The sequence below is a fragment of the Mycobacterium sp. 1081908.1 genome (assembly GCF_001673535.1).
Taxonomy (GTDB): Bacteria; Actinomycetota; Actinomycetes; order Mycobacteriales; family Mycobacteriaceae; genus Mycobacterium.
In genome coordinates, this window is sequence record NZ_LZLY01000104.1 from 57,672 (window position 1) to 164,113 (window position 106,442).

Consider the following 106,442-nt stretch of genomic DNA (forward strand, 5'->3'; position numbering starts at 1 on the left):
GCCGCCGACCGAAGTGCCACCGTTGCCGCCGTTGCCCGCCAGGTAGGCAGCGCCCGGCAGGCCGCCCGCGCTCTTGCCGATTCCACCACTGCCGGCGTTGCCGAACAGGCCCGCATTGCCGCCGTTGCCGCCGGAACCGTTGGGCACGGTGTTGGTGACGCCCAGGGTTCCGCTGGGGCCGCCGTTGCCCCCGTTTCCTAACAACGAGAGCGCGGTGCCGCCGGCACCGCCGTTGCCATTGACCAACAGGCCGTCGCCGCCCGCACCGCCGTTCCCGCCGTTGGTGAAGATCCCGAAGGCGCTGCCGCCATTGCCACCCTGGCCGCCGCCGCCGTTCGTGTTGTTGTCGGCGCCGCCGGGGCCGCCGTTGCCGCCTGAGCCGAATAGCCCGCCGGTGCCGCCATTGCCGCCGTTGCCGCCGAAAAAGTTGGCCAAGGGATTGTTCGCGCCCGCCCCGCCGTCGCCGCCGCGGCCCCACAGCAGGCCGGCCGCGCCGCCGCTACCGCCGGCCTGGCCCGTCCCCGCCGCGCCGGACCCGCCGTTGCCGCCGTTGCCGATCAAGATCCCGGCATCCCCGCCGTTCAACCCGCTACCCGCGGGCGCGTTCGCGCCGTCGCCGATCAACGGGCGCCCCACCAGCGCCTCCGTGGGTGCGTTGATCGCGGCCAGCAGGTCTTGCTCGAGGGTCTGCAACGGCGAGGCGTTGGCGGCCTCGGCGGCGGCGTACGCCCCCGCGCCCGCGGTCACGGCCTGCACGAACCGGCTGTGAAACGCCGCGGCTTGCGCGCTGACGGCCTGATAGGCCTGGCCGTGCGCCCCGAAAAAGTCCGCGATCACCGCCGACACCTCATCGGCGCCCGCGGCCAGCATCTGCGTCGTCGTGGTCGCCGCCGCCGCGTTGGCCGAGGTGAGCGCGGAACCCACCTCCGCTAGATCCGTGGCCGCCGCGGCAATCGCCTCCGGCGCTGCGATGAGGTATGACATCTGGTCCTCCGTGGCAAATCATTTGTGAATTTGAAAATAAGCCGTTTCAGGCGTCGGGACCGCAAAGCTTATCATGGCCGCGCGGCTAGTTCCGGGGTTTTCACCAGGACTTTTAACCCTTAACTCGATCGATTCGAGTTGTTTGGCTCGCCGTTGAGTAGCGCGGCGCCGTCCCCACTACGCAGCGGGCTGGCGAACTTGAGGCGGGGAGCAGATCAACCGGCCGGCCGGCTGCCGATGGGCGGCGACGGCGGGCGGGTGCCCTTCCGGGTGAGGCCGCGGAACCTGACGCTGACACGCTGAAAGGGCTTGACGCGCTCCGCTTTTGCCTTCTTGGAGTACGTTCTGCGGTCTGCCTCGGTGAGATCCGCGTCGTCGACGAAAGGGGTGAGCAGCGCGCGCGGGTAGAGGCGCTCGACGAGGACCACGTTGATCTCGGCGCACAGCACCAGCGTCGTCGACACGAGATAAAGGAAGGCCAGCAGCCCCAGCACCAGCGCGAAGACGCTGTTGGTGGCGCTGGACGTTTTGACCGTGTGCGCGACATAACCAGCGCCGAAGCGCTGCAAAATCTGCCAAATGACCGCCGCCGCAAGCGCTCCCGGCCAGACCTGGCGGTAGGTGAGTTGTCGCGCGGTGGTCACGCGGAAGGCCACCAGGCAGATCAACCCGTTGATCGCGATCGCCGCGACGGTCGCGCCCAGCTCACCGAGGATTCCCAGCGATCCGGTGGTGTGGCCGATCGCGGACAGGGCGGTGGCCGTCAGGGCGGCCGAGCCGAGGACCACCAGCAGGAGCAGGCTGCGCACGCGCGAGCGGATCGGATTGGGGCGCTTGTTCCTTGGCACCGCCCACACCGAATCCATCGCGTTTTGCACCGCCTGTCCGACGCCGAGGCCGCCATAAAGTGCGCCCACGACGCCCACGAGCACCGCGACGGTCCCGCCGCTCAGCCCCTCGGGTTGATGCAATTGGCTTCCTATGACGGGAAATTGGCTCAGCGTGCTGTGCAGCACCTGCTCTTGCAGATCGGGCCGTCCGGCCAGGACCACACCGAGCCCCGTGGTCATCAGGAGCAGCAACGGGAACAGCGACACGAACCCGTAGTAGGTGATCAGGGCGGATAGATAGCCGCCCTGGTCGTCGAGGTACTTGTAGATCACGGCGACCACCACGCCGACGGGGCGGTTCCGCCGCTGCAGCCTGTCCAGCCAGCCGACCATCCGCGCTCACTTCGTCTCTGTAAAACCCGACACCCAATCGATGGGATGAGCAGGTCATACCCAGATTCGGAACTGATCAACCCACCGCGCCGCCCTGGGGGGCGGTCGACAAGTCTTGGGGCCGTCGCGGCGTCCGATTGCGTTGCTGGACAAGGGATCTGTGATCGGTGGGCAGAACCCCGCCTCGGCCGGCCCGCTCGCGCAGGAGTTGCTCAAAGTCCTCAAGTAGGCGCGGACGCGAGCGCTCGGGCGTCGGCGTCGGCGTTCGGTTCGCTCGACGGGCGGCCCCGGCGGCCTCGGACGCGAAGCCACAGCAGCGACGCGATCGCGGCCGTCAACACCACGCACAACCCCGTCACGGGGGACCAGCCGAGGCGCGCGTGGCCGAGGGTGAGCAGGTACGGCACCGCAAATCCCAGGTAGCTCAACGCCTGATAGGCGGACGTCGCGAATCCAAGCCGGGCCGGCTCGGCGACGCGTTGGATGTCGGCCAGGCCCGCGAACTGGGTGACGCCGTACGCGGCGCCCAGCACCGCGGCGGCGATCAGGACCGCCCACACGGTCGCCGCGAACGCGGCCCACACTGCGACGATCAGCGCGCCGACGGCGGTCAACATGGCCGGCGCGAGTTGGCCGGTTCGGGCGCCGGGACGCAGGCGAGCGGCCAGCGGCTGAACGATCACCCCGGCCAGCGCGGGGATCGCCGTCGCGACCGCGGCAAAGGTCAACGGTTGCGAACCCGCACGGTCGGCGACCAGCGCCGGCAGGTAGGCCAACGCGATGGCGGCGGTTCCGAATACCCAGGGCGCAAAAGGTGCCGACACCACCAGCAAGTGCTTCGACAGCGACTCGGCGCGATCGACACGGCGATCGGTGCTCAGCGCTGGCGCGAGGGCGCCCGAGGCGTCGCCGTGGGCCCGGTTCACCGCGAAGAGCGCGAGAACCGTGAGCGCGATCTGCGGCAGATACGGCCAGAGCTCCGGCCGCGAAACATGCTGTGCCACAAGCCCCGCCACCAACGGGCCGCCACCGAAGCCGATCGTCATCGCGATCGTCGCGCGCCGCGCTCCCGCCTGGTGGCGAGCCTCCGTCGACGACAGCTCCCGGATCCACGCGGCGCCGGTGCCAAACGCCAGGCCGCTGCTGATCCCGGCGAGCAGCCGCCCCGGAAACAGGAGGCCATGCCACGCCGACCCGGCCATCAAGACGACCGAGGCGACCAGCGACACCACTAGCGCCGCCAGCACCACGACGCGCCGCCCGGCGCGATCCGACCAGCGACCGCCCACCATCAACGCGGGGACCAGGCCCACCGCGTAGAGGCCGAACATCACCTCCGTCGCGGCGACGGAGACGCCGCGCTGCTGATACAGCACGATCAACGGTGCGAATTGGTTGGCGCCCCAACCGATTGCCGCCACCGCAACGGCGGGCAGCAGCCAATCTTTCGAAATGGTTCTCCGAGTCATGCGACCAGCATCCGTCCGATGCCGGCGACGCACCAGTGACCGATATGACACAAACCGTACAATTTCGGTCATGGCCCACGTCGTTGCGATCGCGCTGAGTAATCAGGTGCCGATCTTCGAGCTCGCGGCACCCTGCGCGATCTTCGGCACCAACCGGTCGGACCTGTCCGAGGACTGGTACGAGCTGAGGGTGTGCAGCCCGTTCGAGGGCGCACGCGTGGATCGCTGGTTCACCGCGGCAACGCCCTTTACCTACGCGGACCTCGTCACCGCCGACACGGTCGTCGTCCCCGCCTGCCACGACGACGCCCTGGAACCGCCGCGCGAACTGGTGGACGCGATCCGGCTGGCGTCGCGGCGGGGCGCCCGGGTCGCGTCCATCTGTACCGGCGCCTTCGTGCTTGCGGCGGCCGGTCTCCTCGATGGCCGCCGCGCGGCGACCCACTGGATGCACGCGGGCACGCTGGCCGAGCGCTACCCACGAATCCGGGTCGACTCGGCGGCCCTGTACGTCGACGAGGGCGACGTCCTGACCTCGGCGGGAAAATCCGCCGGCACCGATCTGTGCCTGCACCTGGTGCGACGAGATTACGGCGCGACGGTCGCCAATCAGGTTGCGCGACGGCTGGTGGCGCCACCGCACCGCGAGGGGCACCAACGCCAGTACGTGAACCCGATACCCGAGAGCGTGAGCAATGACGTCGTCGGCGACACGATGGACTGGGTGCTGACGCATCTCGACGAACCCCTGACCGTCGAGGGACTCGCCCGGCGCTCCGGCGTGAGTGTGAGAACCCTTCACCGGCAACTCGTTACGCGGACCGGAAGCAAGCCCCTCGACTGGCTGAACGGCCAACGCGTACGCCGAGCCCAACAGCTCCTCGAAACCACCGACCTACCCATCGAGCGCATCGCCACAGACTGCGGCTTTGGCAGCGCCGCCACGCTGCGACGGCACTTCCGCGACACGCTCGCCACCACTCCGGACGCCTACCGCCGGACGTTCGGCACGGCAGTTCCCTGAAATTCGGAAAAACGCCGGTAGAGGCACGCCCGCAGCGATTTAATCAGTGTTTGGCGGGCATCGAGGTACAGGTGTGAGGAGGACCGACATGGCCGAGGCAAGGCACCTTCGAACGCGTTGCGCTATCGGGGCGTTCGCGCTCGCGTTGGCGGGATTGCCGGCGATCGCGATCGCGGCGCCGGCGATCAGCAGGGCCGACGATCCACCGCCGTGCGCGCCGGGGTGGGTGTGGAGCGTCGATATGAACCAATGCGTGTTCTGGGTTCCGGCCGCGAATGGGCCCGGGGGACCGGGTGGCCCTGGCGGACCGGGCGGACCGGGTGGCCCCGGCGGGCCCGGTTTACCGGGCAGCCCCGCCGGGCCGGGCGGTCCCGGCCGGCACTAGCCGGCCGGCGCTCGCGTGTGAGTCCTGGGCTTTTCTTGTGCATCCGGGGCGGGAAAACAGCCGAAATTGCGCCCCCAGCACACACGTAAAGCCGTCAGGGCACACCGATGCCCGCCTGCGAGCTCGGGCATGTCCATACTGGGCCGATGACGTCAGCTCAGCGCCGCGGGCTCAACAACGCGGTCACCCGGATGTGGAGTTTCCTCGCTCCGGCCTACGACCTCCCCTTTCTGCAGCGGTGGGTGTACCGTCCGCCCCACGACGAGGTGATCGCGCAGCTGCGCGCCCACAACTGTCGCAAGATCGTCGATGTCGCCTGCGGCACAGGCATTCTCAGCGATCGAATCGAGCGTGAACTGCATCCCGACGAGATCTACGGTGTCGACATGTCCGACGGCATGCTCGCCCAGGCGCGTGCCCGGTCCGACCGGGTGCAGTGGCGGCGCGGCCCGGCCGAGCAGCTGCCCTTTGCCGACGGTGCGCTCGACGCCGTCGTGACCACCTCGGCGTTTCACTTCTTCGACCAGCCGGCGGCGCTGCGGGAATTCCATCGCGTGCTGGCCCCCGGCGGTCTGGTGGCCGTCTCGGCCTTGAGCACTCGGCAACCGATGCTGCAGTCGGCCGCGACCAATCGGTGGAAACCGCAGCACAATGCGTCGCCGGGCGAGATGCGAAGCTTGTTCGAAGACGCCGGGTTCACGATCAGCGATCAGCACCGCATTCCGCGACCGGTTTGGACGCGGATCGTTTCGGACCTGATCACCGTCGGCACCAAGAGCCAACCCCGATGAAGTTCGCCTTCCCGCTGCCGCACATGCTGCGCCTCAAGGCGATCACCCAGCCCTGGGAAGCCGGCGTCTCCGGCGCCGATCAGACCCGGACGGCCAAGCGCGCCGAAGCGCTGGGCTACGACATGATCGCGATCCCCGAGCATTTCGTCATCCCCACCGACCACGTGGAACTGTCGGGCCCGCATTACCTTTCCTCGACCGTCGCGCAGGCCTACATCGCGGGCGCCACCGACAAGATCCGGCTGAACTCGTGTGTCACGATACTGCCGCTGCAGCATCCGATCGTGCTCGCCAAGGCGCTCGCGACGGCCGACTGGATGAGCGGCGGACGCATGATGGTGACGTTCGGAATCGGTTGGCTGGAACGCGAATTCGACCTCCTCGGAGTGCCCTTCCGCGAACGCGGCCGCGTCGCCGACGAATATCTCGAGGCGATCATCGAGCTGTGGACCAGTGACGCGCCCCGCTTCGAGGGCAATTACGTGTCGTTCCGGGACATGGCGTTCGAGCCCAAACCCGTTCAGAAACCGCACCTTCCGGTGTGGATCGGAGGCGACGCCGATGCCGCGCTGAAGCGCGCCGCGCGATTCGCCTCCGGTTGGTGGCCGTTCTTGACCCCGCCGGAAAAGATCGCCGAGCGGGTCGAGTTCATCAAGAGTCAACCCGCTTACGACGGTCGCCCGTTCGAGGTCATGCATGGGCTGGGTACGACGCGTGTCGGTGAGGGACACCGCGTCGTCAAGGACCCCGATTCCCGACCCGGGGGCGGCGCGCAGGAGATCGTCGACCGGCTGAATTGGCTCGCCGAGCAGGGCGTGACCTACAGCGCGGTGCCCGTTCCCCCGGTCCGCGGCGTCGACGAGTACCTCGACTACGCCCAGTGGGTCATCGAGGAGATCAAACCCAAAGTCGCCTGAGCGCAACCGAACCCGCCGATGCCCGCCCCACCGACCGGCGGGGCGGACATCGCGCGGGGTCACCTGTTACAGCGGAATCCAGACCCCGAAGAACCAGAACCCCCACTGGTTGAAGCCGGGGTCCCACACGGGTGTTTCGTTGTAGCCGTAGTAGTTGATGGGGCCGTATCCCCACGGCGCGCCGGGGGGAGGAAGTGGCCTATCCCATGCCGGCCGCGGTGGTGCACCGTATCCCCAAGGGCCGGGGCCGTCGCCCCACGGGGCGCCGTGGAAGTAGCCGCGCTGGGGATCGCCATGCCAGGGGCCACCCGGTCCGCCCGGCCCGCCCGGTCCGCCCGGTCCGCCCGGTCCGCCGGGATGGTCGGGCGGGGGTCCACCCGGACCGCCGGGCCCGCCGGGACCGCCGGGTCCACCGGGGTGACCGGGTCCGCCCGGAGGCCCACCAGGATTGCCGGGGCCACCCGGTCCGCCCGGGCCACCCGGGCCACCCGGTCCGCCCGGATCATTCGGTCCGGCCGGGCGGTGATCCCCCGGAGCCGGTCCACCGTGGCTACCGCCGGGACCCGGCGGCTGTCCCGGTGCGGCGAACGCCGAACCGGCACCGATGCCCAACGCAGCGGCGCCAAGGGCGCCGACGATCGTTCCCCCCGCAATAAATTGCTTCAGTTTCATTAGTCCTTCACCTATCCAAAAGTGAGTTCTAGAACCCCCCGACAACCCCCACGCTAGATAGTCCGTCTATGGATCCGCTGTGAGTGACCCAAGGGGAACTTCTGGCCGACGCCCCGGCGAAAACGGCGCCCAAGGCAAGGCTGGTCTACGTTTGGCAAGGCTATATTTGCTGTTCGGACGTGGTTTTGCTGTATATCGTTGCGGACGTGTCAACTACCTCCCATCCCGCCGAACCCCATGTGGGCTCGGTGTCGTCCAAGCTGAACTGGCTGCGCGCCGGCGTCCTGGGCGCCAACGACGGCATCGTGTCCACCGCCGGCATCGTCGTCGGCGTCGCGGCGGCCACCGCGCAACGCGGCCCGATCCTGACCGCCGGAATCGCCGGGCTGGCCGCGGGGGCCGTGTCGATGGCGTTGGGCGAATACGTCTCGGTCAGCACCCAGCGCGACACCGAGCAGGCGCTGTTGACCAAGGAAATGCAGGAGTTGCAAGACGATCCGGCGGCCGAATTGGACGAGCTTGCCGAGCTTTACGAAGCCAAGGGTCTGTCACCGGCAACCGCGCGAACCGTGGCCGAGGAGCTCACCGATCACAATCCCTTCGTCGCCCACGCCGAGGTCGAACTGGGTATCGATCCGGAGGAGCTGACCAATCCGTGGCAGGCGGCGCTGTCCTCGGCGCTGTCGTTCACGGTGGGCGCGTTGTTGCCGTTGATCGTGATCCTGGCGCCGCCGGCGGCATGGCGAATCCCGGCCACCGTCGTCGCGGTGCTGCTGGCCCTGGTGATCACCGGGGCGGTATCGGCGGGACTGGGCGGTGCGCCGCAGGGCCGGGCGGTGGCCCGCAACGTCATCGGCGGCGGGCTCGCCTTGGCGGTCACCTACGCGATCGGACACTTGGTGGGCGCCGCGATCGCGTGATCATCTCGGCGGCGGCCGCCACGCGCCGGGACTGGAAACAGAAACTGTAATATCAACAGTTGCCGTCCTGACCAGAAAGAGCCGTGCATTGACCGAAACGAAGATCGCGCCGGATGACGCTGAATCAGCCGCGCAGGAGCCATATTTTCGACGCGACAAAAACCGTTTCGTGCCAAATCAATTCGCGCGCGGTGGATGGGGTCCGTCCATCAGCGGCCACGTCGTCGGCGGCCTCCTCGGCTGGGCCGTCGAACGCGCGGTCGACGACCCGGAATTCCAGCCCGCGCGGCTGACCGTCGACCTGCCCGCGCCGACCGCACTGGAACCGATCGAGGTGCACACACAGGTGCACCACGACCGTCGGCGATTGCGGCTCGTCGAGGCCGTCCTCACGCAGGGCGGCGCCCCCGTCGCACGCGCGAGCGCGCTGTTTCTGCGGCGCGGACCACAACCCGACGGGCACGTGTGGTCACCGCCGGTGCAGATGCCGCCGCTACCCATCGACGACGGCCCCGCGCCGTCGCTGTTCATGCGGACCTACGGCTGGGGCACCGAGATTCAGAATCCCGATCCCGAATGGACCAACATCGGTGGCGCGAAATACACCTGGCTGCATGACACGCATTCGCTGATCGACGGCGAACCGCTCAGCCCGTTCACCCGCGCCGCGATGTCCGGCGACATCACGGCCTCGCTCGCCAATTGGGGCACAAACGGTTTGCAGTTCATCAACGTCGACTACACCCTCACGCTCAGCCGGTTGCCGGAAGGGGCCCACATCGGCCTGGGCTCGCTCACCCATTACAGCGACGACGGCGTCGCCACCGGCTCGGCCGTCCTGGTGGACCGCAAGGGCCCGATCGGCAGCGCCGTGTCGGTCGCGATCGCACACTCCGGGTTCAAGCCGCCGACGGGATGACGGACGTCACCTATTGGCAGCTGATCGTCGACGCTGCGCGCCGGGGATCCGATCGGTCGCTGCTCGCCGACGAGTACGGACGCAGCCTCACGGCACGCGAGATCCATGACGCGGCGTGCGTGACGGCCGCCGCGTTGGCCGGACGGGGGATAGGCGCGGGAACCGTGGTGTCGTGGCAGCTGCCGACGACGCTCGAAACCGTGGTCGTCATGGCGGCGCTGGCCCGGCTCGGTGCGGTCCAAAACCCGATCATCCCGATACTTCGTGAGCACGAGGTCGGCTTCATCACCGCGCAGCTGTCATCGGAATTCCTTGTGGTACCCGAGTTTTGGCACGGATTCGACTACGGGGGGCTGGCGCGGGCCCTCGCCGCCGACCGGGGCTTCCAGGTCATCACCGTTGACCTGGCGACACCGCCGGCGGCCGGCGAGCTTCGGCTGGCCGTGGCGAGCGCCGATTCCCTCGGGCCGGCGCCTGCGCCTTTCGGCGGCACGCGATGGATCTACTACTCGTCGGGGACCACCGCGGCCCCCAAGGGGATTCGTCATACCGACGCATCGGTGATGGCGCCCGCCGCGGGACTGGCGGAAAGGATGGGAATCACCAGCAGCGACGTGGATCCCGTCGCCTTTCCCTTCGCGCACATCGGCGGTGCCGTGATGCTGGCCGCCGCGCTGTCGACCGGCATGCGGTTAGCGCTGTTCGAGGTGTTCGACCCCGCCACCACGCCGCTGTCCATCGCCGCGCACAACCCGACATTCCTGGGCATGGCGACCCCGTTCTTCCTGGCGTTCCTCGAGGCCCAGCGCAACCACGGCGACCGGCCGCTGTACCCCTTCGTGCGAGGCTGCCTGGCCGGCGGCGCGCCGATCACCGCCGAACTGGGACACCAGGTCCGGGACACGTTCGGGGTGCCCGGCATCGCGAACGCGTGGGGACTCACCGAATTTCCGGTGGCGACCTCGCCGCCACTGGCGGGGACGCCGGAGGTGCTCGACCACACCGTCGGCGCGCCGGGACCGGGTGTCAGCGTCCGCGTGGTCGACGACCGGGAAACCGAACTGCCCGCGGGCCGAGAGGGTGAGCTACGGCTCAAGGGACCGCAATGCTTTCTCGGCTACGCGGACGCCACGCTCGACACCGATGCGTTCGACGTCGACGGGTGGCTGCGCACAGGCGATCTCGGGCTGATCGACGCCGACGGCAACGTCCGCGTCACGGGCCGGATCAAGGATGCCATCATCCGCAACGCGGAGAACGTTTCGGCCCTGGAGGTCGAAAACGCGCTGGCCACCCATCCCGCCGTCGCCGACGTCGCGGTCATCGGAGTGCCCGACCCGCGCACCGGCGAGCGCGTCTGCGCCGTGGTGGTACCCACCGCAAATGACGACGTGTCGTTGGAATCCCTGGTGCGGCACTGCCATTCGCAAGGGTTGAGCCGCTACAAGCACCCCGAGCGCCTGGTGATCGTCGATGCGCTGCCGCGCAATCAATTCGGCAAGGTGATCAAGAAAGAGCTGCGCGAGGCTTTGGCCACCGGTCGTCTACGAAGCTGATAGCGCATGCGCTATCAAATTTTCGAGTCGGTTCACAACCCCTTGGGCGCGTCGCGGACCGCTTGCACCGCCGCCGCTTCGCCGTCGAACTCGACCCGCGCCTCGCGCCCGACGGCGAACAACAGCAGCTCCTCGGGCGGACCGGTCACCGCGACCGCCGGGCCGGAGCCCGCCGTCAGCACCGTCTTGCCCCCCGGCGTGCGCAGCGCGACCCGGCCCGGGACCTTCCCGAGCGTGACCCGGGCCATCAGCGACAGCGTGCGGCGCAGCGCCCGGCACATCCCCTGTTCCAGCACGCGGGGCTCCCAGGCCGGCTGCGCGCGTCGCACGTCCTCGTGGTGGATGAACATCTCGGCGACGTTGGCCACCGGATCGAGCAAGATGAACGGCGAGTAGACCGGCGGGCCGGACGCGATCTTGTTCACCAGCTCATCCCAGTCGTTCTTCGCGGCCACCTCGTCCTGCACCTTGGCGGTATGGGCGGCGAAGAACGGGATCATGATGCCCGGCGCGGCGTCGGGCCGGTACTCCCGGATAACCAGGTGCGCGGCCAGGTCTCGCGTCGTCCAGCCTTCACACAAGGTGGGCGCGTCGGGGCCGACGGCCCGCATCGTCTCGACGAGGGCGGCGCGTTCGCGTTGAGCAACGGACATGGGTTCAGGGTAGGGCCAGCCCGTGGGCGCGGACCATCCGCATCTCGGTAAATTTGCAGCGTCGTGTCCGGAAGGAAAGTGCAGGGAATGTCATGAACGCGCGTGTCGAGCAGCTGGAGTTTCAGGCCGAGGCCCGGCAACTGCTGGATTTGATGGTCCACTCGGTCTACTCCAACAAGGACTCGTTTCTGCGGGAGCTGATCTCGAACGCCTCCGATGCGCTGGACAAGCTGCGGCTGGAAGCGTTTCGCAACAAGGACCTCGACGTCGACACGTCTGACCTGCATATCGAGATCGACGTCGACAAAACCGCACGAACGCTAACCGTCCGCGACAACGGCATCGGGATGACGCGTGAGGAAGTGGTGGACCTGATCGGCACCCTGGCCAAGTCCGGCACCGCCGAGCTGCGCCAGCAGCTTCGGGAGGCCAAGAATGCGGCGGCCTCCGAGGAACTGATCGGCCAGTTCGGCATCGGCTTCTACTCGAGCTTCATGGTCGCCGACAAGGTCGAGCTGCTGACCCGCAAGGCCGGCGAGAGCGACGCCACCAGGTGGGAATCCAGCGGCGAGGGCACCTACACCATCGAATCCGTCGAAGACGCGCCGCAGGGAACCTCGGTCACCCTGCACCTCAAGCCCGAAGACGCCGAGGACGAGCTGCACGACTACACCGCGGAGTGGAAGATCAGGCACCTGGTCAAGCGGTACTCCGACTTCATCGCCTGGCCCATCCGGATGGAGGTGGAGCGACGCACCCCCGCGGAGGAAGACGGCGGCGAGGAGACCGTCACCCTCGAGACCGAGACCCTCAACTCGATGAAGGCGCTGTGGGCCAGGCCCAAGGAGGAGGTCTCCGCCGAGGAGTACAACGAGTTCTACAAGCACATCGCGCACGCGTGGGACGACCCGCTCGAGGTCATCGCGATGAAGGCCGAGGGCACCTTCGAGTACCAGGCGTTGCTGTTCATCCCGTCCCACGCCCCGTTCGACCTGTTCGATCGGGACTCCCACGTCGGGATCCAGTTGTACGTCAAGCGCGTGTTCATCATGGGCGACTGCGACGAGCTGCTGCCGAAATACCTGCGCTTCGTCAAGGGCGTCGTCGACGCACAAGACTTGTCGCTCAACGTGTCTCGCGAAATCCTGCAGCAGGACCGGCAGATCAAGGCGATCCGTCGCCGCCTGACCAAGAAGGTCCTTGCCACCATCAAGGAGCTGCAGTCCGAGCGGCCGGACGACTACCGCACCCTGTGGACCCAGTTCGGCAGGGCCATCAAGGAGGGATTGCTCTCCGACGCCGACAACAAGGAGATGCTGTTGCAGGTCTCCTCGTTCGCCTCCACCCACAGCGAGGAGGAGGCCACCACCCTGGCCGAGTACGTGGAGCGGATGAAGGAAGGTCAGCAACAGATCTTCTACGCCACCGGCGAGACGCGCCAGCAGCTGCTGAAGTCACCGCACCTGGAGGCGTTCAAGGCCAAGGGCTACGAGGTGCTGCTGCTGACCGATCCCGTCGACGAAGTCTGGGTGGGGGTGGTCGACGAGTTCGACGGCAAACCGCTGCAGTCGGTGGCCAGGGGCGAGGTGGACCTCGACTCCGAGGAGGGCAAGAGCGAGGCCGAGCGCGAGGAGCAGGAAAAAGAGTTCGCCGACCTGCTGACCTGGCTGAAGGAGACGCTGAGCGAGCACGTCAAGGACGTGCGGCTGTCGACGCGGCTGACCGAGTCGCCGGCCTGCCTGATCACCGACGCCTTCGGAATCACACCGACCCTCGCGCGCCTCTACCGCGCCACCGGGCAGGACGTTCCGGTGGGCAAGCGGATCCTCGAACTCAACCCGAATCATCCGCTCGTGACCGGGCTACGGGACGCCCACAAGGAGCGCGCCGACGATCAATCGGTCGCCGAGACCGCCGAATTGCTCTACGGCACAGCGCTTCTCGCCGAAGGCGGGGCGCTCGAGGATCCGGCGCGGTTCGCCGAGCTACTCGCGCAGCGATTGGCGCGCACGGTCTGAGCCCATTCGGCTGGCCGGGGCCTCACCAGGCGTTTTGCGCCTCAAGCACTAGCCAGCGGGCTCTCGATGCGATTGAATACCGCCTGGAAGGGATATTCACCTCGCATGGCCAAGTTCCGGATCATCGACCCACATGGCGGGATTGTGGCGACGAAGAACTTCGAGAGCGCCGACGCCGCATACGCGTGGTTCACCGACGCGGTCGCGGGCAGTACCGAGCTGGGCTGGCGCATGGAGGTCGACGACTCGGGACAGTGGGCATTCTTCGATGACACCGAGGGCTTCACCGCCCCGGCGAGCCGCCGCCCGTTCCGGCGCTGAATTTACCGGCGCGACATTTCCTGTGGGCTGTCGCGCAGGACGCGGTGCAGCAGTTCCCCCGTGCCCAGCAGGTGCTTGGTGACCAGCGATTGCGCGCGCTCGACGTCGCCTCGGCGCACGGCCCTGAGCAACGCCGCATGCTCTCGGTCGGACTCTCCCTTGTAGGACGGCAACCCGAACTTGAGCCGCAGGTAGCGCTCGCCGCGCTCGTGCAGCATGCCGATCAGCGCGAGAAGCTGTGGCCGCGCGGCCGGCTCGTAGAGGCTGATGTGAAAGGCCTCGTTGTGCGCAACGTAAAGGGACGGCTCGGTTTCGGCCGAGGCCGCCTTGCACAGCGCCTCGGCGTGGCCCAGCGTGGCCGGCGTGTGTGCGGGTATCGCCAGCCCGATGGCGAGGCTCTCGAGCGCGGCGCGCATCTCGTAGACTTCGCGGGCCTCGTCGGCCGACAGCGGGGCGACGGTCGCCCCCTTGTTCAGCTCCACCTTGGCCCAGCCTTCGCTTTCCAGCTGGCGCAGGGCCTCGCGAACCGGGATCGCGCTGACCGAGAAGTGCCGCGCGATGGCGTCCTGGCGCAGTGGCGCCCCCGGGGCGAGGGTGCCGTCGACGATCGCGGAACGCAGCGCGTTGGCGATCAACCGTGACGTGCTGCCCCGCTCGGCCAGCGAAAGCGCCGTGGGTAGCGCGCCCAACGCATTGTCCGGCGGAGGCCGACCTGTTACGCTCATCACTATATTATATACAATGTGATGTCGGACGGCTGATAGCGCCAAACCGGCTCGCGCCTATGCGAATTCCAATAGTCGTTCCACCCGTGTCAACGGAGGCCAGATGACGTCGACGACGCAGCCGGCAAGCCTCACCAGGCGTCGCACCCCGCTCAACCGTTCGCAGATCGCGGGGTTCTGGGGGGCGTGGACGGGCTGGACGCTCGACGGAATGGATTCGTTCATCTACGCGCTCGTGCTCGCGCCCGCGCTGACCGAGCTGCTGCCGCGTTCGGGTTTCGCCGCCACGTCGACCAATGTCGGTCTCGCGGGATCGATCCTGTTTGCCCTGTTCCTGGTGGGCTGGGGCCTGTCGTTCATCTGGGGGCCGATCGCCGACCGCTTCGGGCGCACCAAGGTGCTGGCCGCGACCATCCTTACCTTCGCCATCTTCACCGGGCTTTCGGCCGCGGCGCAAAACGTATGGGAGCTGGCCATTTTCCGCTTCATCGCGGGAGTGGGGATCGGCGGCGAATGGGCCCTGGCGGGGACCTACGTGGCCGAGGCGTGGCCCGAGGACCGCCGCAAGATGGGCGCGGGCTATCTGCAGACCGGCTATTACGCGGGATTCTTTCTGGCTGCCGCCTTGAACTACACCGTCGGGGTCCATTTCGGTTGGCGGGCAATGTTTCTGACGGGCGCGGTGCCGATCGTCGTCGCGATCCTGATCTTGACGCGGGTGAAGGAAACCGAAAAGTGGGAGAAGCTGGAGGCCCAACCCCCGGTCCGCGTGAACCCGCTGCGCGAGATTCTCGGCGCGCGGTACCGGCGTCGCACCTGGGTGGCGTGCGCGCTGTTGACCATCGCGATCGTGGGCCTGTGGGCCGGCGCCGTCTACGAGCCCACCGCGGTGATTCAGCTGGCGCAGCACGCCGGATTCGACAAGGCCGGCGCCACCAGAACCGCGTCCTGGGCCACCGGCCTGTTGTCCATCGGCACCATCCTGGGATGTCTCGTCGTGCCGCTGCTCTCCGAACGCATCGGGCGCCGAAAGACACTCGCGATTTACTTTGCGGGCATGGCCGTTTCGATCATCGGCAGTTTCGGTTGGGCGTTCTATATGCCCCACGGGCTCGCGCCCTTCATCGCCTGGCTGTTCGTGCTCGGGTTCTTCGGCGGCAACTTCGCCATTTTCAGCCTGTGGTTGCCCGAGCAGTTCGAGACGCGCGTGCGCGCGACCGCCTTCGCCTTCTGCACCTCGTTCGGCCGCTTCGTCGGCGCGGGGGTGAACTTCCTGCTCGGGGCGGCGGTGCTGCACCTACATACCCTCGGGCTACCCGTCGCCCTGACGGCCGTCGCGTTCGTGATCGGGCTCTTCGTCATCCCGCTCGCGCCCGAGACGCGGGGCGAGGCGCTGCCCCAGTAGGGCAGCCGAATTCAGTGGCACACCTCGCAGGCGATGCCGTCGCCGTCGCGATCAAGGGGGGCCCGATAACCCGGCTGTCCGATGTAAATCGGAGCCGCGCCGGCGGCGCACGCTGCCCTGCAATTGGGGTAGTAGACGTTTGACCCGGTTGTCGGGGCGGGCGACGGCGTGGTGGTTGACGGCGCCGCATGGGTAACGGATGCCAGGGCTGGCGTGCTTTGCTGCTGACAGCTCAGCTAACACCGCGAAGGATTACCAGGCGAACGTTTCGCCGAAATTCAGCGGCCGAGCTGGACGGCTTTGACGACCAGCAGCAGCGCGCCGACGACCAGGTAGCTGCGCAGGGCGATCATGCCGAGCCGGGTGCCGGGTGACCAGGTGACCGGTTCGAGCAAGGTAAGCGGCGGCATGCGCCAGGTGTTGCGGTCGACGGGGCGGGCCGGCGGCGTTGGGGCCGGTGGCGCGGGCTGGCCGCGGGCCATCCAGCGCAGCGTCGGCACCGCGGCGGCGGCGAGGACGACCAGCGCCAGGGAAAGGTACCCGGCGACGGCGACGACATCGATGTGCGGGAACAGGGTGGTGGCCATCAGGATCCCGGACAACAGCAACAGGATGCCGACGATCAGCCCGGCGACCCAGTTGAGCCAGCGCCGGTTGACCCAGGGGCCCAACACTTCCCGGTCGTTGCACAGCAACAGCAGGAACACGCTGGCGCTGGGCAACAGCAGGCCGGCCAGGGCCTGCACGGCGGTGGTGATCAAACCCAGTGGCGCGCCGGGGATGAGCACGATGGCCGCGGCCAGCGCCACCATCGCGGTGTAGGACAGGTAGAACTGCTTGGCGTCGGCGAAGCCGCGGTGCAGCGAATGCTTGAGGCCGAAGACGTCGCCGAACGCGTAACTGGTGGCCAGCGTCACGGCGGCCGCGCCGATGATCGACGCGTCCATCAGCACGATGGCGAAAAACGCGCCGAGCGTCGCGCTGTGCTGGCCGAGCAGGTGCGCGATGGCCCCGGCGTCGGAGAAGCCGCCCACGGTGTTGGTCGAGCGCGCCGCCCAATCGCCGGTCATCAACAATGCCGCGGCGCCGACGATCACGACGAACGCCCCGATCACCGTGTCGGCGCGCTCATAGGCCATGAACCGCGGCGTGATCCGTTTGTCGACGACATTGGACTGCTGAAAGAACAGCTGCCACGGCGCGACGGTGGTGCCGACGATGGCGATGATCAGCAGCACCGCGTCCGAACTCACGCCGCCCGAGATGCTTGGCACCACAAACGACTTCGCCGCGTGCGCCCACTGCGGGTGCGACATGAGCAGCATCGGGATCTGCAGCAGGGTCACGGCGATGAAGATGAACATGGCCCGCTCCCAGCGCCGGAAGCTGCCGCTGGCCATGATGGCGACCAGCGCCACCGCCGAGATCGGGACCACAACGTATTTGGACACCCCGATGTAGTCGGCGGCCAGGGAGATGCCGATGAACTCGGTGACGATCGTCAGGAAGTTGAGCAGGAACAGGTCGCCGACCGAGAACCAGCCCCAGCCGCGGCCGAAGCGTTCGTTGATCAGCCGGGCGTGGCCGACCCCGGTGACCGCGCCGAGCCGGACCACCATCTCCTGGTTGACGATCAGCACCGGGATGAGCAGCAGCAGCACCCACAACAGGGAATAGCCGTAGTTCTGGCCGGCCTGGGTGTAGGTGGCGACCCCGCCGGCGTCGTTGTCGCCGACCATCACGATGATCCCGGGGCCGACGATCGCCAGCAGCGTCAGCAGCCGGGTCTTCCACGTCCGCGAATGGTCCGTCTCGCCGAGTTTGACGCGCCCGAACGCCCCCTCGATATCGCCCAGGTGCGCGGCGTCGAGCACCGCGCTGACCGCAGCCGGCGCGGGGGTGGTCTCGTCGGCGCTGGATGTCACGGCGTCTCGGCTCCAGGGGCGTGGCTGTCGGCCGGTTGGGTGATTTCACGGAACGGACGCGGCGCGGGCTCGCGTCGGCGCCAGTCCTCGGGGATGGTCGCCTCCAGGACGTCGTCGACGGTGACCACCCCGAGCACGCGGTCCCCCTCGTCGACGACGGGGATGGAGTAGAGGTTGAAGTCGGCCATCAACAACGCAATGTCGGTCAGATCGGCGTCGGCGCTGACGCAAACCGGATCGGAATCCATCAGCGCCCCAACGCTTTCGGCGGCATCGGCCTGCAGCAGGGTGATCACCGATACCACGCCGGCCAGCCGTCCGCCCTCGTCCAGGATGTGCACCTTGATCAACGCCTCCGGCTGGACGGTGGACGCGGCGGCGATCAACGCCAGCGCCGAGCCCGCCGTCGCGGTGGTCGCGCAGGACACGAAGTCGACGTTCATCAACCCACCGGCGCTTTCGGGGTTGAACCCCATCAGCGTGATCACCTTGGTGCGCTGTGGGCCGGGCATGAGCTCCAGCACGCGGCGTCGCCGCGACTGGCGCAGGTCGGCGATCGCGTCGGCGGCGTCGTCGGCGCGCATCCGGCCCAACAGGGCGGCGACCTCGTCGTCGGGCATGCCGTCCAGCAGGCGGCTGGCCTTGTCGGGGTCCAGCTCCTCGAACACGTCGGCTTCCAATTCCGGGTCGCTGTGCACCCGGTCGAGAATTTCGCCGCCTTCGGCCTTGTCGGCCTCCTCGAGTAGATCGGCGATCTCGGCGGCTTTGAACTCGCCGAACCGGTCCGACAGCCGCCGCACGGCGTCGGAACCGCCATGGCCGATCAGCGGTTCGAAGGCCTTCCAATCGCGGGCCGCATGTCCGCCGGAATGCTTGATCAGCCCGAACAACGTCGGTGGCCGCCGGGTGTCCAGCCGCGCGACGACCCACCCGGCGCCGGTGTCCTCGAGCTCGACGTCGTACGCGCGCACCAACTCCGCGGCGGCCACATCGATCAGCCGGTGGCCTAACACGTCGGCGCGCAGCAGCACCTCACCATCGCGGCGTTCGAAGCCGCGGAGGTCAACTTTGTTCTTGGTCAGGACGATTCGTTTCGGGGCGAACTCCTCGATGGTCCTGGTGCCGACGAACACCCGGCGCCCGCCGACCCCGGCCACAATCCCGGTCACCGCCGGATAGTCGTCCGCCCCCCGCAGTCGCACGATCACGTCCTCGACGCGGCCCACGGCCTCACCGGCGCGCGCCACCACCGGCGCACGCAGCAGCTCGGAGAGATGGATCACCGGCAGCCCACCGCGGGGCCTCGCGGTTTCCGATGTGCTCACTTGTCCTCCTCAACGCGGTGCGACAGTCGCCCGTATGACATCTGCGGGTACGGCTTACAACCAGGTTCGGTGATGGCGCAAGTATCACGGCTTGACCGGTTCGGCCGCCAGAGCGTACGCCGCCGCCGCGTGGGATCGCTACGGCCAACAGGTAAACGGTCGGTGGCCATCGGTCCGCGCAGCCCACGCGTCGGCCATTCAGGGGTGGCTTGCGGGTGGGGCATACGACAGCGTTTCGCTGGCACACTGGGGTGTGCCCGAAATCGCGTTCGACTCCGTGTCCCCAATCGTGCCGGTCCTAGACCTGGACGTCGCGCTCGAGCGCTATCGCAGACTCGGCTTCGACGCGCGCGCCTACGAGGGCCCGGAGCGCTACGGGTTCGTCGACCGCGGATCGGTCTCGATCCACCTCACCGAGTGGGCCGAACACGATCCTCTCCGCACGGCCGCGAGTGTGTACCTGTACGTCAGTGACGCCGACGCGGTGTACGCGGAATGGAAGGCGCTGGAGCGCCTCGAAGGCCGCTTGATCTCTCCGAACGACACACCCTACGGCTTACGGGAATTCGTCTACGTCGATCCCGACGGCACCGCGCATCGTGTCGGCTCGCCGCGGGGCTAGAAGGCGATACTGTATCCACGGTTCGTGGCTTTACAGGATAAGGCAGGCATGCGGTGACCGAGACGAAGATCGTGCCCGACGACGTCGGCGAGGCGGGGACGACACCGTACTTCGTCCGTGACGGAAGCCATTACGTGCCAACCCAAATCGCGCGCGGAGGCTGGGGCCCGATCACATCTCCGATGGCCATCGTCAACGCCGCCGCAACCGCGAGCAGGGCCGCGATGTCGGCCTTTGCCGCTAAAACCTCCTGCGCGATGGATGCGTTTACGCCGCAACGATCTCAACTGCCACAACGGTTTCCGCGTCAGAGGACAGAAAGTTTGCCCGCCTCGGAGCGACACCTCGGGCGACCAGGCGGGACGCCGCCAACTAAAGGTTGTCGCTCGGAGGTGGACACAAGCGGCACCGCCGCGGCCAGCGACCCATGTGGCGCATGTGACACGCTAGCTGTTGCGCCGGATTTTCAGCACGGTGGTGATCATCGGAAGCTGCAGCGGCAGCCGAGCAAGGGCGGCGACTCGCATCGGCCACGGCTTGCCCCACCACAACCGGACCATGTTGACGTTGGCCGGGAACACCGCGACGAACAGCAGGGCGGCCGCCAGCGCCGCAAATCGCCGGGTGCGGCGCGGCAACAGCAGGGCGCCGATCGACACCTCGGCGGCTCCCGACACGTAGGTGTACAGCCGCGCGTCTCCGGGCAACTCCGCGGGAACGATCCCGTCGAACGGTTTGGGTGCCAGGAAGTGGAGGGTGCCGATGCCCATCAGCATCGCACCGACGCGATACGCGGCCGTCTGGGTGGTGTCACGCCGAGCTCCGGGTCTGGTCATCGACCCATTGTGTCCTGCCGGCCGTGGAAGCTCATGACTCGCACAGCGACCACGGCCCAGCGCCTCGAAACTGTAGTGAAATCCCTGATGCGCTGGGCTGGCCTGCTCAATAGCGTCCGATCTGCTGACAGTGGACTCGAAAGGACCTCTCATGCCCAGGCTCATGGTCATTAGGAAAGGCGCAGCGGTCATAGCGGCGCTGATTGGGGTTGCCGGGACATCGCTGCTGCCGGTCGCGTCCGCGGACACGCTGTCCAATGGGCTCACTGTGACCTGCAAGCCAGACAGCGACGTCCACGTGACCTGCATCATTGGCGGCTGCGAGCGAGTGAACGGCGATTACGTCATCGACGCGGTGCACGTGAGGATCGAAGACGGGAACCAACAGGAATACCCATTCAAGTGCATCAACGGTCAGACGGCCAGGGTCGGCTACGACGTATACGCAACCGGCTCCCACGCCGCGGACCGCAAGATCAGCGTCCAGGGCTGCCGCAAACAGACCCTTTCGGGGGACTGGTGCGGCCCCTGGGCGGACTACAACTACACGAGTGCGCCCAAACCTGCCGCACCTGCCCCGGCCCCTGCGCCAGCGCCAGACGCAAACAGGCCCGTCCATTGCACAGCGGGCTACAACCTGCCCCCGGGCTCGGATTGCTCCAAGACTCCCAATCCCAATCCGCCTGCGGCACCGGCGCCGGTGACCAACGCGATCGGGTTGTCGTTCGGTCCTGTGAGTGGCAATGGCGTTACCGGCAAGAGCATCACCGCGACGGTGACGAACTCATCGGCACTGACGGCGAAGTGCACCTATGACTCGACCCCGGGCGGCAATCACCAGGACTTCACCGTTGGGCCTAAGCAGCCTGGGCAGCTGGTCTTTAATGGCTTCGGGCTTCCGGTCAGGTACCACGTAACAGTCTCGTGCCACGACGCCAGCGGTAAGCAGACTCAGGAAATCGGTCACGCGGAGACGGATGTGACGTTCTAGGCGCCACCGGAAAGAGCTTGATTGGCTGGCCAATAGACGCTGCCCGCAGCCTGAACGTAGGCCGTTACTATTGCCCATACGGTATTTGATACGATTCGCCTCGCGGCGTCTGACCGCGCCTTTCGCCCGTGCTGCCGACCGCAGCCAGACATTTCGAGGTTGAGAACATGGCTACACCCGTCATCGTCGGAGCAGTCAGGACCGCGATCGGGCGCTCCTTCAAGGGGACGCTCGTCAACACGCCGCCAGAGACGCTCGTCACCACGGTGCTCCCCGAGGTGGTGCGTCGGTCCGGTGTCGACCCGTCGGTCATCGACGACATCATCTTCGCCGAATCGCATTACGGTGGAGGGGATCTGGCGCGTTATGCGGCCGCCGCGACCGGCATGGAGGACATTCCCGGCCAGGCGGTGAACCGGCACTGCGCGGGCAGCCTCACCGCCATCGGCAACGCCGCGGCCCAGATCGGCTCCGGGATGGAGCGGGTGCTCATCGCGGGCGGGGTGCAGTCGCTGTCGATGACGCCGCTGATGAACCAGCGGATTCCGGGTCCCGAGCTGAAGTTCGAGGAGCGCTGGCTGCCGCCCACCCACGTCGAGACCCCGGACGCGCCCACCAAGGACATGTCGATCACGGTGGGCTGGAACACCGCCCAGACGGTCGGCATCACCCGCGAGGAGATGGACGCCTGGGCCGCCCGGTCGCATCAGCGCGCCATCGCGGCCATCGACGCGGGCAAATTCGTCGACGAGATCGTTCCGCTGAAGATCACCCAGCTGGACGGGTCGGTGACTGACTTCTCGGTCGACGAGCATCCGCGTCGTGACACCACCGTAGAGAAACTCGCCGCGCTCAAGGTGCTACACCCCGAGATCGAGGGGTTCTCCATCACGGCGGGCAACAGCAGCGGCACCAACGACGCCGCCGCAGCGGTCGCCCTCGTCGACCGCGAGTACGCGGAAGCGGAAAAGCTCAACGTGATGGGCACGGTCAAGGCTTGGGCCGCCGTGGGCGTGCCGCCCCGGGACTGCGGTCTGGGCGCCGTCAAGGTGATCGGGAAGGTGCTCCAGCGCGCCGGCCTATCGGTCGGCGATGTGGCGCTGTGGGAGATCAACGAGGCGTTCGCCTCGGTGCCGATCGCGGCATGCCGCGAGTACGGCATCGACGACGAAAAGGTCAATTTCTCCGGAAGTGGCTGCAGCCTGGGCCATCCCATCGCGGCATCGGGTGCGCGCATGGTCACCACGTTGACCTACGAGCTGGCCCGCCGCGGCGGTGGCATCGGCGTCGCCGCCATGTGCGCCGGCGGTGGCCAGGGCGGGGCGGTCGTCATCGAGGTCTGAGCTGCCGTCTCTAATTGCAGAACGTATAGCCGATGAATTGGGTGTCGCGACCGTTGCCGACGGCGTAGTTCACGTAGTGCACCGCCGGCATTCCGTTGTACTGAGTGGTCATTTTCTGCGCGGTGGGCGGCGGGACATCCTTGGGGAACGCCAGGATCATGTCGGCGAAAATCCTGAGCCCGACCTGGCAGATGGCATCCGGACGCGGCGGCTGCGGATTCCACGCATGCACGACGACCGGATCGGTGAGTTGATAGCCGGCCGCGCAATTCGGATCGCACATTTTGAAGACGGCGGTGCCGGTCCCGTCGGCTCCCTGTGATCCCCACGAGCTCCACGACATGTCTTGCAGCGCAACGGCTACGCTCGCGCAGCCCAGGACATTGAGTTTCTTTGGACGCTCGGCCGGTTGAACCGCTGGGTTGTAGCAGGCCGGAATGGCGAAGCTGGTCGGCGGCGCGGGCTGGGTGGTCGGCGGCGCGGCGCCATTCTGGTCCTTCGTCAGCTTGATCCCGACGAAGCCGAGCCCACCAATCAGCAGAACGGCCAGCACCGCACCGATCACGGTCTTGCGCCCCCGCGGAATCCGCCGCGGCCGGCTCGATGAAGAGACGTTGCCGCTCACGTTCACCAGGTTATGGCAGAAACGTCGCCCCCGGGGTGGCGGGCGCCGCACTAATCGCGGCACGGTAAGTTTGGTAAGTCCGACCAACATATTGAGGATAGCGATGATCTCCGGAGTGACCGATGAATGACCACGGGCTGGCCGCGCGGTTGGCCACCGAGGCTGGGCGGCTGCTGCTCGGAGTGCGTGACGAATTCGCCGATGCCGATGCCAGCGAGCGGAAAGCCGCGGGGGACAAGCGATCCCACGACTTTCTCATGGCAGCGCTCGCGAACGAGCGCCCCGACGACGCGGTGCTATCCGAGGAGGGCGCCGACGATCCGGTGCGGCTGCGCTCGCAGCGGGTGTGGATTGTCGATCCTCTCGACGGCACGCGGGAATTCTCCGAGCTCGGCCGCGACGACTGGGCGGTGCACGTGGCGCTGTGGCAGGAGGGTGAACTCGTTGCCGGAGCGGTGGCGCTACCGGCGCAGGGCATCACCTTGGCCACACCGGACGTGGCCGCGCCTCCCGCCGCACCGAGCAAGCCGCGAATCGTGGTATCACGCACCCGGCCCCCCGCGATTGCGTTGGCCGTTCGCGATGCCCTGGATGGCGTCTTGGTGGAAATGGGTTCGGCCGGAGCCAAGGTGGCGTCGATCGTGCAGGGCTTGTCCGACGTCTACGTCCACGCCGGTGGGCAGTTCGAATGGGACTCGGCCGCCCCGGTGGCGGTGGCCCGGGCCGCGGGCTTGCACGCCTCTCGCATCGACGGTTCGCCATTGGCCTACAACCAGCCGGACCCGAAGCTGCCGGACCTGGTGGTGTGCCGTCCCGAGCTTGCCGCCGCCGTGCTCGCGGTCACCGGCTGACGTCCAAGCCTCCCTCACGAGTGTGGAGGGCAGGCGAAACTGTAGTGAAACCCCTGATGTGGCGGGTGCTCGCGGACCATAGCGTCGGATCTCGTAACGCTTAGTCGCCGGAGAGGAATCCGAACGTGTTCAGGGGTCAGGTCGTGACGGCCGCTCTGTCGTCGTCTGCCATCATCAGCGCGATTGCGGTCGGGATTCCGGCGCTGGCGCCCGCGGACGAGGGATGCCCCAACAACCTCGTCCCACGCAACGCGCGTCCGGGTGATCAAGTATGCGTTACCAAGCAAGTCGCTGCTGAGATCGCACAGGAGAATGCCAACGCGCCTAACCTCCGCGAGCCGAAGGGTGGTGCGTACGGGCCCCAGACCTGCCAGCCCGGTTACGTCTGGCGCGAAGCGTTCGACGGGGATGCGGTGTGCGTTGTTCCGCAGCGCCGTCAAGAAACCTGGAACGAGAACGCCGGTGCGGGGTTCGGCCCAACTGGTGGGGCTCCGTATGCCAAACCACCGGGTATCAGCGTCCCCGTCGTTCCCATTCCGGGAGGACCGAGCCAGCCGATAGGCACGCCGCCCCTGCCGACGCCGGGGGCTCCACCGCCTGGGTTGCCGGGGCAATCACATCCGCCGCCACCCGGAGGAACCACCTCGGGTGCTCCGCCGAACAACGTAACTACGGCGCGCCCGACGCCCGGCGTCACGACGCCCTTGCCGAGTCCCAAGGCGACGACTTCCCAACCGCTACCGTCGCCAACGAAGAAGCCGTGCGATCCCAAGGTAGACATATGCGTAAGCTAGCGATCCGGTGAAATGCAGTGGGCCATAGAAGAATTGGCTCGTGCCTTGCGATCGGGCTATTGGCTACGGTCTGCACCGTCGTAGGGTATTTGCGGGGCGGGGCACCGGGTGACTATAGCCTGATCTCGACGTCCGCCCCACCGGCGCCGCCCGCGATTCCGTTGACACCGAACGGCCAAGGATACGTGCGGGTGGCGACCAAGTCGGGATCGACTAGCTGCTCGATCAACGCGGAACTGGTTGCCTGTCAGACCGCGGCGAACAATTGGCCCACCACCCCTGGTGGGCGGCATTACCACGCCGTCAGTGTCGCAGCGGACGGCCAATTACACTGGGTCGAAGCCGATCTCGGTGCGCTCGAGGGTCGTGTCACGCTTGAATTTCAAACCTATACCGCACAAGGCTGGACGATCGTCGCCACTCCAGACAGCACGCGGTTCACCAATGATCGCAGCGGTCATGGCATGTCGGTTGGCGATCAAAGTGTGGCCTCGTTCTGAAGATTCAGCAACCGCGTGAAAGTAACGTCACTACAAACGTTAGGAGTCCTGATGCAGACGAAGGTCAAGCATCTGGTGGTCGTGACGGCCCTCAGCTGTACGGTGGCAAGCTGCCAATCACACGCGAGTACCCCCAGCGGCCGGCAAGGCGATGCGGCCGGTGCAGCCTCGAGCGCAAGCAAACCGATCGACGCATGCTCCATGCTGTCACCGCAAGACATTTCGGCAATCCTGGGCGTCACCGTCCAAGGCAAATCGACCGGCAAGGACCCTGAGATGGCCGGTTGTTCCTGGGATAATCCCGCGACTCTCGAATCCGTGTCGATCACGATCAGCAATCCAGGCACGGCACGCAACAACAAATTGCCTCCACCGGAGCCCGGCTTCCCCGATCCGTCAAAACCGGGACCCGATGGCATGCGTCTGCTGGGCGGCGGCCAAGTCGAGTTCGCCGCTGGCAATAGAGTCAATACTGTTCAGGTTGCGGTGCTGAAACTCTCGCCAGACCAGGCTAATTCGGCTGCCATCAACCTCGCCCGAAGGATCGCTCCCCAGGTACCGCAGTAAGAACGGTTGCGCCGAACTTGGGCAATCACTCGCCCGTGGCCGACCATCCGATAACGGCGCTGATCCGCTCGGCGGGAGCCCCGGCGTCGACGCACAGCTGTGCGACCGTTTCTGCCGATTCGGCGGCGAAGACGCCGAAGGCGTAGCCATCTGCCGGGACGGCCAGCGCCATCAGCAATCGAACCCGCGTACCGCGCGCCGAGATGGAGGCGGCGCCGTCGTTGAGACGCCCCGCCGTCTCGCCGATGGAACATGCCGGTGCCTGGGGCCCGTACCACTCGACGAGGAAGCGCTCAACATTCGCCGCGTCAGGACCCATTGGCCCAAGCTATCCAGCGTCGGCGCGGCTGGCATCAGGGGTTTTCCTACTGTTTGGGCGATTCCGCATTTGTGGATCCTTCGATGCCCGACGCAGACGATTCGCTACCGGCCCGGAAGCCTTGCTACATCAGGGATTACGGTGCATGACGTCGACGGCCTTTGGGGTGCCGTGAACTTAGGGCATTTGGTAGGCGCACCTGCCGGGCTTGTGCTCGGTGAGCGGGACGGGCTTGCCATCCACCTGGATCGCGCAGTCGTGAGTACCGTGGTGGTCGGTGTAGTTCAACGCCAGGAGTTTGCTCCCCGTCACCTGCACCGTCTGCGACCACGGTGTCGGAACCCACGTGGTTGTGCTGGCCGGATAGACCGGGGTTCCCGGGTCGGGGATGACCGAGAAGACGTCGCCGCCGCCGAGGACCTGATAGGTGACGGTGTGGGCGCCGGGCCCATTCTGCGGCTGGAGGCCACCGGTGGCCCCGACGCCGGCATTTGCATTTTCCTGCCACGTTTCTTGCCGTCGCTGCGGACTGACACACACCGCATCGCCGTCGTAGCCCTCGCGCCACACCAAGCCCGAGACGCACGTCTTCGGCCCATAGGCGCCGCCGCCGGCATACCCCTGACCTCGCGCAGCGGCGGCGTTCTCGCTTTGCACTTCTTGAGCGATATTGGGCGGCACACAAACGTTGTCGCCGGGCCGGGTCAGTCGCGGAACCTCACCGCGGACGTTGCCGGGAATGCAACCGCCATCAGCCGAGGCGGGAGGTGACGCGGCCAAACCGCCGGCGACAATGAGCGCAGTCGCACACATCTGCAACGTAGCTGAGGGCCACTTCGCGTGGCGGATAATCCGAGCAGCATGCCGCGAGCTGCGATTGAGGCTCGCCGCGCGCGCTGGTCCTGAAGAAGCGGGACTGGGCATGGAAGGTCTCCTCTGGAATTCCCGATCACTGCTCAAGGCGATGGCGGCGCTTGGGTTATACCTGACACTGACCGTAGAAGCGACGGAGTGTCATTGCATCAGGGAAACCCCTACAGTTTCAGTACGTCCGCGGCTCGATGTGAGGGAGCCTCAGGCTCACCGCAATAGCATCCGTTGGGCTGCAACTTCTTTAAGGACCACCGACCGGTTTTCTACTGTTTGGGTGATTCGGATTCGTGGGTGGGCGAAAGCGCTCGGTAGAGCTCCATGCGGGAGCGGATGTTGAGTTTGCGGTAGATGCGGCTGAGGTTGACTTCGACGGTTTTGGGGCTGATGAACAGTGTGACGGCGATGTCTCGGTTGGTCATGCCCGTCACGGCCAGCTCGGCGACGCGTTGCTCGGAGGGAGTAAGTCCTTCGGCGCGCTGCCTGCCGGACATGCCTCGTGCCAGTTCGGCTTTGACGCGGTCGGCCCATAGCCTGGTTCCGAGTTCTTCGAAGGTTTGCAGTGAATCGCGCAATGTGGCCGCCGCAGAGTCGCGGTGGCGCTGACGTCGTTGGAGCTGGCCGAGCAAAAATTGAGTGCGCGCCCGTTCAAACGGCATGGGCAGCCGTTCGTGTTCGGTCATGGCGCGCTCGGCGGTCGCGGTCGCCGCCGGCAGGTCGCCGCGACTTGCCTGCAGCATCGCCCGGCAGCGCGCGCCGACGGCCAGCATCCACGCGCGGTCCAGCCGGCTGCCGTTGCGTTCGAGGGCCTCTACCAACGGCTCGGCGTCATCGAAGCGGCCCAAACCGATCAGAGCCTCCACGGCGTCGGGCACAAATCCCGCGACGTAGATCTCCGTCCCTCCCAAAGCCGAATGGAGACGGGCCAGGAGAGGTTCCAGCGTAGTCAGCGCGATTTCGTAGTTGCAGAGCGATACTTCTAGAAAACCTAACGCGGAAATTTGCCAGACCGACAAGCGGTACATGCCACACCGCTGGCTTACTGGAAGTGCCGCGCCGATGTCACTACGGGCGGCGTCCTCGTCACCGACGTAGGCGGCGAGGAGTCCTCTGATCGTTTGGGCCACGACGATCGGGATGTCGCCACCCACTTGCAGCGCCCGGTCCATCGCGTCCTCGGCGATAACGGTCGCTTCGTGAAAGTTGCCCCTCCACATCTCGACCAAGGCGCTGAAGAACGTGACGTATGGCAGGTCGCCTTCTTCGCCACGAACACCGCAGCGTTGCCGGATGGACATCAAATGTTGGGCGGCTTCGTCGAGCCGACCCGTGAAACTCAGCAGAAGGGCATGTTGCATGCTCGGCCTACACATCAGTGGGATATCGGCGTCGGGGTCCTCGGCTTCGAGCGCCCGTCGCAGCCCGCCCTCGTCAACGCCGTCACCGTGCATGAAGGCCAACATGACCAGCATGCTGAGCGCGTGGCTCATCGGCTGCGGCTGCCCGAGTTCGGCGGCATGCTGCACGGCGTTCTGTGCACTCTTTATCGCGCTACGGAGGTCACCGGAGTCGAACAGCGTAAACGATAGGATGATCGAAATCTGAACCCGCTGTGCAAGCTGATCGCCCACTTCCGCCAGGGCGCGGTCGAACAACGCGGCGGCCTCGGCGTGACTGTCGTTGCAGAGGCGTACTACACCGAGCAAGTAAAACGCCTCTGCTCGCAGAACGCCGGGCGAGAGCTGGGAGATGGTTTGTTCAAGCGCCTTTCGGGCTCTTGCCGGGTCTCCGGCAGCGAAGTGGTGAGCGGCCGATTGGATCCAACGCTCCGGAGTATCGGCCCCGAGGCCGATCGCTAACTCCAGGAGCTCAGCGGCGGCGGCGGGGGCTCCCCTGCCGCGGGCGATCTCTGCTGCCGTGTCAAGAGCCTCTACCGTTTGAGATTCGCCGGTTGCATCGGATAGGGCGAGGTGACGAGCACGCAGTTCGGGTTCGGAGACGAGCTCGGCCAGCCGGCGGTGCATCACGCGGCGGCGTATCGGCGCTGCACCGCTGTACACACCATGCGCCAGAATCGGGTGGGTGAACCGAACGCGGTTGCCATCGACAGCCACCACTGCGTGAGCTTCGGCCTCGCCGAGCAACTCCACGACCCGATCTGGCGCGGTGCCGACCGCTTGGGCGACCATCTGCACTGTCGGATCGGGGAGGCTGGCGATGGCAAGCAGCGCATCTTCAGCGCCCGCGCCGGCGCGGCCGATTCGTGAGGCTACGAGGTCGCTGAGGCTATTCGGCAAGCTCAACTCGGTTGTGCGACGATCAGTTTCGATTTCGCGCGCCAGCTCCAACGCGAAGAATGGATTTCCGCCCGAAATTTCATGAACGCGTAACAACATGGGCCGGGCAAGTGAGCTACCCAGTCGATCCGCGAGCAGTTGGTGTAGTTGGCCAACTGTCAATGGTTGCAGTTGGATTCGCTGCACGGCGTCGGGGCTGGGAAGCTGCGGTCGCAATGCTGGTTCTTCGGTACGTGTCGTACACAATAAGGCTGCGCCGGGGGGAAGTCTTCGCGCGGCGAACGACACCGCATTGGCGCTGGAGGTATCCAGCCATTGAAGGTCGTCGATGGCGATCACCAGTGGGTCCTGAGTCGCGAGCCGGGTGATTACAGCGAGGAATGCCGCAGCTACTGCACGCGCATCAGTGTTGTGCGTGCCGTCTCGGTTGCGGAGCAGGGCGGCGTCCAAGCCGTGTTGCTGTGGTGCGGGCAGGTCCGCCCAGATGGAGGTGTCGACACGGCTGAGCAGGTCTGCCAGCGCACTGTAGGCCAGTACCGATTCGGCGGCCGCCGCTCGACTGGCCAGCACGCGGAAACCCCGCTCGCCGGCCTGGGCAACCGCGTCCAGCCAAAGTGTCGTTTTGCCGATACCAGCTTCGCCCTCGATGACCAGGGCAGACGGCTCGCGGAGCGCCGAGTCAAGGAAGTCGGCGAGGGCCCGCTCCTCTGCCTGTCGGCTGACGATTCGCTCCACCATTTCCTACTGTCTGGGTGGTTCGGATTCGCCGCTGGGCTCAAGTGCTCGGTAGAGCTCCATGCGGGAGCGGATGTTGAGCTTGCGGTAGATGCGGCTGAGGTTGACTTCGACGGTCTTGGGGCTGATGAATAACGCTGCGGCGATGTCTCGGTTGGTCATGCCCGATACCGCCAGCTCGGCGACGCGCTGTTCGGATGGGGTAAGTCCCTCGGCGCGACGGCGGCCCGAGATGCCTCTGGCCATTTCGGCTTTGACGCGATCGGCCCACAACGTGGTGCCGAGCCGCTCGAAGGTATCCATCGCCGCGCGCAGTGTGGTTGTCGCAGCGTCGCGGTGGCGTTGCCGACGTTGCAGCTGACCGAGCAGCAGCTGTGTTCGGGCCCGCTCGAATGGCATCGGAAGGCGGTCGTGTTCGCTCATTGCGCGCTCGGCCGTCGTGGTGGCTGCGATGAGCTCGCCGCGTGCGGCGAGCAGCATGGCGCGACAACGCGCGCCCGCTGCGAGCATCCAGGCGCGGTCGAGTCGACGCCCGTTGCGCTCCAGAGCTTCGATCAGTGGCTCGGCGTCGTCGAGATGGCCCAGGTTGATCATCGCCTCGACGGCATCGGGTACGGAGGAGGCCGCAACGATCTCAGTCGAATCCGGCGCCGCCCAAAAATCGGAGAGCAGCGGCTGCAGAGTGTCAAGCGCCGCTTGGGAATTGCCCAGTGATAGCTCCAGAAACCCCAACGCCGTGATGGCCCACCGGACCAGCCGGAACGTACCGCTGCGTTGGCTGGCTGCCAGCGCGTCCGCGACGTCGCGCCGGACCTCGGGCTCGCGCCCGGCATAAGCGCCGAGCCACCCGCGGGCGATCAGGGCGGATATGACCGCCACATCGCGGCCGACTTGCAGCCCAATCTCCATGGTGTCTTCGGCCGCTAGATTGGCGTCGACGAAGTTGCCGAGCCAGCATTCGACAAGGACACGGTGGAAGGTAACAATGCTCAATTCGCCTTCATCGCCGTTTTCCATGGCATCTCGCCGAATTGACCGCATTTCCGAACTGGCCCGTTCGAGCTGCCCGGTGAAAGCGAGCAGCAGCGCGTTGTGAACTTTAGGCCGGAAAGGTATCGGCGCGTAGAACTCGTTGTCGGCCAACTCAAGTGCGGTTTGCATGCTGGCCTCATCGAAGCCATCGCCGCGAAGGAAGTCCATCAGAACACGCATGCTCAGCGCCTGGCTCAGGGGATGCGATTCCCCAAGCCCCTCGGCGCACGCGACGGCATCATGGGCAGTAGCCACAGCTTCGTCGAGGCGACCCGCGTTGAACAGCGCCCATGACAACATGACTAATACGGGGACCCGCAAATTGAGTTCGTCGCCCACTTCGCTGAGTGCGCGTTGTAACAAATCGGCCGCCTCGAGGTAGCCCTCGTCGTACAGGCGCACAACGGCGAGCAAACTGACTGCTTCGGCCCGCAGGGTTCCGGGCGCCAGTCGTTGGACGCACTGTTCGAGGAGCTGCCGGGCGCGTTGGTGATCGCCGGCGAAGAAATAGCTATGGGCACAACGGATCCGGCGCTCGGGCGTGTCTCCCTCCAGGCTGATTGCCAGTTCAAGCAGTTCGGCTGCCGCGGCGGGAGCTCCCCGACTGCGGGCGATGTCTGCGGCGGTGTCGAGGGCTTCCATGGTTTGCGGTTCGCCGACGGTGTCAGACAGGGCGAGGTGCCGCGCCCGCAGTTCGGGTTCGGTGACGAGTTCGGCCAGGCGGCGGTGCATTGCGCGGCGGCGGCGCGGCGCTGCACCGCTATACACGCCATGGGCGAGTATCGGATGGGTGAATCGCAGGCGGTTGCCGTCGATAGCTACTACCCCCTGGGTTTCGGCCTCGCCGAGCAAATCCACGACGCGATCCGACGCGGTGCCGATTGCTTGGGCGACCACCTGCACGGTGGGGTCCGGAAGGCTGGCCATCGCGAGCAGCGCGTCTTCAGCGTCAGCGCCGGCCCGACCGATTCGCGAGCTCACCAGGTCGCCGAGGCTACTCGGCAAGCTCAACTCAGTGGTGCGACCGTCAGTTTCGATTTCGCGAGCCAGTTCCAATCCGAAAAACGGGTTTCCGCCAGAGATTTCGTGAACTCGCAGTAATAGGGGACGGGCCAGCGAGCTACCCAACCGAAGCATAAGGAGCTGGTGTAGTTCGCCGACTGTCAACGGCTGCAGTCGGATTCGGCGGGTCGCGTCCGGACTGGGAAGCTGTACCCGCAGCGCCGCCTCATCCGCCCGTACCGTGCACAACAACGCCGCACCCTCTGGAAGTCTGCGCGCCGCGAACGATATGACGTTGGCGCTAGAGGTATCCACCCACTGCAGGTCGTCGACGGCGAGCATGATCGGGCCCTCGGTGGCGAGTCGGTCGATGATGGCCACGAACGCCGCTGCCACCGCCCGCGCATCGGTGTCCTGAGTGTCGTTGCGGCGACGCAAAAGAGCCGCATCCAAGCCCTGTTGCTGTGGTCCTGGCAGCTCTGCCCATAGCGAGTGGTCGACGTGGCTCAGCAGGTCCGCCAGCGCGGCGTAGGCCAGCACCGACTCGGCGGGCGCGGCGCGGCTGGTGAGAACACGGAAGCCGCGCTCGCGCGCCCTTTCCACAGCGTCGAGCCAGAGTGTCGTCTTACCGATGCCCGGTTCGCCCTCGATGACCAACGCGGACGGTTCCAGGAGTGCTGAATCAAGAAAGCCGACGAGGGCCTGCTCTTCTGCCTGCCGGCTTACGATTCGCTCTGACATCGTTGACCCGTGCCTGGCCTCAGAATGTCCCGTCGCCACGGGTGCAAGCACTATGAGCGAACCGTGTGAGCATTTTTGTCCCGTATGAGATTGCTTTGAACAATCAACCAGCGTATTAAAGCGGCGCCAAGGCGCCACCCGATTGCTCAATCTGGGAAGTTACTGGAAACTACCTGTGTTTCAGCGGGTCGCGCAGTGTGAGTCGGTGAGGTCGGGAGTCGGCGGCGGCGGCCCCGGGCGTGGATGCCGATTTCGATTGTGGGCAGCAGTGTTAGGCGAACCTATCGCACCGCCTGCTGCCAGGCGACGATGCGATCGGCCAGCTCAGGGCCGCTGTCTTCCTGAATGAAATGGCTGGCGTTGATGCGGGCATGCGGCTGGCCGGCCGCGCCCGGGATGTGCTTGATCAGGGCACGGTCGGCGGCGCCGAGGATCGGGTCGCGATACCCAAAGATGGTCAGGCAGGGTTTGTCCCATTGGCCCAGGGCTTTCCAGGCGGCGCGGTTGGCCGGAATCGCGGGATCGTGGGGAGAAGTCGGCACCAACTGCGGGAACGCGCGGGCCCCGGCCTGATACGTCTTGTCCGGGAAGGGCGCGTCGTAGCCGGCCCGCACCTTGGTCGGAACCCTGCGGACGGTGCCGACGGACACCAGGCGGCCGGCGGGCAGCACGGGGGAGTAGCGCGCGAAGGCCCGCCACGCATAGAAAGCGGGCGGGGTGCGTTGCTGGGCCGTCGGGAGAAAACCGTTGGCGATTACCAGCCGCGATATCCGATCACTTTGCTCGGCGGCGATGCGCAAACCGATGAGCGATCCCCAGTCCTGGACGAACAGCGTGACGTCCTTCAGGTTGAGGCGCTCGATCCACGACGTCACCCACTCCACGTGCCGCAGATAGGTGTAATCCTCGATCCTGCTGGGCTTGTCGGAGCGGCCAAAGCCGATCAGATCAGGCGCGAGCACGCGGTTTCCGGCATCGGCCAGCGGCGGAATCATCGTCCGGTACAGGTAGCTCCACGTGGGCTCGCCGTGCAGCAGCACGATCGGCGGGCCATCCGCTGGACCCTCGTCGAGAAAGTGCATTCGCAGCGGCTGGGTGTCGCTTGCTGCCACGTTGAGATAGTTCGCTACGAACGGATAGCCCTCCAGGTTTTCGAATCGGGAATCCGGGGTTCGCAGCACATCCACATTCAGCTCCTCCGGTGAGCGGGCACCTCTGCAAGCCTCTCTCTCCGAACGCCCCTTCGTCCAGTACGAGATTTCATTGAGGCTGTCAGTGGGGGCCACTACACTCCAAAATTCATGGCCATCCGGCACGCGGTTCTGCTGATCGCCGACATCAGCGGATACACCGACTACATGAATTGGAACCGGACGCACCTGGCGCACGCGCAGCAGACGGTGGCCGGGCTGCTGGAGGCGGTTATCGATGCTGGTAAAGGGCTAAAGCTGGCGAAACTGGAGGGCGACGCCGCGTTCTTCTGGGAGCCCGACGGCAATGCCAAAGTGCTGGTGTGTGACCGGCTGTCACGGATGCGCCGGTCGTTCCTCGCGAAGCGGGAGCACTTCAAAGCCGACATCGCCTGCGAGTGTGCAAGCTGCGTACAGCTGGACAAGCTGTCGCTCAAATTCGTCGTCCACCAGGGCGAGGTGGCCGAGCAGCGGGTCAAACGCCACACCGAGCTCGCCGGTGTCGACGTCATCCTCGTCCACCGGATGCTGAAAAACTCGGTACCCGTAGCTGAATACGTGCTGATGACCGACCCCGTGGCCGAGTGCCTCGACGAATCGACCCGCGGCCTGTGCAAGCCGCTGATCCACGACTTCGCCGGGATCGGAAACACCTCGACGCACTACATCGACCTCGCGACGTCGGAGGTGGCGCCGACCGTGCCGGAACGCGGCTTCTTCGGGCGGCTGGGAAAGACGACGAAGTTCGAATTGAGTACGCTGCCGTTCCTCCTGGGCCTCAAGAAGCCAGCCGAGGGCTTCCGAAACCTCGGCCGCCGCGGCGCCGAGGAAATCCCCGCCCTCTGAAAATCGCTGTTTAAGAAGAACTTCGGCGCTCATCGCTGCGCAAGGGCGCGGCCCATTCGCGATACGGCCTCGGTGAGAATCGCTTGCGAGGTAGCGAAGTTCAGCCGCACGTGCCCGGCTCCGCCGGTACCGAAGACGTGGCCCGAACTGAGCGCGACGCGGGCGTGATCGAGGAACCACCGGGCGGGGCCCGATAGATCGGCGACCACGGCGAGCCTCCCGGTTTCCTCTTCGTCGAACCCGAGCGCCCGGCAATCGAGCCAGGCGAGGTAAGTGCCTTGCGGCCGTCGGTATTTCACGTCGGGCAGGTGCTCGGCGACCAGATCGCCCAGCAAGGCCCGGTTCGCGTCCAGGCCCGCCAACAGCGCGTCGAGCCACTCACCGCCGCTGCGGAACGCTTCGGCGTGCGCGATGATGCCGAGGTGGCTCGGCCCATGCCCGACCTCCTCCGGCATGCGGTGCAGGTCCGCGGCCGACTCCGGACCGGCAATGGCCAGGGCCGCCTTCAGCCCGGACAGGTTCCACGCCTTCGAAGCCGACGTCAGGGCGAACGCGTTCTCGGCACCGGGAACGGTTAGATACGGGACGAAGCGTGCACCGGGGAGGATGACCGGTGCGTGAATCTCGTCCGACACCACCCGGACTCCGAACCGGCGGGCCAGTTCGGCGACCCCGCGCAGTTCGTCGAAGGTGTGCACCGCCCCCGTCGGGTTGTGCGGATTGCACAACAGGTAGGCGGCCTGCCCGCCCGAAGTGCACGCACGCGCGAACGCTTCCTCCAAGGCGCCCAAATCAATTCGGCCCTCGGCGTCCAGGGGCGATTCGATCACGCGCCGGCCGTCGTGCGTGACGAAAGCGTAGAACGGCGCGTACACCGGTGAGTTGACGACGACGGCGTCGCCGCGGTCGGTGACCAGACGCAGCGTCTCGACGATGCCGAGCATGACGTCCGGAACGGTCGCGGTGCGGCCCACCTCCAGGTCGTGCCATTGCCAACGCCGCGAAGCGAATTCGCCGACCGCCTCGGCGAACGCGTGGCCGGCGGGATAGCCGGTATCGCCAATGTCGATGGCTGCGCGGAGGGCATCGGCGATCGTGGGCGCGAGCTGGACGTCCATCTCCGCGACCCACAGCGGCACCACGTCGGCCGGGTGCGCGCGCCACTTCATGCTGGTGCGGGCTCGCAACTGTTGCAGCGTGAGTTCTTCGAGCGGATTAAACGTCACTCGGGCAGATTAAGCCAGATCACGTAGCGAACGCGTACTTTGGAATCGTCAGCGGCAGGTCGACCGAACTCAGCAGCCCGGGTTCCGCCGCAACGACATACGGCACGGCGTTGACGACGCGCATCGCGGTAGCGACCATCGCGCCCGCCCCGGACGTCATGCCCGCGATCCCGGCCTTGCGCGGATCTTTCAGCGTGGCCGCCAGGGTGCACTCGATGTCGGGGTCGCCGGTGATCGCGATGCGGTACGACAGGTCGCCGATCCCGGTCGGCCAATCGGGGGCGACGTCGTGCGCGAGCCGGGTCACATGCTCGATGACGATGGCCTCGCGACCGTCGACCACCCCGATCGCCTGCATGCGCAGCGCGCCGCACGTCCCGGCCGCGACGGTGCCCATCGCAACTTCCAGCGTCCGGTTGGTCACCGCCCGGTCGAAACTCTCGCGCACTTCCTGGACTTCGACCCCCAGCGCGTCGGCGACCAACCGGATTTGCCCCTGCCATTCGCCGGCGATCGCGCCCGGATAGCCGATCCAGGGCTGGTATTCGAGCGGGCGGCCGAAACCCAGCGCGTCGCTCATGATGTCGGGCACCCCGTAGTCGTCGTACAGGCCGATTTCGAACGCGTGGATCTTCTCGATCGACGACGACTGCGTCGACAGCACCAAGGGCAGGTAATCGGCGGCGAACCCGGGCTCGATGCCCGACGCGTACAGCGACACCTGCCCCCGCCTGGCCGCGGCGACGAGTTGGTCGCGCCACTCCGCGGGTTCGTAGGCGTGCGGGTTGACCAGCCGCGTGGTGCTGGTCGTGACGACGTTGATGCCCGCCTCGAGCAGCATCACGTAATCCGGGATGGCGAGCGCGTCGCGTTCCGGGCCGCTGGCCGCGTAGATCACGCAGTCGGGTTTCAGGGCGATCAGCGCGTCCGCGTCGTTGGTGGCGGCAAGGCCGATCGGCTCGCCGTTGGCCAGTTCGCCGGCGTCCTTGCCGACTTTCTCGTCCGAGTGCACCCACACGCCGACCAGATCCAGGTTGGGGCGCCGCTGGATGGCGCGGATGGCGATCGAGCCGATGCCGCCGGTCGCCCATACCACCACGCGATGAGCGGTCATCTTGCTCCTCTCAGGTGCGCGCGATGAAAGCCGAGGCGGCCGTTGCTCTTACGTCGCAAGCTAACAGCCGCAAGCGAAAGCGGTCAAGGACTTAAGAAAGCGGACACTATCTTAGTGAACAAATCTTAGGTTATGGTGCTGTCAGTGTTCACGCTCAGGTTCGATATGCGCGCTCCCGGCTGGGCCGCGCCGGCCGCGGACCTCTACGCCGGGGCGATCGACATGTGCGCGTGGGCGGAGACCCGCGGCGCTGTGTTGGCGATTCTCTCCGAGCATCACGGGGCCGACGACGGTCACCTGCCCGCCCCGCTGACGCTGGCCTCGGCGATCGCGGCCAGGACGCACACCCTGGCGATACTGCTGGCCGCGGTGCCCATCCCGCTGTGGGATCCGGTGCGGCTCGCCGAGGAGATGAGCGTCCTCGACCTGATCAGCCGGGGCCGGGTGTCCTACGCGTTCGGGGTCGGGCATCGACGCGAGGAATACGAGCACTTCGGCGTCGAGATGGCCATTCGCGGCCGGGCGGCGGACGAGATCCTCGCCGTGCTCGGCCCGCTGGTGCGCGGCGAGCCCGTCGAATACCGCGGGCGGACCGTGCGCGTCACGCCGGGGTGCGGGTCGCCCGGCGGCCCGACGATGCTGATCGCCGGCGGCAGCAAGGCCGCCGCCCGGCGCGCCGGCGCCCTGGGCCTCGGGTTCGTCTCCCAGACCGACCGGCCCGGACTGAAGGAGTTCTATGAAGAACAGTGCCGCGCCCACGGACACCAGCCCGGAATGATCCAGTTTCCCGACCGGGGCGCTCCCACAGCGGTTTTCGTCGCCGACGACACCGACGAGGCCTGGGGCGTCCTTGGGCCCCATCTGCTGCACGACGCGATGACGGCGGCGTCGTACCGGCCCCACGACGAGTCGGTGGCCAGCATCACCCGCGCCGACAGCGTGGCCGCGCTTCGCGCCGAGGACGGCCCCTACCGCATCTTCACACCCGCGGAGGCGACCGGCTACGTGCGCGGCGGGCGACCCCTGCCGCTGCACCCGCTGTGCGGTGGCGTCCCACCGGAAGTGGCGTGGCCCTACCTCGAACGCGCCGTGGCCGCGGCGCGGGCGCACCAGTAAGGAGAGTGCTCATGCGCATCGTCGTGTGGTCCACCGGGGGAGTCGGCAAGATCGCGGTCGACGCGATCAACCGCCGACCGGACCTGGAACTCATTGGTGTATGGGTGCATTCGCCCGACAAGGTCGGCAGGGATGCCGGCGAGCTGGCCGGCGTCGGGCCGCTGGGGGTGACGGCCTCCGACGATGCCGACGCGTTGATCGCCCTGGCACCCCACGCCGTGGTCTACGCCGCGAGCGGTCCCGAACGCGACGGCGCCGCGGTGCCCGACTACCTACGCCTCCTGGAGGCGGGCATCAACGTCGTGTCGACGTCGTCGACGAGCCTGGTGTACCCGCCGTCGTACTTCGCCCCGGACTGGCGCGACCAGCTCGAGGCCGCGGCCAAGTCCGGCGGTGCTTCGCTGTACGTCTCGGGCATCTTTCCGGGTTTCGCCTCCGATCAGCTGGCGTTGCTGATGACGACGCAGTCGAAGAGCATCCGCACCATCACCGCGAGCGAGGTCGCGCTGAACGACCACTACCCGGTGGCCGACGTGATGATGGAAGGCTTGGGCTTCGGCCGCCCACTGGATTTCGAGCCCATGCTCAAGACACCCGGCTTCATCGAAATGGCTTGGAAGGCACCGATATGCCTGATCGCCGGCGGCCTCGGTGTCGAGGTGGACGAGGTGCGGGGTTCGTTCGAGCGGGAACTCACCGATCGCGACATCGAGGTGGCGTTCGGCACCGTCAAGGCGGGCACCTGCGGCGCGGTGCGCACCCGGGCCGCGGGGGTGGTGCGCGGCCGCGAGGCCATCGTGATCGAGCACGTCATCCGGATGGCCCGCGACGTCGCCCCGGACTGGCCCGCTTCGGATTGCGACGCGACCTACCGGGTCGACATCGAGGGCGACCCGGATGTCCACTGCGTGTTGACCCTCGGCGCGGCGGAGGGCCACGGCGCGGGTCGTGCGGCCATGACCGCCACGGCCATGCGGGTGGTCAACGCGATCCCGTACGTAGTGGACGCGCCGCCGGGGCTGATCAGCTCGTTGGACATCCCGACGACTTTGCCGCGGCACGTCTTTGACTAGGCGTTGACGCAGCTCTCGGCAGGCACGTACCGTACGCGATACAAATATTAGGTTGTCTAGGAGTTGCTTGTGTTCACACTGCGCTTCGACATGCGTGCCCCGTCGTGGGGGGCGCCGCCAGCAGCGCTGTACGGCGCCGTGCCCGAGATGTGCGCGTGGGCCGAGGATCATGGCGGTCTTGCCGCCGTGCTGTGTGAGCACCACGGGTCCGAGGACGGCTACCTGCCGTCGCCGATGATCCTGGCGCCGGCCATTGCGGCGCGCACACAACGGCTGGCGATGAACCTGATCCTGATTCTGCCGTTCTACGATCCGGTCCGGCTGGCCGAGGACATGGCGGTCCTCGACATCGTCAGCGGCGGGCGGGCGACCTACACCCTGGCGCTTGGATACCGGCCCGAGGAGTTCGAGCACTTCGGCTTGGACATCAGGAAGCGCGGGCGGCTCGCCGACGAAAAGCTCGGGCTGTTGCGCCGGTTGCTCGCCGGGGAATCCGTTGACGACAACGGGCGTCGCATCACGGTGACACCCACGCCGCTGAGTGTGGGCGGCCCGTCGATGATGTGGGGAGGTGGAACGCTGGCGGCGGCGCGCCGCGCCGGCAGGTACGGGCTGGGCATGCTCGGCAACGCCAACGAACCCGGCATCCAGGAGGCCTACGAGCAGGCCTGCCGCGAACACGGCCACACGCCCGGGCCGACGATGTTTCCCGGCCGCGACACCCCCTCGGTCGTTTTCGTCGCCGACGACGTGGACCGGGCGTGGAAAGAGCTCGGCGAGCACCTGTTGCACGACGTGCGAACCTATGCCGCGTGGAATCCCGGGGACGAGACGACGGCCGGCTTCTCGCACGTCCAGACCGTCGACGAACTGCGCGACAAGCAGGGATCGCACGTCATTATCTCTGTGCCGGAAGCGATTTCGCGAGTCCGGGCCGGGCAGATACTCAACCTTTCGCCGCTGTGCGGCGGGCTGCCGCCCGAAGTCGCGTGGCCCTATCTCAAGCGCGTGGGGGAGGTCGTCCTGCCGGAGGCGCTGTCGGAGACAAAGGCGCCGCTATGACCGGAGCGGGCACCGCCGAGGTCTACTACGACCCCTTCGATTTCGACATCGATGACGATCCGTACCCGATCTGGAAGAGGCTGCGCGACGAGGCGCCGCTGTACCACAACGACAAGTACGGCTTCTACGCGCTGAGCCGCTACGAGGACGTCTCCCGCGAGCTGATGAACTTCGACACCTACCGGTCGGGCCGCGGCACCACGATCGAGATCATCAAGAGCGGCCTGGCGGTTCCGCCCGGAATCATCCTCTTCGAGGATCCACCGATTCACGATCTGCATCGCCGTTTGCTCTCAAAGGTTTTCACGCCCCGCCGGATGGAGTCGATCGAACCGCTGACCCGTGCGTTCTGCGCACGCGCGCTCGACCCGCTGGTGGGGACGGGCCGGTTCGACTTCATCGAGAACCTCGGCGCGATGGTCCCGATGCGCACGATCGGCTACCTGCTGGGCATCCCCGAAGACAGTCAGGAAGCGATCCGCGACAAGGGCGGCCGCCAGCTCACCCTGAAAGACGCCACGTTCCGGCCCGCCACGAAAGAATTCTTCGAGCGAAGTTACGAGATGTTCGCCGACTACATCGATTGGCGGGTCGACCACCCGTCGGACGACCTGATGACCCAGCTGCTCAACGCCCAGGTCGAGGACGACGGCGGGGCCCGGCGGCTGACGCGGGTCGAGGTGTTGCAGTACACCAGCATGATCGCCGGCGCGGGCAACGAGACCACGACGCGGCTGATCGGATTCCTGGGCCAACTCCTCGCCGAGCACCCCGACCAGCGGCGGCAAATCGTCGCCGACCCATCGCTAATCCCCATGGCCATCGAGGAGACCCTGCGCTACGAAGCGCCCTCGCCGGTGCAGGCGCGTTACGTCGCCCGCGACGTCGAATGCCACGGCACGACGGTTGCCGAGGGCTCGATCATGTTGCTGCTCAACGGATCCGCCAACCGGGACGAACGCAGGTACCCGGACGCCGACAAATTCGACATCCATCGCGGCGACACCCACCTCAGCTTCGGCCACGGGCTGCACTTCTGCATGGGATCGGCCTTGGCGCGGATGCAGGCGCGGGTCGCGCTCGAGGAGGTCATCAAGCGCTGGCCGGATTGGGAAGTCGACTACGCCAACGCCGGCAAGGCCCACACGACCAGCGTGCGGGGATGGGCGAAGCTGCCGGTGTTCACCGGCTAGGTCGCGGCTACTTGGGTTGGTTCGGCACGCCCGGGAACAACTCGCCCGTCGGCCCCGCGGTCACCCAGCCGCCCAGCTTCGTCGCGAGGTGCGGCGCGAAAACCGCGCCATAGAGCAGGTTTCCGATGACGACGACGGCGGCTATCGACAGCGCCGACGATTGCAGACGGGTCTTTGTCCTGTTATCGGCCCACATCTCGATGACGTTGCGTCCCTGCGCGTCGGTCCGTCCGAGCAGGTACGTGAAGACCATCATCTGGATGCCCATCGCGACGGAGTCGTAAAGCGGGTACTGGTGAATGGTCCCTTCGCGTATCGCAAGCCCGGGGATCACGAGGCCGTAGTAGAAGACGCCCAATTTGGCGCCGAGGAACCCGTTGAACAGCAGCGCCCAGCAGAAGCCGACGACGAGCCCGACCACGAGAAGGGTGGGTGGCCTGCGCCACTGAAACTTTGCGCTCAGCCATCGCCCCAGCCCCGCGCCGACGATCGCGGGCAGCACGAAGTACGACATGTAGCCGATGGGCACGGACGACGGAAGGCCGCCCCATGTCATGTTCAACGGCCACCACGACGGCATCCGGGGCAGGGCGGGCGGGAACTGGGCGTACATCGCCCAGTCGTACGGTGCCTCGATCCAGGAGAACGAGATCGCCGAGACGCACAGCAGCAGGAGGGGGTGGGTGCGCCGCCGGCGGATGCTCAGGTAGACACCGACGACGAAAAACGCGATGCCCGTGACGTAGGCAAAGCCCATTGAGGCCTTCAGCAAGGGCGTCATCCCGGCGCTCATCGATCGCCGTCGCGTCCGGGGGAGCGGCGCGCTTCGGGGTCGAAGCGCAGCACCAGGCCGAAGATCAGGACGATCAACCCGAACAGCGTGCCGAGCATGATGACTGCGCCCACGTCCGCGCCCCTTCCGGTAACGGGTTCGAACCTCAAGATAGTGCATGCTATCTTAAAAGTCGTGCCCCAGCGACCCGCAGTCACCGCGGCGACGCGCCGCCCCCGCGGCGCGCCGCGCAAACTGCTGCTCGACGCCGCCCGAGACCTCTTCGCGCGCCAGGACTACCGCGGCACCACCACGCGCGAAATCGCCCAGGCCGCAGGCGTAACCGAACATCTGCTGTTTCGGCACTTCGGCTCGAAGGCGGCGCTGTTCCGCGAGGCCCTCGTCTCGCCCTTCACCAGCTTCGTCGACGAATTCGGCCGCACGTGGCAGTCCGTCGTGCCCGAGGAGACCAAGGAGGAGGAGCTGGCGGGCCATTTCGTCGGGCAGCTCTACGACGTGTTCGTGGAACACCAGGGTCTGCTTTTGACCCTGATGGCATCGGAGGCGCTCAGCGACGAGGAAAAGGCCGACGCCGGCATCGACGACGTCCGGCGGGCCATCACCGTGCTCGGCCAGATCAGCGCCGAGGGCATGCACCTGCGCGGGTTGCGGTCGGATCACCCCGACCTGCCGGCGCATTCGACGGTGGCGATGATCGCCGGCATGGCCGCGCTGCGTTCGACCTATTTCGGAAGCAAGCAGCCGCCGAGGGAAGTGATCGTCGAGGAGCTCGTCCAGGCGATCCTGCACGGCTTCCTGCACCGAAACGATTGAGAGGCCAGATGTTACGTTCAGCCGAGCTGTACTACGACCCATACGACGTCGCCATCGACGACGACCCGTACCCGGTGTGGAAGCGCATGCGCGAAGAGGCGCCGTTGTATTACAACGAGAAGTACAACTTCTACGCGCTGAGCCGGTACGAGGACGTGGCACGCGAGCTGCCGAACTGGGAGACCTATCGATCCGGCCGGGGGACAACTGCCGACATCCTGTTCAACAACATCGAAGTGCCGCCGGGCATCCTGCTGTTCGAGGATCCGCCGCTGCACGACCTGCATCGCCGCCTGCTGTCCCGGGTGTTCACGCCGCGCCGCATGCTGGCCGTCGAGTCCATGGTGCGCGGATTCTGTGTCCGCGAACTCGACCCGCTGATCGGCGCCGGCGGTTTCGACTTCATCGCGGACCTCGGGGCGATGATGCCGATGCGGACCATCGGCTATCTGCTGGGCATCCCCGAGCAGGACCAGGCGAACATCCGAGATCGCAACGGCGCCTTCATCGAAATGGCCGAGGGGCGCAAGCCCGGTGAGGTCAACCCGAATCTGTTCGCGGACACCATCGCGATGTTCGCCGAGTACATCGAATGGCGCGCCGGGCATCCATCCGACGACCTGATGACCGACCTGCTGCGCGCGGAGATCGACGAGCCCGACGGCACGCGGCGCCCCCTGTCGCGGACGGAGGTGCTGGCCTACACGGCCATGATCGCCGGCGCCGGCAACGAAACCACGGCTCGATTAATCGGTTTCATGGGTCAGCTGCTGTCGGATCACCCGGACCAGCGGTGCGAACTCGCGGCCGATCCGTCGCTGATCCCCGGCGCGGTCGAGGAAACGCTGCGCTACGAGCCGCCGTCGCCGGTGCAGGCGCGCTACGTTGCCCGCGATGCCGAGCACTACGGCCGCGCGGTGCCGGAGGGGTCGTTCATGTTGCTGCTCAACGGTTCCGCCAACCGCGACGAACGCCATTTCCCCGATCCGGACCGCTTCGACATCCACCGCCAGGGCGGGCACCTCAGCTTCGGGCAGGGCCTGCACTTCTGCCTCGGCTCGGCGCTGGCCCGGATGGAGGCCCGGGTGGCCTTCGAGGAGGTCCTCAAACGCTGGCCCGACTGGGAGGTCGACTACGCCAACGCCGAACGCGCCCACACCGCCAGCGTGCGCGGGTGGGCGCGCCTGCCCGTCGTCACCGAGGGGTAGCGCTCGAGCGCCGCGCTAGCGTCACGCTCGAGCCCGAGCGCCACGCTAGCGCGGCTTTCGAGACTCTAGGAGGCGCTTTCGTCGACCAGCACGGCGCCGCCGGGCTGATTCCCGAGCGTCTGGAGCGGGATGTCGCCGCCCTGTGCGGTGAGGCGAACGATCTGGGCCAGCTGATCGGGGGCGTCGCACTGCAGGTAGTGGTCGGCGCTCGGCAGCACCCAGTAGCGGTTGCGGCCGGGCTTGCTCTTCAGGTACGTCTGCCAGACGTAGTTGGGAACCCGTAGGGGCGAGACGTTGTCGTGGATGCCCCACACCACGGTGGTGTCGACCGGGCTCTTGGAAAGCGCCTCCAGCCAACCGGTTTCACCCGCCGAGCGCTCGTTGAGGTATTGAATCGTGTCCGGCAGCACGCGGATCCCGTCGTTGTGGGCGAAACACCTCGCCAGCGCGGCGATCTCCGGATCTCCCAGCGTCCGCCGGGGCATGAAGGTGCTGACGCCCAGGCCGGCCGCGAGCATCTCCGGCGTGGTCGCGGCCGCGGTGTCTCGCCCGGTCGCGGGGTCGAGCAAGGCAGTCTGGAACACGGTGAGGTTCGAGAGCGGCAGATAGATGTTGGCGTTCGTCATGATGAGGTCGACGGGCACGGCGGGCGGGTCCTGGGCCGCCAGCATCTCCAGCGCGATCATGCCGACGCTACTGCCGCGATCGTGCGTGAGCATGCGGAATTCGGTCAGCTTCCACACCTGGGTGATCGCGTAGACGAGCAGGCGCGCGTCGTCGAACAGCGAATAGACGTGCGGCGCCGGCGGCTTCTCGGACAACCCGTAGCCGGGAAAGTCCAGCGTGAACATGTCGAAGTCGGAAGCCAGTTCGCCGGCCAGGGCGAAATAGTCGATGCTCGACGTCGGAAAGCCGTGCACCAGCACCAGCGCGGGCGCCCCGGGCGTGCCGCACCGGCGGCTGAACACCGTGAGTTCCTGCCCGTCGTTGGCCGCCGTCGTCGACCGCCACCGCAGCTCGGTCCCGCCTTTTTGCCACTCCGCGAAGATGTCCAAGCTGCCAGCATCGCAGAGGTGGTCGCGGTTGGACAACCGCCACGCTAGGGGAACGTGACGACGACCTTGTCCGCGGCGCCGGGCGTGTGGGCAAGTTCGAGCGCCTCGCCGACATTGTCAAACGGAATGGTGTGGCTGACGATCAGCGCATACTTCTCCCAATTCGCGACGAGATCCTTGGTCACCTCGAAGATCTCGTCGGGATAGCCCATGCTTCCGAGGATGGTGATCTCGTTGCTCATCACGTTGACGAACTCGACGGGAACCGGCTCCTTGTGCACGCCGACGATGGCGAGGGTGGCGCCCTTCTTGGCGGCCGTCAGCGCGGTGTTGACGACGGCGGGTGCGCCCGCGGCGTCGAGGTAGATGTCGGTGCCCGCCTTTCCGGGAAACATGCTTTCACCCGCACCATGCAGCTCGATGAGTCGCTGCACGACATTCTCCTCGGCGGAGTTGATGACGGCGTCGGCACCGATTTGCAGCGCTTTGTCCAGCCGGGTGGGAATCAGGTCCGCGACCACAACGTGGCTTACGCCAAGGGATTTGAAGGCCAGCGTCGCACCCAGCCCGACCGGGCCGGCGCCGAACACGAGGACCTTGTCCGACGGCTTGGGTTTGCAGCGGTTGGCGCCGTGGCGCGCGACGGCCATCGGCTCGTTGAGCGCGGCGACCTCCCACGGAATGTGGTTGGGGATGACCTCCAAACTGGTTCCGCGGACGGCGTTCTCGATCAGCAGGTACTCGGAGAGCGCCCCGCTGGCCCCGCCGTTGCCGATGATGCCGCTCGGGGCGGCCATGGGGTTGACGACGACGTGGTCCCCGACCGCGACGCCGGACACGTCACCGCCGACCTCGGTGACTTCCCCGGCCGGCTCGTGCCCGAGCGGCATGTGCCCCTGGCGCGGAGGGACACCGCCGATCGTGATGTAAAACGCGTCGGAACCGCAGATGCCGCACGCGCGCATTCGGACCAGTACGTCGCGCGGGCCGACGCGCGGGCGGTCCGCGTCCACCACCTCGGCCGTGCCGGGGCCCGTCACCATTGAAACCTTCACCGCTCGACTCCTTGCCGTAATGACCTAGGCCGCCATCGATTTCAGGAATCCCGGCCAGTCGGGAAACAGCGCCCGGTCGACGATCTCGATGCGCACCCCGCCGGGGTCGGTGTAGTACGCGAACGTCGTCAGCGCGTCACCGCTGGGCCGCGCCTCCAGCCGGTACCCGGTCCGTTCCAGCTCCGCCGCGGCCGCTGCGAGATCGTCGACCCAGTAGCCGAGGTGATGGGCGGCGCCGCCGGGCGGCGCGGCCCAGATCGTCCCCGGCACTTCCTGAATCAGTTCCAGGTGCGGCGCGTCCACCGAGTAGACGAACCGGAAGGGCACCTCGACGTCACCGTCGGCCGTCCTGACGCTCAGCATGGCCTCGACGGGCTTCGTCCACCGGTAGCCCATCACCGCGGTCAGGCGTTCCGCTGCGGCGGCCATGTCGTCGACCACGAGCCCGGTGTGGTAGCAGTCCGCCGGGTTCATGGCGTGCCCTCCAGCTCGATGTCGAAGGTGTCGAGGTACTCGGCGAAAATCGGCTCGAGCTGCGCAACGGTCAGATCGTATTGACCGAGGTTGTAGCTGTTGAGGGCAAACCGATCCTGGGGATGCGCGGCCAGCCAATTCCGCATGCGCGCTTCGGTTTCGGCGGTCAGCGGGTCGCCTGCCCAGTCGTAGATGCGACGCATCACGTCCATCGGGTCGCGCATCATCTCGTGGTAGTACATGTGAAAGAAGCGGTCGTCGCCGATGCGTTCACGGGTCCGCAGCGGCCGCTCGACGTGGTAGCGCATCTGCCACATCGCGTTGCGCCCCATCGCTTCCAGGTCGATCGCCTCGGGATGCTGTGTCATTCCCTTGGGCAGCTTCCACAGGTTGCACAGCGACCCCGTCGCTTTGTACGGGTCGCGATGGGCCCAAATGAGCCGGGCGTCGGGGAAAACCTTCAGCAGCGTCTCGATGTGCACCGAATGCGACGGCATCTTCAGGCTCCACGTGCCCGGGGCGGCGGACTGCAGCACCTGCAGATACCGCTTCTGATACTCGTAGGTGCTGGTCATGTCCGCCTCGTCGAACAGCCATTCGGCGTAGCGCGCGGTCGACAGGAACGAGTCCCAGGACAGGCCTTTGAAGTCCTGGTTATGGATGAACATGTCCTCGGTCGGGCCGTCGGCGTCTTCCCAGTGCGGCAGCGGCACTTTCGCCTGCTTGACCATTTCCAGGATCTTGCGCTGCTCCTCCAGCAGCGCCAGGCACCGCGGGTCGGTGCGCAGCGTCGCGGTGGGGGCCGGCGGTACCGGGTCGACGCACTGCCAGTGCAGCAGCGACCGGCGGGCGGGGTCCTGGTCCAGCAGGTAGCTGATGACCGTGGTTCCGGTGCGGGGCATGCCGAGGATGATCAGTGGCCGCTCGACCGGCGTGTCCAGCACCTCGGGATGGGCCTGGATGTAGGCGTGCACTTGTAGGCGCCGACCCAGCGCGTCGGTGGCATCGGTGAGGATGCGGTCGCGGCCGAACGGTGTGAACGCCGGCGAGTTGTTGACCTCGTCGATGATGAGCTGCAATCCCGCACGCCACGAATCGGATTCGGCCTCGGTGAGGCCGGTGCGCTGCGCGGCCAGCTTGAGGACGTCGTCCGCGGTCGTAACGTTGTCGTAGTCGCCCATCGCTCACACCGTCAGGTATCCGCCGTCGACAGCGATGGTGCTGCCGGTGATGTACGACGCGGCGTCGGTGCACAGGAACAACGCGGCGCCGGCGCAATCCTGGGGCGTTCCGGGTCTGCCCAGCGGTGTGTGGAAGCCGATCTCGACGTCCATCACTTGGGGGATGGCCATGGCCGGATGCGTCATCCGCGTGTCGATCAGCCCGGGCGCGATGGCGTTGACGCGGATTCCGTCGTCGGCCCAGCGGCGGGAGAGGTTCATCGTCAAAGCGATCAGGCCCATCTTCGACGAGGCGTAGCCGGGAACGAAGACGGCCGAACGGAACGCCGACATCGACACGACGTTGACGACGCTGGCGCCGCCGGGGGCGTTGCTCGACTTCAGGCGGTCATGGCAGCGCATGGTCAGCCGCATGGGGCCGAACATGTTCTGCGCCACCGACGCAACGTAGCCGTCCGGGTCGTACTCGTCGCCTGCCGGGTAGGGGCCGCCCGCGTTGTTGACCAGAATGTCCAAGTCGCCCAGAGCGTCCACCAGTTCGTCGACGGAGCCGGGGTCTTGGATCAGGCACCGCTGGTAGGCGAACGCGCCCAGGTCCGTCTCCGGATAGTCGGCTGCCGACGCGCGGGTGCCGGTCACTGTGACGGCGGCGCCCGCCGTGGCGAACGCGGCGGCGATAGCGTTGCCGATGCCGCTGGTGCCGCCGGTCACCAGCACGTTGGCGCCGGTGAAATCAAAGCTGACAGAGTTCATTCGGGCGTCCTCAGTTCCTTGATTGACTTGGTGAGCCAGGCTTTTTCCCAGAAGTTTTCGGTGTCGCCCAGAAGCGCTTCGTGCGCGTCGGCGGCGACCGCGCGCGCCGCCGCATGGACGGGCTCGACGGCCAGGACCAGGTCGGTCAGATGCAAGGCCTGCACGGGCCGCCCGGCGGTCACATGAGCGCGGGCCGCATCCACCAGCGCGCCGGCGCCGGCGGCACGGACGACGTCGGCCGCAACGGAATCCGGTGCGACACCGTAGAGCTCGGTGGTGGAGCGATGCCGGAACCAACCGGTGTACATCTCCCAGATGGCGCGCACGTTCCAGGCGGTCTTGCCGTAGCCCTCGCCGATGTCGAGCGCCTCGGGCACCTTGACGTCGCGCATCGCTGTATAGAGGTCGGCGCCGGAATTCATCAGTGCGACGGTGCGGTCGTGCACGGCCTGCATGGCGTCACGCATCGCGGTGACTTCCTCGGCGATGCGCTCGGCGCCCTCGATGGGGTCGAAGTGGCCGGTAATCAGCCGCTCCGGTCCGTATGCCAGCACGGTGTTCAGCGATTCGATGTAGAGGATCGGGTCGCGGTAGCGGTCGCCGCGGATCGTCATCAAGTTCGGCACATGGCCGAACAGCGGGCCGAACAGATTGCCACTGAACAGGATTCGATCCTCGGGTAGCCATACCACGATCGCGTCCGTGGTCTCGCCGCCCGGCGTCCAGGCCAGCTCGAATGCGCGCCCGCCGACCGTCAGCACGTGGCGGCGGTCGAAGGTCGTGGTGGGCTCGGGAAACGAGAAGTCGATCGTCGCCGGGTCGATGGTCTTGAAATGCTCGAGCACGGCGTCGGAGAACTTCTGGAAGGCGAACGACGTCTTGGGCACGCGATAGCCCATCAGGCGTTCGTTGTCGTCGCGCCAGTAGCGGTAGTTGCGGTGCATGACGACGTGGGTCTCATCGTCGCGCAGCGAGTTCACCCCACCCCAATGATCCGCGTGGCCCTGGGTGATGACGATCGCCCGGGTCGGGCCGGCGACGGCCGCAAAAGCCTTGCGGTGCAACGGGCCTTCGAAGACCAGCCCGGTGTTGACGATGACGCGTCCGTCGTTGGTGGCCACCGCATAGGCGTTGGAGACGCCGGGCGACATCCAGATGCCGTCGCCCAGCGATATCGCGGGGGTGTCGCTCGCCGCGGCCAGCTCGCCCGCTCCGGGACGCTCCCGGTGAATCCCAGCCATGGCTTGCGATCCTCTATAGTTCTAGAGGTAAAGTCAATACCCATGGGACTGCGGGGTCTGACCGACAAGGTTGCGGTCGTCGTCGGCGGCGCCACCGGCATCGGCGCGGCGACGGCGGCACGGCTCGGCGAGGAAGGCTGCCGCGTGGTCATCGGTGACGTCGCCGCCGACGCCGCGCGGCAGACGGCCGGCCGCATCGTCGACGCCGGTGGGACGGCGGCGGCCGTCGGGTTCGACCTGGCGGATCCCGACTCGGTCGCCGAACTGATGCGCGCCGCCGCCACCACCTACGACGGCGTCGACCTGCTGTTCAACGTCGGCGCGGACATGGGCACGATCCGCTTCGATACGGACGTGGTGGACATCGACTTCGACGTCTGGGATCGGGTGATGGCGGTGAACCTGCGCGGCTACGTGGCCGCCATGAAATACGCGATCCCGAGCATGCTGGGCCGGGGAGGCGGTGCGATCGTCAACATGTCATCGGCGGCGGCGTTCCAGGGCGAGCCCGCGCGACCGGCCTATGCCACCGCGAAGGCCGGGATCGGCGCGCTCACCCGGCATGTCGCGTCGCGCTGGGGGAAGGAGGGCATCCGGTGTAACGCGGTCGCGCCCGGGTTCACCGCGACCGAGGCCATCCGGTCCGCGCCGCAGTGGCCGGACCTGCAGGCGGGCGCGCTGAAACGCATCCGCGGAACCCGCGTCGGCGATCCCGGCGACGTCGCGTCGCTGGTGGCCTTTCTGCTCTCCGACGAGGGCGACTGGATCAACGGACAGGTCATCAACATCGACGGCGGCACCGTCCTCCGCTGATGGCCGGCAGCACACCCCGCAGACGCGACGGCGACCAACGCCGGCGCGAACTGTGCGACGCGGCGATCCGGGTGCTGGCCGAGCACGGATCGCGCGGGCTGACACACGGGCAGGTGGACCGCTACGCCCAGGTCCCCGACGGCACGACGTCGTACTACTACCGCACCCGGGAGGCCCTGCTGCGGGGCGTCGGCAAGCGCGTCGCCGAAATCGATGTCACCAACCTGAAATCGGTGATCGACCGGCCGCTTGATCCGGACTCGCCGTTCGCCCACCTCGCCGAGCTCACGATGATGCAGGCCGACGGGCCCGGGTTGATGCTGAACAGGGCCCGGCACGAACTGCTGTTGGGCGCCGCCCGCGATCCCGACCTGGCCGCGATGTCGCAGTCCTTCGTCGGCCGGATCATCGCCATGTCGCACGACGCCATCGCCCACCTGCAGCCGGACACCAGCGACCCCGAATTGCTCGCCGCCCAGACGACCGCGGTCACCACCTTCATCGGAGGCGTTTTCGCCCGCCTGGTCGCGGGCGACCGCACCATCAACGACGCCGGACAACTCGCGCGGCTGCTGCAGGCGATCGTGACCGCGGTGGCCGAGCAGCACGATGCGGTTCGATAATTCACAGGCGTCGCAAGAAGTTTGGGCGGTTTCGAAGCATCGCTCAGGGACAGGTCACGTGGATCCCGAATGTCACCTGGTGCACGTCGCCCTGATTCGGCGACACCCCCTGGCCCGTCCCGGTCACCGTGTAACTCTTGCCGTCCTTGGTGGCCTGCACCTGGGTCGCGGACTGCGGCGCCTGATAGGGCAGCTGATACTCGCCGGCTCCCGCCTTGAGCGACAGGGAGAAACCGTCGACACTGGGCGGTTTTTCGTCCGACAGCGCCAGCGACACCGACGCCGAATCGTCGCGAACGGTGATGCGGGTGGTCAGGTCCCCGGACTCCGCCGGCGTCGCACTGGGTTGCGCCGCCGTCGCGGTGCACTCGACCTTGTTCATGATCGTGTGCTTGTTGCCGCCCACCATGACGGTCGTGCTCGGCGGGGCCGCGCTGGTGCTTGTGCCAGCGGACGGCTGGCCGCCCTTGCTCGAGCAGGCCGGCAGGGTGGCCGCCACGGCGATCACGCCGAGCACGGCGAGAACAAGTCGCGAACTGGTCATCTCACGTCCTTTGCTAGAGCTCAGAAGGACTATAGAGGCCGTTCGTTGCGGCGAGGTCTCATCCCTCTTGCGACCCGCCTAACGGCGGATCCGCGCAGTTCACGGCCACGCTTCCCAGCTGACCATCGTTCGTAACGGTCCCGCGAACACGGGCCGCACCGCGCCCGACCGCCACCGTTCCTCGACGAGCGGGGCCAGCGCGCCGGTGGTGGCGAGCGGGTCGGCGTCGAGGTAGACGACCGTGACGTATTGGTGGTCGGTCAGCCAGCCCGGCGGCAGGTGGCTCCACCCGGTGCTGGAACCGAAAGTCCACGCCCCGGCGGTGCCCGGCGTGGCGAGCAGCGCCGGATGGTGCTCGGCGTGCAGCCACTGCAACCACGCGTCGGGGCGGCCTTCGGTGGGTTCTTCCACGATCAGCACGATTCCGCGGTGCGGGCGAAACGGCACCACCTCGGGGGAGACGAGGGCGTGCGGTGCGGCCTCCCACTGCAGCAGCCGCAGCCCGGCCACTAGCAGCGACGGCCGCGTGACCGGAAAGCGCCCGTTCTCCCGCAGGGAGCGGCCGAGCGCGACGAAGTCGTCGAAGGTTTGTTCAACGGGGTCACCGATCAGGTAGTGCACCACGTTGCCGAGCTGGGCCAGTTGCCCGTCGGCGGCCAAGCGGTGATCGGGGTACGCGCCGTCGGCGATCCAGCGCAGCCCGTGGATGATGCCCGGCAATTGGTATTGCTCGGGCATGTGATCCAGCAGGTGCCAGCGCAGATAGCTGCCGTCGTCGGGCGGTGCGGCGGCGGTGAGGCTGAAAAAGCCCGCCTTGACGCGGTTCATGTGCCCGGGCCGATGACGAAGCAGCTGCCGGTGCTGCTGGTGAGCAATAGCTCTTGAACCGCGGACTTGTCGATGGTCGCGAATTCGAAACGGTGCACCTGTTGCCCGGCGTCGATGTTGGCGACTTGAGACTCGGTGGTGCCGTCCGTCTTGCGGACCAGGGCCGTGATCTTGTCCGGCTTCGAAAGACTTTGCGGCTCATGGAAATACCACACTTCGATGCCGGCGCCCGAGCCCTGCCGGCCGTCGGAGTAGTAACACCCCGGGTTGCCCTCGGCGTCGGGCGGCGGTGGCGGGCAGATGGATAGCACTCGGATCGCCTTCGACATGGAAGCCCTTTCTGATTAAGACGGTTGCAGTTCCGCGAGCGCCGCCAGGTTCTCCAGGTAATGCCGCAGCGAGGTGTGTTTGAAGATCGCGCTGACGATGGTGGCGCCGTGCGCGGCGAGCTCGCCGAGCGCGTCGCGGGTGCGTTCCGGCTCGTTGATCGGATCCAGCGCTGCCGGCGGGGGCAGCACGACCTCGAATCCGGGTGGAAGGTCGAAGCGGCCCAACCATTCTCGGACCTGGGGCAGGCTGACGTTGAAGGGGGCCCAGCCGTCGGCGAGGGTCGCGGCGCGGCGCAGCGATCGCAGCGTGCGCCCACCGATCCAGATGGGCACGCGTTCCTGGACGGCGCAGGGATCGACGACCATCCCGCCGAACGAATAGAACTCGCCGTGGTAGGCGGGTTCGGGCACCGACAGCGAGGCGCGCAGCGCCCGCAGGGCGTCGTCACCGCGCGGCCCGCGGTCGTCGAAGGGGGCGCCGATGAGCTCGAACTCCTCCTTCAGGCTGCCCACCCCGACTCCGAGGATGAGCCGCCCGTTGCTGACCTTGTCCAGGGTGCCGTAGCGCTTGGCGATTTCGAGCGGGTGGTGATACCCGAGGACCAGGACGTGGGTAGCCAACCGGATCCGACGGGTGCGCGCGGCAAGGTAGCCCAGCGTGGCCAGCGGATCCCAGTAGCGGGCGCCGCGGCGGTCGCGCTCGGCGGCGGGCAGCGCGATGTGCTCGCTACAGGTCAGGTGGTGATAGCCGAGCCGGTCCGCGGCTTCGGCGATCTGGGCGAGGTCTTCGATGGAGGCGTCTCGGGTCCACTCGCTGCTACCCGGCAGCATGGTCACCACGGGGGTGGCCACCGATAGTTTGACCGCGGCGGCGCTCATCCCTGCATGTACCCGCCGGCGTCGACGGGGATGGATTGCCCGGTGATGGTTCGGCTCTCGTCGCTGGCCAGGAACAATGCCAGGTTGGCAACGTCCTCGGGCGAGGAAATGTCTTGCAACGCCACGTCTTTGAGCGACCTGGCGCGCTGGGTCTCAAAGTCGACCCCTTGCTCGTCGGCGGTGCGTTGCACCCACTTACGAAACAGCTCGGTGTCGATGGCGCCGGGCACGATGCAGTTGCACCGGATGCCGTACGGGCCGACCTCTAGCGCAACGGCTTTGGTGAACGCACGCAGCGACGCCTTGGCGGCGACGTAGTGTGTCTTGCGCACCATGCCGGCGTAGCTGGCCGTCGACGAGAAGTTCAGGATGACCCCGCGGCGGCGTTGCAGCATCGACCGGTTGAGCACCTCGCGGGTGCACAGCATGGCCGCGGTGACGTCGATGCCGAAGGTGGCGTTCCAGTTGTCCAGCGTCTGCTCCCAGATCCAGCGGTCCTGGCCGGGCGTGGCGGCGTTGTTGCACAGGATGTCCACCTGGCCGAACTCGTCGACGGCGCGCGTCACCATGGCCGCGACGTCGTCCTCGTCGGTGACGTCGGCGCGCATCGCGATGGCGCCCGGGCCCGCCGCGTCCGCGGCTTCGCGCACCAGCTCTTCGCGCCGCGCGGCCAGCAGCACACGGGCGCCCTCCGCGACGAACAGCGAGCCCATCACCGGTCCCAGACCGCTGCTGGCGCCGGTGATGATCGCGACCTTGCCCTCAAGCCGTCCGGTCATTTCGGCGACCCCGTCGGACAACGGGTTTCGAGCCAGGCGTGAATCCGCTCGGCCACGTCGGCCCAGCCGGGCTCCAGCATCATGTCGTGTGCCATCCCGGGAATGAACTCCGCCTCGGTGTTGTATGCGCGCGCGGTCGCGCGCACTTCCCGGGCCGAGAAAAGGATGTCGTTTTCGGCGCCCAGGACCATCACCGGAGCCTTGACGAGGGAGGGCTTCGGCAGATCGAGCCACAACATGCCGAGCACATGCCCGCCCACGTACTCCTCGTCGAGCCCGGCGGCATAGCGCGCCACGTCGGCGAGGGGAGTTGAGTCGGAAAAGAAGCTTTCCCGGGCCAATTCGGGTGTGCGGCCCATGCTTCCCTTCGACTTGGTGATAGCCAGGTGCCGCGCGGTGAGCCACGGGTGCAGCTGGAACCTGCGCAGCAGGAATCCGGCGATCCCGCTGGGCGGCACGGAGGCGAGCAGGACGGCGGCCGGCGCGTCGTGCGACTCGAGGTACTTCTGCACCACGAAGCCGCCCATGGAGTGCCCGATCACGACCGGTCGTTCGGGCAGGCCGTCGGCGACCGAGGCGACGTCGTCGACGAAATCCACCATCGAACAGAACTGCATGCGTTTGGGCGCGGGGCTCTTGCCGTGGCCGCGCAGGCTCACCGCCACCGACCGGTAGCCCTTCGACGCGAAGAAGTCCAGGAAATGCTCGTCCCAGCACCAGGCGCCGTGCCAGGCGCCGTGGACGAATAACAACGGCGTTTTGTGCGAACTTCGGCTCGGCCCCTTGTCGATCACTTCAAGCACGCCGTTGAGACTAGCGGCAATAACGACACGAAATCGCTAAACAAAAAGAACGATAACGAATATTCAGTCGCGTCCCCGATGCGCGAAAATCAAGCCACCACATTATTCACGTCGATAAGGCAGCGAGTCTCGGGCATTCATGACCGACAAAAGACCAGGGGGATCGTGCTCAAGCCTTTTCGCGTCGCCGCCATGGTGGCGCTCGCCTTGTCGGTGGGCGCCGGCGTGGCCGCCGCCGAGCCAGCGGGCGCGCCGGACGTGACGACGGATTCCTGCGAACAGCGCACGCTGGTGCTGTCGGCCTTCCCGGCCGAAGCCGATGCCGTTCTGTCCCTCACCGCGCTCGACCCCCACCCGGTGGTGCGGGCCGACCGTCGGCGCTTCTACCTGGGAACGATCGGCGGCAAGAAGGTGATCGTGGCGATGACGGGCATCGGCCTGGTGAACGCGACCGAGACCGCCCAGACCGCGTTCGCGCGCTTCACTTGCGCGTCATCGGTTTCCGTTGGCGCAGTGGTGTTCTCGGGCGTCGCCGGGGGTGGCGCGCGCCTCAACATCGGGGATGTGGCGGTACCGGCGCGCTGGAGCTTGGACCAGGGCGCGACCTTTCACCCGGTCGACCCCGGCATGCTGGCCGCGGCACAGGCGCTGAGTGTCAACCTGGAAAGCGTTAATTACCTTGGCAATCCGATCTGCCTGTGCAAGAACGCTCCCCGCGTCAGGCTGATCGACCTGAAGCGCCAGCCCCGGCTGCTGGTCGGCGGCGACGGCTCCAGCTCCGACAACAACAACGGCCAGGCGTTCCCGTGCGTGCCGAACGGCGGCGACGTGTTCGGATGCCAACCCTGCAGCGCGCCCGATCGCTCGCTCTTCTACACCGGCAACTTCTTTCATGCGGCGGGGCCGTGGCTACGAAACTCTTTGATCAGCAACCTCAACGTCGCGTCGACGGCCAATCCGGCCTTCGATGCGACGGACAACGAGACGGCCGCGGTGCAGGCGGTCGCCGACGCGCATGGGACGCCGTTCCTGGGGATCCGCGGCATCTCGGACGGAGCCGGCGACCCGTTGCGGCTGCCGGGCTTCCCGTTCGAGTTTTTCTTCTACAAGCAGATCGCGGCGGAAAACGCCGCACGGGTGACCGCGACCTTCCTGCAGAGCTGGGCGGGCATCTGAGTTATTCGGGTCCGCGGCCGACGGGGCGGGCCGGATCCGAACACCATTCCGACCATGACCCCGGATACAGCGCCGCTTCTCGGCCCGCCGCCGCGAGCGCGGCGATCGTGATGGCCGCGGTGACACCCGAGCCGCAATAGACGCCCAGCGGGCCGTCGCGATCGATGCCGTGGTCGGACAGCAGTTGGGCGAGCGCGTAATCGCCGACGAAGGTCCCGTCGCCCGCCAGGACGGCGCCGCTGGGAAGGTTTTTCGCGCCGGGGATGTGGCCGGCGACGGGGTCGAGGGGTTCCACGTCGCCGCGGAACCGTTCCGGGGCACGGGCGTCGAGCAGCGTCACGCCCTCGCCGGTTTGGTCGGCCGTCAACGTGGGTCGCCCGCCCGCATACAGATCATCGTGCGCCACAGCCACATTCCCGGGCGGCGGATCGACCGGGCCGGTCTCGAGGCTGTGTCCGGCGGAGCGCCACGCGGACAGGCCGCCGTCCAGGATGCGCACGTTCGCGAGCCCCGCGGCCGTGAGCACCCACCACGCTCGCGCCGAGCCGGCGCGGTTCCAGTCGTCGTAGACGACGACCGCATCGTTTTGGCGGATGCCCCAGCGGCGTGCGGCCGCCTCCAGGCTGCGCCCCGACGGCAGCGGGTGGCGACCGCGGCCGGCCAGGCCGTGGTCGCTCAGCTCGTCCTCGAGCGACACGTACACCGCGCCCGGCAGGTGGCCCGCCAGGTAGGCGGCACGACCGTCGGGTTCGTCGAGGCGCCACCGCACATCGAGGATCGCCGGTGGGTCGCCGGCCTCCAAAAGGGCGGCCAGCTCGGTCGCCGTGATCAGCACCCGGTCCCGTGCCTCCACGTCTGCACCTCCTCCCGTTTCCCGCGAGCCTAGCCGCACGCCGGGAGGTAAACGCCATTGGAACTGACGGTGAACACTTGCGGCGTCCGACGGGCCGAGCTGTGCGTTCGGAATTAAACTCGACCAGAACTAAAACTGAACGGCGGATTGAAGTTTGGCTTTCGGCGGGCGGTGCTGCGAGAAGACTATTGACCACGGAACCGCTCGCACGCGAGGATCATTTACATTGGTCGTCGAGCCCTTATGGCTTCGAAAGTGATGGGGAAATGAAGAAGAAGATTTCTGCGGTCGCGGTTGGCGCATTCCTGGCGTTCACGTGGGTGCCCGTGGCTGTCGCGCACGCCGACCAGACGGACCAGGACTTCGCGGAATACCTTGCGTCGCATGGCATCAACCTGGGTTCGCCGGGCCAGGCCGTGAACATGGCGCGCACCATGTGCTCCGACCTCGAGGCGGGCTACACGCAGAAGGACGAGATCGATCAGCTGACGGGCTCGCACAAGCTGACCCAGGCGCAGGCCGAAACGTTCATCGGCGCGGCCACCGCGGACTACTGCCCGGGCAAGCACAGCCCCACCAAGCCCAGCGGCGGATAGTTTCCTCTGAGCTGCGGTTATCAGCGCTAGGCGCTTTCCTTGGCTTCGCCGGTCCCCAGCGACGCCAGCATGCCCGCGGCGGCCCGTTCCCAGGTGAAGCTCTCCGCGCGGCGCCGGGCGGAGCGACGGCGGTGGTGTTCGGGACGGCCGACGATCGCGCCGACCGCCCACGCGATGGCGAACGGGTCGTTGTCGGCCAGGGCGCCGCTGTCCGGGGTGATGATCTCGGTCAGCGCGGACGTGCGTGACACGACGGCCGGCGTCCCGCACGCCAGCGATTCCAGCGCGGCCAGCCCGAACGTCTCGTGCGGGCCGGGCGCCAGCGTCACGTCCGCCGTGGCCAGCAGCTCCGCCACGGTGCGCCGGTCGTTGATGAACCCGGTGAAGTCGATCGGCAGCCGGGAGGCTTGCCTTTCCAGCCTGGCCCGCAGCGGGCCCTCGCCCACGACGACCAGCCTCGCGTCGACGCCGGCATGGCACAGCGCGCCCAGGGCGTCGATGCTGCGGTCGACCCGCTTTTCCACCGACAGCCGTCCGCAGTGCACCAGCAGGATCTGCTGCGGCGTAGCCCAGCGCCGCCGCACCAGGTAGGAGTGCCGGCGTGGGTGAAACGTCTGCAGATCCACGCCCAGTGGCACGGTGACGGTGTTGGTCGCGCCGATCCGGTCGAACTCTTCGCGCGCGAACGCGGTGGTGCACACCACGGTGTCGTAGTTGGCGGCCGTCCGCCGATTGGCGAAGTCCGCGAACTTTTCCGCGCTGCGCCGCGGAAGTACCTGTCCCACAAGGCGATCCAGGCGCTCGTGGGAGATCATGACCGTCTTGGCGCCGTAGTCGCGGCCCCACGGCCCCAACGACCTCAGGGTGAGGCGATCGGAGACCTCTAGTGCGTCGGGTTTCAGCGCCGCCAGTAGCGCTTTGACGGGTCCCGGCATCACCGCACGGTAGCCGCCGGTGCAGGGAATCAGCCGAGCGGGCATCGTGATTCGTACCACGCCCGTCGGCAGCTCCGTGCGTTCGGCGTTTCGCCCGGGCACGATCAGGAACACCTCGTGCCCGGTGGCGCAGTATTCGGCGCCGAGGCGGTCCACCGCAGTGCGCAGGCCGCCGGAGCGGGGGCCGTAGAAGTTGGCGACCTGTACAACGCGCATAACGTGAGGACACGCGGCGCGCATGTGCAGTCACCGATGGGGAACCGTCGCGTGCCTGAACAGTCCGTGAAGAAATCGCCTCACTGCGCGTGACGGCGGGCGAGGATCGCGGCGGTTTCGCGGTCGGCGGGCAGAAACGCCTCCAGGCGCAGCTCCGACACGGTGACGTCCAGCGCCGTGACGAACGTCGAGATCGTCGCCACCAGCCGCACGTCGCCGTGGGGGGAACGCAGGTGCAGCGGCACCGCGAAGCCGAGCGATTCGATCGGTCGCCCGCCCGGCGCTGGCACGCCGTATCCCTCGAGTTCGTCGATCAGCGCGTCGATGCGCGGGTGTGGACCCCGCTCGCGCAAGCCATGGAGGATGTGGCGCCGCCAATCGTCGAGGTTCACGATCCGCGCCGCCATGCCCTCGGGATGCAGCGCGGCGCGCAGCACGTTGACCGGCGGTTCCAGCAGCCATTCCGCCATCCCGTCGGTCAGCAGCCCGAAGGCGCCGTTGGCGGCGACCAGCTCACCGAAGCCGTCCATGACCATCGCCGGATACGGCAGATGCCCGTCGAGCACATGCTGGAGCGCCTCGCGCACGGGCTGCAGCAGCGGTGCGTCCGGCGCCGACTCGGGATGCGCGGGTGCGAAGCCCGCCGCCGCGAGCAACGAGTTGCGTTGTCGCAGCGACAGGTGCAACGAGTCGGCCAGCCGGCTGACGATGTCGCGCCCCGGCGCTGATCGGCCCTGCTCCAAGAAACTCAGATGCCGTTGGGTGGTGCCGGCGTCGTTGGCCAGGTCGATCTGGCTCAGCCGTCGCCGGTTACGCCATTCCCGTAACGCCGTGCCGAAGTCGCCCTCCGTTGCAATGGACATGCGAACAGTCAACCCATTCGCGGCGCTGGGCGCTATTCCCCGGAGGGAATTGCCGCGCGTCGACTCCGGCGACACGATCGCCGTATGAATCAGCCACTCCGCCTCGGTGTAATGCCGCCCCTGGCCGCCGAACCCTGGGCCGGTACCGACCTGCGCCGGCTCCTCGACTTCGCCCGCGCCGTCGAGGATCTGGGGTTCGACTCGCTATGGGCGAACGACTCGTTGGTACGCCCGCGCATCGAAGCGCTGACGTTTCTTTCGGCGGCGGCCGCGGTCACCGATCGCATCACCCTGGGCACCGCCGCCCTGCAGCCGGTGCTGCGGCGCCCTGTGCAGACCGCGCAGGTCCTCGCCTCCATCGACCGGCTGTCGGGCGGTCGGTTGGCGGTGGCCGTCGGCGCCGGCTTCCCCGGGCTGTCCGAGGTGGAGTACGCCGCCTCCGAGGTTCCCTGGCGCCGGCGGTTCGCGCGCCTCGACGACACCGTCGCGCTGTGGCGCCAGTTGTGGAACACCAAGGAGCCCAGCTCGTTCCACGGGTCCGTGCTGCATCTCGACGACATCCCGGCCGGCATCACCCCGTTCGACGCGTCCGACCCGCCGGTCTGGCTGGCCGCCGACACACCGGGCGCGCGGGCGCGCGCCGGACGCCTGTACGACGGGTGGCTCCCGTATCCTCCGACACCGCAGCCTTATTCGTCCGGCCTCGCCGAGGTGCGGGCCGCGGCCCAGGAAGCGGGCCGCGCCGCCGACGCCGTGACGCCTGCGCTGTTCGTCACCGTGCTGATCACCGACGAGCCCGACGGCGGGCGGGCGGCGTTGGATCATTTCGCCACCCAGACATACGGTTTCGGCATCGACGCCGTCGAGCAGATTCAGACGTTCGCAGCGGGGACGCCCGACGCCGTCACCGCCCGACTGGCCAGCTATGTCGACGCCGGCGCGCGGCATCTGGTCTGCCGAATAGCCGTCCTCGGCCCGGACGGATTCGTCGAGCAGCTGCGCCGGCTGCGGACCGTGACGGAGTCGCTGCGATGACCACGATCGTGCGGCCGGCACCCGATCGAGCCGCCACCTTCACGGGCCTCGTCGACGAATACCGCTCCTTCGCCGAACTCATTGGCGCCCTGGATGCCTCGGACTGGACGCGTGAAACCCGCTGCGTGGGCTGGCAGGTGCGCGACGTGGCCGGCCACGTGGTGGGCCAGGCCCTCGACACGGTCAGCGGCGCGATCGGCACGCGCACACCCGACGACCAGGCCGCCGCGCTTCGGGGCAAATCCCCGGCCGCGCTGGCGGCGCGGCTGCATGCCGCGACGGATTCGGTTGCGCGCCTTGCCGCGGCGTTCGACGACGCGGCATGGTCGGCACCCAGCCCGGTGCCCGGACTCGCGCTCGGCCAGGGCGTGCACGCGCTGCTGAACGACGCCTACGTACACGGTGACGACATCCGTTGTGCGCTCGGTTTGCCGTTCGACGACGGGCCCGGCCTGCGCGCCGGCCTCGACTTCGTGCTCGGCGCCCTGCTGCGTGATGACGTCGCTGCCGCGGACCCGGCCATTGCCCGGCTCTTGAGCGCCTCGGGCGAGCGGTTCGCCCAAGAGACCGGCATCGCGGCGCACGATTTCCTGCTCGCCGCCACCGGCCGAGGCGATCCGGCGCGCCTTGGGCTACCGGAGTGCGTCAACATCTTCCGCTGAGGGCCCGAACCAGCGTCGTAGCGCGTCGCGCAGGCTTGCTTCCTCGTCCGCCCCGAAAGTGTCCGCCGCCCAGGCGACGTAGCCGTCGGGTCGGAGCAGCAGCGCCGCGGCGGGCCGGTCGGCGACGGTCGTATTGACGACGTCGACGCGATCCTGCCAACCCTGCGCTGCGGCGCCGACGCCGCCGTCGAAGTCCAGCAGGACCGGGCGGGCGTCATGCAGCAGCTCGGCGACGCGCCGACCGTCGTCGAGGCTGAGCTCGGGCACGGGCCAGCCCGACAGCGGGTGGTCGTCGCCCACGTCGTAGCGGACGTCGTTGCCGGCCAGCAGCCTCGCCATGTGCCTCGCGGTGTCGGGCAGGGCGAAGAGCTCTCCCAAAAGCGTTCGGAGAGCGGCTACCTCGGGGCCCGGCGCCATGAGCGCGGTCTGGGCCATTGACTGCATCATCACGCGCTCGCCCACCGGGTGACGCTCGGACTCGTAGGTATCGAGCAACCCTGCGGGAGCCCACCCGTTGAGCTGCGCGGCGAGCTTCCAGCCCAGGTTCAGCGTGTCCTGCAGCCCGAGGTTCAGGCCCGGCCCGCCCATGGCGCTGTGCACGTGGGCGGCGTCGCCGAGCAGCAGGACCCGCCCGTCACGGTAACGTTCGGCGTGACGGGTGTTCTGCCCGTTGATCCGACGAAGGGCGTGCGGCCCAGGGCCTTTGGGCTCGCCGAACGCGACGTCAACACCTAACACGCGGCGTGCGCTTTCGCGCAGCTCGCCCAGGCTCATCGGTTTGTCCTCGACCGGCGGCGAGAATTCGATGGTGCCGAACAGCGAGCGGCCGGGTTCGAACTCGGCGTAGATCACCCCGCCGGTGTCCAACCGGGTGTGGCCGAACCGGAGCGCGCCGAAGCCGGGGATGTCGATGCCGCCGTCGGCGCGGCGCAGCCCGTCGGGGACCTGCACGTGCGCCAGCCGGCCGACAGTCTTCGACGTGTAGCCGGGGAAGTCGATGCCCACGGCCTTGCGGACCAGGCTGCGTCCGCCGTCGGCGCCGACGAGAAAGCCCGCTGCGATGCGGTACTCGCGCTCGGGCGAATTAACCACCGCCTCAACGGATTCCGGATCCTGACGGAGCCCGGTGAGCTCGTGCGCCCAGCGCAGGTCCACCCCGAGGTCGCGTGCCCGCTTCTCCAGCATCCGCACCAGTCGGGGCTGTTGCATGGGCAGCGCGTACATCGGGTTGTCGGGCATGCCAAGGAAGTTCAGCGTCATGGCCGCGAAGATCCAGCCGTAGACGGGTTGCGGTGGGTTGGGATCACCGGTGAACTCGCGATACAGCCCACGCATGTCGAGCATCCGGACCACCTGCCCGATAAGGCCGTTGGCCTTGGGCTCGGGGCTGGGTCCGGGTAAGCCGTCCAGCACGACTGGCCGGACGCCGGCCAGGGCCAGCTCGCAGGCCAGCATCAGCCCGTTGGGTCCGGCGCCGGCGATGACGATGTCGGCGTGCTGGTCAGCCACGGCGTGCCTCCTTGCGTTTGGCGGGCTCGGGCAGTCCCGCGGCGACGGCGGCGAAGCCGTCGCGGATCAGGTCGGTGATGGCGACGGGCGGGTCGGCCCGCACGTAGGCCTCGGCCGCCGCGTCGCCGACGGCGCGCACGACGGCCACTACGAGCCGCGGGTAGAGGTCGTGTTCCGGGTCCGTGCCGGTGCGTTCGGCGATCACCGCGATGAGGTCGTCAAAAAGCCGCTGCGGCAAGGCGTTACGAACCTGCGGGTTCATCAGCAGCTTGCGGACTTCGACGAGATCCTTGCGGTTTGGCACTTGGCTTTCGGCGCCGTAGAAATCGCCGAAGTCCTCTTCCAGTGGTTCGAGCACCGCGTGCGTGAGCGCCGTCCACAGCGGTTCGTCGGCGGGGCGTCGCCTGAGGGCCTCCAGGGCGCGGCGCATGCGCTCGGTTCCCCGGTAGGCCAGGGCCTCGTACTTGCCGTTGAAGTAGTTGTTGAAGGTGCGCAGCGACACCCCGGCCAGGCCAGCGATCTCGTCGCGCGTCACGTTCTCCAGCCCGCGCTCGAACGCCAGGTTCAGCGCGGCGTCGCTGAGGGCGCGCCGGGTGTCGGCCTTCTTGCGCTCGCGCAGCCCGGGGGACGGGGCGGTCATGGGGACCAACGTACGCGAAACGTGCTTGGTGGGCAATATTGCCCGCCGGGCAATGTTTGAGTGTGACCCAAGGTTCACGACACGCCGAAATGCGCCGCCCAGGATTCACACGGAACGTGCCGTTCTCGCTTAGCGCTTGCCCCATTCCCAGGGCGGCGTCGTCAGCAGGCCTTGGCCGGTGATCCGCGTCTCGCCCCACTCCTTGTAGAGCTCGATCTCGACCGTGTCGTCGCCGGTGGCTTCCAGCAGCGCGCGCGAGTGGGTGACCACCACGACCTGCGTCTGCGCGGCGGCGGAGCGGATCAACGAGGCGAGCGGTCGCACGAGTTCCGGGTGCAGCGAGGTCTCGGGTTCGTTGAGCACCATCAGCGAGGGCGCCTGCGGGCTGAGCAGCGCGGCGGCCCATAGCAGGAATCGCAGTGTGCCGTCTGATAATTCGGCCGCGCGCAGCGGGCGCAGCATGCCGCGCTGTCGCAGCTGGAGGTCGAACACCCCGTCGTGCACCGCGACCGAGACCGTGGCGCCGTCGAACGCGTCGGCGACGGTGCGGGCGAGGTCGTCGAAGCCCGCCTCGATGATGGTCTGGATCGCGGCGGCGAGGTCGTGGCCGTCGTCGGACAGCACCGGCGTGCGCGTGCCCACCTGCGGGTGCCGCGCGGGCGCGCCCGCGTCGACGCGGAAGCCGTCGTAGAAGCGCCAGCCGCGCAGCCGTTCTCGCACGGCCGCGAGTTCGGGCAGCGCGTGCGGGTTGGCGTACTCGGCCAGCACGCTGCGATACGACGGCAGGGACCGGCTCAGCTCGTCGAACCCGCGGCTCGATTCCGCGCTGACCTCCGCGAAATCGCGAGTCCGGCGCACCAGCGTCGACCCGGCCCGCAGCACCGGCCCGGCGAACACCGCCTCGCGCTTGATCTCGGGATCACGGCCGAAGGCGGACTGAATCCCCGCCATCTGCGGGATGCCCAGGTCGACGAGATAGCCGAAATCGTCCGCGGCGAAGCCCATTTCGAGCGACACCGGGCGGGTGCGCACCGTGCCCTGGGCCTTGCCGGTGCGCCGGGCCCCGCCGAGTTGCTCGGGCCCGGCCCACAGCACCGACTGCAGCCCGCCCTCGCGGGCGAGCGAGCCGATCACCTCGCCGCGGCCGCAATCGGCCAGCAGCCGCAACGCGCGGTACAGCGAGGACTTCCCGGCGCCGTTGGCCCCGGTGACGACGGACAGCCCACCCAGCGGCACGATCACCTCGCGCAGCGAGCGATACCCGCGGATCGCGACCGTCTGCAACATCGGGCGCGCCCTACTCGTCGTCGGCGGCGTCGAGCAGCTGGACCTCCTCGAGATCCATCTCGTTCTGCAGCTCGCGCAGCACGATGTCGTCGATGAGGTTCTGGTTGCGCAGGGCGGTGATTTCCCGGCGCTTCTGTTCGAGCACGCCCAGGCGTACCTGTCGGACCTTCTCCTTGCCCTTGACCAGTTTGTGGTTGGTGGACCCGTCTTCGGTGGCCTTGACCAATGCGGCTTTTTCTTCGTATTCCTTTCGCAGCCGCCCCAATAGCTCTTCGCTGATGCCGACCTCGTCGGCGACCGTCGGCAGCGCGTCGAGCGCCGCTTGACTGCCCCGGCACCGGGCCATTTCCAATTCCTGGACGTAGGTGAGGTCGTCGGGCATCTTGGCCCAGCGCACCACTGCGGGCAGCGTGCTGCCTTGGATCAGGACGGTGACCAGGATGACGAAGGTCACGATGAAGATCAGCAGGCTGCGGTCGGGGAAGGGCCTGCCGTTCAGTGTGGTGGCCGGGACGGCCAGCGCCGCGGCGAGCGACACGGCCCCGCGGAAACCCGCCCACGCGATCACGAACCGCTGGCGCCAGGGCGCGCGGCGCTGGCGCTGGACCTCGCGGCGGTCGATGAGGCGAATCAGGCCGGTGGTGACCTCGCCCCACACGATCCGGGAGGCGATCACCACGCCGGTGACGGCCAGGGCGATGTAGGCGGCGTGGCGAAGGCCCCCGTCGACGTGGGATATGCCGTGCAGCGCGCCCGGGATCTGCACGCCGACGAACACCCATAGCGAGCCGTTGAGCAGGAAGGTCGCGATGTCCCAGAACGCGAAGGCCGTCAGGCGGGAGCGGGCTCGGATCACCACCGGCCCGGCGTAGGTGAGGACCAAGGCCGACACCATGACGGCGACCACGCCACTGCAGTCGAATGCCTGCGCCAGCAGGAACGCCGCGAATGGCGTCAGCAGGCTCATGGCCCCTTCCTCTTGCGGGGCGTCGATTCGCTTGCGCGCCAGCACCACCAACCCACCGACCAACAGGCCGGCGGCGATGCCGCCGAGGTAGGAAAGGACGAACCGGCTACTCACTTGGAGCGGTGTGATGGCGGAGCCGCCGACGGCCACGGTGACACTCACCGCGAACAGCACTAGCGCGGTGCCGTCGTTGATGAGGCTCTCGGCCTTCAGCACGGTCAGCTGTCGGCGCGGCAGCTTTTTCGCCAGGCCCGCGACGGCGGCGGCGTCGGTGGGGGACAGCACGGCGCCCAACACGCCCGCCGCGTGGGGGTCCATGCCCAGCGATCGCGCCGTCCACGACACCGCCGCCGCGGTGGCGATCACCAGGGCGATGCTGAGCAAGACGATGATGCGTGCGTTGGCGCGGATCTCGCGGAAGCTGGTGTTCATGCCCTCCCAGTAGAGGATCGCCGGCAGGAACAACAGCAGCACGACCTCGCCGTCGACGTGCACGTGACCGAAATCGGGGATGAGGCCGAGCAGGGCGCCGAGCGAGATGAGCAGCACCGGGGGACCCACGCGATAGCGCCGGCCGAGGACCGTTCCCACGATGACGGTGGAAACGAGCGCGACGATCAGGACGAGGCCAAACACCTGCCCATCCTGCCGGACGGGTACGACGTGCGCCGGTTGGGGTTTGAGTCACACCCGTCCCACGGCCACCTCAGGGAAGGGGCGGGCGACTCTCAAACGTGATAGCGCATGCGATATCAAATTCAGGAGTCATGTGGGTAGGCCACGAGTTCTAACAATCGCAGCAGCAATCGTCGCAGCACTCGCAGCTCTCGCAGCAGCACAAGCAGCCGCCGTCGCCGCCCTTCTTGCGTTTTCCGGGGTTGGGGGTGTCACCCTCGGGCTCGCCGGGACCACCGGGGCCGGGTTGGTTGCCGAAGTTGATGGGTTCCTGCTGGCCGCGCGGCGTTCCGCTCTGCGCGGTGTAGCCGGCGTGGCTGAAGGTGCGTTTGATCGCGCGGCGCACCTCGCCGGTCAGCAGCCGCTGCGCCAGGCGCCCGTCGGTGAACTCGACATCGGCCAGCGCCAGTTCGATGCCCAGGGCCGCGTCGTCGCACAGGGCGCGGGCCTCTTCGATGGGAGTTGCGGTGGCCGCCAACGGGTTCCACTTGCCGCGGGCCACGTCCTCGCGGTAGTCCTCGACGGCGTCGAGCAGGTGGGCCACCCGGCCGAACAACTGCCCGATCTCGCGCAGCGGCGCGGCGTTGCCGGGGCGGCCGGCCAGCACGGCGGTGTGCGCGAACGCTTCGGCGACCGCGGTCTCGGTGGGCTCGGTCACCGCCAGCAGTGGGCTGCCCGGGCCGGCGGAGGCTTCGAGCGCGGCCTGCCGGTCGATCGCCGCGACGAGCACGCCGGTGTCGAAGCCCAAGGTGTGGCCGGCGTCGGTGCCCTGGCGCACCCAGCGCTCGGCGATGCGCCGCGCCGCCGGGCGAACCCCGACCGCGCCGACCATGCCGTCGCGGTCGTCGACGTGGTCGCGCACCTTCGCGGCGGCCAGCGCCAGCGAGACCACCGCGGCCAGCCGCACGCAGTCGCCGGTGGCGACGTCGGCGCGCTTCATCCCGCGCAGCGGGCACCGCCCGGCCTTGCGGCGCGTCGGCTGCTCGGCCGACTGCGCCTCGACCAGCAGGGAGACCACCAACCCGTCGTAGTTGGTGGCGATCCGCGCGACCTGGCCGTAGTCGTCGCGCAGCGCCAGACACAATCCACACAACTGGGCCCGCCAGGCGTCGGCGAGCTCGCCCCCGAGGCGATGACGGCAGGGCCGGATGATGCCAAACATGCACAGAAGCTACCCGAGGTTCAGCAAACGCGCGTCCCGAAACGCCGAGCTACGGATGCGGCGCGGGGCAGGTCTTCGGGAAGTTAACTGGCTGACCGATCTGGTTCATGCCCTTGCGGTATTGCGTGGTGGCCGGCAGGTCCGGGGTGGCGGCCGACCAGATGGTCGAGGTGCAGGTGGCGGTGTCGCAGCCGCCGCCGAAGGTCAGCGACTCGCCGGTCTTGACCGTCAGGCATTGGCATTTGGCCACGGCGGGATTGGTGGCGTCGATCTCGCACTCGACGTCGAGGCAGTTCGCCCAGGGCACCCCGGACGGGCAGCTCAGCACGCCGAAGTTGGCGTTGACGTTGACCGTGGAGAACGCCGAGCGCACCTTGCTGCCGGTTTGGGCCCGCTCGGTGCAGTTCTTGAAGCCGACCGAGTAGCCGTTGACGACGACGCAGTTGCAGATCGAGATGTTGGGATCGGTCGGCGACGGCACGCACGGCGCGGTGGTGCACAGCGCGAACGTTTGGTTGCACAGCCACGCGCCGTCGACCTCGAAGGCGTTGACATTGCTGGGCTGGGCGCCCTTGCCGCCCGAATCGCAGGCGGCCGCCGTGGCGCCGACGACGGGAAGCAACCCGACCGATGCGCTGCGCAGCAGCCCGCGGCGGGTGAACGTGCTCTGCCCCGTTCCCGCGGCCCGCTCGACGAGCTCGCCGATGGCGCCGGCGCCGCGCGCCGTGTCCGTTCTTTGGCCGCCCTCGATGAGCACGGCGCTGGGCGTGGCGGTGATGCCGTACGCGGCGAAGGAGGCGCGGGACTCGTCGATCAGCTCCAGCGGCACCCGGTGGCCCGCGGGGCCGCCGTTGATCAGCGCGACGGTGACGCGCCCGTCCAGCTCGCTCTGCCATCGGGCCACCTCGGGCAGCAGGGCGTCGCACGCGCCGCAGCCGGGCTGGCTGAAGACGAGCACGAGCGGCTTTCGGTTGCCCAGCTCGTCGAGGGTGCGGATGCGGCCGGTGCGGTCGGGCAGCGCGAGGGCGGCGGCTTTGACGCCCGGCCGTGACGCCCAGCGCCGGTGCGCCGCGGGGCCGAGCCACAGGCCGAGCATGGCCGCGGCGAAAGCCGTTAGGGCCCAGCCTGATTGGCCGTCGAGCGCGACGTACGCGGCCAGCGTCGCGAAGAAGCCGTTTCTGGCCACGGTCGGCCACCCCAGCGGCCCCGCGGACAGCCGGCCAAAGCAATGGCACTCCAGGCGTCGGCCGCGCGCCAGGCTCGCCAGCACGACGGCGCTGAATCCGGCGAGCGCGATCAACGCCGCGACGGCGCCGGTCGACGGCAGTGCCAGCAGCATTGCCGCGATGCCGAACTCGGCCGCGATCAGCGCCCGCCCCACGGAGGCAGCCGCGGGCACTCCGAATGCCGTCACCGCGCGCCGCACGCCGTCGCGATCGGTCAGCTTCGCCAGCGCGGCAACAACGAACATCCCGCCGAGGAGCAATCGCACTGCCAGCATCGTCATCTGTGCCCACCTCCGCGTGGCAGTCTGGCAGGGTGACCGACGTCGCGCAGGATTTCGAGTCCCAGCGGCCGCGGCTGTTCTGGTTGGCGTACCGGCTGCTGGGGTCGGCGAGCGAGGCGGAAGACGCGGTGCAGGACGCGTACCTGCGCCTGCACGGCGCGGACGCGGAGGCCATCGAATCGCTGCCGGCCTGGCTGACCACGACCGTGACCAACCTGTGCCTCAACCGGCTCACGTCGGCCCGCGCCCGCCGGGAGGTCTACCCCGGACCGTGGCTGCCCGAGCCGGTGCTCACCGACGAGCGGACGCTCGGCCCGCTCGAGACCACCGAACAGCGCGAGTCGGTGTCCATCGCGCTGCTGAGCCTGATGGAGCGGCTCGGCCCGACCGAGCGCGCGGCGTTCGTCCTGCGAGAAGCGTTCGCCTACAGCCATTTTGAGATCGCCGAGATCCTGCAGACGTCGGAGGCCAACGCGCGGCAGCTGTACCGGCGGGCAAAGGAGCGGCTGGGTGAATCCCGGCGGCGGTTCCAACCGGACCGGCGGCAGTGGCGGCGCCTCGTCGACCGATTCTTCACCGCCGCCCGCGCCGGCGACGTGGACGGGCTCGTCGAGATCCTGACCGACGACGTGACGTCGACGGCCGACGGCGGCGGCAAGGTCGGCGCCGCCCGGCGCGTGATCTCGGGCCGCGACCGGATGGCCCACTACGTGGCGCGCGTGTTCGGCCGAAACCTGGCGCAGATGCCGATGCGTGTCGAGGTCGCCGAGGTCAACGGCGAGCCGGCGATGCTGGCGTTCGACGCCGACAGGCTGGCCGGCGTCCTGTGCTTCGACATCGCGGACGACCGGATCGCGGCCCTGCGGGTCATGGCCAATCCCGACAAATTGCGATTCCTGGCCGGGCAGCTGTCACATCCGGCGGGCCTGCCCGGTTCATAGGGGCATGGCGAATCGAATCCTGGTAACCGGCGGCACCGGAACCGTGGGGCGCGTCGTGGTCGACCGTCTGACCGCGGCGGGCAAGGAGGTCCGCGTACTGAGCCGCGGCCGGCGGCGGCACCAGCGCGCCGACGTCGAGCATGTCGTCGGCGACGTGCAATCCGGTGCGGGGCTCGACGCGGCGGTGGACGGCGTCGACGCGATCGTGCATTGCGTCTATCCCGCCGAGCAGCTGGTGGCGGCGGCGAAACGGGCGGGCACATCGCATCTGGTTTACGTCTCGATCGTCGGCATCGACCGCGTCCCATTTGCCCTCTACCGCATGATGCTCGCCAACGAACGCGCGATCGCCGAGTCGGGGGTGCCGTGGACGGTGCTGCGGGCCACCCAGTTTCACGATCTGATCGCGTTCCTGTTGCGCATGCTCGCCAAGCCGCCGGTGATGGCGCTGCCGTCGGGGCTGCGGTTCCAGCCGGTCGACGTGCGCGACGTCGGCGCCCGGTTGGCGGAATTGGCGCTCGGCGAGCCGATCGGGCGGGCGCCGGATTTCGCCGGCCCGCAGCCGCGCACGCTCGACGACCTCGCCCGCAGCTACCTGACGATCGCCGGCAAGCGCCGGCCGATCGTCCCGATTCGGTTGCCCGGCAAGGTGTCTGGTGGAATCCGCGCCGGCGGGCTGCTGGCCCCGGAGCACGCCGACGGCGCGATCACCTTCGAGCAGTACCTCCGTGAGCAGATCGCGTCCGGCGAACGACCCTATCGGGACGCCATTCGCGCGTACTTGCCACGGTTCCTTACGTTCGTCTAATAGCGTTCGCCCGCCGCGGGCCGGGCTGCCGACATAGGCTGCGGGTCATAATGGGGGCGATGACCGTCGTGAAGATCAGGCCTTTGGTGACCGTCGCGATCCTCGTTTCATCGACGTTGATGGGCTGCCATTTCGCGTCCCGCAACCCGCCGACCAGCCAGACCCTCGAGGTCGCGATGGGCGATGTGCTGAAGCAGAACACCATCACGCAGGACGTCACGCTGGGGGTCGGCAACACGTTGACCCTGAGGCTGGGCTCGAACTACACCACCCCGTACCGGTGGACGATCAACACCAAGATCGGCGATCCGACGATCGTGAAGCAAACCGGTCACGAGTTCGTGCAGCCGACCTCCGACGCGCTGGGGGCGCCGGGCACCGAGGTCTGGACGTTCGACGCCCTCAAGCCCGGGAAGACGACGATCACCACCGCGTACACGAGCATCGTCGGCAAGGACTCGAAAACGGCGTGCACTTACACGGCCAACGTCACGGTGCAGTAAACGTCCCTGGCAAACGCGTGCGCGCCCGGCTACGGTCTTGACTGTGTTTGGCTTCCTTCGCATTTGGTCCGAGATCGGCAAGCTGCCCGCGCCGCTGCGCGAAGAACTCGACGCCGAGGGCGTCATCTTCACCGCCGGCAGGGTCGGGGTGGGCCGGCACTTCAGCGGCCACGTGCCGGGCGTCTATTCCGCCACCGGCGTGGCGCGCTATGCGGGCGGGTTCGGGTTCAGCAAGGCGCGGATCGTGGCGCTGTTCCCGGTCCGCGCGGACGCCAACCTGCGGGCCATCGATTGCCCGTGGGACAGCGACAGGGGCCCGGCGCGGGCCACCATCGCCGAGAAGGGCCTAGCGATCGAAATCGACTTGCACGGAGTCGATCCCGCCTTTTCCGGCTCGATGAAACTGAACTACCGGAAAAAGATCCCCGCCGACGTGCTGGACAAGCTGCCCACCACGTCGCTGCGGTTTCCGGTCGACCCGGTCTTCGTGTACCGCGCTGCCGGGGTGCGGCCCAAGCCCTAGCGTCCGGCGGGCCGCAGCATCCGGCCGGCGACGCGCGCCGAGATCGAACTGGGTCCCAGGCGGGCGAAGGTGGACGTGAACCGATTGCGCCACCCGGGCACGACGACGGCGCGCCCCTTGTCCAGGGCCTTCAGCCCGGCGGCGACGACGGGTTCGGGCGCGGCGAGGCGCCGATAGACGGCGGTATGCGAGACGTCCTCGCCGAGCGCATCGACGAACCCGGTGCGGGTGGGGCCGGGGCAGAGCGCGGTCACGGTGACACCGGACTTTCGGGTCTCGGCCCACAGCGCCTGGCTGAGCGACAGCACGAACGCCTTCGACGCGCCGTAGGTGGCCTGGTACGGGCCGGGCTGAAAGGCGATGGTGGAGGCCACATTCAGGATGCCGCCGCGCCCGCGGGCCAGCATGCCGGGCAGCACGGCGTGGGTCAGCCGCACCAGCGCGTCGACGTTGACCGCGACCAGCTCGTGCTCCCGCTGGGCGTCGACGTCGGCGAACGGGCCGTAGGTGCCGAACCCGGCGTTGTTGACCAGGACGTCGACGTCTTTGTCGGCCAGGTGGGCGATGAGGTCGTCGGTGCCTTCGTCGGTCCCGAGGTCACCGACCACGAGTTCGGCGTGCTGGTTGATGCGTTGCGCCACCGCCTTGAGGCGGTTTTCGTCGCGACCCGCGAGCACGAGGCTGTGGCCGCGTTGTGCGAGTTGGTCGGCGAAGATTGCGCCCAGGCCGGAGCTGGCTCCCGTGATGACGGCGATAGACATTGCTAGACACCTTTTTTCGTGATCGGGCGGACGGCCAGGGCGTGGCTGACGAAGCCGACCGCCGTCCCGAGGATCGGCCAGATCGGCCAGAAGTATGTCACGCCCGTCGCCGCCCAGACGGTGAGAACGACCGTAGTCGTCACGAGGAATGCGGCGAGATGGATGCGCACGCTGGCGCGCGCCTTCCGCGCGGCGGCGGCGCGGCGGCGCGGGTCGGCGCGCCGGATGCGATCCAGCGGGAGGTCGGCGACGAGTTGCTTGAGCTCCCCGGTGGTCTGGGTCTGGAAGGCGGTCTGCAGCCGCCGGTCGTACTCATCGAGCTCCAGGTAGCCCTGCGCCAGCGCCTGGCCCAGGTTCGTCGCGGTCCTCTGCCGGTCGCGGTCGCCGGCGCGAGCGATGGTGGTGGTTGTCATGGGTCCTGTCCCTTCGTGGGGATGTGAATAGCATTAACATAGTACGGAATGTTAATGTCGTCAACATGGCACGTTCGAGCACCGCCGCGCGGCGCGACAGCTACCACCACGGTGACCTCAAAAGGGCCTTGACCAGCGCTGCGCTGTCGCTGGTGGCCGAGAAGGGGCCGAAGGGCTTCACGCTGACCGAGGCGGCGCGGCGCGCCGGCGTCAGCGCCGCGGCCCCGTACCGGCACTTCGCCGACAAGGCCGCGCTGCTGGCCACCGTCGCCGAACAGGGCTTCCGCGAGCTGCACGCGTCCCTTGTCGCGGTGCCGGAAATGGACCCGAAGGCCAGGGTGGTCGAGCTCGGGAGGACGTATGTGCGCTGGGCCGTCGCCCATCCGGACCACTACCGGGTGATGTTCGGCGCCGACATCGGCAAGGCGGACCATCCCGGTTTGGCGGTCGCCGGCGAGCAGGCGTTCGGCGAGCTCGTCGACGCGCTCACGGGGGTCGTCGACGGTCAGGACCCGCGGTCGGTGGCTGCGCCGCTGTGGTCACTGGTGCACGGCGTCGCGTCGCTCGCCATCGGCGGCGAGCTGAGGGCGGTGGGGATTCAGGAAGATCCGACGGCCATGGCGGCGGGGGTGGTGGCCCGAGTGCTCGCGTAGACCTCGGCGAGGAACTGCTCGACGGCGACGGCGGCGTGCACCGCGCGGGCCGAGCCGAAGATGTCGAAAGCGTGTTGGGTGTAAGGCAATTCGGCGTACACGACGGGCTGGGTGCTGACTTCGCGCAGCCTGCTGGTGAAGTCGCGGGCCTGCTCGACGAAGGCCAGCGAGTCGTTCTTGCCGTGCAGCACGAAAAACGGGGGAGCGTCGGGGTTTACGTGGTGGATCGGCGAGGCGGCCTTGAACGTCTCGAGGTGCGTCGAGGGCCGTTGCTTGATGATCGATTTGATGAGCAGCCCGGGCATCATCGCGTGCAGCGAGGCGTCGAGGCGGGTGAAGTCGTAGATCCCGTAGAACGGCACGGCCGCCTGCACCCGGGTGTCGGCTTCCTCGAATCCCGGTTGGAATTGCGGGTAGTTGGGCGTCAGCGCCGCCAGCGACGACAGGTGGCCGCCGGCCGAGCCGCCGGTGATGGCAACGAAGTCGGGGTCGCCGCCGTAGTCGGCGATGTGCTGCTTGACCCAGGCGAGGGCGCGTTTGACGTCGACGATGTGGGCGGGCCAGGTGTTGCGCGGGCTGTGCCGGTAGTTGATCGCCACGCAGATCCAGCCGAGCTCGGCGAGGTGGCTCATCAGCGGATGTGCTTGCCCCCGTTTGTTTCCCGTCGTCCACGCGCCGCCGGGGATCTGGAAGAGCACGGGCGCCTGGCCATTCGGGTCGAGGTCCGGGCGTCGCCAGATGTCCAGGTGGTTGGCGCTGCCGAATTCGCCGTAGCTGATGTTGGAGTCGTGGGCGTAGTCGCGGTAGATCCGCATCATGCGCAGCAGTCCCGGCGCCTTGGCGATGCCGGGCCCTTTGGGGCGGCGCCACAGGTCGGCCGAGTCGGTGCGCCTGCTCGGTCCCAGACCCTCGTCGAGCGCTTTGGACAGCGGCACGTTGGCCTGGTGACCGGCGCGACTGAAGTTCAGCAGGCCCGCCGCCGAGACGGCCGCCGTCAGCCAGGCGAGGATGCGCACCGGCCGGTTGAGCCGGCGCGCCGTCAGCGCCAGCCCACCGAGCTGGCTGGCCATCGTCTGCAGCGGCAACTCGGTGACGATCAGGCCGAACAACCACGAGAACAGCGACAGGTACCCCTTGCGCGCCAGCGGCCGGTAGGCGTTGAGGGTGGAGGTGGCCGTGACCGCCGTGACCACGAGGGACGCCGCTTGCCGGAGGTTGTGGACGAGTCGAGCCTTCTGCATGGCCTCACTGTAAAGAGGCGCCCGTAGACTTCCGCGTTGTGGTGCTAGATGCCGCCGAGCGCCGTTCGCTGTGCGATCTCTTCGACGAGCTCGGGCCGTCCGTTCCCACCCTGCTCGACGGGTGGACTGCCCACGATCTGGCCGCTCACCTGGTGTTGCGCGAGCACGATGTCGTGGCCGGCCCGTGCATGGTCCTGCCCGGGCCGTTCGAACGGTTTGCCGAGCGGCGTCGCGCCGCGTTGGCGGCGCGCTCGGACTTCGCGGGGCTGGTCGCGCGGTTCCGGTCCGGCCCGCCGGTTGGGTTCTTTCGCCTGAAGTGGGTGCGCGAGATGGCGAACCTCAACGAGTGCTTCGTCCATCAGGAGGACGTGCGCCGGGCCAATGGGCTGGGGGTTCGGAGGCTTGGGCCCGAGCTGGATGCCGGGCTGTGGCGAAACGTGCGCCGTGGGGGTCGGTTTCTGAGCCGTCGGCTTCGGGGATGCGGGCTCGAGGTCGAGTGGGCCGGTCGCGGCGAGCGGGTGACGGTTCGATCCGGTGCGCCCTCGGCGTTGCTCAGTGGGCCGCCGGGGGAGTTGCTTCTCTATTTGTTCGGCCGCCAGGACGCCGCCCACGTCGAGGTGAGCGGGCCGTCCGAGGCCGTTGCGGCCGTCCGTCGCACCCACTTTGGGATGTGAACGGGCCGCCGAGTCACATTGGCCACATGCGTCCCTGGAAAGAGGCGGCACCCTTTCTGCCCACCTCATAGCGACAAGCCTCCGCCGGGCCGCGGGCGGGTCTTCACAGTCGCTGTGAGGCGGGCACGTTGCCGTGTCCCTCCGTTCTTGTGACGCATGGGATCTGGGGTCAGCGCTTGTATTTTGGCGCCATTGGCGCCAAAATGGCGCCATGCCTAGCGTGCAGATTAAGGACGTTCCGGAGGACACCCACCGAGTTCTGCGTGAGCGGGCCGCCCGCGCGCATCAGTCCCTGCAGGAATACCTTCGGAGCCGTCTGATCGCAGAGGCGGGCCAGCCCACTCTGGACGAGGTTTTGGACCGCGTCGCCGGTCACCGTGGGGGCGGGGTTTCCTTCAAGGGAGCAGTTGAGCACATCCGGGCGGAACGTGATCGTCGTTGATGCCAGCGTATTGGCGGTAGCGCTCGGCGGTGACGGCACGGATGGCCGGAACGCGAGGGTGCGGTTGGCGGGCGAGACGTTGGTCGCTCCAGAGCTGGTCGACGTCGAGGTGATCTCGGTGTGGCGTCGCCATGTCGCCGCGAAACTGATGCCTGCTCGAAGAGCCGCAAGTGCGCTGGCGGACTTGGCGGATCTTCCGCTACGTCGGTCGTCGCATCAGCCGTTGCTCGACCGCATCTGGGAACTGCGCCATGTTGTTACGCCTTATGACGCCGCATACATTGCGCTCGCCAAGGTCTTGGGGGTCGCCCTCCTCACCGCTGATACCCGCCTTTCACGTGCTTCGGGCGTGCATTGCGAGATCGAGATCGTCCGCTGACACCGCGTTATCCGCACCCCTGATGCGGGAATCCTGGTGCAGGCCAGTCGTCGAACCAGCGAAAGGACGTCCAATTGTTTACGGCGCATCGCCGCTCGCGGGTTGGCACCCGGTTCGGGCCCTACGAGCTGCGGTCACTGGTCGGCGCGGGCGGGATGGGCGAGGTGTACCGGGCCTACGACACGAACAAGGGTCGGATGGTCGCGCTCAAGCTCTTGCGGCCCGAGATGGCGGCGGACCCGGGTTTCCAGCAGCGCTTTCGGCGAGAGTCCCAGCTGGCGGCGCGCTTGCAGGAACCGCACGTCATCCCGGTGCACGATTTCGGTGAAATCGACGGGGTGCTGTTCATCGACATGCGCCTGGTCGACGGCGGCAGCCTGAAAGATCTGCTTCGGGAGCGGGGCGCGCTCGACCCCGGGCAGGCGGCGGCGATCACGGCACAGGTGGCGTCCGCGCTGGACGCGGCCCACGCCGAGGGCCTGGTGCACCGCGACGTAAAGCCGGAGAACGTGCTGCTCACCCGCGACAACTTCGCGTACCTGGTCGACTTCGGCCTCGCTCAGGCGCACGGGGATCCGAGCCTGACGGCGGGCGGACCGCTCATCGGGTCGTGCGCCTACATGGCGCCCGAACGGTTCAACGGCGGCCCGGTGGGACCGCAGACCGACGTCTACTCGCTGGCGTGTGTGCTCTACGAGTGCCTTACGGGGCAAGCGCCGTTCGAGGGCGCGGAAATCCCGCAGCTGATCAGCGCGCACCTGCTCATGCCCCCGCCCCGGCCGAGCATCATGCGCCGGGGGATCGACAAGGCGCTCGACGCCGTCATCGCCCGGGGGATGGCCAAGGATCCCGCCGCGCGGTTCTCCTCCGCGGGGGAACTGGCCAGGGCGGCTTTCGGGCTGACGCCGGCGACCCCGCAGCCGGCGCCGCCACCGCCTCCGCCCGAGGCGCCTCCGAGCGCGCCGTCACGCACCCGGGCGTTCTCGACCGTCTACCCAAACCCGGACGACACCGGTTACAGCCCGTATCCGCCGCCCGCGCCGGGGCCGCAGCGGCCGGGCCGCCCCGCGCTCGGCCGGGCGCCCGTCGTCGTGGCCGGGGCGGCGGTGGCGCTGTTGGTTGTCGCGGCGGTCATCGCGGCGACGTTGGTGGTCTTCGGCGGCACGCGCAACGGTGCATCGCCTCATACGGCGGCGCCCCCGACCGCGTCGACGACGAAGACGCCGTCGCTGTCACAGCCCGTCCAGGGCGCCGACGGGCTGGGCTTCGTCGGTGAGACGGCGCGGTGCGACCCGGGCAGTCCGCCGGCCCTGGTGGTGCGGACAGCCCAGTCGCTCGCGGTGGTGTGCCAAACCGCGCCCGGCAGTTTCTACTACCGGGGCGAGCGCATCCGCGACGGCGCCCACATCGAGCTGACCGACGCGGTGCGTTCTTCCGACGGGTTCGACGTCACCAATCCGGAAAACGGGGTTCGCTACGAGGTGCGTCCGGAACGGCTTCGGATCATCAGTAATGGTCATGTCGACTCGTCGGAGCCGGTGCTGCAATACGCGTCGGCCGGGTAAGTCACACTGACCACACTGACCACACTGGCCTCTGGCCGAGGAGGCACCCTTCGTGCCCGCCTCATAGCGACAATCTCAGATGCGACGGCGAGGGCGTCCGTCGTTGTCGCTGTGAGGCGGGCACATTGCCATACCCCTGACTTCTTGTGACGCATGGGATTTGAAGTCGGCCCGCGATCGCACGTTGGCGAAAACGCCCCGGTGGGCACCACCGGGTTCCCCGGCCTCGCCGTCACCGTGGTGGCCGGGTTTCTAGCCGCCGAAGAGCACGTCGGGGTTGAGGATGCCCGCCGGGTCGAAGCTCTGCTTGATGCGGCGCATGAGGTCGACCTTGACCGGGTCCTCGAGCTGGAGAAAGTACGGTGTCTTGGCGCGGCCGAGGCCGTGCTCGCCGGAGATCGCGCCGCCCAATTCCATTGCGAGCGCCAGGATGTCGGTCATCAGCTGCTTCTTCTTGGCCGGGTCTTTGCAGATGATGGCCAGGTGCACGTTGCCGTCACCCGCGTGCCCGCAGCCGGCCGCCGCGCCGCCGGCCGTCGCCGCCAGTTCGCGCGCGGCGGCGAGGAACTTCGGCATCGCCGAGCGCGGCACCACGGTGTCGACGATGTCGTCGGCGCCGATCGCCTTGGCCGTCCAGAACGCCTTCTCGCGCGCCTCGATCAGCTTGCGCGCCGAAACCCCTTCCAGCACATAGGCGTCGACGGCGCCCAGCTCGACCACCAGCTCCCCGGCCCGCTCGACGTCCTCGTCCAGTCGTTCTGCGGTCCGGTTCTCAAGCGCCACAACGAGATACGCCTGGCAGCTGTCGCGCACTTGGTCCGGAATGCCCAGCTCCAGGTTCTGGGTGTGAATGAGCGCGGCCATCGTCATGTTGTCGATGTATTCGAGGATGTAGGGCGCCAGACCGCTGGCGAGGACCCTGGGCACGGCCTCCATGACCTGGTCGAAGTCGGCGAACGGCGCGAGCACCGTCGCGGCGTGGTCGAGGCGCGGGTGCAGCTTGACGATCACCTCGGTGGCCAGGGCTAGGGTGCCCTCGGAGCCGACGATGAGCTGGGTCAGGTCGTAGCCGGTGGAGACCTTGGCGATCTTGCCGCCGGTGTGGATGATCTCGCCGGTCGGCAGCACCGCCTGCAGCCCGAGCACGTTGTGGCGGGCGATGCCGTACTTGACCGCGCGCATGCCGCCGGCGTTGGTGCCGACGTTGCCGCCGACGCTGGAGGACAGCTCGCCCGGCTGCACCATGTAGCTCAGCCCGGAGTCGACGGTCGCGGCGTCCAGCTCGGTCAGCGTCACGCCGGGCTGGACGACGGCGACCTGGTTGACGGTGTCGACCTCGAGGATCGCGTTCATCCGCTCGAACGAGATCAGCAGGCCGTCCTCACGCGGGATCGCGGCGCCGGACAGGCCGCTGCCGGATCCGCGGGCCGTCACCGGGATCTTGTTCTCGCTCGCGGCCTTGAGCAGTTGCGAAACCTCTTCCGCCGTAGCCGGTTTCGCGACGAAAGCCGGCTTCTGCGGCGCCGACGTCAACACCTCGTCGTGCCAATAGTCCTCGGGGATCGCGTCGCCGGTCAGCAGGTTGTGCTCGCCGACGATTTCCGAAAACCGCGCCGTGATATCGATCATCGACTCACTTTAATCGCCGGCTATCGGGTATCGGCGCTCCAGAGATGGCCGCAGGTCGGGCACTGCAGGTGCACGACCCAGGCCCGGTTGCTCAGCAGGTACTGCCAGTGGTTCGTGCAGTTGCGGGGGCCGCGGCAGTCGTCGCAGTGCCTGCCGTGATCGCATTGCGGGCAGGGGAGCCAGGCGCGTCGGCCGCGGTCGGCGTGGGGATCAATCGGTAACACGGTTCGCGGTCCGATCCGGCAGCACTCCCGCGCTGACAAGCTCGTCGTAGATCCGCTGCTGGTCGTCGTCCAGCCCGCTGTACAGCATGTCCCAGGCGCGCTCTTCTTCCGCGAGCACCTCGACGGGATCCCAGTCGCCGCCGATCGCTTCGAGAACGGCGGCGCGCCGACGCGCTTCGTCCAGCGTCAGGTCATATGCGAAATCGCCCGGCGTTTTGGACATGGATCTCCCACGGGTTGGAATTGTGATTCCGGCGCTGGCACCGGCGCACCGGCTGATCGCAGCCGGGAGGTTTCGCAGAGACTAACCGAGCGTGGCGGGTCCGGAAACTTGAACGCGGGCCAGGTCACACGCGTTCGCGTCGCCAGTGCCGTCGCTGCTGGGCGTTTCCGGCGGCGCTGTGCACAACATCACACTCGCGACGGCTCATGAACGCGACAGTGGCCCGACGAATGCTGTTCGTGTCGTCGTAAGCGTTCCAACCCCTTGGTGCCGAATCCTGGCGGTGTACCGAAAGGGGAGGGCGGCCGTGAGCATCGCGATTGAGCGGCGAGAGGCCCAGGCGATCCATCTGTCGTTTTCGGGGCGGTTCGGCTTCGGGATCGACCAGTGGGCGTACCTGCCGTTCGAGGTTCCGTTGGGGGTTCAGCGAATTCGGGTCAGCACGTCGCACGACCGATTCGCGGTGGGCGGACCAATCCGAAACGTGTTGGATCTGGGCATGTTTGGGCCGGCGGGGCACGAGCTGGGCAATGCGGCCGGATTCCGGGGATGGTCCGGCGGGGCGCGGGACGGCTTCGTGATTTCCGCCAGTCACGCCACGCCGGGCTACCTTGCGGGCCGCATCGAGCCCGGTCTGTGGGCGGTCGCCCTCGGTCCGGTGGTCCTGAGCCCGTGGGGAATGGCCTGGGAGGCGCGCGTCACGCTGGAACGCGGGCAGTCCGGTCCGGAAAGCGCTCCCGTCGTCGCGTATCCGGCCCCGTCCGTCGGGCGGGCGGGTTGGTATCGCGGGGACCTGCACCTGCACACCGTCCATTCCGACGGCCAGCGCCACCCCGGCGAGCTGGTGGCGGCCGCCCGCGAGAGCGGCCTGGACTTCATCGTCTCCACCGACCACAACACCAACTCCGCCAACCGGGTGTGGCCGGCGTGCCGCACCGGCGGGTTGCTGGTGATCCCCGGCGAGGAGGTCACCACCCGGCACGGGCACTGGCTGGCCGTCGGGCTGCCGCCGGGTGGCTGGGTCGACTGGCGGTACGCGCCGCGTGACGGGGTGTTCCCGCGCTTCGCGTCCGAAGTCCGGGACGGCGGCGGGCTCGTCATCGCCGCGCATCCCGCCGCGCCGGTGCCGGGGTCGTTGTGGGAGTTCGGTTTTGACCACGTCGACGGGCTCGAGGTGTGGAACGGCCGGTGGAACCTCGACGACGAAGTGTCGCTGCGCATTTGGCAGCGGCTGCTGTGCGAGGGTCGGCGCGTGGTGGCGGTCGGGGGCAGTGACTCCCATGCTCGTCAGCAGCCGGTCGGTTCGCCGCAGACCGTCGTTTATGCGCGGGAGCTGTCGGCGCCGGCTGTGGTCGACGGGGTGCGTCGCGGCCGTTCGTACATCGCCCGATCACGTGGTGTGACAGTGGAACTCACTGCGTCGTGTGCGGGCCGGGGCGCGGGTATGGGCGAGACGCTGCCGGTTTCGCCCGACGCTCCGGTGACCGTCACCGCCATGGTTACCGGGGCCGCCGGGACGACTGCTTCGCTGATCACCGCGGAGGGGTGCGTCGGCCGGGCGGCGGTGACCGGGCCGGCGCGGACCATGCTGCGCTGGGAGATCGACGCCGCGTCGGCGCGCTTCGCGCGGCTGGAGATCCGCGAGGCGCAGCGCCGCCCGCTGGGTGCGATGGTCGCGTTGACGAATCCGGTGTGGCTGGCCTGAAGAGTTAGCGTTTTGTCGCGGCGCGTTGCGAGCCGGCGGCGACCGGTTCCGGGGAAGTGTCGGTCAACAACTTCGTGAGTTGCGCGATCTGCGAGCGCAGCTCGTCGATTTGCGCGGCGGTTGCGGCTTGCTTTGTAGTGTCCTCGTCGGCGACACGATGGACGATCCAGGACGCCACCGTCGCGGTGATCATGCCGATGAGACTCATACCGCCGATCATGAGCATCACTGCAACCAGCCGGCCTTGCGTGGTCACCGGGTAGAAGTCGCCGTATCCGACGGTCGTGATCGTGGTGATCGACCACCACACCGCGTCGCCGAAGTTTCTGATGTGGGCGCTTGGCTCGGAACGTTCGGCCTGAAGAACGGCGAGCGATGCCGCGTACACGAGAAGCACGGCGGTGGTCGCGGTGTAGACGACGATGCGCCCGCGTACGGCATCACCAAACGCCTTTTGCAATGCCGCGACGATGACCACCAACCTCAGCAACCGGAGCGGCCGCAGGAATGGGACAGCGACGATCACGAAATCCAATATGTGTCGGACGAACCACCGCCCTCGCTGGGGAGCAAGCGTGAGCCGAATGAAGTAGTCAACGGAAAATCCTGCCCACAGCGCCCACAGGATCACGTTGAGCGCGAACATCGGGAGTCCACCCGGATTAACGAGCACCTTGACGGAGAAGGTGACCAGGAAGACGACAGCAATGCCGGCAAGTGGCCATTCGGTGCGGCGTTCCCAGCGTTCCAGCGTCGATCGTGAACTCATGACGACATCCCCCCAACCTCCCCGTTGATGACGTTCGTGGATAGCGTGCCCGATTCGTCGACTGGAGCGTATGCGCCTAAGGGAGTTTGATCACACCCGGAGTTGTGAGAATTCGTGTTTTGGGTTGGCCTGCGAGGTCGAGATGAAGGACCGCTGTCCGGTCCTGGCGGCCGGCTAGCTCAGTTTCGCTCTCGGGTGAACGTGACCGGCAGCTTGCCCAGGACGGTCATGCTGGGGTTGCCGAGGTATTGGTGGACGTTCTCGACGCCGACCTGTGCACCGCGTGGGCGAGTTCGGTTAAACCTCAACGTCATTGTGTTGACAGCGTGCTGCCGGGCCGACGACCGCTCTGCGCGTCAAGCCTTGCACGGGGGTTTCGGGGGCCAGCCAGGCCCGTAATAGCAGTCCATAGGTCCCTGTACCACTTCGCCGATCGGCAAACTCGGGTCGTCTATCCGGGGATTGTGCCAGTCGTGGCACGCGGTCATATCCCAATCCCCGACGACATGTCCGGGTAGGGGTTGCCCTGGACACCAACAGCTGGGTTGTGTGCAACCGGGAGGGTAGGCCTCGGCGATGCCTGCGGATAGACCCAGACCGGCCACCGCGACGCCGCCCGACAGCAGCGTCCGGGCAATGATCCGCGTCAGGAGGTGAGAGGTGTTCATGGCCGGTTCCCTTCGCTTCTCCCATCCAGGGCCACGCCGCTAATTTGCCACAGAGCGCTTGCGAAATTCTTGCGTTCGCTTGACTACCGATCCGCTGCGGGCGGTCGTCCAGTTCCCGTCGACACCATCGGGATCGTCGTCATCTCAGCGGGTCACGGGGTCAAGGGTGCTGGGGGCTCGTAATCCCAAGGGTCGCCCGGTGAGCGCCGTCGGCGGCGGACAGCGGCGATCAGCACGACAACGGCCAAAGCGCAACCCACCCCGAGGTAAATGGGCGGAATCAACCAGGCGTCCGCGACCGCCTCACGGCCCCGAATGTGGACGTCGATGTCATGACCGATGTCGCTGAACTTCGCACCCGAAATATGCATCGACGTTTCGTATGTGCGGGGCGTGTTTGCAATCGCGCCGAAACAGCTGTCGCGGTCAGGTTTCCACGGAAAGGGCATCGGTTGTCGAACGCTACGAGTGGACCGATGGTGCTGGCATTCAAGGACTGTCATTCGAGCCGCAAGGCCGGAATGCTGTGCCCACAAGTTAATCCCCCCGTAGCCAATCAGCGCGAGCGATAGCAACGACAAAATAATGAGAACGCCCAGGCCGAGGCGGCCCCGACGTCGGCTGCTCTTTGCCATCGTGATCCTCCTAAACGGTCGTCGCTGACATCGGCTGTGTTGCTGGTGGATAATTGGACGCTAGCGTCCAGCCAACTCTGACACGGTTAAACGTGAGGTTCGGGGGAACCGGTGGAAATCCACATAAGGGGCACCGCGCTTTTGCTAGGTTTTGACACCTACGCGCCGGGCAAAGGCTGCCCATGACCGGTTTGTTGTGTCCGTCCGTCGCCGCCGGGATCGCCATCGCCATGGTCGGCTTCCGGCCGGCCTTGGCGTTCTTGGAGTCGACGTGACGCTGCGAGACTACGAGCAACGGTATGTGCCAGAGCTGCAGGCGGCGCTCGGCGAGCCCATCCTGCGCGCCGTCCCGTTAAACGGCGCGGGCGTGGCGGCCCGAACGTCTTCTCTCGCCCGCAGCGCGATGTTTTGGCGGCCGTACCTGCTGGTCGACGGACGGCCGTACACCCGACTGCCGTTCGCGACGTTCCTCACCCTGACACCGACCCGCGTCGTGCTTTTCGAGACGAAAAGAACCATGCGCGGCTCCGCGCCCCTGCTCGACGCTCCCGTCCTCACCCTGCAGCGAGACGACGCCGACATAACGGCAACCCAAGGCCATGACCAGGGGAGATCCGTGTGGAGGTATCGCCTGCGGTCCCGCGCTTCGACGGCAGAACTGGAACTGGAGCTGCGGCCCTTCGGAGGTATCGCGGCTGAGTTGGCCGGCCAGCTGCGCGACTTCTGCGCCCCGACGGCCCCTTCGCCGCCGCGAGCGGTGCAGCTTCCTCCCGGTTCGGGCCGCGGCCAGTTTTACTGGGACGGTCACGGTTGGAGTCCCCGGCCGCGGCATCGGATCCGGTTCGCGCCGTGGATGGCCGTCGCCGGCGTCTTGGTGGTGGTCGCGGTGGCCTACTCCATCATCATGAAGGCCGTCCTTGGACATGGCAGCCACACCACGTGGACACCGCCCCCTACGACACCCGCCTCTACGACATCCGTCCAGCCCATGGGCCCGCTGATCTGCAAGCACACCGACCCCGCAGGTGCTCCGTACTACGTGCAGTTGATCAACTCGACCGAGTCACCCGGCACGTGCACCGGCCAGCCCTTCACGCAAGAGGAATTTCAAGCGATCCATGGACTTACGTTGCAATGCGTGCTTGACAGTGACGTCGCGATTTCACAAATGCATGGGATCGCGTCGATCTTTAGCGACGACTCGCAGAGCAGCATCAACGCCGCGAAGCTGGTCTGCACAAGTAACGGGCACTGAGAAAACGCTGACCCGCCACTATGTTGCTGGCGGTACACCGCATTCCTTCGTCATCCACCGGGGCGTCGGTGGAAAATCAGAACTGGCCCTTCACCTTTCGACGCAAGCTCGGGACTGTCAAGCTAACGGTGTAACTAGTTTGTCGTAGCCCGATGCAACGGGTTCGGCGGTTACCACGGGCGTGGAGTGGCCCGGCTCTGTTCGGGGGTGAAGGTGACCGGCAGCTTGCCCAGGCCGGTCATGCTCGGGTTGCCCAGGTATTGGTGGACGTTTGCGACGTCGACTTGGTAGTCGGGGATGCGGTCGAGGACGGCCTTGACCATCACCTCGGACATCAGGCGCGCCAGGTGCGAGCCGATGCAGCGGTGCGGCCCGAGCCCAAAGGCGAGGTGGCGGTTGGGTGTTCGGTCGAGGATGATCTCGTCGGGCCGGTCGAACTCTTTTTCGTCGTGGTTGGCGGAGAGCCAGCTGATGACGACGCGGTCGTTCTTTCTCAGGCGTTGGCCGTTGAGCTCGACGTCTTTCGTGACGGTGCGGCTCAGGGTTTGGTTGACCGAGAAGTAGCGCAGGAATTCGTCGGTGGCGGTGCGGTAGAGCTCGGGGTGGTCGAGGAGTTGTCGCCGCAGCTGCGGGTGGGTGCCCAGGTGCAGCAGGGTGAGCGCGGTCTGCGAGGTGGTGGTGTCCACGCCGCCGGCGATGAGGTTCCAGAGGATGTTGAGCAGCTGTTCGTCGGTGAGGCGCTGGCCGTCGAATTCGAACCGGATGAGGAAGCTGGTCAGGTCGTCTTCGGGTTTGGTTCTTCTGGTGGCCGCGTAGTCGAGGACTTCTTGCATCATGGCGGGGACTTGGGAGATGGCGTCGAGGTACTCGGGGCGGTCCTGGGGGATGGCCATGACGGAGTGGAAGAGGTTGGCGTAGAGGTGCCAGTTGTCGTAGGGCAGGCCCATCAACTTCATGGTGAGGATGGCCGGGACCGGGCTGGCGTAGTCGAGCACGAGGTCCATCTGTCCGTCGGCGATTTTTTGGTCGAGGAACCAGTGCGCCGATTGCTCCATGAACGGCTTTAGTTTCTGGACGGCGCCGGGGGAGAGGAACGGCGCGAGGGCGTGCCGTAGGGCGAGGTGGTAGGGGCCGTCGATCTCGCCGATGCCCAGGGCCGGTTGGCCTTCGGGGCGCGGGACGCCCATCTCGCCCTGGTAGTCGACGCCATCGTCGGCGTTGGGTTCGTATTTGTGGGCGAAGGTGTCGCCGTCTCTTGCCGCCTGGCTCACCGCGTCGTAGCTGCTGAGGAACCAGAATCCGTCGTAGTTGCTGTTCCAGGCGACTGGGCACTTGTGCCGCAGCTCGGCGTTGATGGCCAGTTCGTTGAGGTTGTAATCGTCGGAGTGGTGGTCGAAGTGGACGACTGCGTCGGCGCTGACGTCGGGACGGGTTGTCATCTGGAAGTCCTCCACCGCGACGAGAGCTCGGCTATTTACACTATCTTTGCATTATTACGCTCGTGGGTTCCGCCGAGAAAGGCCGCGATGAGTAGTCACCGGACGACCTTCAACCATGTCGGACTGTGTGTCTCCGATCGCGAGCGGTCACGGCGGTTCTACGAAAACGTGCTCGGGTTTCAGTTCTGGTGGGAGCTTGATCCGCCCGACGGCCCCACCGCCCAGCTGGTGCAGCTTCCCGAGCCGCTCGGAGTGCATGCGACCTACTTGGTGCGCGACGGATTTGTGCTCGAACTCATGGACTACTCGAAGCGTCAGGTTCACACGGGGTGGGAGCGTGTCATGGATCAGATTGGCCTGACTCACATCTCGTTTTCGGTGTCCGATCTTGCCGGTGCGTTGGAGAAGGTCGAGGAGTTCGGGGGATCGGTGGTCAACGAGACGGTCACCGAGGCGATGGCGATGGTCCGCGATCCGGACGGACAGCTGTTGGAGCTGCTTTCGGACAAGTGGTTGTCGGCGCTGCCGCCTCGGCCTTAACGCTCGGTCAATAGGGCATGCGGTGTTGGTGCTGCGGCGGCGTGGGTCACCGCACCCGAAGCGACGGGGCCGACAGACCGACGGGAGTCACATAATAAACTCGAGCCACTGAGTATTGTTTGATTCGTGCCTGCACAAGATCAAGACGACAGAGCATTCGACACGGCAGTCGATAGCTTAGCGGACTTCGGGAAATCGTTGCGAGATCTCATCGCCACTCTGTTGCGAGAACGAGGTCTCAACGTGCACAGCGTCGACTTCAGAGTAAAAAGTTGGGCCAGCGCGACGCGAAAGTTATCGCGAGGGGTTGACAAGTACTCTGGCTACGAAGAATTAACAGATCTGCTGGGTTTACGGGTGATCACTTACTTCGCCGACGAGGTCGATAAGGTTGCGGAGGTACTCACCTCAGAATTTAACGTCGACTGGGAGAATTCAGTCGACAAAAGATCCATCATAGCCCCCGACAGGTTCGGCTATATGTCGCTTCATTACGTTGCCAAGCTCAATGAGATAAGGTCGGAACTGGCAGAGTATAGGCGGTTCGCGGCCCGGTTCTTCGAACTCCAGATTCGGTCGATATTACAGCATGCGTGGGCGGAAATTGAACATGATTTAGGGTACAAGGCCGATGGCGGTTTGCCGCGTGAATTTCGACGTAGGTTCTCGAGGCTAGCGGGTATACTTGAATTAGCTGACGATGAATTCTTCCGGCTTCGAGACGGGCTTAACCGACATAAAGTGGAAGTTATTCAAGAACTTCGGAGTAGTCCGGAGAAGCTTGATCTCGACCAAGCTACGTTGTCTGCGTTTCTCGAGGCGTCGCCCTTGAACGCGATCGACGTAGAGATCTCTGCTGCATTGGGGCAGCGCCTCGCGCCAAAGCTGGAACCACGTTATATTTCTAGCCGCGCATCTGAGTTGACTGCGTTGGGAATCACAAATATCGACGTCCTCGGTAAGGCACTAGAAAGTCGGAAATCTCATATAATTCGGTTTGCTGAGCTTTGGTCTGTTCGCAGAGTAAATGTATCACCGTCTAATGAAGTACCTCGTGGGATTTCCCTGCTTTTTCTCGGGTACACATTAGTTCCCGACTCGACGCCCGACCAAAGGACAAAATGGTTGGGAGGTCCAAATAATTTCCGCGGTGGTTTTCTTCCAGCATTGCAGACTATTTGGAAGCGAGTTGTGAGGGACCTCGGTAATCCGTCACCGCTGTAATAGCCGAATGCTGCTTCTAAGTCAAAAGTCGGCAGATTAACATGCCCGCGAACAAAATTCGGTTTTGAACATTAGTAAGGCCATCGTGTTCAGAGGTTCTCCGGCCCGGACAAGTCATTTGGGCAGACTGAGCCGCATATATGACGCAGAGCCGCACGACCCTCTAACGGGCTAATCAACACGGCTATTCGACAACCTGTACCGAGCCCCATGGATAAGACAGCTGCTCGGAGTGTCGAAATCGATGCAGTCGTGCCCCGCCGAACGATAAGTTCACCGGGCGGCTGGTCAAGACTGAACCGACGCAGGGCCGGAAAGTTATGCATACCGAGCCGCCACGTCAACCATCGATTGACGCCGATTCCACTTCCCCGGGTTATGTCGGCGTCGACTCGCAGGCTGACCGCTATCAATCTCCCATTCTGAGACTCAACCATGTTATTTGGGCGAGTCGGTTCATTCTCGATGAGCGGCTGAGCTCCGCGTTCCGTAAGGTCGTAAAGGCCATCGTTAGTTCGCCCAATGTGGATGCTCGAAAGACACTGTGTCACCCGAGAAACAGTTACCGGGTAGCGCCGAATCGTCTCTGCCGTCAGAGCTTGTAGATCTAGGGGTCCCATCTCACCCAATATCTCCAGCATGACGTCGAGCGTGGACTCATATGGCCGCGACGGCTGCACGTCCCGCCAGTCCGCAAGCACCCATGTCCCATCCGGGCGGATCTGAGCAAAACGTGAATCCCGTCGTAGTACCTCCGCGAGTGAACGAAAGGGCCGGCCGATCTCCGATGCGAGATGTTCGATTCGGGCTGGCTCACCGTGTTCTCGGAGCCACAGGAAAGTTCGGTCGGCGACTGCGTTGCGTCGTCTCACCCAACCGACATTTGTGCGAAGGATACGAGACGACGCGCCGGCGAGGATTTCTAAGACGGCCATTCCGGCAGGTAGGTCAAGTTCCTTGATCCGCCTTTGTAGCTGTTGATCAGTGCAGGGCGCCATTCCGACTAAAGTTTTGAGCCGCTGCGCTACAGAACCGTGGTTAATTTCCCACCATTCCTCAAGTTGGCCGGAGGACGCCCGCGGATGGATCAAGCCGAGCTCCCGAAGGATAATGTTCCGCGTTGGGCGTTGGTCCGCGCCAATGATTTGCGCGAGCGCATCGTCATGCAACGCGATCGCATTCCCAAAGGCGCTATGAACTGCGGCTTTTAGAGCCGGCAGCTGCTCCCGCAGCGAATCTAGGAATTTGTCTAAGGCCGATCGCTCGAGCTGACGCGCTCGCTCTCTCGATACGCCAAGCCGTTGCCCGACAACATCCAGCGTCAGGCCGTCATGTCGCCACTCCAGCACTTCACGTAGGCGGTTTTCAAGCCGAAGCCACGCATCATCAGCGTTGTGCTTCGCAATCGGGCCGCCGCCCCCAGAGACCATGCTGACATCCCTCACACCGTCACGTGAATCAACTTGAGAGCGCACCGCCGCGCGATGCGTTGGTGAAAGCGAACCGAATTGGCCGGCAACGGCCTTGTAAACGTCGATGTCGTGCAAAGCACCCAATCCCGAGGGTCACCCTCTGCGTCAGCCTTGAGGGCCGCCCAGAGTAAATGCTTAAAATCCCTAGCGGGCCCCCACGTGAATACGGCTTGTTCTTGATCCCGCGCTACGACAACTCGAAGCGGCTTGACCATGAGAGAACCGTCCTGAACCACCCAATTCTGACCGAGGGCCTTCGTAACTATCGATGCGGCGGAGGCCTGGGGATTTACGATTAGGTCGGCATACCTGCCCACTCCGTTTACGGCGCGGGACCACTCTTTCATGGGTCCGTCTTTGATCCATACACGTGCCTCATCCGAAGTCATGTACCGTGTAAGCTCGCCACCGATATCCCTCGCCTGCAACCAATTTGAATATTGTGCGGTGCGTTCACCGGATGATATATGGCCCCAGTCCAACTCATCAGCGTCTCTAAACAGCCGACTGACTATCGCCACTTCGATGTCTCTTGGAACGCGCAATTTAACTTCCCCCTTGCCATGCCGGAAACTCTAGGCGGACCTCTTCTGCGCTAGTCTCAAGATCCGCGGCGTCACGAATCCAGTGCTCTAAGAACGAACCCGCCGTTTCATCTGTAAATGCTATCTGAGATTCCTCGGGCAGCGCCAACTCTTCGACGAAAGCGCTCTGCAGCGCTATTAATGAACGCTTGATATCTAGCGCTGCCGCCACTCGCCGAAGATCAGTCACGAAATCAAGAACACGAAGAGACTCCTTGCCTTCTCGCAATCGCAGGCCCCGGCCAAGTTGCTGAACGAAAATTCTTCTACTATGCGTAACGCGCAAGAAGGCAATCAGATTCACGTCCGGGACATCAACGCCCTCGTTAAATACATCGACGCACGTGATGATCGGGACGCGGCCGAGCCGGAAAGCATTGAGTACGACTTGACGCTGCTGCCGGCCCAGACCGCTGTGTAGGCACTGCGCCCGACGCCACGACGGATCGGAGCCGGCTAATAAATCGGCCATCCGCTCGGCGTGATCGATTGTCTGACAGAAAACGATCATACGAGGGTCACGGGTCTGCTGCCATGCTGCACGAATCTGATCAACTATTTCGTCATCTCGCTGCGGGAGAAAGAGCGAGCGATTAAGTTCGCCGATTGAGTATCCATGAGTGCTATGTTCGCGTACGAATTCCCAATCAAGGTTATCCACATAAAGTCGATAGTCAACCCTCGCCAAGTAACCGCGCGCCATGCCTTCGGCTATCCCGAGTGTAAATGATGGCTCTCCGAAGCGAGTCGTGATGTCGAACTTGTCGCCGCGCCACGGCGTAGCGGTGACGCCGAACTGAGGTACGCTTTGGCAGGAGTCTAGAAGCTCTGCGAACATCCCTGTCTTCCCCACATGATGGGTCTCGTCAATCATGATTAAATCAGGCTTGTAGTCATTTCGCACAAGCCTAAGCGCCGAATCGATGGTGGCTGAGGTTATTCCATCGAGCTTGACCGGTTTATTGTCTCCGCTAATCACTTGAGTCGAAACGTACTTTGTCACATGGCGCCACATCGCGCGCTCGAGTTGTTCAACGAGTTCCTTGGTGTGAGCAATGATAAGGACTTGCGACCGGGGACTGCTGAGCAGATGGCGATTAATCACTTCGCCGGCCACAACCGTTTTCCCCAGCCCTGTTGCTAGTACGAGTAATCCACGCCTTGATGTGTGAAGGTCGGCCTCAAGCTTTCCAGCGGCATCCGTTTGGTACGGTCTCAGCTTGTATTTTGCAGGTACCCTTTCGGGCATCCGTTCCCAGATCCCCTCGAGCGTCGGGCCAGACCAGATATCGATCCGAACGCCTAACTTCTCTAACGCCTTGCGGCGGCTCTCAGCTGTCCGATTCAGTCCGGTGTTCGTGACCACAACGGCGCGATCAGCCCCATAGTCGCGTCTCGCGCGTTCGACCTCATCAACGCCTCGACGGTCGATCAACCCTCGACCCGACCATTTACATTGGATGACCCACTGCTGACGATCGCGAACTGCTAGGAGATCGGCGCCTCGGTCATTTGCCCCGTCTATTAGCCGAACATCTGAGAATCCCAGGTGCCAAAGTGCGCGCTCCACCGCATGCGATAACCCGCGCGGTCCCCCGACGAGCAGCGCCGATCTAGAAAGGAATCCTGCGATCACCATTCTGCGGAAATTTGATCGGAGAGCAATTCCATGCTGAGCCGTGTACGCCGCAGTTGAGTTGATCCAGGCGATTTAGCGAGTGTCAACAGGGTAGCGATATCGCTCAGGAGGCCCTGTACTTTTGCAAGCGAGAGGCGTTGTGTCGATGGCGCTGCCAAGTCGGCGTAAGGACCCATGAACAGACGTCCGTCCATAAATACTTCCGGCCAGGATTCCAGGAGACGCACCAAAAAAAGCGGAGGAACAAAAAGAAGAAAATCCGGATTGGACCCAAAATCCTGACTAAGATCAGTTCCACTATTTACAATGGCATTCTGTACCTCGGTGATTTCGTCAGGATTTAGGAGCGCAATCGCTCGTTCTGGATCTTCAGCGATACAATTTGCCATTCGCTGCCGGATGTCCGCAAACATTTCTCGAGCCTCGTTAGTTATTATCCCGAAGTCGAGAGCGCTGTCCGGAAGACACAGCTGTTTAAGGTCTCCCAAGATTTGAGAATGAGGGATCGGGCTTTCCGCTCTGACTTTTAGCCACGCGGCGATCTCCACGAGAATTATATCAGCAGGATCTGCACCAAATTTGCTAAAAAGCTTATGTGAAGGGTCTATGAACGCGGTAGCGTTCATTCCGGCGCCAAGTGATATCCAAACTGGGGTTTCCCTGCCTTCCGCATCTTGCAGCGGTCCAGCCGATAGCTCGCGGCATTCGACACTTATAAATCCGAGGTCCGGTAAGCCAAAATCACGCGAAAGTTCTGGCAGCAGGGTGGATTCCGATTTATAGCGTTCGATTCGTTCATATTGTGTCTCTATTCGTGGGGGGTCCGTATCCGGCCCGCCTTGTGAAGTGTTTTCGCCGAGCGACCCCGTATCGTCCGGGCCCGGAGTTGCCTGCCCCTCGCCAACACCGAGGGCTGCGAGGACCTCTGCTTCATCAGCACTCGTTGGGCCGCCATCCTCGGCCTCATCTTGTTCTAGTTTCTTTTTACGCTCCTCATGGCTTAGGACCGCTTCCCACCAGCGCAAATCGGACTGATAGTCGGGATCGCCCGCCCAAAACTTATTCGCCCAGTTCCGAGTTTCCTCGTGAATCGGCCCTTTACCGTCGCCTGGTATCAGACAGCGTAGGCCCGGGACGTTCCGACGGTATGCCTTGAAGAGCCGCCCCAGAGGACTTGTATTGTCTTCGTATCCGTGCTTGGCGGCCAGCTTCTGCTGGAGGGGGCCGCTGCCGCGGAGGTATTCCATAGCGGACCGCCAACTCCGATCGCCGTATTCGAACGCATCCTTTTGATACGTGACAGGCACATGGTCAAGGTGAATTTCCCCGATTAAGCGGCCGCCTTGATTCACAAGCTCGATTGGATATTCAGTAACTGTGCCGGCGAGTGGATCATTGATATCGACCCAGTCGAACAACCTCTTATCGTACTGCAGTATTTTTCTGCCGTTGCGCAGGAAGTCAATACCGTAATCACGCCGATGTAGATGACGCTGGACTCCTAGCCAACCGTGTATCCGGCGCTCGCGAGTAGAAAGTTCAGGACTGCGGCATTGCTCGCATTCGTCTTTGCCAACACGCTGCCAATGGCCACAGAGTCCACAGGCGTCTGCATCTTCATATTTTTCGTCAATATGTATGATCGCGGGCACTTCCTCGGCTGTCGCGCCCGAACCGTATGTCACAGAGCGTTCATCGCTCCACGCACACGGCCGCCGCGGCTTGACTCGAGTTCCCTGGATCCATAATTCGAATGGCCGATTATCTAGAATCCAGCTGTAGGTTCGCGAGAGGATTCGCCGGAGGTTCTCCGCGTTCTTGCTCAGCCAAATCGCGCGATCGTGCTTTAGGCGACGTATTTCAACACGCGTGCCGTGTTCGCTGAGATCGGCCTTAGGTTCGCGTATATCGGCAGCCTGCCAGTCGTCCCCAATCGAATCGAAGTCAATTTCCACGCCAATCCATTCGGGATCCCCCGGGCGCGTTGTTAGGACTCTTGTCACCGTCCCGAGCCGGGCGGTGCTGACATTGAAGCCCATTCCGAATAAGCCCAGTTTGTCGAATCGATCGTTGCCGGACCACCCAGCTCGCACCGCATGCTGGAGGCGTTCGAAACTCATGCCGCCGCCGGTATCTATGATGGCTACCTCGGCACCGTCCAACGGAGCGCCTGCTGCAGGTAGTGCGACACTAATTTTGAATCCACCCGGCCAAGACGAATGCATGCGGGATATCTCGGTGAAATCGTCGAAAGCGTTGTCGATCAGCTCTGCTAGGCATTGCCATTCGGCCATCTCGATTTCGCCGAGCATCCTGAGGATCCGCGGGGATGGTGTTATGTCCACAACACTCCTACTCATCGCATATTGCCACACCGTCCGAGGTGGTAGCCGGGCTCGAAGGCGGCAGCTAGCCGGTATATGCAACCACCCGTCGATCCTGTTGCTACGGCCCGGGCCTTACCATGTCTCGCAGCTTGCCGTCACGATGTTATTACGTTCGAATGACGCCCAAAAGCGCTACTGACGGTGGAAGGTCCAGCATGTAGCGGGCTGCATAGTCGGTCAGTTGCCTATGCCGGAGCTGGTTGCGCCGAAGGGTCTCTCAGTCGATGACCTGTTTCACGATCACGGCTAGACAGCCTTCCGCGCTTGCGTCAGATCGAGGATGACGCGCCACGCGCGGATCCGCCATGCTGCGCTGCTGCGCCTGGACGGCATCGGTGCTGAAATGGTTACCTCGCCGATCATCGAACGCGCGCCCGAAGCTCGCGGCGTATGTGCGCAGCGGCTTCGGCCATGTCCTCGTGCTCCCACACACGTATAACCCGCCAGCCGCCGTCTGAGAGCATCTGATCAGTCTCCCGATCACGCGTTCTGTTCTCAACGAGCTTCGCGTCCCAGAACTCGGCGTTGGTTCGAGCAGGGCGGTAATGCTGCGGACAACCGTGCCAGAAGCATCCATCTACGAATACGGCTATTCTCGCGCGCGGGAAGAGTAAATCTGCACGGCGCCGAATTCGCGCGAGCGGAGCGGCGTCGACTCGATACCGCAAGCCCATAGCGTGCAGTAGCGACCGCAGGTGCCGCTCGGGCCGTGTGTCGCGGCGTGGGTTTGCGCGCATTACCGAGCGCACAGCCGGTGTGGTGGCCCAAGAGTTCGCGGTGCGTGACTGCTTTTCGCTCCTCGGTATCAATTCACGCTCCCGAACTTTTAGCCACGCATTCGAGAGGAGCTCGGCTCGGCTCGTTCCAGTCACTTCACCGATGTAGCGCTCGATAGTGCGGGAGTCGTGGCCCCACCGAAGGTAGGCGTAAATTCGTCGACCCCCACGTGGCATCCGCAGTGCCACCGAAGCAGTCGCTGGCTCACCGCCCGATGTGGGGATCCGCCGCACTTCGGCCGATCCTGCGGCGGCGTCTTGCTCGGCGGTACGCTCGGAACGGGTCATCCCTTGTGGCGCCCTCCAAGTAACGTCGGGAAGAATCTCTCGCTTCCAACTGGATGCCATCAGTTCACTATTTTCGTCGAACGCAACGCCTTTGCAACGGCATTCGCCATCACAAGGCCGAGCTCCACCGGAACGGCGTTTCCAAGCTGACGCATTTGTTCGCCCCGGGGACCCGCAAGCCACCAGTTGTCGGGAAAGGTCATGATCCGTGCCACTTCGCGGACTGTCAGGTATCGGATTGCGCCGTCATCCTTTCGAAGAACGCTCTCGCCGCCTGGCACGCCGTGAACGCCAGCCTTAACCGTCTTCGCCGGACGATCTAGCTCGTTCGGTGTATGCCCAGCATATATTCGCGCTCCTGGCCAGCCCACGTGGTGCAGCCAGCTAGGGTGATCAACCTTGTATCCGATCGGTTCGGGCAAGTCACCGATAGCGTCTCGCAGAGTCTGCCAACGGGCGAGCCCATCGTCCGGCGGGAGTCCTGCTCGCGTCAGGTCCGCACCGGGCGCGCGAGGTGCGATGTCATGGTCGGCCCAGTACTCTCCGCTCATCTGTTCATGTAGCAGCGCCGACTCTGAATGCGTCGACTTGGGGAACTTCCAGCCGCCGAGGCCGAGGTCGCGCCGAAATGCCACGACGAAAACTCGCCAGCGTTGTTGTGGCACACCGTAATCGGCCGCGTTGACGAGTCGGAAGTGAACGTCATATCTCTCAGTCGGGTCAACGCCATCTGTCTTCAGCGCCTTGACTAACCGTTTATCGTGATCGAACCATTCCTCACCTTCGATCCTCTGCTCGAACGGCGCGGCAAGTTCGCGCAATATGTAGTCGTAGTAGGGCCGGAATGAGGGTCGAAGCAAGCCCTTCACATTCTCTGCAATTACCGCGCGGGGTCGCACTTCGCGGACACAGCGGAACAGCTCAGGCCACATATTGCGTGAGTCATCGAAACCCCGGTGGACACCGCCGAGGCTCCACGGTTGGCACGGCACCCCACCGGCCACCACATCGGCTTTACCTTCCAGCGGCGTGAAATCGACCTTACGTATATCTCCTTCTACCAGCGGCCACAGGTCATTGGAGTCCTGAAGTAGGAGCGTCCCGGCGTCGACATCAGAAGCCACGTTCGCGAGAAGTGTTGCACACGCACGGCGATCTACTTCGACGGCGAGTTGGTGACGAAAGCCTGCCCTGTGCATCGCTAAGGCGAGTCCACCCGTTCCGGTGAACAGCTCGATGCTCGTACCGACACGTAGAACTCCGCGTCCACCAGCATGTTTCCGGCCGACAACAGTCATGGGCAAACCGTACCGCGGAGAGGCGACAAACTAATGGAACGGCGCGGAGGTTGCGGTCATGCGTACGTGACTCAGATTTCGGGCGCGGAGTCGATTTCCGAAAGCTCTTCAATTTCTTCGTTAACCATGGCGTGCTCGACTTCGGCATCGATCGAAGGCACCGCGTCGAGGTTTGGCAGCGTCAGCTTTGCGAGGTGCTCCGTCACGAGCGCCGCGAGTACCTCGGCTGACTTGTCGGGCGGCGGAAGGCTCGCTGCCCAGGGTCGACCTGGGTGCAGCTCGTCCCAATACGAACGGGCCTGATCCTTTCGTCCACTACCTGGCGTATGGTTCCCGAACCCATCCACGAGCACGTTCCAGACCGGACGGTAGTGACCGATCAGCAGCATCTCGCCGAGCGGTACCCATATGTCCTCTGCAACTAGGTACCGGCATTTGAAGTCGGTCAAATCCAGGTTTTGTGTGTTGCTCTTATGTGCGAAGTCAGTTACTTGCTTAATTGAGTTCTTGTGTTCGCGCAGTCTTTCATAGAGTTTTGGCTCGGTGGTCGTCGCCTCCAAACCGACGCCGTGCCGCGCGCCGGGCGGCCGCGCCCGGCCGACATAGATGGGAACGCTGCCTTCCTCAACCGTCGTAGGGGTGATCGACTCGTACAAGGAAAGCGGCCCGTTGTAATAGATCGCGTAGAGGCCGGCACCAGGAAATTTCGATTCGGGCGGCAAGGGCACTAGAGGTCTTGCAAGCAGAGCCCGTTCCACACTCTTGCCAAGTTCCAGGCGATCCAGTGGGTTGAACGGTCTGATGTCGCTCACCCTGGACAGCTTATTGGCCTCGTTGCTGCCGTAAATCCCAGGTGTGGCGAGGCTGTCGAAGCAGATTCTGATCTGTGGCGCAGCTATTGATGCGCGGTTGTCGGCGTAGGCCCTTACCGACAGGCATCTGTCGTACCTCCAGCCTGTGGTGCGGTGCGGGACTCAGACGATACACCTTGTGGCGCAACCGAAGCAGGGTTTGTCCCACTTCCATCCGCAGTCAGCTCGTATCTTCGACGAACAGCGCCATCGACGCGGTGAATCCGTGCAACGCGTTGCGGCCCGCGATCGGGCCGATCTCGCCGGCGGCGAAGAAGCCGGCGAGCGGAATCCCGCCGAGTAGTTCCTCGATCATCGACGCGTCGTGGTCGGCGATCCCGAACATCCGCCGGCCGCGCCCGTTGCAGGTGAACAACAGCGCGCCCACCGGACGCCCGGGCAACTCCGCTACAGCCCGCTCCACGGTCAGGCGCAGGTCCTTGGCGGCCCCCGCCGCGTCACGGACCTGGAACTGCACCGTCGCGCCGACGTCGACGACATCGCCGATCTCGATCGCCCCGGTCGATTCGTCGGCGCCGAGCAGCCCGCGGATCAGGAAGTCGCCCTGGCCCGGCACCGCCAGGTGCTCGTCGACGACGATCCCAATCGACAGTCCGTGGCTGATCAGTTCCTGCTCGTCGGGCGGCAACCCCTCGACGATCTCACGCAGGCGCTGCAGCGGCGTGCGGCCGCCCAGCTCGGTGATCCGCGCGCCGTCCGCGCCGGTGACGATGTACGGGTCGCCGACCGGCCGGCAGCCCTGCGACACGATCGGGACTACGTGCACGCCTGGTAGGCGCACGCCCACGAGGCCCGAGGTGAGCACGCCGTGGTCGCGGAACAGCCGGGTGTCGCCCGGTCCCCGCCCACCGCTCACCAGGCCGCCCACCACGGTCGTTCCGGGCAGATCGGTGTTGAGGTGCTCGACGAGCAGGCTCGACGGGAAGGTGTACGGGTCCGGCAACAGCAGGTGCAGATCGCGCGCGGTCCGGTCGAATCGGTAACCGGTGATCAGGCCGCCCGAGCCGGTGCGCACGAAGTCCAGCTGGAACGTCTCGGCTTGCAGGCCGGACCCCAGCCATACCGCCACCGACGGCCCGTCCTCCATCTCGCGGCGGCCGGCGACGATCCCCTGGGCGACACAACCGATCAGCGCGGGCGCCTCGACCATCCGCTGCACCGCGTCTAGGAGGTCCACAGCCTGGCCGGTGTGTGATCGCGACCCGAGTAGCACGGCCAGCGACGGCGCCTCGCCCGCAAGCTCGTCGCGCGCGTGCGCTGTGGCCTCCACCGCGGCCTGCCGTGCGTCGGGCGCGGTAGAAACCCCGACTCCGATTCGCACCCTTACATGATGCGCCACCTCCGCTAGCCTGACGTTGACTGCGACAAGTCCACGAGGGGCGTCGATGAGTGCAACGGGCGAGACCACCATCGGCGTGACCGGTTTGCAGCCCGTCGGGCGCGGCGTCGAACGCCCGGAACACGTTTTGGTGGCGGGCGATGGCCGAGTGTTCGCCTCCGATAAGGCCTCGGCCGTCGCGGAACTCGTTGACGAGAAGACCATTCGGCGCATCGGGCAGGCGGGCGGCGAGCCGAACGGGATCGCGATCGACCGCGACGGCCACTTTCTGATCGCCAACTGGGGCTTGGGCGTGCTGCAGGATCTCGACCCACAGACGGGCGAAATCACCAGGATATTAAGCGGAGAGCTCGATGGACGCCCGCTGCGATGGTTGAACTTCGTCCTAGTGGATTCCGTTGGGGCGTTGTGGTGTTCGGTGAGCACGATGGCAGACAACCTTCTGGACACCATCGCAAGAGGCACGGCTGATGGGTTCATCTTTCAGGTCGCACCGGATCGCCAATCGGCCCACGTGGTTGCTGATGCGGTGAGCTTCCCGAACTGCATGGCGCTGGATCGCAACGAGGACTTTCTATACGTCGTCCGCACGGTAGCCGCCGACGTGGTGCGATTTCCGATTCGCGGCGAAACACTCGGCCCGCTAGAGCGATTCGGCCCGCCGCTGGGGGACCGACGCCCCGACGAGTTCGGCCCCGACGCCGGCCGGTTCCTGGCCTACCCCCAGGTGGGCCGGCGGTGGGGGATGGCCGACGGATGCGCGTTCGACGCCGATGGAAACCTTTGGGTGACACTCGTTCTCGCCAACAGGATCGTGGCGATCAGCCCGGATGGCCAGGCAACGACCATTATCGAAGACGCCGACGGCGCGCTATTGAAAGGCCCGACCAGCATCGCCTGGGGCGGGCAGGACATGCGCGACATCTACATCGGCTCGATCGCGGCCCCATACATCCTCAAGGGCAGAAGCTCGGTGCCCGGCCTACCGCTAATCCATCAACGCTAGCCGCCCGACGGCCCGGGCTTCATGAAGTCGGGCAGTGCCTGATCCGGGTCCGAAGGGATCATCGACTCGGGCAACCCCCACAGCTGGCGGATGGTAGCACCGCCGTCGACGACGAGCGTCTGGCCGGTGATGCGGGCGGCCAGCTCGGAGGAGAGAAACAACGCGGCGTTGGCGATGTCATGCGCGCGGGGCGCCGCCAGCGGGTTAATTCCGTTGACGGCGTACTCGTTTGGCGGCTGGTCCTCGTTGCCGGTGCCCACGTTGCCCGGCGCGACGGCATTGGCGCGAATGCCATACCGCCCCAGCTCGTCGGCGAAGGTCTTGACGAGCGAGATGACGCCGGCCTTAGCGGCGCCGTAGGCGGCGTGGTAGGTCGCCGCCGCGATGCCGTCGACCGAGGCGATCGCCACCAGCGACCCGCCGCTGCGCTGGGCGATCATGTACCTCCCGACGGCTTGGAAGAGGTAGAAGACCTGGGTCAGGTTGTAGTGGATCGCCGCGTCCCACAACTGGGTGCTGGTCTCCTCGACCTTCGACCACGTCGCACCGCCGATGATGTCGACGCACACGTCGACCCCGCCCAGCGCCGCGACGGCGTCGTCGATCGCCCGCCCGACCTGCACGGGGTCGGTCATGTCGGCGACGATCGGCACGGCCTTGCCTCCCCGGCCGACGATCTCGTCGGCGATGCGATGCGCGCGCTGCTCGTCGATGTCGATACAGGCCACCGTCGCCCCCGCCTCGGCGAGGGCCAGCGACGTGAACCAGCCATGGCCCGCACGCTCCGGGATGTAGCCCGCACCCGACACCACCGCGCGCCTACCGGACAGCCCCAAATCGATCACGGCCGACCTCCATTGCGCCCCAACGAGTCAGCCAGTGCTGGCCGACGATCGTACTGGTGGAGTATCGAGACGGCGTCGATCGCTGTCAATGACGCCCAACGACCCCGACCCGCCGGCAAGCCGCTTACGCCGGCTTCTCGTCAGCGGATCTTCGCATCGGCTCCCAGCGTCCTTCAGGTTGCGCGAGGCGGTCGGCGATCACGTAGAGGGTTTCGAGGTTGTGTCCGTATCCGAAATGGCTGCTATGGACTTCAATGTTTTCGGTCCGCGGCGCGGGCAGGCTGGTGCAGCACCGCCACGCCACGATCCCGTCGGTCTTGCTGTAGATGCAGGTGGTTGGCACCGTCAACGGCTGCTCGCGCCTGATGCGGGCGGCTTCCGATACGGCCGCGGTGGCGCTCGCACCCCGGTTGAGCAGCTGCCACATGCGCCAGGCATGGGTGGCCCGGTGATCGCCGCGGAACGGGGAACCCAAAGTGATCACCGATCGCACATCATCGGGGAAGGCGCGCGCCAACTCGCGGGCATAGATGCCGCCTGCACTCCAACCGATGACGCTGACCCGCCGTCCGTGGCGCGACCGCAGCTGGTGAAGACGCGCCGGCAGCTGCTCGTTCAGGCTGGGCCGGTACCCCAGGTTGACACCGAGGCGCCAGTCGTGAGCGTGATATCCCAGCTCGCGCAGCGTGCCGCGCAGGAACTGAGTTGATCGCGCACCGGCCAGAAACCCGGAAGCACCAGCACCGGGTGTCCGTCGCCGTGGGGCCAACGGGCGATCACGTCACGGGAAAGCTGCGCCACCAGGTATTCGGGGATGGCCCGCAGTTCGAGCGCGCGCAGCCAGTTGCCTGGCGCGGTCACGCCAACGGCGTCGGGCACGCCAGTGGCTTCGGGGCTGCCCACTCGATGAGAAACAGAGGGCATAGGTGGTGTCTCCTTACTGCACGCACTTGCTGGCGCGTCACGACCAGCATTGCACTCACAAACCTGGATCGTCAGCAGGTTCAATGACGAGTCTCGACCGCTGCCACCGACGGCTCAATGCGCCGCCGGCGTTGATGCCGAGCCGTCTGGCTCTTCATCGGTGGCGTTGCCCCGGAATGGACTCGCGACGTGTGCGCCCAAACCGACCAGCCCTCGGCCGACGGCCGCCAGCGCGCGGCCCGTCGTGCTGCCAACCGCCCCGATGGTGGCGAACGCGGCGTCGAACACGCTCGGAATGTGGAAGTCCTCCCAGGTCTCGACCTGGTGGTGGCGCGCTTCGGCGAAACGGTCGAGCTCGTCGCGAACCGCGCGGCGCTGCCGGGCCAGCTCTCGCACCGCCCAGAACCGGAAGCCGTCGAGCACTGCCGGCTTGGCGAACCGGTCGAGGATTTCCTTCGCTTTCCCGTAGATGTCGACGTCTTCGCGCAGATGATGGTCGACGAGCTCGCGGGCCTCGTCGATCGCCCGCAGCAGCTGCTCGGGTTGCGTCACCTCGATGCGCGCCAGGTTCAGCCGCTGCCATTTGTGCAGCGCTCCCTCGGCGATCACCAGCAGGCTCAGGGTTTCGCCAAGTCGGTTGTCGCTGACCGCGTTTCGCAGCTTCTCGGCGCGGTGTTGCACGCCGAGGGTGTGGTCGAACGACGCCAGGATGCGCCGGACGTGGTTGCGCAGTTGTTCGACGGTGACATTGAGCGCGGGCCCCAAAGCGACCACCGACTCCCAGTACGCGTCGGGGAGTGACCCGTACTTTTCCAGCGAGTCGACCATCCGCGTAATCGTCAGGCTGTTGCCCAGGACGTCGCCGGCGCGCTGCGCCCGGGCGACCTCGAGCACCGAGTCAACTTTGTCTTCCACGCGCCGGACGGCGTCCTCCACCTGGGCGACCGCGGACGTCAACGCCATCTGCACGGCGATCATCTGCGCCGACGCGATCGCTTCCGGACCGAGCAGCGCCGGTCGCCACTGCAGGGGCGCGGGGAACTGACCTCCATCCGTCAGCACCCGAAAGACACCGTCGCCCAAGGGAACGAGATTGCCGTCTTTCAACGCGTCGAGGCTCTCGCGATGCAGCTGCACGTACTTGCCGGAGTCGGCCAGCAGCGAGGTCAGCCCGGCGAGCCCGCTCGCGAGCGAGCCGCCGTCGATCCCGGCCACTCGCATGGCCTGGCCCGCGGCCGCCCGCAGCCGCGCCAGATAGGACTCGACGGCGGCGGCGTCACCGCCGACCAGCAGGCCCTCGTCGTGCAACGACACCACGACCTCGTCGGTCATCTCGGATGTGCTCACGGGGCACCCCCAAAAATCCGTCGGCGTGCGAGCGAGCAGGCCGAGAGTGAGCGGGTGTGGCTGGTTCAGCGAGTGCGGACGTTACACCGAGGTGTCCGCTCGAACCCCCGCTTCGGCGCCTATTCAGGAGGAATTCACCGGATACGCGGAGTGGTCCCAGAAACCACCACACCCACAGCGCGTCGCGGCAAATTGAGGGCTGTCCGCCCAGCTGCGGATGTGGAACCATTTGGCAAATGAAGGACGACGATCCCGAAAAGCGGATCCGCGAGTTAGAACGCGAGCTTGCCGACGTCACGCGGCCCCCGCAGAGCCCGCCGCCGTACACGAGCGGCGAGACGTATACGGAGAACCCTCCGCCCTACACGGGCGGCGCGACCTACACGGGCGACGCCACCTACACGCCCGGTCCGACCTACACCGGACGTGCGACCTACACCGGCGGCGCGCAGTACGGCTGGGGCGCCCCGCCGCCGCGGCGCAACAGGTCCTACCCGTGGTACCTCGTCCTCGTGCTGCTGGCGGTCGTGGTGCCGATCATCATCAGCCTGGTGATGATGTTCGCCCGGTCATCGGTGGGCAGTTCGATTTCGCGAGGCGCCGGCAGGACGACGTCCACCGGCCCCACCGCGGTGCCGCAGGGCGGCGAGTTGCGCGTCAGCGACAACAACCAGGCCAGGACGATCGCCTGCAACAACGGCAAGCTCACCCTGGCCGCGTACGACAGCAAGTATGTGGTCACCGGCCACTGCGCCAGCCTGACCGTGGGCGGCTACGACAACAACGTCACCGTCGAGGACGCCGACGCCATCGAATCGACCGGATACAGCAACGTCGTCATGGTCAAGGGCTGCGACAACGCCAACCTGAAGATCTCGAGCTACGGCAACGAATTCAACGTCACCGGCCACTGCGCCGGGCTCGCGATCTCGAGCTACAACAACAAGGTCAACGTCGACAGCGTCGACGCCATCACCGTCTCCGGGTACGGCAATAACATCACCTACCACACGGGCACGCCGAAGATCACGAACTCTGGCTACGACAACAACATTCAGCGGGGCTGAATCGGCGATGGTGCGTCGGCCGCTGGAAACCGGACCCACGCGGGTTCGCGGCGACGCACTGGCGTACCGTCGAGAACGAGCTTTTTTCGTTGTCAGCGCTGCTCATCCGCGGATGGCATCCACAGGCAATGCGATTCCTCCGTCGCCCCACCGCCCGGGGCGGTCGCTCCCGACCGTGAAGGAACTGCCCGTGGATACCGCAGTAACGATGCCTCACCTCCGGGGCCGGCACGGAACCAACCCGATACGGGTATGCGTGGCGCGCGAATTGGGCCACGACATCGACGGCGCGTGGTGGCCGCGCGTGGACCGGATCGCCAATGAACTGCCCTCGCTGGTTACGGTCCTGACCCCGCTGCTCGGCGACATCAAATCCATCAATGTCAACTGGTCACCTTTGCAACGACCGCCCGACCTGAACTGGCCGGGGTGGGAGCAAAAACGCCAGCACGTGATGAGCGTCAACGGCTGGGACGCGTGCGCCAACCTGCTGATCGTCCCGTATGCGACCAACACCGCGCTCGCCCAGATGGTGCTGCGCCTGGCGGCCGACCTGCCCATCGAGATCGCGGACCGCAACAAGCGCGGCCCACCAGGCCGGCGCGCGAACCGAATGAGTGATAGAGCGCGCCGTTGGACACGCCGGTCGCGTCGCTGATCGCGCGGATCGTGACGGCGGCGGGCCCGGACTCCGCCGCCAACAACTCCACGGCATCAAGGATCTGATCCTGGTCATGGACGCGAGGGCGGGGCACCTCGCAAGGATAACAGAGCGTCCGCTCTGTTATCTACCGGGCGTTCGTCAGGCCTGCGTCGGCGCCGCCAGGTCGCATTGGCGCTGCGCGGCGCACAGGATCGAGCCGGCGGTCACGAAGGCGCGCTTGTTGCGGTCCGCGATCTCGATGGGCAGGTCGGCCGCCAGGCGCAGCACCATCTGGGCGAGCGCGGTGTTG

The 106,442-nt window shown here is 66.5% G+C and carries 103 protein-coding genes and 1 pseudogene (1 of these 104 only partly in view); 43 read left to right on the plus strand and 61 right to left on the minus strand.

The window, feature by feature from the left end:
- From A5655_RS16965 to A5655_RS16975, 3 genes are all read right to left on the minus strand, one after another.
- Window positions 1–984, minus strand: the 5' portion of a protein-coding gene (locus tag A5655_RS16965; protein WP_067011837.1) for a PE family protein. Its footprint begins 579 nt before the window's first position; only the first 984 of its 1,563 coding nucleotides appear in the window; the start codon lies at window positions 982–984; its stop codon lies beyond the left edge, outside the window.
- Between the two features lie 215 nt (window positions 985–1,199).
- Complete coding sequence (locus A5655_RS16970; protein ID WP_067011839.1) at window positions 1,200–2,207, minus strand: YihY/virulence factor BrkB family protein; 1,008 nt, start codon at window positions 2,205–2,207, stop codon at window positions 1,200–1,202.
- Window positions 2,208–2,428: 221 nt separating this feature from the next.
- Window positions 2,429–3,676 (minus strand): MFS transporter, encoded by a 1,248-nt coding sequence (locus tag A5655_RS16975; RefSeq protein ID WP_197508724.1) that lies wholly within the window; start codon window positions 3,674–3,676, stop codon window positions 2,429–2,431.
- A 70-nt stretch (window positions 3,677–3,746) separates the two neighbouring features.
- On the opposite strand from A5655_RS16975, the gene A5655_RS16980 reads away from it, so the two are divergent.
- From A5655_RS16980 to A5655_RS16990, 3 genes are all read left to right on the plus strand, one after another.
- Window positions 3,747–4,700 (plus strand): GlxA family transcriptional regulator, encoded by a 954-nt coding sequence (locus tag A5655_RS16980; protein ID WP_067011843.1) that lies wholly within the window; start codon window positions 3,747–3,749, stop codon window positions 4,698–4,700.
- A 531-nt stretch (window positions 4,701–5,231) separates the two neighbouring features.
- Window positions 5,232–5,876: a class I SAM-dependent methyltransferase gene (locus tag A5655_RS16985; RefSeq protein WP_067011845.1), complete on the plus strand. Its 645-nt coding sequence runs from the start codon at window positions 5,232–5,234 to the stop codon at window positions 5,874–5,876.
- Window positions 5,873–6,793, plus strand: a complete 921-nt coding sequence (locus A5655_RS16990; RefSeq protein ID WP_067011847.1) for a TIGR03619 family F420-dependent LLM class oxidoreductase — start codon at window positions 5,873–5,875, stop codon at window positions 6,791–6,793. The genes A5655_RS16985 and A5655_RS16990 overlap by 4 nt, the downstream gene beginning before the upstream one ends.
- A gap of 66 nt (window positions 6,794–6,859) precedes the next feature.
- On the opposite strand, the gene A5655_RS27250 is transcribed toward A5655_RS16990, so the two are convergent.
- Window positions 6,860–7,465, minus strand: coding sequence for a chitin-binding protein (locus A5655_RS27250; protein ID WP_082978710.1), 606 nt, complete (start codon window positions 7,463–7,465; stop codon window positions 6,860–6,862).
- Window positions 7,466–7,671: 206 nt separating this feature from the next.
- On the opposite strand from A5655_RS27250, the gene A5655_RS16995 reads away from it, so the two are divergent.
- From A5655_RS16995 to A5655_RS17005, 3 genes are all read left to right on the plus strand, one after another.
- Entirely contained in the window at window positions 7,672–8,385 is a 714-nt protein-coding gene (locus A5655_RS16995; protein WP_067012003.1) for a VIT family protein, read from the plus strand.
- Window positions 8,386–8,488: 103 nt separating this feature from the next.
- Window positions 8,489–9,304 (plus strand): thioesterase family protein, encoded by an 816-nt coding sequence (locus A5655_RS17000; RefSeq protein WP_067012005.1) that lies wholly within the window; start codon window positions 8,489–8,491, stop codon window positions 9,302–9,304.
- On the plus strand, window positions 9,301–10,860 hold the full coding sequence (locus A5655_RS17005) for a class I adenylate-forming enzyme family protein (RefSeq protein WP_067011849.1): 1,560 nt from the start codon (window positions 9,301–9,303) through the stop codon (window positions 10,858–10,860). The genes A5655_RS17000 and A5655_RS17005 overlap by 4 nt, the downstream gene beginning before the upstream one ends.
- Before the next feature lie 32 nt (window positions 10,861–10,892).
- On the opposite strand, the gene A5655_RS17010 is transcribed toward A5655_RS17005, so the two are convergent.
- Window positions 10,893–11,513: a TIGR03085 family metal-binding protein gene (locus tag A5655_RS17010; protein WP_067011850.1), complete on the minus strand. Its 621-nt coding sequence runs from the start codon at window positions 11,511–11,513 to the stop codon at window positions 10,893–10,895.
- Window positions 11,514–11,605: 92 nt separating this feature from the next.
- Here A5655_RS17010 and htpG point away from each other — a divergent pair, with 92 nt between their 5' ends.
- Both htpG and A5655_RS17020 read left to right on the plus strand, forming a co-directional pair.
- A complete protein-coding gene (gene htpG / locus A5655_RS17015) occupies window positions 11,606–13,531 on the plus strand; it encodes a molecular chaperone HtpG (protein WP_067011852.1) in 1,926 nt (641 codons plus the stop codon).
- A 105-nt stretch (window positions 13,532–13,636) separates the two neighbouring features.
- On the plus strand, window positions 13,637–13,852 hold the full coding sequence (locus A5655_RS17020; protein ID WP_067011854.1) for a hypothetical protein: 216 nt from the start codon (window positions 13,637–13,639) through the stop codon (window positions 13,850–13,852).
- A 2-nt stretch (window positions 13,853–13,854) separates the two neighbouring features.
- On the opposite strand, the gene A5655_RS17025 is transcribed toward A5655_RS17020, so the two are convergent.
- Window positions 13,855–14,577 carry a GntR family transcriptional regulator gene (locus A5655_RS17025; RefSeq protein WP_067011856.1) on the minus strand — a complete coding sequence of 241 codons (723 nt, stop codon included), beginning with the start codon at window positions 14,575–14,577 and terminating at the stop codon, window positions 13,855–13,857.
- Between the two features lie 103 nt (window positions 14,578–14,680).
- On the opposite strand from A5655_RS17025, the gene A5655_RS17030 reads away from it, so the two are divergent.
- The gene (locus tag A5655_RS17030) at window positions 14,681–15,982 is read left to right on the plus strand and encodes an MFS transporter (RefSeq protein ID WP_067011858.1); all 1,302 of its coding nucleotides are present in this window, start codon (window positions 14,681–14,683) and stop codon (window positions 15,980–15,982) included.
- Between the two features lie 11 nt (window positions 15,983–15,993).
- On the opposite strand, the gene A5655_RS28325 is transcribed toward A5655_RS17030, so the two are convergent.
- Genes A5655_RS28325 through A5655_RS17040 form a run of 3 tightly spaced genes read right to left on the minus strand, consistent with a single transcriptional unit; the run spans window position 15,994 to window position 19,232 of the window.
- The gene (locus tag A5655_RS28325) at window positions 15,994–16,218 is read right to left on the minus strand and encodes an excalibur calcium-binding domain-containing protein (protein WP_082978720.1); all 225 of its coding nucleotides are present in this window, start codon (window positions 16,216–16,218) and stop codon (window positions 15,994–15,996) included.
- A gap of 42 nt (window positions 16,219–16,260) precedes the next feature.
- The gene (locus A5655_RS17035) at window positions 16,261–17,907 is read right to left on the minus strand and encodes an NRAMP family divalent metal transporter (RefSeq protein ID WP_067011860.1); all 1,647 of its coding nucleotides are present in this window, start codon (window positions 17,905–17,907) and stop codon (window positions 16,261–16,263) included.
- Window positions 17,904–19,232 carry a magnesium transporter MgtE N-terminal domain-containing protein gene (locus A5655_RS17040; protein WP_067011862.1) on the minus strand — a complete coding sequence of 443 codons (1,329 nt, stop codon included), beginning with the start codon at window positions 19,230–19,232 and terminating at the stop codon, window positions 17,904–17,906. Before A5655_RS17040 ends, A5655_RS17035 begins: the two co-directional genes overlap by 4 nt.
- 262 nt (window positions 19,233–19,494) lie before the next feature.
- Between A5655_RS17040 and A5655_RS17045 the strand changes: the two genes are divergently transcribed.
- Window positions 19,495–19,854: a VOC family protein gene (locus A5655_RS17045; RefSeq protein WP_156764904.1), complete on the plus strand. Its 360-nt coding sequence runs from the start codon at window positions 19,495–19,497 to the stop codon at window positions 19,852–19,854.
- Window positions 19,855–20,300: 446 nt separating this feature from the next.
- Here the strand turns inward: A5655_RS17045 and A5655_RS17050 are convergent, their stop codons facing one another.
- Complete coding sequence (locus tag A5655_RS17050) at window positions 20,301–20,690, minus strand: hypothetical protein (RefSeq protein ID WP_067011865.1); 390 nt, start codon at window positions 20,688–20,690, stop codon at window positions 20,301–20,303.
- Window positions 20,691–20,841: 151 nt separating this feature from the next.
- Here A5655_RS17050 and A5655_RS17055 point away from each other — a divergent pair, with 151 nt between their 5' ends.
- Complete coding sequence (locus tag A5655_RS17055; RefSeq protein WP_067011867.1) at window positions 20,842–21,681, plus strand: hypothetical protein; 840 nt, start codon at window positions 20,842–20,844, stop codon at window positions 21,679–21,681.
- A gap of 167 nt (window positions 21,682–21,848) precedes the next feature.
- The gene (locus A5655_RS17060) at window positions 21,849–23,024 is read left to right on the plus strand and encodes a thiolase family protein (protein ID WP_067012007.1); all 1,176 of its coding nucleotides are present in this window, start codon (window positions 21,849–21,851) and stop codon (window positions 23,022–23,024) included.
- Between the two features lie 10 nt (window positions 23,025–23,034).
- On the opposite strand, the gene A5655_RS17065 is transcribed toward A5655_RS17060, so the two are convergent.
- A complete protein-coding gene (locus A5655_RS17065) occupies window positions 23,035–23,589 on the minus strand; it encodes a hypothetical protein (protein WP_067011868.1) in 555 nt (184 codons plus the stop codon).
- Window positions 23,590–23,771: 182 nt separating this feature from the next.
- Between A5655_RS17065 and A5655_RS17070 the strand changes: the two genes are divergently transcribed.
- From A5655_RS17070 to A5655_RS27940, 3 genes are all read left to right on the plus strand, one after another.
- Window positions 23,772–24,500 carry a 3'(2'),5'-bisphosphate nucleotidase CysQ gene (locus A5655_RS17070; protein ID WP_067011870.1) on the plus strand — a complete coding sequence of 243 codons (729 nt, stop codon included), beginning with the start codon at window positions 23,772–23,774 and terminating at the stop codon, window positions 24,498–24,500.
- A gap of 985 nt (window positions 24,501–25,485) precedes the next feature.
- Window positions 25,486–25,794, plus strand: a complete 309-nt coding sequence (locus A5655_RS27935) for a hypothetical protein (RefSeq protein ID WP_156764896.1) — start codon at window positions 25,486–25,488, stop codon at window positions 25,792–25,794.
- 51 nt (window positions 25,795–25,845) lie between these two features.
- Window positions 25,846–26,361: a hypothetical protein gene (locus A5655_RS27940; protein WP_156764897.1), complete on the plus strand. Its 516-nt coding sequence runs from the start codon at window positions 25,846–25,848 to the stop codon at window positions 26,359–26,361.
- Window positions 26,362–26,386: 25 nt separating this feature from the next.
- Here A5655_RS27940 and A5655_RS27945 read toward each other — a convergent pair whose 3' ends face one another.
- The 5 genes from A5655_RS27945 to A5655_RS17095 all read right to left on the minus strand — a co-directional run bounded on the left by A5655_RS27945 (window position 26,387) and on the right by A5655_RS17095 (window position 34,544).
- Complete coding sequence (locus A5655_RS27945) at window positions 26,387–26,680, minus strand: hypothetical protein (protein ID WP_067011872.1); 294 nt, start codon at window positions 26,678–26,680, stop codon at window positions 26,387–26,389.
- A gap of 177 nt (window positions 26,681–26,857) precedes the next feature.
- Window positions 26,858–27,337 carry a hypothetical protein gene (locus A5655_RS17080; RefSeq protein WP_067011873.1) on the minus strand — a complete coding sequence of 160 codons (480 nt, stop codon included), beginning with the start codon at window positions 27,335–27,337 and terminating at the stop codon, window positions 26,858–26,860.
- A 479-nt stretch (window positions 27,338–27,816) separates the two neighbouring features.
- Window positions 27,817–30,585 (minus strand): LuxR family transcriptional regulator, encoded by a 2,769-nt coding sequence (locus A5655_RS17085; RefSeq protein WP_067011875.1) that lies wholly within the window; start codon window positions 30,583–30,585, stop codon window positions 27,817–27,819.
- Window positions 30,586–30,588: 3 nt separating this feature from the next.
- Window positions 30,589–33,357, minus strand: a complete 2,769-nt coding sequence (locus A5655_RS17090) for a LuxR family transcriptional regulator (RefSeq protein WP_067011877.1) — start codon at window positions 33,355–33,357, stop codon at window positions 30,589–30,591.
- A gap of 281 nt (window positions 33,358–33,638) precedes the next feature.
- Window positions 33,639–34,544: a haloalkane dehalogenase gene (locus tag A5655_RS17095; protein ID WP_067011879.1), complete on the minus strand. Its 906-nt coding sequence runs from the start codon at window positions 34,542–34,544 to the stop codon at window positions 33,639–33,641.
- A gap of 114 nt (window positions 34,545–34,658) precedes the next feature.
- Between A5655_RS17095 and A5655_RS17100 the strand changes: the two genes are divergently transcribed.
- Window positions 34,659–35,393 (plus strand): DUF2652 domain-containing protein, encoded by a 735-nt coding sequence (locus tag A5655_RS17100; RefSeq protein ID WP_067011881.1) that lies wholly within the window; start codon window positions 34,659–34,661, stop codon window positions 35,391–35,393.
- Window positions 35,394–35,422: 29 nt separating this feature from the next.
- On the opposite strand, the gene A5655_RS17105 is transcribed toward A5655_RS17100, so the two are convergent.
- Both A5655_RS17105 and A5655_RS17110 read right to left on the minus strand, forming a co-directional pair.
- The gene (locus tag A5655_RS17105; protein WP_369807229.1) at window positions 35,423–36,562 is read right to left on the minus strand and encodes a MalY/PatB family protein; all 1,140 of its coding nucleotides are present in this window, start codon (window positions 36,560–36,562) and stop codon (window positions 35,423–35,425) included.
- 76 nt (window positions 36,563–36,638) lie between these two features.
- Window positions 36,639–37,733: a dihydrodipicolinate reductase gene (locus tag A5655_RS17110; RefSeq protein WP_067011885.1), complete on the minus strand. Its 1,095-nt coding sequence runs from the start codon at window positions 37,731–37,733 to the stop codon at window positions 36,639–36,641.
- Window positions 37,734–37,877: 144 nt separating this feature from the next.
- On the opposite strand from A5655_RS17110, the gene A5655_RS17115 reads away from it, so the two are divergent.
- From A5655_RS17115 to A5655_RS17130, 4 genes are all read left to right on the plus strand, one after another.
- The gene (locus A5655_RS17115; protein WP_067012009.1) at window positions 37,878–38,849 is read left to right on the plus strand and encodes an LLM class flavin-dependent oxidoreductase; all 972 of its coding nucleotides are present in this window, start codon (window positions 37,878–37,880) and stop codon (window positions 38,847–38,849) included.
- A gap of 11 nt (window positions 38,850–38,860) precedes the next feature.
- Window positions 38,861–39,922 (plus strand): dihydrodipicolinate reductase, encoded by a 1,062-nt coding sequence (locus A5655_RS17120; protein ID WP_067011887.1) that lies wholly within the window; start codon window positions 38,861–38,863, stop codon window positions 39,920–39,922.
- A 69-nt stretch (window positions 39,923–39,991) separates the two neighbouring features.
- Window positions 39,992–40,984, plus strand: a complete 993-nt coding sequence (locus tag A5655_RS17125) for an LLM class flavin-dependent oxidoreductase (protein WP_067011889.1) — start codon at window positions 39,992–39,994, stop codon at window positions 40,982–40,984.
- Window positions 40,981–42,177 carry a cytochrome P450 gene (locus A5655_RS17130; protein ID WP_067011891.1) on the plus strand — a complete coding sequence of 399 codons (1,197 nt, stop codon included), beginning with the start codon at window positions 40,981–40,983 and terminating at the stop codon, window positions 42,175–42,177. The genes A5655_RS17125 and A5655_RS17130 overlap by 4 nt, the downstream gene beginning before the upstream one ends.
- A 7-nt stretch (window positions 42,178–42,184) precedes the next feature.
- On the opposite strand, the gene A5655_RS17135 is transcribed toward A5655_RS17130, so the two are convergent.
- Window positions 42,185–42,970: a spirocyclase AveC family protein gene (locus A5655_RS17135; protein ID WP_067011893.1), complete on the minus strand. Its 786-nt coding sequence runs from the start codon at window positions 42,968–42,970 to the stop codon at window positions 42,185–42,187.
- 174 nt (window positions 42,971–43,144) lie between these two features.
- On the opposite strand from A5655_RS17135, the gene A5655_RS17140 reads away from it, so the two are divergent.
- Complete coding sequence (locus A5655_RS17140) at window positions 43,145–43,783, plus strand: TetR/AcrR family transcriptional regulator (RefSeq protein ID WP_231999185.1); 639 nt, start codon at window positions 43,145–43,147, stop codon at window positions 43,781–43,783.
- 8 nt (window positions 43,784–43,791) lie between these two features.
- Window positions 43,792–44,991, plus strand: a complete 1,200-nt coding sequence (locus tag A5655_RS17145; RefSeq protein WP_067011895.1) for a cytochrome P450 — start codon at window positions 43,792–43,794, stop codon at window positions 44,989–44,991.
- A 65-nt stretch (window positions 44,992–45,056) separates the two neighbouring features.
- On the opposite strand, the gene A5655_RS17150 is transcribed toward A5655_RS17145, so the two are convergent.
- From A5655_RS17150 to A5655_RS17175, 6 genes are read right to left on the minus strand one after another with little or no spacing between them, the layout of a single operon-like run.
- Complete coding sequence (locus A5655_RS17150) at window positions 45,057–46,046, minus strand: alpha/beta fold hydrolase (protein ID WP_067011896.1); 990 nt, start codon at window positions 46,044–46,046, stop codon at window positions 45,057–45,059.
- Window positions 46,047–46,090: 44 nt separating this feature from the next.
- Window positions 46,091–47,101 (minus strand): zinc-binding dehydrogenase, encoded by a 1,011-nt coding sequence (locus A5655_RS17155; RefSeq protein ID WP_067011899.1) that lies wholly within the window; start codon window positions 47,099–47,101, stop codon window positions 46,091–46,093.
- A 24-nt stretch (window positions 47,102–47,125) separates the two neighbouring features.
- On the minus strand, window positions 47,126–47,575 hold the full coding sequence (locus A5655_RS17160; RefSeq protein WP_067011901.1) for a VOC family protein: 450 nt from the start codon (window positions 47,573–47,575) through the stop codon (window positions 47,126–47,128).
- Complete coding sequence (locus A5655_RS17165; RefSeq protein WP_067011903.1) at window positions 47,572–48,756, minus strand: sulfotransferase; 1,185 nt, start codon at window positions 48,754–48,756, stop codon at window positions 47,572–47,574. The genes A5655_RS17160 and A5655_RS17165 overlap by 4 nt, the downstream gene beginning before the upstream one ends.
- Before the next feature lie 3 nt (window positions 48,757–48,759).
- Complete coding sequence (locus tag A5655_RS17170; protein WP_067011905.1) at window positions 48,760–49,509, minus strand: SDR family NAD(P)-dependent oxidoreductase; 750 nt, start codon at window positions 49,507–49,509, stop codon at window positions 48,760–48,762.
- Window positions 49,506–50,750 (minus strand): alkyl sulfatase dimerization domain-containing protein, encoded by a 1,245-nt coding sequence (locus tag A5655_RS17175; protein ID WP_067011907.1) that lies wholly within the window; start codon window positions 50,748–50,750, stop codon window positions 49,506–49,508. Before A5655_RS17175 ends, A5655_RS17170 begins: the two co-directional genes overlap by 4 nt.
- A 42-nt stretch (window positions 50,751–50,792) precedes the next feature.
- On the opposite strand from A5655_RS17175, the gene A5655_RS17180 reads away from it, so the two are divergent.
- Both A5655_RS17180 and A5655_RS17185 read left to right on the plus strand, forming a co-directional pair.
- A complete protein-coding gene (locus A5655_RS17180; protein ID WP_067011908.1) occupies window positions 50,793–51,563 on the plus strand; it encodes an SDR family NAD(P)-dependent oxidoreductase in 771 nt (256 codons plus the stop codon).
- A complete protein-coding gene (locus A5655_RS17185; protein WP_067011910.1) occupies window positions 51,563–52,186 on the plus strand; it encodes a TetR/AcrR family transcriptional regulator in 624 nt (207 codons plus the stop codon). The genes A5655_RS17180 and A5655_RS17185 overlap by 1 nt, the downstream gene beginning before the upstream one ends.
- 43 nt (window positions 52,187–52,229) lie before the next feature.
- On the opposite strand, the gene A5655_RS17190 is transcribed toward A5655_RS17185, so the two are convergent.
- The 6 genes from A5655_RS17190 to A5655_RS17215 all read right to left on the minus strand — a co-directional run bounded on the left by A5655_RS17190 (window position 52,230) and on the right by A5655_RS17215 (window position 56,348).
- Window positions 52,230–52,730: a lipoprotein LpqH gene (locus tag A5655_RS17190; protein WP_067011912.1), complete on the minus strand. Its 501-nt coding sequence runs from the start codon at window positions 52,728–52,730 to the stop codon at window positions 52,230–52,232.
- 99 nt (window positions 52,731–52,829) lie between these two features.
- A complete protein-coding gene (locus tag A5655_RS17195; RefSeq protein ID WP_067011913.1) occupies window positions 52,830–53,558 on the minus strand; it encodes a hypothetical protein in 729 nt (242 codons plus the stop codon).
- Window positions 53,555–53,887: a hypothetical protein gene (locus A5655_RS17200; RefSeq protein ID WP_067011915.1), complete on the minus strand. Its 333-nt coding sequence runs from the start codon at window positions 53,885–53,887 to the stop codon at window positions 53,555–53,557. Before A5655_RS17200 ends, A5655_RS17195 begins: the two co-directional genes overlap by 4 nt.
- 15 nt (window positions 53,888–53,902) lie before the next feature.
- Window positions 53,903–54,766, minus strand: a complete 864-nt coding sequence (locus A5655_RS17205; protein ID WP_067011916.1) for an LLM class F420-dependent oxidoreductase — start codon at window positions 54,764–54,766, stop codon at window positions 53,903–53,905.
- Window positions 54,763–55,545, minus strand: a complete 783-nt coding sequence (locus A5655_RS17210; protein ID WP_067011918.1) for an SDR family NAD(P)-dependent oxidoreductase — start codon at window positions 55,543–55,545, stop codon at window positions 54,763–54,765. The genes A5655_RS17205 and A5655_RS17210 overlap by 4 nt, the downstream gene beginning before the upstream one ends.
- Entirely contained in the window at window positions 55,542–56,348 is an 807-nt protein-coding gene (locus tag A5655_RS17215) for an alpha/beta hydrolase (RefSeq protein ID WP_067011920.1), read from the minus strand. The genes A5655_RS17210 and A5655_RS17215 overlap by 4 nt, the downstream gene beginning before the upstream one ends.
- Before the next feature lie 225 nt (window positions 56,349–56,573).
- Between A5655_RS17215 and A5655_RS17220 the strand changes: the two genes are divergently transcribed.
- The gene (locus A5655_RS17220) at window positions 56,574–57,524 is read left to right on the plus strand and encodes a 5'-methylthioadenosine/S-adenosylhomocysteine nucleosidase (RefSeq protein WP_231999186.1); all 951 of its coding nucleotides are present in this window, start codon (window positions 56,574–56,576) and stop codon (window positions 57,522–57,524) included.
- A gap of 1 nt (window position 57,525) precedes the next feature.
- On the opposite strand, the gene A5655_RS17230 is transcribed toward A5655_RS17220, so the two are convergent.
- Complete coding sequence (locus A5655_RS17230) at window positions 57,526–58,377, minus strand: sulfurtransferase (protein WP_067011922.1); 852 nt, start codon at window positions 58,375–58,377, stop codon at window positions 57,526–57,528.
- A gap of 266 nt (window positions 58,378–58,643) precedes the next feature.
- On the opposite strand from A5655_RS17230, the gene A5655_RS17235 reads away from it, so the two are divergent.
- Complete coding sequence (locus A5655_RS17235) at window positions 58,644–58,973, plus strand: DUF732 domain-containing protein (protein WP_067011924.1); 330 nt, start codon at window positions 58,644–58,646, stop codon at window positions 58,971–58,973.
- A 26-nt stretch (window positions 58,974–58,999) separates the two neighbouring features.
- On the opposite strand, the gene A5655_RS17240 is transcribed toward A5655_RS17235, so the two are convergent.
- Both A5655_RS17240 and A5655_RS17245 read right to left on the minus strand, forming a co-directional pair.
- Entirely contained in the window at window positions 59,000–60,124 is a 1,125-nt protein-coding gene (locus A5655_RS17240) for a glycosyltransferase (protein ID WP_067011926.1), read from the minus strand.
- An 80-nt stretch (window positions 60,125–60,204) separates the two neighbouring features.
- Window positions 60,205–60,987 (minus strand): helix-turn-helix domain-containing protein, encoded by a 783-nt coding sequence (locus tag A5655_RS17245; protein WP_067011928.1) that lies wholly within the window; start codon window positions 60,985–60,987, stop codon window positions 60,205–60,207.
- Between the two features lie 84 nt (window positions 60,988–61,071).
- On the opposite strand from A5655_RS17245, the gene A5655_RS17250 reads away from it, so the two are divergent.
- Both A5655_RS17250 and A5655_RS17255 read left to right on the plus strand, forming a co-directional pair.
- Window positions 61,072–62,022, plus strand: a complete 951-nt coding sequence (locus A5655_RS17250) for an LLM class flavin-dependent oxidoreductase (protein WP_067011930.1) — start codon at window positions 61,072–61,074, stop codon at window positions 62,020–62,022.
- Window positions 62,019–62,684, plus strand: a complete 666-nt coding sequence (locus A5655_RS17255; RefSeq protein WP_067011933.1) for a maleylpyruvate isomerase family mycothiol-dependent enzyme — start codon at window positions 62,019–62,021, stop codon at window positions 62,682–62,684. Before A5655_RS17250 ends, A5655_RS17255 begins: the two co-directional genes overlap by 4 nt.
- Here the strand turns inward: A5655_RS17255 and A5655_RS17260 are convergent.
- The 6 genes from A5655_RS17260 to A5655_RS17285 form a co-directional block, all read right to left on the minus strand.
- Window positions 62,655–64,193: an FAD-dependent monooxygenase gene (locus A5655_RS17260; protein ID WP_067011934.1), complete on the minus strand. Its 1,539-nt coding sequence runs from the start codon at window positions 64,191–64,193 to the stop codon at window positions 62,655–62,657. The two genes, A5655_RS17255 and A5655_RS17260, sit on opposite strands and share 30 nt — an antisense overlap.
- Window positions 64,186–64,833, minus strand: a complete 648-nt coding sequence (locus A5655_RS17265) for a TetR/AcrR family transcriptional regulator (RefSeq protein WP_067011936.1) — start codon at window positions 64,831–64,833, stop codon at window positions 64,186–64,188. Before A5655_RS17265 ends, A5655_RS17260 begins: the two co-directional genes overlap by 8 nt.
- Before the next feature lie 129 nt (window positions 64,834–64,962).
- On the minus strand, window positions 64,963–66,120 hold the full coding sequence (locus A5655_RS17270; protein ID WP_067011938.1) for an AAA family ATPase: 1,158 nt from the start codon (window positions 66,118–66,120) through the stop codon (window positions 64,963–64,965).
- Window positions 66,121–66,130: 10 nt separating this feature from the next.
- Window positions 66,131–67,723 (minus strand): Na+/H+ antiporter, encoded by a 1,593-nt coding sequence (locus A5655_RS17275; protein ID WP_067011940.1) that lies wholly within the window; start codon window positions 67,721–67,723, stop codon window positions 66,131–66,133.
- A gap of 151 nt (window positions 67,724–67,874) precedes the next feature.
- Entirely contained in the window at window positions 67,875–68,924 is a 1,050-nt protein-coding gene (locus A5655_RS17280; protein ID WP_067011943.1) for a DUF5685 family protein, read from the minus strand.
- A gap of 49 nt (window positions 68,925–68,973) precedes the next feature.
- On the minus strand, window positions 68,974–70,431 hold the full coding sequence (locus A5655_RS17285; RefSeq protein ID WP_082978714.1) for a MauE/DoxX family redox-associated membrane protein: 1,458 nt from the start codon (window positions 70,429–70,431) through the stop codon (window positions 68,974–68,976).
- Between the two features lie 32 nt (window positions 70,432–70,463).
- Between A5655_RS17285 and A5655_RS17290 the strand changes: the two genes are divergently transcribed.
- From A5655_RS17290 to A5655_RS17305, 4 genes are all read left to right on the plus strand, one after another.
- Entirely contained in the window at window positions 70,464–71,372 is a 909-nt protein-coding gene (locus tag A5655_RS17290) for an RNA polymerase sigma-70 factor (protein WP_067011945.1), read from the plus strand.
- Window positions 71,373–71,376: 4 nt separating this feature from the next.
- The gene (locus A5655_RS17295; RefSeq protein WP_067011947.1) at window positions 71,377–72,180 is read left to right on the plus strand and encodes an SDR family oxidoreductase; all 804 of its coding nucleotides are present in this window, start codon (window positions 71,377–71,379) and stop codon (window positions 72,178–72,180) included.
- 68 nt (window positions 72,181–72,248) lie between these two features.
- On the plus strand, window positions 72,249–72,683 hold the full coding sequence (locus A5655_RS17300; RefSeq protein WP_067012017.1) for a protease inhibitor I42 family protein: 435 nt from the start codon (window positions 72,249–72,251) through the stop codon (window positions 72,681–72,683).
- A gap of 43 nt (window positions 72,684–72,726) precedes the next feature.
- Window positions 72,727–73,206 (plus strand): hypothetical protein, encoded by a 480-nt coding sequence (locus A5655_RS17305; RefSeq protein ID WP_067011948.1) that lies wholly within the window; start codon window positions 72,727–72,729, stop codon window positions 73,204–73,206.
- Here the strand turns inward: A5655_RS17305 and A5655_RS17310 are convergent.
- Together A5655_RS17310 and A5655_RS17315 are read right to left on the minus strand one after the other, a co-directional pair.
- Window positions 73,203–73,967, minus strand: a complete 765-nt coding sequence (locus A5655_RS17310; RefSeq protein ID WP_067011950.1) for an SDR family oxidoreductase — start codon at window positions 73,965–73,967, stop codon at window positions 73,203–73,205. The two genes, A5655_RS17305 and A5655_RS17310, sit on opposite strands and share 4 nt — an antisense overlap.
- 2 nt (window positions 73,968–73,969) lie before the next feature.
- Window positions 73,970–74,380 (minus strand): DUF1707 domain-containing protein, encoded by a 411-nt coding sequence (locus A5655_RS17315; protein ID WP_067011952.1) that lies wholly within the window; start codon window positions 74,378–74,380, stop codon window positions 73,970–73,972.
- Window positions 74,381–74,445: 65 nt separating this feature from the next.
- On the opposite strand from A5655_RS17315, the gene A5655_RS17320 reads away from it, so the two are divergent.
- Complete coding sequence (locus A5655_RS17320) at window positions 74,446–75,033, plus strand: TetR/AcrR family transcriptional regulator (RefSeq protein ID WP_067011953.1); 588 nt, start codon at window positions 74,446–74,448, stop codon at window positions 75,031–75,033.
- Here A5655_RS17320 and A5655_RS17325 read toward each other — a convergent pair.
- Window positions 74,979–76,274, minus strand: coding sequence for an alpha/beta hydrolase (locus tag A5655_RS17325; protein ID WP_067011955.1), 1,296 nt, complete (start codon window positions 76,272–76,274; stop codon window positions 74,979–74,981). The two genes, A5655_RS17320 and A5655_RS17325, sit on opposite strands and share 55 nt — an antisense overlap.
- Window positions 76,275–76,312: 38 nt before the next feature.
- Here A5655_RS17325 and A5655_RS17330 point away from each other — a divergent pair, with 38 nt between their 5' ends.
- From A5655_RS17330 to A5655_RS17345, 3 genes are all read left to right on the plus strand, one after another.
- A complete protein-coding gene (locus A5655_RS17330; protein ID WP_067011957.1) occupies window positions 76,313–76,948 on the plus strand; it encodes a TIGR03085 family metal-binding protein in 636 nt (211 codons plus the stop codon).
- Window positions 76,949–77,376: 428 nt separating this feature from the next.
- Entirely contained in the window at window positions 77,377–77,769 is a 393-nt protein-coding gene (locus A5655_RS17340) for a type II toxin-antitoxin system VapC family toxin (protein WP_067012019.1), read from the plus strand.
- Between the two features lie 74 nt (window positions 77,770–77,843).
- Window positions 77,844–79,334: a serine/threonine-protein kinase gene (locus tag A5655_RS17345; protein ID WP_067011959.1), complete on the plus strand. Its 1,491-nt coding sequence runs from the start codon at window positions 77,844–77,846 to the stop codon at window positions 79,332–79,334.
- A gap of 252 nt (window positions 79,335–79,586) precedes the next feature.
- On the opposite strand, the gene A5655_RS17350 is transcribed toward A5655_RS17345, so the two are convergent.
- Together A5655_RS17350 and A5655_RS17355 are read right to left on the minus strand one after the other, a co-directional pair.
- Window positions 79,587–80,963 (minus strand): FAD-binding oxidoreductase, encoded by a 1,377-nt coding sequence (locus A5655_RS17350; protein WP_067011961.1) that lies wholly within the window; start codon window positions 80,961–80,963, stop codon window positions 79,587–79,589.
- A gap of 210 nt (window positions 80,964–81,173) precedes the next feature.
- Entirely contained in the window at window positions 81,174–81,410 is a 237-nt protein-coding gene (locus A5655_RS17355; RefSeq protein ID WP_067011963.1) for a DUF6400 family protein, read from the minus strand.
- Between the two features lie 307 nt (window positions 81,411–81,717).
- Here A5655_RS17355 and A5655_RS29255 point away from each other — a divergent pair, with 307 nt between their 5' ends.
- Window positions 81,718–83,115 (plus strand): CehA/McbA family metallohydrolase, encoded by a 1,398-nt coding sequence (locus A5655_RS29255; protein ID WP_067011965.1) that lies wholly within the window; start codon window positions 81,718–81,720, stop codon window positions 83,113–83,115.
- Window positions 83,116–83,119: 4 nt separating this feature from the next.
- Here A5655_RS29255 and A5655_RS17365 read toward each other — a convergent pair whose 3' ends face one another.
- The 3 genes from A5655_RS17365 to A5655_RS27950 all read right to left on the minus strand — a co-directional run bounded on the left by A5655_RS17365 (window position 83,120) and on the right by A5655_RS27950 (window position 85,187).
- Entirely contained in the window at window positions 83,120–83,884 is a 765-nt protein-coding gene (locus tag A5655_RS17365) for a potassium channel family protein (RefSeq protein WP_067011967.1), read from the minus strand.
- Between the two features lie 179 nt (window positions 83,885–84,063).
- Window positions 84,064–84,198 carry a hypothetical protein gene (locus tag A5655_RS29135; RefSeq protein ID WP_255362007.1) on the minus strand — a complete coding sequence of 45 codons (135 nt, stop codon included), beginning with the start codon at window positions 84,196–84,198 and terminating at the stop codon, window positions 84,064–84,066.
- Window positions 84,199–84,704: 506 nt separating this feature from the next.
- Window positions 84,705–85,187: a hypothetical protein gene (locus tag A5655_RS27950; RefSeq protein ID WP_156764898.1), complete on the minus strand. Its 483-nt coding sequence runs from the start codon at window positions 85,185–85,187 to the stop codon at window positions 84,705–84,707.
- Window positions 85,188–85,458: 271 nt separating this feature from the next.
- Between A5655_RS27950 and A5655_RS17370 the strand changes: the two genes are divergently transcribed.
- Window positions 85,459–86,442 (plus strand): hypothetical protein, encoded by a 984-nt coding sequence (locus tag A5655_RS17370; protein ID WP_067011969.1) that lies wholly within the window; start codon window positions 85,459–85,461, stop codon window positions 86,440–86,442.
- A 170-nt stretch (window positions 86,443–86,612) separates the two neighbouring features.
- Here the strand turns inward: A5655_RS17370 and A5655_RS17375 are convergent, their stop codons facing one another.
- Window positions 86,613–87,881 (minus strand): cytochrome P450, encoded by a 1,269-nt coding sequence (locus A5655_RS17375; RefSeq protein ID WP_067012021.1) that lies wholly within the window; start codon window positions 87,879–87,881, stop codon window positions 86,613–86,615.
- An 87-nt stretch (window positions 87,882–87,968) separates the two neighbouring features.
- On the opposite strand from A5655_RS17375, the gene A5655_RS17380 reads away from it, so the two are divergent.
- Window positions 87,969–88,421, plus strand: coding sequence for a VOC family protein (locus A5655_RS17380; RefSeq protein ID WP_067011971.1), 453 nt, complete (start codon window positions 87,969–87,971; stop codon window positions 88,419–88,421).
- 126 nt (window positions 88,422–88,547) lie between these two features.
- Entirely contained in the window at window positions 88,548–89,645 is a 1,098-nt protein-coding gene (locus A5655_RS27270; RefSeq protein ID WP_082978716.1) for a GTP pyrophosphokinase family protein, read from the plus strand.
- Window positions 89,646–89,734: 89 nt separating this feature from the next.
- Here A5655_RS27270 and A5655_RS27275 read toward each other — a convergent pair whose 3' ends face one another.
- The 7 genes from A5655_RS27275 to A5655_RS17405 form a co-directional block, all read right to left on the minus strand.
- Entirely contained in the window at window positions 89,735–91,192 is a 1,458-nt protein-coding gene (locus A5655_RS27275; RefSeq protein ID WP_156764899.1) for a sigma factor-like helix-turn-helix DNA-binding protein, read from the minus strand.
- 471 nt (window positions 91,193–91,663) lie between these two features.
- A complete protein-coding gene (locus tag A5655_RS17385) occupies window positions 91,664–93,340 on the minus strand; it encodes a DEAD/DEAH box helicase (RefSeq protein WP_067011973.1) in 1,677 nt (558 codons plus the stop codon).
- On the minus strand, window positions 93,334–95,652 hold the full coding sequence (locus A5655_RS17390; protein ID WP_197508725.1) for an ATP-binding protein: 2,319 nt from the start codon (window positions 95,650–95,652) through the stop codon (window positions 93,334–93,336). The genes A5655_RS17385 and A5655_RS17390 overlap by 7 nt, the downstream gene beginning before the upstream one ends.
- Before the next feature lie 434 nt (window positions 95,653–96,086).
- The gene (locus A5655_RS29415; RefSeq protein WP_082978718.1) at window positions 96,087–96,851 is read right to left on the minus strand and encodes a very short patch repair endonuclease; all 765 of its coding nucleotides are present in this window, start codon (window positions 96,849–96,851) and stop codon (window positions 96,087–96,089) included.
- Entirely contained in the window at window positions 96,851–98,089 is a 1,239-nt protein-coding gene (locus A5655_RS17400) for a DNA cytosine methyltransferase (RefSeq protein WP_067011977.1), read from the minus strand. The genes A5655_RS29415 and A5655_RS17400 overlap by 1 nt, the downstream gene beginning before the upstream one ends.
- A 71-nt stretch (window positions 98,090–98,160) precedes the next feature.
- On the minus strand, window positions 98,161–98,901 hold the full coding sequence (locus tag A5655_RS27285) for an Eco29kI family restriction endonuclease (protein ID WP_082978719.1): 741 nt from the start codon (window positions 98,899–98,901) through the stop codon (window positions 98,161–98,163).
- A 220-nt stretch (window positions 98,902–99,121) separates the two neighbouring features.
- Window positions 99,122–100,282: an FIST N-terminal domain-containing protein gene (locus A5655_RS17405; protein ID WP_067011979.1), complete on the minus strand. Its 1,161-nt coding sequence runs from the start codon at window positions 100,280–100,282 to the stop codon at window positions 99,122–99,124.
- A 64-nt stretch (window positions 100,283–100,346) separates the two neighbouring features.
- Here A5655_RS17405 and A5655_RS17410 point away from each other — a divergent pair, with 64 nt between their 5' ends.
- Complete coding sequence (locus A5655_RS17410) at window positions 100,347–101,306, plus strand: SMP-30/gluconolactonase/LRE family protein (RefSeq protein WP_067011981.1); 960 nt, start codon at window positions 100,347–100,349, stop codon at window positions 101,304–101,306.
- Here the strand turns inward: A5655_RS17410 and A5655_RS17415 are convergent.
- The 4 genes from A5655_RS17415 to A5655_RS17430 all read right to left on the minus strand — a co-directional run bounded on the left by A5655_RS17415 (window position 101,303) and on the right by A5655_RS17430 (window position 104,407).
- The gene (locus A5655_RS17415) at window positions 101,303–102,151 is read right to left on the minus strand and encodes an SDR family NAD(P)-dependent oxidoreductase (RefSeq protein ID WP_067011983.1); all 849 of its coding nucleotides are present in this window, start codon (window positions 102,149–102,151) and stop codon (window positions 101,303–101,305) included. The genes A5655_RS17410 and A5655_RS17415 overlap by 4 nt on opposite strands.
- Before the next feature lie 124 nt (window positions 102,152–102,275).
- On the minus strand, window positions 102,276–102,668 hold the full coding sequence (locus A5655_RS27955) for a hypothetical protein (protein ID WP_067011985.1): 393 nt from the start codon (window positions 102,666–102,668) through the stop codon (window positions 102,276–102,278).
- A 98-nt stretch (window positions 102,669–102,766) separates the two neighbouring features.
- Complete coding sequence (locus tag A5655_RS28790; protein WP_231999191.1) at window positions 102,767–103,075, minus strand: hypothetical protein; 309 nt, start codon at window positions 103,073–103,075, stop codon at window positions 102,767–102,769.
- A 114-nt stretch (window positions 103,076–103,189) separates the two neighbouring features.
- Window positions 103,190–104,407 (minus strand): hypothetical protein, encoded by a 1,218-nt coding sequence (locus A5655_RS17430; RefSeq protein ID WP_067011989.1) that lies wholly within the window; start codon window positions 104,405–104,407, stop codon window positions 103,190–103,192.
- Between the two features lie 251 nt (window positions 104,408–104,658).
- Between A5655_RS17430 and A5655_RS17435 the strand changes: the two genes are divergently transcribed.
- Window positions 104,659–105,489 carry a DUF3060 domain-containing protein gene (locus tag A5655_RS17435; RefSeq protein ID WP_067011991.1) on the plus strand — a complete coding sequence of 277 codons (831 nt, stop codon included), beginning with the start codon at window positions 104,659–104,661 and terminating at the stop codon, window positions 105,487–105,489.
- A gap of 208 nt (window positions 105,490–105,697) precedes the next feature.
- Complete coding sequence (locus A5655_RS17440) at window positions 105,698–106,147, plus strand: DUF5994 family protein (RefSeq protein ID WP_231999190.1); 450 nt, start codon at window positions 105,698–105,700, stop codon at window positions 106,145–106,147.
- On the opposite strand, the pseudogene A5655_RS27290 reads toward A5655_RS17440, so the two are convergent.
- A pseudogene (locus tag A5655_RS27290) lies at window positions 106,071–106,244 on the minus strand (helix-turn-helix domain-containing protein); the annotation flags it as partial. The gene A5655_RS17440 and the pseudogene A5655_RS27290 sit on opposite strands and share 77 nt — an antisense overlap.
- Between the last annotated feature and the right edge of the window lie 198 nt (window positions 106,245–106,442).

Excerpts from the sequence above, each read along its gene's own strand:
- A5655_RS16970 (WP_067011839.1), bottom strand. The coding sequence starts at position 2,207 with ATGGTCGGCTGGCTGGACAGGCTGCAGCGGCGGAACCGCCCCGTCGGC.
- A5655_RS16975 (WP_197508724.1), bottom strand. The coding sequence starts at position 3,676 with ATGACTCGGAGAACCATTTCGAAAGATTGGCTGCTGCCCGCCGTTGCG.
- A5655_RS16980 (WP_067011843.1), top strand. The coding sequence starts at position 3,747 with ATGGCCCACGTCGTTGCGATCGCGCTGAGTAATCAGGTGCCGATCTTC.
- A5655_RS16985 (WP_067011845.1), top strand. The coding sequence starts at position 5,232 with ATGACGTCAGCTCAGCGCCGCGGGCTCAACAACGCGGTCACCCGGATG.
- A5655_RS16990 (WP_067011847.1), top strand. The coding sequence starts at position 5,873 with ATGAAGTTCGCCTTCCCGCTGCCGCACATGCTGCGCCTCAAGGCGATC.
- A5655_RS27250 (WP_082978710.1), bottom strand. The coding sequence starts at position 7,465 with ATGAAACTGAAGCAATTTATTGCGGGGGGAACGATCGTCGGCGCCCTT.
- A5655_RS17005 (WP_067011849.1), top strand. The coding sequence starts at position 9,301 with ATGACGGACGTCACCTATTGGCAGCTGATCGTCGACGCTGCGCGCCGG.
- A5655_RS17010 (WP_067011850.1), bottom strand. The coding sequence starts at position 11,513 with ATGTCCGTTGCTCAACGCGAACGCGCCGCCCTCGTCGAGACGATGCGG.
- htpG (WP_067011852.1), top strand. The coding sequence starts at position 11,606 with ATGAACGCGCGTGTCGAGCAGCTGGAGTTTCAGGCCGAGGCCCGGCAA.
- A5655_RS17020 (WP_067011854.1), top strand. The coding sequence starts at position 13,637 with ATGGCCAAGTTCCGGATCATCGACCCACATGGCGGGATTGTGGCGACG.
- A5655_RS17025 (WP_067011856.1), bottom strand. The coding sequence starts at position 14,577 with ATGAGCGTAACAGGTCGGCCTCCGCCGGACAATGCGTTGGGCGCGCTA.
- A5655_RS17030 (WP_067011858.1), top strand. The coding sequence starts at position 14,681 with ATGACGTCGACGACGCAGCCGGCAAGCCTCACCAGGCGTCGCACCCCG.
- A5655_RS17050 (WP_067011865.1), bottom strand. The coding sequence starts at position 20,690 with ATGACCAGACCCGGAGCTCGGCGTGACACCACCCAGACGGCCGCGTAT.
- A5655_RS17055 (WP_067011867.1), top strand. The coding sequence starts at position 20,842 with ATGCCCAGGCTCATGGTCATTAGGAAAGGCGCAGCGGTCATAGCGGCG.
- A5655_RS17060 (WP_067012007.1), top strand. The coding sequence starts at position 21,849 with ATGGCTACACCCGTCATCGTCGGAGCAGTCAGGACCGCGATCGGGCGC.
- A5655_RS17070 (WP_067011870.1), top strand. The coding sequence starts at position 23,772 with ATGAATGACCACGGGCTGGCCGCGCGGTTGGCCACCGAGGCTGGGCGG.
- A5655_RS27940 (WP_156764897.1), top strand. The coding sequence starts at position 25,846 with ATGCAGACGAAGGTCAAGCATCTGGTGGTCGTGACGGCCCTCAGCTGT.
- A5655_RS27945 (WP_067011872.1), bottom strand. The coding sequence starts at position 26,680 with ATGGGTCCTGACGCGGCGAATGTTGAGCGCTTCCTCGTCGAGTGGTAC.
- A5655_RS17085 (WP_067011875.1), bottom strand. The coding sequence starts at position 30,585 with ATGGTGGAGCGAATCGTCAGCCGACAGGCAGAGGAGCGGGCCCTCGCC.
- A5655_RS17090 (WP_067011877.1), bottom strand. The coding sequence starts at position 33,357 with ATGTCAGAGCGAATCGTAAGCCGGCAGGCAGAAGAGCAGGCCCTCGTC.
- A5655_RS17100 (WP_067011881.1), top strand. The coding sequence starts at position 34,659 with ATGGCCATCCGGCACGCGGTTCTGCTGATCGCCGACATCAGCGGATAC.
- A5655_RS17105 (WP_369807229.1), bottom strand. The coding sequence starts at position 36,562 with ATGAAGTGGCGCGCGCACCCGGCCGACGTGGTGCCGCTGTGGGTCGCG.
- A5655_RS17110 (WP_067011885.1), bottom strand. The coding sequence starts at position 37,733 with ATGACCGCTCATCGCGTGGTGGTATGGGCGACCGGCGGCATCGGCTCG.
- A5655_RS17120 (WP_067011887.1), top strand. The coding sequence starts at position 38,861 with ATGCGCATCGTCGTGTGGTCCACCGGGGGAGTCGGCAAGATCGCGGTC.
- A5655_RS17130 (WP_067011891.1), top strand. The coding sequence starts at position 40,981 with ATGACCGGAGCGGGCACCGCCGAGGTCTACTACGACCCCTTCGATTTC.
- A5655_RS17135 (WP_067011893.1), bottom strand. The coding sequence starts at position 42,970 with ATGAGCGCCGGGATGACGCCCTTGCTGAAGGCCTCAATGGGCTTTGCC.
- A5655_RS17145 (WP_067011895.1), top strand. The coding sequence starts at position 43,792 with ATGTTACGTTCAGCCGAGCTGTACTACGACCCATACGACGTCGCCATC.
- A5655_RS17160 (WP_067011901.1), bottom strand. The coding sequence starts at position 47,575 with ATGAACCCGGCGGACTGCTACCACACCGGGCTCGTGGTCGACGACATG.
- A5655_RS17165 (WP_067011903.1), bottom strand. The coding sequence starts at position 48,756 with ATGGGCGACTACGACAACGTTACGACCGCGGACGACGTCCTCAAGCTG.
- A5655_RS17170 (WP_067011905.1), bottom strand. The coding sequence starts at position 49,509 with ATGAACTCTGTCAGCTTTGATTTCACCGGCGCCAACGTGCTGGTGACC.
- A5655_RS17175 (WP_067011907.1), bottom strand. The coding sequence starts at position 50,750 with ATGGCTGGGATTCACCGGGAGCGTCCCGGAGCGGGCGAGCTGGCCGCG.
- A5655_RS17180 (WP_067011908.1), top strand. The coding sequence starts at position 50,793 with ATGGGACTGCGGGGTCTGACCGACAAGGTTGCGGTCGTCGTCGGCGGC.
- A5655_RS17185 (WP_067011910.1), top strand. The coding sequence starts at position 51,563 with ATGGCCGGCAGCACACCCCGCAGACGCGACGGCGACCAACGCCGGCGC.
- A5655_RS17190 (WP_067011912.1), bottom strand. The coding sequence starts at position 52,730 with ATGACCAGTTCGCGACTTGTTCTCGCCGTGCTCGGCGTGATCGCCGTG.
- A5655_RS17195 (WP_067011913.1), bottom strand. The coding sequence starts at position 53,558 with ATGAACCGCGTCAAGGCGGGCTTTTTCAGCCTCACCGCCGCCGCACCG.
- A5655_RS17200 (WP_067011915.1), bottom strand. The coding sequence starts at position 53,887 with ATGTCGAAGGCGATCCGAGTGCTATCCATCTGCCCGCCACCGCCGCCC.
- A5655_RS17205 (WP_067011916.1), bottom strand. The coding sequence starts at position 54,766 with ATGAGCGCCGCCGCGGTCAAACTATCGGTGGCCACCCCCGTGGTGACC.
- A5655_RS17210 (WP_067011918.1), bottom strand. The coding sequence starts at position 55,545 with ATGACCGGACGGCTTGAGGGCAAGGTCGCGATCATCACCGGCGCCAGC.
- A5655_RS17235 (WP_067011924.1), top strand. The coding sequence starts at position 58,644 with ATGAAGAAGAAGATTTCTGCGGTCGCGGTTGGCGCATTCCTGGCGTTC.
- A5655_RS17240 (WP_067011926.1), bottom strand. The coding sequence starts at position 60,124 with ATGCGCGTTGTACAGGTCGCCAACTTCTACGGCCCCCGCTCCGGCGGC.
- A5655_RS17245 (WP_067011928.1), bottom strand. The coding sequence starts at position 60,987 with ATGTCCATTGCAACGGAGGGCGACTTCGGCACGGCGTTACGGGAATGG.
- A5655_RS17250 (WP_067011930.1), top strand. The coding sequence starts at position 61,072 with ATGAATCAGCCACTCCGCCTCGGTGTAATGCCGCCCCTGGCCGCCGAA.
- A5655_RS17255 (WP_067011933.1), top strand. The coding sequence starts at position 62,019 with ATGACCACGATCGTGCGGCCGGCACCCGATCGAGCCGCCACCTTCACG.
- A5655_RS17265 (WP_067011936.1), bottom strand. The coding sequence starts at position 64,833 with ATGACCGCCCCGTCCCCCGGGCTGCGCGAGCGCAAGAAGGCCGACACC.
- A5655_RS17270 (WP_067011938.1), bottom strand. The coding sequence starts at position 66,120 with ATGTTGCAGACGGTCGCGATCCGCGGGTATCGCTCGCTGCGCGAGGTG.
- A5655_RS17280 (WP_067011943.1), bottom strand. The coding sequence starts at position 68,924 with ATGTTTGGCATCATCCGGCCCTGCCGTCATCGCCTCGGGGGCGAGCTC.
- A5655_RS17285 (WP_082978714.1), bottom strand. The coding sequence starts at position 70,431 with ATGACGATGCTGGCAGTGCGATTGCTCCTCGGCGGGATGTTCGTTGTT.
- A5655_RS17295 (WP_067011947.1), top strand. The coding sequence starts at position 71,377 with ATGGCGAATCGAATCCTGGTAACCGGCGGCACCGGAACCGTGGGGCGC.
- A5655_RS17310 (WP_067011950.1), bottom strand. The coding sequence starts at position 73,967 with ATGTCTATCGCCGTCATCACGGGAGCCAGCTCCGGCCTGGGCGCAATC.
- A5655_RS17315 (WP_067011952.1), bottom strand. The coding sequence starts at position 74,380 with ATGACAACCACCACCATCGCTCGCGCCGGCGACCGCGACCGGCAGAGG.
- A5655_RS17320 (WP_067011953.1), top strand. The coding sequence starts at position 74,446 with ATGGCACGTTCGAGCACCGCCGCGCGGCGCGACAGCTACCACCACGGT.
- A5655_RS17325 (WP_067011955.1), bottom strand. The coding sequence starts at position 76,274 with ATGCAGAAGGCTCGACTCGTCCACAACCTCCGGCAAGCGGCGTCCCTC.
- A5655_RS17350 (WP_067011961.1), bottom strand. The coding sequence starts at position 80,963 with ATGATCGATATCACGGCGCGGTTTTCGGAAATCGTCGGCGAGCACAAC.
- A5655_RS17355 (WP_067011963.1), bottom strand. The coding sequence starts at position 81,410 with ATGTCCAAAACGCCGGGCGATTTCGCATATGACCTGACGCTGGACGAA.
- A5655_RS17365 (WP_067011967.1), bottom strand. The coding sequence starts at position 83,884 with ATGAGTTCACGATCGACGCTGGAACGCTGGGAACGCCGCACCGAATGG.
- A5655_RS29135 (WP_255362007.1), bottom strand. The coding sequence starts at position 84,198 with ATGACGTTGAGGTTTAACCGAACTCGCCCACGCGGTGCACAGGTCGGC.
- A5655_RS27950 (WP_156764898.1), bottom strand. The coding sequence starts at position 85,187 with ATGGCAAAGAGCAGCCGACGTCGGGGCCGCCTCGGCCTGGGCGTTCTC.
- A5655_RS17375 (WP_067012021.1), bottom strand. The coding sequence starts at position 87,881 with ATGACAACCCGTCCCGACGTCAGCGCCGACGCAGTCGTCCACTTCGAC.
- A5655_RS17380 (WP_067011971.1), top strand. The coding sequence starts at position 87,969 with ATGAGTAGTCACCGGACGACCTTCAACCATGTCGGACTGTGTGTCTCC.
- A5655_RS17385 (WP_067011973.1), bottom strand. The coding sequence starts at position 93,340 with ATGGTGATCGCAGGATTCCTTTCTAGATCGGCGCTGCTCGTCGGGGGA.
- A5655_RS17390 (WP_197508725.1), bottom strand. The coding sequence starts at position 95,652 with ATGCTCGGCGAAATCGAGATGGCCGAATGGCAATGCCTAGCAGAGCTG.
- A5655_RS29415 (WP_082978718.1), bottom strand. The coding sequence starts at position 96,851 with ATGGCATCCAGTTGGAAGCGAGAGATTCTTCCCGACGTTACTTGGAGG.
- A5655_RS17400 (WP_067011977.1), bottom strand. The coding sequence starts at position 98,089 with ATGACTGTTGTCGGCCGGAAACATGCTGGTGGACGCGGAGTTCTACGT.
- A5655_RS17410 (WP_067011981.1), top strand. The coding sequence starts at position 100,347 with ATGAGTGCAACGGGCGAGACCACCATCGGCGTGACCGGTTTGCAGCCC.
- A5655_RS28790 (WP_231999191.1), bottom strand. The coding sequence starts at position 103,075 with ATGCCCTCTGTTTCTCATCGAGTGGGCAGCCCCGAAGCCACTGGCGTG.
- A5655_RS17430 (WP_067011989.1), bottom strand. The coding sequence starts at position 104,407 with ATGACCGACGAGGTCGTGGTGTCGTTGCACGACGAGGGCCTGCTGGTC.
- A5655_RS17435 (WP_067011991.1), top strand. The coding sequence starts at position 104,659 with ATGAAGGACGACGATCCCGAAAAGCGGATCCGCGAGTTAGAACGCGAG.
- A5655_RS17440 (WP_231999190.1), top strand. The coding sequence starts at position 105,698 with ATGCCTCACCTCCGGGGCCGGCACGGAACCAACCCGATACGGGTATGC.